The sequence below is a fragment of the Caulobacter zeae genome, assembly GCF_002858925.1.
Taxonomy (GTDB): Bacteria; Pseudomonadota; Alphaproteobacteria; order Caulobacterales; family Caulobacteraceae; genus Caulobacter; species Caulobacter zeae.
In genome coordinates this window covers 1-82437 of the sequence record NZ_PJRS01000031.1, presented here as the reverse complement: position 1 = coordinate 82437, position 82437 = coordinate 1, and the positions used below count along the sequence as shown (strand labels likewise).

The 82437-nt window shown below is 68.5% G+C and carries 79 protein-coding genes and 1 pseudogene; 42 read left to right on the top strand and 38 right to left on the bottom strand.

Going from position 1 to position 82437, the window contains the following annotated elements; all coding sequences use genetic code 11:
- Window positions 1–86: 86 nt before the first annotated feature.
- Complete coding sequence (locus SGCZBJ_RS15975) at window positions 87–1187, bottom strand: serine hydrolase domain-containing protein (protein WP_101718979.1); 1101 nt, start codon at window positions 1185–1187, stop codon at window positions 87–89.
- 174 nt (window positions 1188–1361) lie between these two features.
- Here SGCZBJ_RS15975 and SGCZBJ_RS15970 point away from each other — a divergent pair, with 174 nt between their 5' ends.
- The 4 genes from SGCZBJ_RS15970 (at window position 1362) to SGCZBJ_RS15955 (ending at window position 5134) form a co-directional block, all read left to right on the top strand.
- A complete protein-coding gene (locus SGCZBJ_RS15970) occupies window positions 1362–2876 on the top strand; it encodes an aldehyde dehydrogenase family protein (RefSeq protein WP_101718978.1) in 1515 nt (504 codons plus the stop codon).
- Window positions 2876–3664 carry an alpha/beta hydrolase gene (locus SGCZBJ_RS15965; protein WP_101718977.1) on the top strand — a complete coding sequence of 263 codons (789 nt, stop codon included), beginning with the start codon at window positions 2876–2878 and terminating at the stop codon, window positions 3662–3664. The genes SGCZBJ_RS15970 and SGCZBJ_RS15965 overlap by 1 nt, the downstream gene beginning before the upstream one ends.
- A gap of 90 nt (window positions 3665–3754) precedes the next feature.
- A complete protein-coding gene (locus SGCZBJ_RS15960; protein WP_101718976.1) occupies window positions 3755–4801 on the top strand; it encodes a class I SAM-dependent methyltransferase in 1047 nt (348 codons plus the stop codon).
- A gap of 24 nt (window positions 4802–4825) precedes the next feature.
- Window positions 4826–5134: a hypothetical protein gene (locus tag SGCZBJ_RS15955; RefSeq protein ID WP_101718975.1), complete on the top strand. Its 309-nt coding sequence runs from the start codon at window positions 4826–4828 to the stop codon at window positions 5132–5134.
- A 303-nt stretch (window positions 5135–5437) separates the two neighbouring features.
- Here SGCZBJ_RS15955 and SGCZBJ_RS15950 read toward each other — a convergent pair whose 3' ends face one another.
- The 4 genes and pseudogenes from SGCZBJ_RS15950 to SGCZBJ_RS15935 form a co-directional block, all read right to left on the bottom strand.
- The gene (locus SGCZBJ_RS15950; RefSeq protein ID WP_101718974.1) at window positions 5438–7021 is read right to left on the bottom strand and encodes an FAD-binding oxidoreductase; all 1584 of its coding nucleotides are present in this window, start codon (window positions 7019–7021) and stop codon (window positions 5438–5440) included.
- A 25-nt stretch (window positions 7022–7046) separates the two neighbouring features.
- Window positions 7047–7418: a hypothetical protein gene (locus SGCZBJ_RS15945; protein WP_101714787.1), complete on the bottom strand. Its 372-nt coding sequence runs from the start codon at window positions 7416–7418 to the stop codon at window positions 7047–7049.
- A gap of 24 nt (window positions 7419–7442) precedes the next feature.
- Window positions 7443–8666, bottom strand: a complete 1224-nt coding sequence (locus SGCZBJ_RS15940; protein WP_205685398.1) for a class I SAM-dependent methyltransferase — start codon at window positions 8664–8666, stop codon at window positions 7443–7445.
- A 241-nt stretch (window positions 8667–8907) separates the two neighbouring features.
- Window positions 8908–9251, bottom strand: a pseudogene (locus tag SGCZBJ_RS15935) (endonuclease domain-containing protein).
- Window positions 9252–9551: 300 nt separating this feature from the next.
- Here SGCZBJ_RS15935 and SGCZBJ_RS15930 point away from each other — a divergent pair.
- Window positions 9552–10478, top strand: coding sequence for a CPBP family intramembrane glutamic endopeptidase (locus tag SGCZBJ_RS15930; RefSeq protein ID WP_101718973.1), 927 nt, complete (start codon window positions 9552–9554; stop codon window positions 10476–10478).
- A 176-nt stretch (window positions 10479–10654) separates the two neighbouring features.
- On the opposite strand, the gene SGCZBJ_RS15925 is transcribed toward SGCZBJ_RS15930, so the two are convergent.
- From SGCZBJ_RS15925 to SGCZBJ_RS15910, 4 genes are read right to left on the bottom strand one after another with little or no spacing between them, the layout of a single operon-like run.
- Complete coding sequence (locus SGCZBJ_RS15925) at window positions 10655–11824, bottom strand: FAD-dependent monooxygenase (RefSeq protein ID WP_101718972.1); 1170 nt, start codon at window positions 11822–11824, stop codon at window positions 10655–10657.
- Window positions 11825–11839: 15 nt separating this feature from the next.
- Window positions 11840–12712 (bottom strand): isocitrate lyase/PEP mutase family protein, encoded by an 873-nt coding sequence (locus SGCZBJ_RS15920; RefSeq protein WP_240621535.1) that lies wholly within the window; start codon window positions 12710–12712, stop codon window positions 11840–11842.
- Window positions 12709–13638: a polysaccharide deacetylase family protein gene (locus tag SGCZBJ_RS15915; RefSeq protein WP_101718971.1), complete on the bottom strand. Its 930-nt coding sequence runs from the start codon at window positions 13636–13638 to the stop codon at window positions 12709–12711. Before SGCZBJ_RS15915 ends, SGCZBJ_RS15920 begins: the two co-directional genes overlap by 4 nt.
- An 18-nt stretch (window positions 13639–13656) precedes the next feature.
- A complete protein-coding gene (locus tag SGCZBJ_RS15910) occupies window positions 13657–14403 on the bottom strand; it encodes a maleate cis-trans isomerase family protein (protein ID WP_101718970.1) in 747 nt (248 codons plus the stop codon).
- A gap of 175 nt (window positions 14404–14578) precedes the next feature.
- On the opposite strand from SGCZBJ_RS15910, the gene SGCZBJ_RS15905 reads away from it, so the two are divergent.
- The 4 genes from SGCZBJ_RS15905 (at window position 14579) to SGCZBJ_RS15890 (ending at window position 17261) form a co-directional block, all read left to right on the top strand.
- Window positions 14579–14869 (top strand): DUF1330 domain-containing protein, encoded by a 291-nt coding sequence (locus SGCZBJ_RS15905; RefSeq protein ID WP_101718969.1) that lies wholly within the window; start codon window positions 14579–14581, stop codon window positions 14867–14869.
- 71 nt (window positions 14870–14940) lie between these two features.
- Window positions 14941–16140, top strand: coding sequence for an FAD-dependent oxidoreductase (locus tag SGCZBJ_RS15900; protein WP_101718968.1), 1200 nt, complete (start codon window positions 14941–14943; stop codon window positions 16138–16140).
- Between the two features lie 10 nt (window positions 16141–16150).
- Window positions 16151–16777 carry a glutathione S-transferase family protein gene (locus SGCZBJ_RS15895; RefSeq protein ID WP_165799341.1) on the top strand — a complete coding sequence of 209 codons (627 nt, stop codon included), beginning with the start codon at window positions 16151–16153 and terminating at the stop codon, window positions 16775–16777.
- Between the two features lie 97 nt (window positions 16778–16874).
- Entirely contained in the window at window positions 16875–17261 is a 387-nt protein-coding gene (locus SGCZBJ_RS15890; RefSeq protein WP_101718966.1) for a response regulator transcription factor, read from the top strand.
- Window positions 17262–17416: 155 nt separating this feature from the next.
- Here the strand turns inward: SGCZBJ_RS15890 and SGCZBJ_RS15885 are convergent, their stop codons facing one another.
- Window positions 17417–18133, bottom strand: coding sequence for an SDR family oxidoreductase (locus SGCZBJ_RS15885; RefSeq protein WP_101718965.1), 717 nt, complete (start codon window positions 18131–18133; stop codon window positions 17417–17419).
- 190 nt (window positions 18134–18323) lie between these two features.
- Here SGCZBJ_RS15885 and SGCZBJ_RS15880 point away from each other — a divergent pair, with 190 nt between their 5' ends.
- Window positions 18324–20153, top strand: a complete 1830-nt coding sequence (locus SGCZBJ_RS15880; RefSeq protein ID WP_101718964.1) for an alpha/beta fold hydrolase — start codon at window positions 18324–18326, stop codon at window positions 20151–20153.
- Window positions 20154–20394: 241 nt separating this feature from the next.
- On the opposite strand, the gene SGCZBJ_RS15875 is transcribed toward SGCZBJ_RS15880, so the two are convergent.
- The 4 genes from SGCZBJ_RS15875 to SGCZBJ_RS15860 form a co-directional block, all read right to left on the bottom strand.
- The gene (locus SGCZBJ_RS15875) at window positions 20395–21270 is read right to left on the bottom strand and encodes a VOC family protein (protein WP_101718963.1); all 876 of its coding nucleotides are present in this window, start codon (window positions 21268–21270) and stop codon (window positions 20395–20397) included.
- Between the two features lie 27 nt (window positions 21271–21297).
- The gene (locus SGCZBJ_RS15870; RefSeq protein ID WP_101718962.1) at window positions 21298–21654 is read right to left on the bottom strand and encodes a hypothetical protein; all 357 of its coding nucleotides are present in this window, start codon (window positions 21652–21654) and stop codon (window positions 21298–21300) included.
- The gene (locus SGCZBJ_RS15865; protein ID WP_101718961.1) at window positions 21651–22889 is read right to left on the bottom strand and encodes a class I SAM-dependent methyltransferase; all 1239 of its coding nucleotides are present in this window, start codon (window positions 22887–22889) and stop codon (window positions 21651–21653) included. Before SGCZBJ_RS15865 ends, SGCZBJ_RS15870 begins: the two co-directional genes overlap by 4 nt.
- A 111-nt stretch (window positions 22890–23000) precedes the next feature.
- The gene (locus SGCZBJ_RS15860; protein ID WP_101718960.1) at window positions 23001–24299 is read right to left on the bottom strand and encodes an MFS transporter; all 1299 of its coding nucleotides are present in this window, start codon (window positions 24297–24299) and stop codon (window positions 23001–23003) included.
- A 90-nt stretch (window positions 24300–24389) separates the two neighbouring features.
- Here SGCZBJ_RS15860 and SGCZBJ_RS15855 point away from each other — a divergent pair, with 90 nt between their 5' ends.
- Window positions 24390–25628, top strand: coding sequence for a CaiB/BaiF CoA transferase family protein (locus SGCZBJ_RS15855; RefSeq protein WP_101718959.1), 1239 nt, complete (start codon window positions 24390–24392; stop codon window positions 25626–25628).
- A 117-nt stretch (window positions 25629–25745) separates the two neighbouring features.
- On the opposite strand, the gene SGCZBJ_RS15850 is transcribed toward SGCZBJ_RS15855, so the two are convergent.
- On the bottom strand, window positions 25746–26339 hold the full coding sequence (locus SGCZBJ_RS15850) for a CAP domain-containing protein (protein WP_101718958.1): 594 nt from the start codon (window positions 26337–26339) through the stop codon (window positions 25746–25748).
- A 181-nt stretch (window positions 26340–26520) separates the two neighbouring features.
- On the opposite strand from SGCZBJ_RS15850, the gene SGCZBJ_RS15845 reads away from it, so the two are divergent.
- From SGCZBJ_RS15845 to SGCZBJ_RS15835, 3 genes are all read left to right on the top strand, one after another.
- A complete protein-coding gene (locus SGCZBJ_RS15845) occupies window positions 26521–27177 on the top strand; it encodes a hypothetical protein (RefSeq protein WP_101718957.1) in 657 nt (218 codons plus the stop codon).
- 12 nt (window positions 27178–27189) lie between these two features.
- Window positions 27190–27876 carry an isochorismatase family protein gene (locus SGCZBJ_RS15840; protein ID WP_205685397.1) on the top strand — a complete coding sequence of 229 codons (687 nt, stop codon included), beginning with the start codon at window positions 27190–27192 and terminating at the stop codon, window positions 27874–27876.
- Window positions 27877–28015: 139 nt separating this feature from the next.
- On the top strand, window positions 28016–29044 hold the full coding sequence (locus tag SGCZBJ_RS15835; RefSeq protein ID WP_133149272.1) for a hypothetical protein: 1029 nt from the start codon (window positions 28016–28018) through the stop codon (window positions 29042–29044).
- Between the two features lie 166 nt (window positions 29045–29210).
- Here the strand turns inward: SGCZBJ_RS15835 and SGCZBJ_RS15830 are convergent, their stop codons facing one another.
- Window positions 29211–29813, bottom strand: coding sequence for a hypothetical protein (locus tag SGCZBJ_RS15830; protein WP_101718955.1), 603 nt, complete (start codon window positions 29811–29813; stop codon window positions 29211–29213).
- A gap of 273 nt (window positions 29814–30086) precedes the next feature.
- On the opposite strand from SGCZBJ_RS15830, the gene SGCZBJ_RS15825 reads away from it, so the two are divergent.
- Both SGCZBJ_RS15825 and SGCZBJ_RS15820 read left to right on the top strand, forming a co-directional pair.
- The gene (locus tag SGCZBJ_RS15825) at window positions 30087–31316 is read left to right on the top strand and encodes a class I SAM-dependent RNA methyltransferase (RefSeq protein WP_101718954.1); all 1230 of its coding nucleotides are present in this window, start codon (window positions 30087–30089) and stop codon (window positions 31314–31316) included.
- A gap of 7 nt (window positions 31317–31323) precedes the next feature.
- The gene (locus SGCZBJ_RS15820) at window positions 31324–32400 is read left to right on the top strand and encodes a class I SAM-dependent methyltransferase (RefSeq protein ID WP_101718953.1); all 1077 of its coding nucleotides are present in this window, start codon (window positions 31324–31326) and stop codon (window positions 32398–32400) included.
- 132 nt (window positions 32401–32532) lie between these two features.
- Here SGCZBJ_RS15820 and SGCZBJ_RS15815 read toward each other — a convergent pair whose 3' ends face one another.
- From SGCZBJ_RS15815 to SGCZBJ_RS15805, 3 genes are all read right to left on the bottom strand, one after another.
- Window positions 32533–33315 carry a VOC family protein gene (locus SGCZBJ_RS15815; protein WP_101718952.1) on the bottom strand — a complete coding sequence of 261 codons (783 nt, stop codon included), beginning with the start codon at window positions 33313–33315 and terminating at the stop codon, window positions 32533–32535.
- 92 nt (window positions 33316–33407) lie between these two features.
- Complete coding sequence (locus tag SGCZBJ_RS15810) at window positions 33408–33824, bottom strand: GFA family protein (RefSeq protein WP_101718981.1); 417 nt, start codon at window positions 33822–33824, stop codon at window positions 33408–33410.
- A gap of 235 nt (window positions 33825–34059) precedes the next feature.
- Window positions 34060–35166 (bottom strand): PA0069 family radical SAM protein, encoded by a 1107-nt coding sequence (locus SGCZBJ_RS15805; protein WP_101718951.1) that lies wholly within the window; start codon window positions 35164–35166, stop codon window positions 34060–34062.
- A gap of 81 nt (window positions 35167–35247) precedes the next feature.
- On the opposite strand from SGCZBJ_RS15805, the gene SGCZBJ_RS15800 reads away from it, so the two are divergent.
- Window positions 35248–35727, top strand: coding sequence for a glycosyltransferase family protein (locus SGCZBJ_RS15800; RefSeq protein WP_101718950.1), 480 nt, complete (start codon window positions 35248–35250; stop codon window positions 35725–35727).
- A 158-nt stretch (window positions 35728–35885) separates the two neighbouring features.
- The gene (locus tag SGCZBJ_RS15795) at window positions 35886–37652 is read left to right on the top strand and encodes a chloride channel protein (RefSeq protein ID WP_101718949.1); all 1767 of its coding nucleotides are present in this window, start codon (window positions 35886–35888) and stop codon (window positions 37650–37652) included.
- 150 nt (window positions 37653–37802) lie between these two features.
- Here the strand turns inward: SGCZBJ_RS15795 and SGCZBJ_RS15790 are convergent, their stop codons facing one another.
- Together SGCZBJ_RS15790 and SGCZBJ_RS15785 are read right to left on the bottom strand one after the other, a co-directional pair.
- Entirely contained in the window at window positions 37803–39257 is a 1455-nt protein-coding gene (locus tag SGCZBJ_RS15790; protein ID WP_240621533.1) for a lytic transglycosylase domain-containing protein, read from the bottom strand.
- A gap of 176 nt (window positions 39258–39433) precedes the next feature.
- A complete protein-coding gene (locus SGCZBJ_RS15785) occupies window positions 39434–40255 on the bottom strand; it encodes a uracil-DNA glycosylase (RefSeq protein ID WP_101718947.1) in 822 nt (273 codons plus the stop codon).
- A gap of 166 nt (window positions 40256–40421) precedes the next feature.
- On the opposite strand from SGCZBJ_RS15785, the gene SGCZBJ_RS15780 reads away from it, so the two are divergent.
- The 4 genes from SGCZBJ_RS15780 (at window position 40422) to SGCZBJ_RS15765 (ending at window position 45713) form a co-directional block, all read left to right on the top strand.
- Window positions 40422–42095, top strand: coding sequence for an electron transfer flavoprotein-ubiquinone oxidoreductase (locus SGCZBJ_RS15780; protein WP_101718946.1), 1674 nt, complete (start codon window positions 40422–40424; stop codon window positions 42093–42095).
- 182 nt (window positions 42096–42277) lie between these two features.
- Window positions 42278–44017: a tetratricopeptide repeat protein gene (locus SGCZBJ_RS15775; protein ID WP_101718945.1), complete on the top strand. Its 1740-nt coding sequence runs from the start codon at window positions 42278–42280 to the stop codon at window positions 44015–44017.
- A 37-nt stretch (window positions 44018–44054) separates the two neighbouring features.
- Window positions 44055–44936: a 4-(cytidine 5'-diphospho)-2-C-methyl-D-erythritol kinase gene (locus SGCZBJ_RS15770; RefSeq protein ID WP_101718944.1), complete on the top strand. Its 882-nt coding sequence runs from the start codon at window positions 44055–44057 to the stop codon at window positions 44934–44936.
- Window positions 44937–45068: 132 nt separating this feature from the next.
- Window positions 45069–45713 carry a peptidylprolyl isomerase gene (locus SGCZBJ_RS15765; protein WP_101718943.1) on the top strand — a complete coding sequence of 215 codons (645 nt, stop codon included), beginning with the start codon at window positions 45069–45071 and terminating at the stop codon, window positions 45711–45713.
- 199 nt (window positions 45714–45912) lie between these two features.
- Here the strand turns inward: SGCZBJ_RS15765 and SGCZBJ_RS15760 are convergent, their stop codons facing one another.
- Complete coding sequence (locus SGCZBJ_RS15760; protein ID WP_101718942.1) at window positions 45913–47442, bottom strand: ammonium transporter; 1530 nt, start codon at window positions 47440–47442, stop codon at window positions 45913–45915.
- Window positions 47443–47470: 28 nt separating this feature from the next.
- Window positions 47471–47809 (bottom strand): P-II family nitrogen regulator, encoded by a 339-nt coding sequence (locus SGCZBJ_RS15755; protein WP_035046383.1) that lies wholly within the window; start codon window positions 47807–47809, stop codon window positions 47471–47473.
- Between the two features lie 316 nt (window positions 47810–48125).
- Here SGCZBJ_RS15755 and SGCZBJ_RS15750 point away from each other — a divergent pair, with 316 nt between their 5' ends.
- The 4 genes from SGCZBJ_RS15750 (at window position 48126) to glyS (ending at window position 52593) form a co-directional block, all read left to right on the top strand.
- Window positions 48126–48476, top strand: a complete 351-nt coding sequence (locus SGCZBJ_RS15750; protein ID WP_101718941.1) for a DMT family protein — start codon at window positions 48126–48128, stop codon at window positions 48474–48476.
- A 95-nt stretch (window positions 48477–48571) separates the two neighbouring features.
- Window positions 48572–49597: a fasciclin domain-containing protein gene (locus SGCZBJ_RS15745; RefSeq protein WP_101718940.1), complete on the top strand. Its 1026-nt coding sequence runs from the start codon at window positions 48572–48574 to the stop codon at window positions 49595–49597.
- A gap of 99 nt (window positions 49598–49696) precedes the next feature.
- Window positions 49697–50593 (top strand): glycine--tRNA ligase subunit alpha, encoded by an 897-nt coding sequence (locus tag SGCZBJ_RS15740; RefSeq protein WP_101718939.1) that lies wholly within the window; start codon window positions 49697–49699, stop codon window positions 50591–50593.
- A gap of 5 nt (window positions 50594–50598) precedes the next feature.
- Window positions 50599–52593: a glycine--tRNA ligase subunit beta gene (gene glyS, locus SGCZBJ_RS15735; protein ID WP_101718938.1), complete on the top strand. Its 1995-nt coding sequence runs from the start codon at window positions 50599–50601 to the stop codon at window positions 52591–52593.
- Window positions 52594–52806: 213 nt separating this feature from the next.
- Here glyS and SGCZBJ_RS15730 read toward each other — a convergent pair whose 3' ends face one another.
- The 4 genes from SGCZBJ_RS15730 to SGCZBJ_RS15720 form a co-directional block, all read right to left on the bottom strand.
- Complete coding sequence (locus tag SGCZBJ_RS15730) at window positions 52807–53028, bottom strand: hypothetical protein (protein ID WP_101718937.1); 222 nt, start codon at window positions 53026–53028, stop codon at window positions 52807–52809.
- Between the two features lie 45 nt (window positions 53029–53073).
- Complete coding sequence (locus SGCZBJ_RS25695) at window positions 53074–53223, bottom strand: hypothetical protein (protein ID WP_165799340.1); 150 nt, start codon at window positions 53221–53223, stop codon at window positions 53074–53076.
- Window positions 53224–53287: 64 nt separating this feature from the next.
- Window positions 53288–54286 (bottom strand): NUDIX hydrolase, encoded by a 999-nt coding sequence (locus tag SGCZBJ_RS15725; protein ID WP_101718936.1) that lies wholly within the window; start codon window positions 54284–54286, stop codon window positions 53288–53290.
- Window positions 54283–54924 carry a YfbR-like 5'-deoxynucleotidase gene (locus tag SGCZBJ_RS15720; RefSeq protein WP_101718935.1) on the bottom strand — a complete coding sequence of 214 codons (642 nt, stop codon included), beginning with the start codon at window positions 54922–54924 and terminating at the stop codon, window positions 54283–54285. The genes SGCZBJ_RS15725 and SGCZBJ_RS15720 overlap by 4 nt, the downstream gene beginning before the upstream one ends.
- 180 nt (window positions 54925–55104) lie before the next feature.
- On the opposite strand from SGCZBJ_RS15720, the gene SGCZBJ_RS15715 reads away from it, so the two are divergent.
- Both SGCZBJ_RS15715 and SGCZBJ_RS15710 read left to right on the top strand, forming a co-directional pair.
- Complete coding sequence (locus SGCZBJ_RS15715; RefSeq protein ID WP_101718934.1) at window positions 55105–55917, top strand: universal stress protein; 813 nt, start codon at window positions 55105–55107, stop codon at window positions 55915–55917.
- Between the two features lie 38 nt (window positions 55918–55955).
- Window positions 55956–56327, top strand: coding sequence for a hypothetical protein (locus SGCZBJ_RS15710; protein WP_101718933.1), 372 nt, complete (start codon window positions 55956–55958; stop codon window positions 56325–56327).
- 146 nt (window positions 56328–56473) lie between these two features.
- Here the strand turns inward: SGCZBJ_RS15710 and SGCZBJ_RS15705 are convergent, their stop codons facing one another.
- From SGCZBJ_RS15705 to SGCZBJ_RS15690, 5 genes are all read right to left on the bottom strand, one after another.
- On the bottom strand, window positions 56474–57307 hold the full coding sequence (locus SGCZBJ_RS15705) for a hypothetical protein (RefSeq protein WP_101718932.1): 834 nt from the start codon (window positions 57305–57307) through the stop codon (window positions 56474–56476).
- Window positions 57308–57383: 76 nt separating this feature from the next.
- Window positions 57384–58250 (bottom strand): AAA family ATPase, encoded by an 867-nt coding sequence (locus tag SGCZBJ_RS15700; protein WP_101718931.1) that lies wholly within the window; start codon window positions 58248–58250, stop codon window positions 57384–57386.
- Between the two features lie 90 nt (window positions 58251–58340).
- Window positions 58341–58508, bottom strand: a complete 168-nt coding sequence (locus tag SGCZBJ_RS25690) for a hypothetical protein (RefSeq protein WP_165799339.1) — start codon at window positions 58506–58508, stop codon at window positions 58341–58343.
- Between the two features lie 116 nt (window positions 58509–58624).
- Window positions 58625–59005 (bottom strand): primosomal protein, encoded by a 381-nt coding sequence (locus SGCZBJ_RS25685; RefSeq protein ID WP_165799338.1) that lies wholly within the window; start codon window positions 59003–59005, stop codon window positions 58625–58627.
- Window positions 59006–59085: 80 nt separating this feature from the next.
- Window positions 59086–60879 (bottom strand): tetratricopeptide repeat-containing glycosyltransferase family protein, encoded by a 1794-nt coding sequence (locus SGCZBJ_RS15690; RefSeq protein ID WP_101718929.1) that lies wholly within the window; start codon window positions 60877–60879, stop codon window positions 59086–59088.
- Between the two features lie 191 nt (window positions 60880–61070).
- On the opposite strand from SGCZBJ_RS15690, the gene flbT reads away from it, so the two are divergent.
- From flbT to ssb, 11 genes are all read left to right on the top strand, one after another.
- Entirely contained in the window at window positions 61071–61496 is a 426-nt protein-coding gene (gene flbT / locus SGCZBJ_RS15685) for a flagellar biosynthesis repressor FlbT (protein ID WP_101715744.1), read from the top strand.
- Window positions 61456–61818 (top strand): flagellar biosynthesis regulator FlaF, encoded by a 363-nt coding sequence (flaF, locus tag SGCZBJ_RS15680; protein ID WP_101715743.1) that lies wholly within the window; start codon window positions 61456–61458, stop codon window positions 61816–61818. The genes flbT and flaF overlap by 41 nt, the downstream gene beginning before the upstream one ends.
- A gap of 232 nt (window positions 61819–62050) precedes the next feature.
- The gene (locus SGCZBJ_RS15675; protein ID WP_101718928.1) at window positions 62051–62875 is read left to right on the top strand and encodes a flagellin; all 825 of its coding nucleotides are present in this window, start codon (window positions 62051–62053) and stop codon (window positions 62873–62875) included.
- 351 nt (window positions 62876–63226) lie between these two features.
- Window positions 63227–64048 carry a flagellin gene (locus tag SGCZBJ_RS15670; RefSeq protein ID WP_101718927.1) on the top strand — a complete coding sequence of 274 codons (822 nt, stop codon included), beginning with the start codon at window positions 63227–63229 and terminating at the stop codon, window positions 64046–64048.
- 108 nt (window positions 64049–64156) lie between these two features.
- Window positions 64157–64501 carry a hypothetical protein gene (locus tag SGCZBJ_RS15665; protein ID WP_101718926.1) on the top strand — a complete coding sequence of 115 codons (345 nt, stop codon included), beginning with the start codon at window positions 64157–64159 and terminating at the stop codon, window positions 64499–64501.
- A 182-nt stretch (window positions 64502–64683) separates the two neighbouring features.
- The gene (locus tag SGCZBJ_RS15660; protein ID WP_101718925.1) at window positions 64684–65520 is read left to right on the top strand and encodes a flagellin; all 837 of its coding nucleotides are present in this window, start codon (window positions 64684–64686) and stop codon (window positions 65518–65520) included.
- A gap of 109 nt (window positions 65521–65629) precedes the next feature.
- The gene (pseH, locus tag SGCZBJ_RS15655; protein WP_101718924.1) at window positions 65630–66184 is read left to right on the top strand and encodes a UDP-4-amino-4,6-dideoxy-N-acetyl-beta-L-altrosamine N-acetyltransferase; all 555 of its coding nucleotides are present in this window, start codon (window positions 65630–65632) and stop codon (window positions 66182–66184) included.
- A gap of 90 nt (window positions 66185–66274) precedes the next feature.
- A complete protein-coding gene (locus tag SGCZBJ_RS15650; RefSeq protein WP_101718980.1) occupies window positions 66275–69112 on the top strand; it encodes a hypothetical protein in 2838 nt (945 codons plus the stop codon).
- A 66-nt stretch (window positions 69113–69178) separates the two neighbouring features.
- On the top strand, window positions 69179–69856 hold the full coding sequence (locus SGCZBJ_RS15645; protein ID WP_101718923.1) for a hypothetical protein: 678 nt from the start codon (window positions 69179–69181) through the stop codon (window positions 69854–69856).
- Between the two features lie 17 nt (window positions 69857–69873).
- Complete coding sequence (locus SGCZBJ_RS15640; protein ID WP_101718922.1) at window positions 69874–70263, top strand: hypothetical protein; 390 nt, start codon at window positions 69874–69876, stop codon at window positions 70261–70263.
- Between the two features lie 156 nt (window positions 70264–70419).
- Window positions 70420–70953 carry a single-stranded DNA-binding protein gene (gene ssb, locus SGCZBJ_RS15635; protein WP_058350301.1) on the top strand — a complete coding sequence of 178 codons (534 nt, stop codon included), beginning with the start codon at window positions 70420–70422 and terminating at the stop codon, window positions 70951–70953.
- 778 nt (window positions 70954–71731) lie between these two features.
- On the opposite strand, the gene SGCZBJ_RS15630 is transcribed toward ssb, so the two are convergent.
- The 5 genes from SGCZBJ_RS15630 to SGCZBJ_RS15610 all read right to left on the bottom strand — a co-directional run bounded on the left by SGCZBJ_RS15630 (window position 71732) and on the right by SGCZBJ_RS15610 (window position 76911).
- Entirely contained in the window at window positions 71732–73318 is a 1587-nt protein-coding gene (locus SGCZBJ_RS15630) for an FAD-dependent monooxygenase (protein WP_101718921.1), read from the bottom strand.
- 336 nt (window positions 73319–73654) lie between these two features.
- Window positions 73655–74320: an ATP-dependent Clp protease proteolytic subunit gene (locus SGCZBJ_RS15625; RefSeq protein ID WP_101718920.1), complete on the bottom strand. Its 666-nt coding sequence runs from the start codon at window positions 74318–74320 to the stop codon at window positions 73655–73657.
- A 287-nt stretch (window positions 74321–74607) separates the two neighbouring features.
- A complete protein-coding gene (locus SGCZBJ_RS15620) occupies window positions 74608–75006 on the bottom strand; it encodes a cupin domain-containing protein (protein ID WP_101718919.1) in 399 nt (132 codons plus the stop codon).
- 54 nt (window positions 75007–75060) lie between these two features.
- Window positions 75061–75837 (bottom strand): alpha/beta fold hydrolase, encoded by a 777-nt coding sequence (locus SGCZBJ_RS15615; protein ID WP_101718918.1) that lies wholly within the window; start codon window positions 75835–75837, stop codon window positions 75061–75063.
- A 90-nt stretch (window positions 75838–75927) separates the two neighbouring features.
- The gene (locus SGCZBJ_RS15610; RefSeq protein WP_101718917.1) at window positions 75928–76911 is read right to left on the bottom strand and encodes an alpha/beta fold hydrolase; all 984 of its coding nucleotides are present in this window, start codon (window positions 76909–76911) and stop codon (window positions 75928–75930) included.
- 147 nt (window positions 76912–77058) lie between these two features.
- On the opposite strand from SGCZBJ_RS15610, the gene SGCZBJ_RS15605 reads away from it, so the two are divergent.
- Window positions 77059–77481, top strand: coding sequence for a MarR family winged helix-turn-helix transcriptional regulator (locus SGCZBJ_RS15605; RefSeq protein WP_101718916.1), 423 nt, complete (start codon window positions 77059–77061; stop codon window positions 77479–77481).
- A gap of 221 nt (window positions 77482–77702) precedes the next feature.
- Here the strand turns inward: SGCZBJ_RS15605 and SGCZBJ_RS15600 are convergent, their stop codons facing one another.
- Window positions 77703–78077: a hypothetical protein gene (locus SGCZBJ_RS15600; protein WP_101718915.1), complete on the bottom strand. Its 375-nt coding sequence runs from the start codon at window positions 78075–78077 to the stop codon at window positions 77703–77705.
- Between the two features lie 131 nt (window positions 78078–78208).
- Between SGCZBJ_RS15600 and SGCZBJ_RS15595 the strand changes: the two genes are divergently transcribed.
- The gene (locus tag SGCZBJ_RS15595; protein WP_165799337.1) at window positions 78209–81217 is read left to right on the top strand and encodes a sensor histidine kinase; all 3009 of its coding nucleotides are present in this window, start codon (window positions 78209–78211) and stop codon (window positions 81215–81217) included.
- Complete coding sequence (locus tag SGCZBJ_RS15590; RefSeq protein ID WP_240621532.1) at window positions 81214–81846, top strand: response regulator; 633 nt, start codon at window positions 81214–81216, stop codon at window positions 81844–81846. Before SGCZBJ_RS15595 ends, SGCZBJ_RS15590 begins: the two co-directional genes overlap by 4 nt.
- Window positions 81847–82437 lie beyond the last annotated feature (591 nt).

Here is an 82437-nt window from a genome sequence, read left to right as displayed (position 1 = left end):
CTTCCCCCTCGATGGGGGAAGGGCCGGGGTTGGGGGTGGTTGCGGCGGCATGACTTGAAGCGGCGGTGCGGGCTGAACGCGCGGCGTCACCCCCATCCCAACCCTTCCCCCACCCCCTCGACGATCAAATTCGGCAGCACGGCGTCGTCGAAATCGAGGCGCGGGCGGCCGATGCGGACGATGACCAGGTCGCGCGAGGGCGAGACGTAGACGCGCTGGCCGCCGAAGCCGTCGAAATAGACGAGGTCGTCGGCCTGGAAGGGCGCGCCGTGCGGGGCGGCGTAAGCGGTGGAGGGGCCGTAGGGGCGCCTGCCGTTCTCGATCGGCGCGGCGCGCCAGACCAGGAGGCCGTAGGCGGGGTTGAGCGGGTTCTCGGCCGTGATGGCGGCGATCCAATCGGCCGGCAGCACCTGGCGACCGTCGAGTGCGCCGGCGCCGGCGATCAGGCGGCCCAGTTGCAGCCAGTCGCGGGCGCGGGCCTGGAGGCCGGCGAAGAAGCGCGGCTCGCCGTCCTCGCGCTCGACCCACAGCCGCGCGTCGGCGCCGCCCATCGGCGCCCAGAGCGCCTTGGAGAGGTAGGTCGCCGCATCGCCCAGCCCCTTGGCCGCGACGGCGCGTGACAGGGCCAGCCCCGCCACCTGGGCGGCGACGTTGTAGTAGTCGAAGACCTCGCCGGACGGACGCTCGGCCTGGACGGTGAGGGCGGTTTCGCTGATGCGGTCGCCCAGCATGAGGGAAAGGGCGACGGGATCTCCCTTGTCTAGGCTGTGCACGGTCAGGCCCGAGCTCATGCCCAGCAGATGGCGCAGCGGGATCGCTCCGCGCGGGTCGTCGCGCCATTCGGCGACGTAGAGGCCGACCGGATCGTCGATCGAGGCGATGGCGCCGTCGCGGAGCGCCGCGCCATAGAGCAGGCCCAGGGCCGACTTGTGCATCGAGAAGGTCTCGAACAGGCTGTCGGCGGTGACGTGCGGGGCATAGGCCTCATGGCGCAGGGCGCCGCCGGACCAGACCAGCAGAGCCAGGCCGTCATGGGCGTCGGAGAAGGCCTGGGCGGCGTCGAGGGCGGCCTGCGAGACGCCGCCTGGAACGACCGGCGAGGCGTCGGGCGCGGCCGCGCCGGCCACCGGGCGCAGGGGGGCGTAGCCGTGGATCTCGTCCACGCCGCGTCCGTTCATCGTCGTCATCCCAAGCCCCTGAAAAGCATCCGTTACGAGCCTTGAACCTAGGCTCTAGCGCGGTTCGCAAACGCTTGCGCGCAAAGGCGCCCGCACAGCGGATAGGCCGTCCGCGACCCCTGTGAATCGAGGATGCGAGGACTAGCGTCGAGGCTGGAATTCCAGCGTCCCGGGGAGTGCGCCATGACCTTCGTCGTCCGTTCGGTCGAACCTCAGACGGAGGGGGCGAAAGCCTTCCTCGCCAAGCGTCGCAAGCAGCTGTTCATCGGCGGCGCCTGGGTCGACGCCCATGGCGGCGACACCTTCGCGACCAAGGACCCTGCCACCGGCGTGGTGCTGGCCGAGATCGCCAAGGGCGGCGCGGCTGACGTCGACGCCGCCGTGGCCGCCGCCCGCAAGGCCTTCGACGGCGGCGAGTGGCCGTCGCTGACGCCCATGCAGCGTTCGCGCCTGCTGTGGACCCTGGCCGACCTGATCGAGGCCAATATCGACGAGCTGGCCGAGCTGGAGACCCTAGACCAGGGCAAGCCGCTGTACGTCGGTCGCTGGGCCGAGATCCCCGGCGCGGTGAACCAGTTCCGCTACTATGCGGGCCTGGCGACCGCCATCGAGGGGCGCACGATCGACAGCTCGATCAACTACCAGCCGGCCGGCAAGCAGGTGGCCAGCTGGACCCTGCGCGAGCCGGTGGGCGTGGTCGCCGCCATCGTGCCTTGGAACTCGCCGCTCGTCTTGACGGCCATGAAGCTGGCGCCGGCCCTAGCCGCGGGCTGCACGGTGGTGCTGAAACCCGCGGAGGACACCTCGCTGACCGCCTTGCGCCTGGCCGAGCTGGTGCAGCAGGCGGGCTTCCCGGCAGGGGTGCTGAACCTGGTCACCGGCCTGGGCGGCGAGGCCGGTGCGGCCCTGGCCTCGCACCAGGGCGTCGACAAGGTGGCCTTCACCGGCTCGACCCCGACGGGCCGGGCGATCCTCGACGCGGCCAAGGGCAACCTCAAGAAGGTCAGCCTGGAGCTGGGCGGCAAGTCGCCGGTGGTGATCCTGCCCGACGCCGACCTGGACCTGGCCATCCCCGGCGCGGCCAACGCCATCTTCTTCAACGCCGGCCAGGTGTGCGTGGCCGGCTCGCGGCTCTACGCCCACCGTTCGGTCTACGATCGGGTGGTCGAGGGCGTGGCGGCGCAGGCCAAGGGGCTGCAACTGGGCCACGGCCTGGATCCGGCCACCCACATGGGTCCGCTGGTGTCGCGCAAGCAGGCAGATCGCGTGGCCGGCTTCGTGGCCGGGGCGGCGGCGGCCGGGGCCGAGGTGCTGACCGGCGGCGTGCAGGGCGGCGACGAGGGGACCTTCGTGACCCCGGCCGTCGTGGCTCGCGTGACCTCCGACATGGCCATCGTCCGCGAGGAGGTGTTCGGCCCGGTGGTGGTCGTCCAGGCCTATGACGAGATCGACGAGGTGGTCGCCGCCGCCAACGACAGCGAGTTCGGCCTGGCCGCCAGCATCTGGACCGAGAGCCTGTCGCACGCCCATCGCCTGTCGCGCCGGATCAAGGCCGGCACCGTCTGGATCAACTGCCACTCGATGTACGACAACGCCCTGCCGATCGGCGGGGTCAAGGCCTCGGGCTGGGGGCGCGACAGCGGCCAGGTCGCCCTCGACGGCTACCTGGAATGGAAGACGGTCTGCGCGGTCGTCTGATGAGCCTGGACATTGTCGAGATCGCCGTCGGCGATCGCTCCGTCGGGCTGGCCGTGGCGCGGCCCACTGGACCCGCCAAAGCCGCCGTCGCCTTTTCGCACGGAGCCTTTTCGGCGCCAGGCAAGTACGCGGCCCTGCTGGACGGCTGGGCGGCGGCGGGCCTGCTGGTCGCCGCGCCGCTGCATGTCGACAGCACCGACCATCCGCGGCGGGAGGCCTTCGACCAGGCCGCCGTCTGGCGCACGCGCCTTGAGGACCAGGCCGCGACCCTGGACTGGCTGGCAGGGCAGGGGACTCCGGGTCTCGCCGCCGCCGGCCACTCGTTCGGCGCCTTGCTTGCCCTGGCGGCCGGCGGGGCCGGCGTTCTGGCGCCGCCCGGCGCGCCGACGCTGGACCCGCGCGTCAAGGCCGTGGTCGCCCTGTCGCCGCCGCCAGCCACGCCGCCGCTGATCTCGGCCGAAGGGTTCGCGAGCACCGCCGCGCCGCTGCTGGTGCAGACCGGCGACGCCGACGTGCTGCCGGGCTTCGTCGACGACTGGCGCATGCGCCTGATCGCCTTCGAGGCGCCGTCGCCGGGGGATCGCCACGCGTTGGTGCTGCCGGGCGTCGACCACTATTTCGGCGGGCTGATCTGCCGGCCCGAACTGCCCGGTCCGGCTCAGGCCGAGCGCCTGGCGCAGGCTGTTGCGATCTCGGCGGACTTGGTGCTGGCCCACGCCGCCGGCGACGCTTCGGCGGCCGCCCGCATCGCCGCCCGGTCGAGCCAGCCGAGCTTCACCACCCGCTGACCGTTGTGCGGATAGCGGGTCCGACACGCCTTTCGGGACGTCGCTCCGGGGGTAAAGTCCCTCATCGAAACAAGGTTTTAGAGGTGCCTCATGGACGCTCCGGCCCTGGCCCAACGCGGGCGCGCGTCGCTCGATTTCCAGGCGGGCATATCGAAGGCGACCTTCGGCCTGCACTTCGCCTCCGAGGCGGAACTGGCCATGAAGGGCGTCACGGCCCAGACCATGCCCGACGACATGGATGAACGCCACGCCCTGGTCGTCGAGACCCTGGCCGACTCCAAGATCTTCAAGATCCGCGAGCTGTTCGGCGAATGGGCCTCGCGCACCCACGGCGCGCACTGCGACGAAGCCTTCGAGGAGCGTCGCGCGGTCATCGAGCCGTACCTCAAGAGCCTCGACGAGGGCACGGCCACCCTGGACTACGGCGACGGCGAGACCCCGCCCAGCTACTGGAGCAAGGTCTGGTTCCACCGCACCACCGGCGGCTGGGACCACATCGACCACACCGGCTATGTCCACGGCGAGCTGGTGCACAAGCAGCTGGTGGCGCGCGGCTATGGCGGCGACATCTTCGGCCAGCGCCGGGCGGCCGCCCAGCAGGCTCCGCGTCGCGACTACAAGGAAATCCTCGATATCGGCTGCGGCTCGGGCCACTTCACCCAGGCCCTGCAGGAGACCTTCCCAGAGGCTCAGATCACCGGCATCGACTGGTCGGCCCGCATGCTCGAGCAGGCCCGCCGCGTGGCCAACGAGAAGGGCTGGAACTGGAAGCTGATGGTCAAGGGCGGCGAGAACTCCGGTTTCGCCGACGAGAGCTTCGACCTGGTCACCACCTTCATCCTGTTCCACGAGGCGCCGCCGCGGATCATCAAGGCGGTGCTGGAAGAGGCCTTCCGGATGCTGAAGCCGGGCGGCGACATCATCATGGCCGACGTGCCGCGCTATGCCGAGATCGATAAGATGGCCTCGTGGCGCTACGACTACCTGGCCAAGTGGGGCGGCGAGCCCTACTGGCGCGCCTCGGCCAGCATGGACCTGATCCAGACCTGCAAGGACATCGGCTTCGTCGACGTCGAGGGCGCGACCCAGGCTCCGACCCATTCCTACTACGTGCTGCGCGCTCACAAGCCCGCCTGATCCTTCCGTCAACGAGCGAGCGACATGAACGCGATGAACCAGAAGACCTTCGAGCGCCCGATCTCCGAGCCGGTGAACCGCCGGATGCTGACCGTCGACCAGATCGACGACCTGGGCGAGGCGATCCTGTCGCTGACCCGCGAGATCTGGGTGCTGACCGACCGCGTCCACGTGCTGGAAGCGGTGCTGGAAAGCCACGGCGTGCTGGCCAATGCCGAGGTCGACGCCTTCCAGCCGGGCCCGGAGTTGCAGGCCCAGCTGAACGCCAAGCGCGACGCGATCGTGCAGAACCTGATGCGCGCCTTGCGCGCGGCTCCCGAAGCCCGGAGCTGACGAGGTCCCCGCTGCAACTGCGCAGCGTGTAGCCTGGCGCGGTCCGAAAGGACCGCGCCTTTTTTATTGTGTGAAGGCGGAAGGCGCGCTTTTGAAACCTCTCCCATGGGGAGAGGGAGGGGCCCGCGCCGCAAGGCGTGGGAGGGTGAGGGGGTACGCCGCTGGCGGTCCCGTCCCCGACCTGATTGGCCGACGCTTCTGATGTTCGATCGTGGATTTATCGGAGAGGGTGTAACCCCTCACCCTCCCAGGCTATCGCCTGGGCCCCTCCCTCTCCCTCTGGGAGAGGGTCGATAAAGGCGCCTAAAGCCCCAGCGCCCCGGGGTTCATCACGCCTTTCGGATCCACGGCCGCCTTCACCGCCTTGACCAGGTCCAGCGCCGGAGCCTCCAGTACGTCGCCGTACGGATATAGCTTGCCGAGCTGGAAGTGCACGGCGCCATGCCGTGCGTAGAGCGCGATGATCTGGGCCTTGAGCTTGTGCACGAAGGCCGTGGTCGCCGGATCGTCGGCGTACTGGGGCAGGCTGGCCAGGTGCTCGGCCGGCAGGACGCCGGCGTGGTAGGCGGTCTGGGCGCCGGGCCAGTAGAGGGCGACCTCGTAGAGGAAGCCGGACGGGCGCAGCACCTCGAACATGCCGCCGCGCCAGACGCCGCGGGCGGTCATCTCGTCGGCGTGGCCGGCGTAGAGGGCTTCGAGCGCGGTGTGGAAGGCGGCGACCTGGCTGTGCGGCAGGATGCCGTTCAGCGGGGCCCAGCGCTCGCCCTTGGGGCCGAGCACGTTGTAGAGCGGGGCGAACGGCATGCCGCGCACGATGGTCGGCATGGTGTTGGGGATCTCGACCCCCTCGGCCGTCATCAGGGTGCGCAGGCGGTCCAGCCGCGCCTTGGCCTCGCGGTCGTCGACGCCCTCGAGGATGTAGTGGACCATGTACTCGGCCTTGCGCAGGGCGCGATCGCCGGCCAGGGCCATCTTGCCGAGCTGCTTGAGGCCCGCGACCAGCGACGGCGAGCTCTTCAGCACGGTGAGCGCCATCTGCACGACCGCGGCGTTGTCCTGGCGGGCGATCTGGCCCTGGGCCAGGGGCGCGTCGATGGCGAAATGCTCGTCGTCGAGCGCCTCGATCGACGCCGCCCGCATGGCGCGGGCGAGGCTCGGCAGGTCTTCGAAGGCGAAGGAGGCGCACTGGAAGGCGGGCCTCTTGGCGATCAGCGGCAGGGTGATGCGCGCCTTTATCCCCAGCGCGCCGCAGTCGCCCAGGAACAGGCCGCACAGATCGGGTCCGTACCAGCGGGCGAAGGGCGAGGCGCCGCGGGCGGCCGAGCCGGTGCGCAGCAGGGAGCCGTCGGCGATGACGACCTCGACCGACACGGCCGACTCCGCCGAGCTGCCGTAGAGGCCCGAGCCGTGGCTGATGGCGTGCTGCGACATCGACCCGCCGATCGTGGCGGCCAGGCCCGAGAACGGGCCGAAGAAGGGCGTACGCAGGCCTAGGGGATCCAGCGCGTCCTTCAGCTGGGCCCAGGTGACCCCGGCCTCCACGGTGACATAGGCGTCGGTCTGGTTGATCTCGACGATGCGGGACAGGGCCCCGGTGTCGATCAGCACGGTGTCGGCGCGGGTCGCCAGGTAGCCGTCTGTATAGGACGCGCCGCCGCCGCGCGGGACGATGGCGACGCCTTCGGTGGCGGCTTCGCGCACGACCGCTTGCAGTTGCTCGACGTCGGCCGGGCGGACCACGGCCAGCGGTGTTTCCAGCCGGCGGTAGACGTCGGTGGCGAAGGGCAGGGCGGCCTCGCCCGTCAGGACGCCGCCGGCGCCGACGATCGCCTCCAGGCGGGACAGGAGGCCAGCGGCGGCTGGGGCGGTACGCGTCTTGACGGGCATCAGCTTACTCGATGAGGTCTTGGGATCAGGTCTTGGCGATGTCTTCGATGGTGGCGCGGAAGCGCTCGGCTGTGTCGGCCGCGGCGGCTTCCGAGGCGTCCTTGCGGGCCAGGTAGAACAGGCGCCCCAGGAAGTCCTGGCGCCAGGCCTCGCGGGCCTCCAGGGCGGCCTGGTCGAGCTGCAGGGCCTCGATCTCGGCGGCCAGGTCCAGGCCCTTGGCGGCGTGGACGCGTTCGGCGCTGTCGAGACGGTCGTGCAGCACGGCCAGTTCGTTGGCCAGGACCATGATCATCGACATGGCCTGGTCGAGGCCCGGGGCCTCGTAGAACTGGGGGCGCTTGCCCTTGGCGTCGCGGATGACGTGCGGGCGCTCGGCCTGCGGAGCGTGGGCGTTCATCGTGTTTTCCCCTTAAACTCTAACTCAGGCCTTGCGGGCGATCAGGACTTCCCAGCCGCCGCCGGGGGCGTATTCGCCGGCGGCGAACTCGCGGTCGGAGACCGCCGCGCTGGCGTCCTGGCTGTAGCCGGCGGCCTGCTGGGCGACGAACTCCATGATCGCCATCGGCGCGGTGTCGAACTTGACGCTTTCGGGCGGGAAGCCGGCGGCCTTGGCCAACGCGACCTGGTCGGTCTCGCGCATGGCGCCCCAGAACGGCTCGTTGTTGTACCAGGTCTCGTTGTCGAGGATGAACTGGGTGAACGGGTCCATGTTGTCGAACGGCGGCAGGTCGGCGTGGATCATGTAGCCGCCGGGCGCCAGCAGGCGGTGGCACTCGTTGAAGATGCGCGGCATGGCCTTGCCCGACGTCTCGTGCAGCAGGATGTGGCTGACGATCAGATCAAACGAGCCGGCCTCGAAGCGGGTCTCCTCGGCGTTCATCTGGGCGAAGTTGACTTCGAGGCCCAGACCGGCGGCGCGGGCGTGGGCGTAGCGCACCTGCGGGGCGGCGACGTCGACGCCCCAGACCTCCGCCTCGGGGAACAGTTCCTTGTAGGGCAGGGTCGAGTGGCCGACGGTGCAGCCCAGGTCCAGGATCCGCTTGGGCTTGAAGCCGTCCAGGCGGCGGTTGACGTAGTTGCAGACCGAGCGGCCCATGTCGTCGTTGAACGGGCCCATATAGCCCATGGCGTAGAGATAGACGCCGCGGTCGTAGAGGGCGCCCGTCGAGATGTCGTCCGGGGTCACCGCGCCGGCATAGCCGCCGGGCATGCAGTGGATGTCGATCGAGGTGACGTAGCGCGGGGTCTCGAATTCCTCGGGCAGGTCGAGCTTGCCCTTGGCCGAGGCCGAGAGGCCGCGGGCCTTCTCGATCAGCTCGGGCAGTTCACGGTCGATCGTGACGTTGGTCGATTCCCAGAGCAGTTCCTGGGCGATGCGGTTGGCCGCCGCGTAGTGCTGGAAATAGAGGTCCTTGACCATGGCCGAACGGATGTCGCGGCGGTCGGCGGGGGCGCGGCCATGCTCGCGCTCGAAGGCCTTGGCGGCGCGGACGCCGAACACGGGGCCCAGGCCCGGCAGCAGACCCTGCTGGATGAACTGCTTGAAGCTCTTGGTGAATTCCTGTCGCGACGCCTCGTCGTGGGTCGGCTTGGGCAGGATCGGGTGATCGACCTGCTGGAAGGTGTTGAGCATCTCGGCGGACATGGCGGCCTCCAAACAGCCGGCCCGGAAGGGCGGCGCGAACTGAGGCTAATCTGAAGGGGACCGATCAGTCAAAATATTGCGTTCAACGGATGCTCCGCTAGGCGGACAGCGCAGGTGCTAGGCAGTCAGGGGCGGTTGACGGGCAGGGGAGAGGCGGTCGTAGGGGAAGGCGCCGTTATGAATCCCTCTCTCTTAGAGAGAGGGAGGGGCCCGCCGCCATAGGCGGTGGGAGGGTGAGTGGTTACGGCCTGGCCGACCGGAGCGCAGCCAGGATGTCGTCGGCGGTCCCGCCGGGATCGGCCAGGATCTGCTCGTTGTGGAACCTCAACACCACGTATCCAAGCTGTTCCAGCGTGTCGGTGCGGCGCTTGTCATATAGTCTTCGCGGCCCTCGTGAGCAGCACCGTCGAGTTCGACGATCAGCTTGGCCGGCTCGCAGACGAAGTCCGCGAAATAGCGATCGATCGCAATCTGCCGCATGAACTTGAAGCCTGAGAGGCGACGGTTGCGGACAAGGGCCCAAAGCGTCTTTTCCGCCTGGGTTTGCTTCTGACGAAGGCGGCGGGCGTAGGCGGTCCTGTCCATCAGCAAAGCCTGGGCGCTGGGCACCTGCGTTTTCAATCAAAGGAATTGGGATTTCTCTGTGAGGGCGAAACCACTCACCCTCCCACCGCTTCGCGGCGGGCCCCTCCCTCTCTCTAAGAGAGAGGGATTCAGAAAGGCCGCTGAACACCCTGAATGTTCTGACAAAGAATTAATGTAGGTTTCTGCATCCGAGCGGCGGTTCTGGCGCCTCTACAGCACGTGTCCAAGAATGATCTGCGCATCTCTCAATACAGGTGCGCGGCGTGTGGACTTGTGTCTTGGGGCATTCGGAGGGGAACTATGGGTGGAGTTGAAGTTTTTGCGCCGCGCGCCGCTAGAAGTCGGCGCACTTGGACCTTCGCGGCGCTCGTCCTGATCGTCGTTTTCTTTGTTGTCGGGCAGCTGGCGATCATCTTCGGCGTCTTGAAGCCGATGGGGTTCCACAAGGCGGACCTGGATACGCAATGGCGGCCGCTCGCCATCTATCTGGCCGGCGGGGGCGTCACCATGGTTCTCATTTTCGCCTGGACGCTTCTGTTCGAGCGCAGGCCGCCCGCAGCCTTGGGCTTCAACGCCAAGATGGTCGGCCGCTATCTGCGCGGCCTGGTCGTCGGAGGGCTTCTCCTCGGCGCCGTGGTCGGCGTCATCTTCGCCGCGGGCGGCTACAAGGCCGCCGGAAGTCTGTCCCTGGGCTTGCTGACGCCGGCCGTTCTGACGCCGTTTCTCGCCCTGTTCGCCGGCTATGTGATCCAGGGAGCCGCCGAAGAGACCATGTTCCGCGGCTGGCTGATGTCTTTGGTGGCGTCCAGGCACGGATTGATCGTCGCCGTCCTGCTCAATTCCGGCTTCTTTACTCTGCTCCATGCGAGCAATGTCGACCCGTCGAAGGAACTCGTGCTGGGGCTCTTCAACCTGTTTCTTTTCGCCGTCGTGCTGAGTCTCTACGCCGCCAAGGAAGGGTCGTTGTGGGGGGCGTGCGCCTTCCACACCGCCTGGAATGCCCTGCTTGGTGCGGGTTTCGGACTGGAGGTCAGCGGCATGAAGGTCGCCATCACACCAGTCGTCGTGGGTCTAGCGCCGGCTTCGGGCGCCCCGTGGTGGCTTACCGGCGGGTCTTTCGGCCCGGAAGCCAGCGTCGCCGCGACGATCGTGCTCGCCGCGGGCTGCGTCTATCTGATCGCGAAGGGGGCGTTGACCGAGGCCGCCAACCGGTCCCCTCTCTCTTAGAGAGAGGGAGGGGCCCATCGCGCAGCGATGGGAGGGTGAGTGGTTACACCTTCAGCCGGCGTGCCGGCACATCGCTCGCAATGGCGCCAAGATCGTCTGGGGGCTTCGCCTACCCACTCACCCTCCCACGCCTGCGGCGCGGGCCCCTCCCTCTCTCCATGAGAGAGGGATCGTTCTTAGACCTCCACCGCCCCAGCGTCGTACGCGAAGAGGCCCAGCGTCTCTTCGTTCTTGATCTCGGTCATGCCGTAGAGGTGGGCTTCGTCGCCTTCGAGGCGGTCCGCGTTGAGGTTGGATTCGACCTGGATGAAGCCGCAGCGTTCCTTGCGGGCGGCCTCGTAGCGGGCCAGGGCTTCGGGAACGTCCGACGCGGCTTCGAAGGCGCGGGCCAGGACGAGGGCGTCCTCGATGGCGGCGGCGGCGCCTTGGCCCAGGAACGGGGTCATGGCGTGAGCGGCGTCGCCCAGCAGGGCCACGCGGCCGCCGCGCACCCAGGTCTTCAGCGGCTGGCGGGCGAAGACGGCCCACTTGTAGAGCGCAGACGAATCGACGGCGTCGAGCAGGGCCTGGACGTCGCTGCTCCAGCCTTCGAAGGTCTTGCGCAGGTCGGCGAGGTCGGCGCGGATCGTCCAGCCTTCCTCGGCCCAGCCCTCCTGTCGGGCGAAGAAGACCAGATTCAGCAGGGTCGAGTTGCGCAGCGGATAGCGCACGGCCATGCGGCCCGGGCCGATATGGATGCCGGGGAAGTGGGCCATATCGGTCAGCAGGTCGCCCTCGACCGGCACGATGGCGCGCCAGACGACGTGGCCGGTGAAGTGCGGCTCGCCGGGGTCGAAGCCCTTGCGGACGCCCGATTTCACGCCGTCGGCGCCGATCACCGCGTCGCCCTTGATCTCGGCGCCGCCGGCCAGCACGGCGATCGCGCCGTCATCGGTCGGCCGGGCCGCGACGCAAGGCGCGGACAGGCGCACGCTGGCGCGGCCGGTGGCTTCCAGCGCCTCGACCAGAATGGCGTGCAGGTCGGCGCGGTGGATGTAGACGTAAGGGGCGCCGTAGAGGTCGCGCACCTTCTGGCCGCGTTCGAAGGCCACGAGGTCGCGACCGTCGGCCCAGTGCTGCACCCGCTGGCGCTGGGGCTCGACCCCGGCGGCGGTGATCGCCTCGGCCAGGCCCAGGTGGTGGTAGACGCGCATGGCGTTGGGCGCGAGCGTGACGCCGGCGCCGATCTCGCCGAGCGCCGGGGCCTGCTCCAGCACCTCGACGGTGTGGCCGGCGCGAGCCAGGGCGATGGCCGCGGTCAGGCCGCCGATGCCGGCGCCGGCGACGATCAGGTGCTGGGGACGCATGGTTAGTCTCCGTACTCAGGCATAGGTCGCCGCGTCGGCCAGCAGGGCGTCGAGCCCGGCGACCGCGTTCAGGCGAGGAAGGTCGAGAATGTCGAGGCCGTCGGTCGTGCCCTGGCTGCGAAGCTGGGCCAGCCATTCGGGCGCGTAGCGGGCGAGGCCGTGCAGCAGCAGCATCGGGTGCAGGGCGATGGCGAAGCCCAGTTCCTGCAGTTCCGCGCCGGTGCGCACGGCGGTGATCCCGCCCTCGACCAGGTTGTGGATCAGGGGAACGCGGGCGGCGAAGCGCTCGGCGACGGCCTTGGTCTCGTCCAGGGTGCGGGGGCCCTCGACGAAGACGATGTCGGCGCCGGCCTCCAGATAGGCCTCGGCGCGGTCCATGGCGGCTTGCGGGCCTTCGACGCCGAGCGCATCCGTGCGGCCGATGATCAGGGTCTCGATGCGGGCGTCGACCGCGGCGCGGACCTTGCCGACCATCTCGGCGACCGGGATCACGCCCTTGCCGCGGATGTGGCCGCAGCGCTTGGGGAAGGTCTGGTCTTCCAGCTGCACCGCGGCGGCGCCGGCCCGTTCGAGCACCTTGACGGTGCGCTGGGTGTTCAGCGCGTTGCCGAAGCCGGTGTCGATGTCGACGATCAGCGGGATGTCGACGCGGTCGGCGATGGCCCGCACCGCGTCGGCCAGCTCGCCGACGCCGACGAGGCCGACGTCGGGACGGCCCAGGCGGGCCAGCGACAGGGCCGCGCCCGACAGGAACGCGGCCTCGAAGCCCGCCTGCTCGACCAGCAGGGCCGAGAAGCCGTCATAGCAGCCCGGCGCGGCCAGCAGCCGGCGGCGGCCGTCGGAGCCGGCCGCCAGCCGCTGGCGCAGGCGCGTGGCGGCGCTGGTCACTCGGCGGCCTTGATGGTCGCGTCGGTCGGGATGTGGCTCTCGTGGTTGGCCAGATACCAGTCGGCGATCTCCTCGCGGGTGGCGAACCACACGCCCGGCAGGCTCTTGGCGTGCTGGATGAACTCGCGCAGGGCGCGGATCCGGTAAGCCCGGCCCGAGACGTGCGGGTGGATGCCCACGTTCATGATCCGGCCCGAGGTCGCGCCTTCCTTGTAGAGGACGTTCAGCTCCTCGATCATCACGTCGCGGTACTCGTCGGTGGTGTGGCCGCGACGGGTGAGCAGGGTGAAGTCGTTGATCTCGTTCGAATAGGGCGTCGAGACGATCGGGCCGTTCGGCGTGCGCAGCAGGTAGGGCTGGTCGTCGTTGAGCAGGTCGCAATAGAAGGTGCAGCCGTGCTCGGCCAGGATGTCGGCGGTCTGCAGCGTGCCGCGCAGGGACGACGACAGCCAGCCCTTGGCGCGCTTGCCGACGAACTTCTCGTAATGCTCCAGCGAGCGCAGGACGATGTCGCGCTCCTTGGCCGGCTCATGGGCGAAGTCGGTCAGCAGCTCGCCCTGTTCCCAGTTGTGGGCCAGGAGCTCCCAGCCGCGCTCCAGGCAGGCGTCGGTCATCGCCTTGCGACGCTCGAAGGTCACCGCGTTGGTGGTGCAGCTGGCCTTGACGCCCAGCTCGTCGAAGAGGTCGAACAAGCGCCAGATGCCCACCCGCTGGCCGTATTCGCGCCAGGTGTAGTTGGGGAAGTCGGGCGTATCGCCGGCCAGCACGTCGGGCAGCACGGCCGGACCGCCGGCGTAGTACTTCTCCTTGGTCGGCTTGGTGAGGTCCCAGGTCTCCAGATTGAAGGTCATGACCAGGGCCACGCGCGCGCCGTTCGGCCAGATCAGCGGCTTGCGGTGCGGAAGCGGAATGTAATCGTATTCCATACTGATACCCCGTGATCCCTAGTGCTCGAGCAGGAGCGAGCCGAAGCCGTCGATCTTGTCGGTAATTCCCATGCTCCGGAGAGCGTGCCAGTAGGTGGCGGTGTTGATGGCCACGACCGGCTTTTCCAGCCAGAACTCGGCCATGGCGGCGACCTTGGCGAAGGCCAGGTTGGTGCCGCACTGGACGACGGCGTCGGCGCCTTCGGAGACCTCTTCGGCCGCGCGCTTGAGCGTCTGCGGCGTCTCGTGGGCGATCAGCATCGGCGAGGGGGATTTCAGGCCCTTCACCTGGGTGACCTCGTAGCCAAGGTCCTCGAAGAACTTGCGCACCTGGTTGTCGCCGACCGGCATGTAGGGGGTGATCACCCCGATCTTCTTGATGCCGCCGTAGGCCTTCAGCGCCGCGTCGACGGCGGTGGAGCCCATCACGACCGGAACGCCGTTGGTGCGCTCCAGCATGCGCTGGGTCAGGCGTTCGGCGCCGTCGGCGCCGTCCCAGAAGGTTTCGGCCGACATGCCCATGACCACGCAGGCCGGGTCCATGGTCATGGCGACGTCGACGCTGTCCATGGTCGCGTCGCGGATGTTCTGAAGCATCACCATGAACGACTCGTCGTCGGTCACCTTGGTGTCGGGAATGGCGATGCGCTGGAAGTGGTTGGTAACGCCGCGCGGGCGCATGTCGTCGTATTCCGGCTGCACGCTGGTGTTGGTCGACGGCGCGATGACCGCATACTTCAGGCGGTGTCCCAATGAATCCGGCATGACGCTTCCTCGACGTTTCGATGGTCGAGGAATGGCAAAGCCGAAGCGGCCGCGCCGCACCCCAGGAGCCGATATCCGCCCGGCGGATAGGAAAAGGCGCCGCCAGAGCGGGAAGAACGGGCGTCGCTAGGGTCGTCGTTGAACCACAACGGAAATTCCTCCGGGGGACGAGACCATGCCCGCCTTCATCATCGCCACCACCGTCATCACCGACCCGCCGCGCTTCATGGAATATGTGAAGGCCATTTCGGGCCTGGCCGAGCGTTTCGGCGGCGAGACCTATGTCCGCGGTCCGGTGACCGAAGTGCTGGAGGGCGAGGTCCCCGAAGGCGAGCGCGTGATCGTCACGCGCTATCCCGATGCGGCCGCCGCCAAGGCCTATCTGTATTCGGACGAATACCAGGCCGCCAAGCTCCTGCGGAAGGACGCGGGGAATGTCGTGGTCCGCATGATCGTCGTCGACTGATCAAAGCGCGTGAGCCGGGGCGCGAGGGGGAAACCGCGCCCGCAACGCCGATCCAAAACTAGCGAGGTTCCGTGGAACGATTCCAAGTCGTCGTCGCCGGCGCTGGGCCCGTGGGCTCGGTCGCGGCCTATCGGCTGGCCCAGATGGGTGTCGAAGTGCTGCTGCTGGAGGCCGCGCCGCGCTGCCCAGAGGACCTGCGCGCCTCGACCATGCATCCGCCGACGCTCGACATGATGAAAGAGCTGGGCGTGCTCGACGAGCTGGAGGCCCAAGGCCTTCGCGCGCCGATCTATCACTATCGCAACCGCCTGACGGGCGAGGTGATGGCCTTCGACATGGGCGAGCTGGGCGACATCTCAGAGCACCCGTACCGGCTGCAGTGCGAGCAGTTCAAGCTGGCGCGCCTGCTGACCGCCAAGCTGGCGGAGCATCCCAAGGGCCAGGTGCGGTTCTCGCACCGGCTGGCCCACTTTACCCAGGACGACCAGGGCGTCACCGCCTTCGTCGAGGCGCCGTTCGGGATCGAGCAGGTGCGCTGCGACTACCTGATCGGCGCCGACGGGGCCAATTCGATCGTCCGCAAGTGGCTGGACATCGAGTTCGAGGGCTTCACCTATCCGGAGAAGTTCCTGACCCTGTCGACCGACTGGCCGCTGGAGGAGCACTTCCCGGGGCTGGCCCACGTCAACTACGTGGCCGATCCCAAGGAGTGGTGCGTGCTGCTGCGGGTGCCGTCGCTGTGGCGGATCCTGGTGCCGGCCAATGGCGACGAGAGCGACGAGGCCCTGCTGTCGGACGCCAAGAAGGAGGCCGTGTTCGGCGGCCTGCTGGGCGAGGGCGCGGCGGTGAAGACCGCGCACCGCACGCTCTACAAGGTGCACCAGCGGGTGGCCAAGACCTACCATGCGGGCCGGGTGCTGCTGGCGGGCGACGCGGCCCACCTCAACAACCCGCTGGGCGGGTTCGGCATGAACTCGGGCATCCACGACGTGTGGAACCTGACGGAAAAACTGGTCGAGATCCTGCAGAACAAGGGCGACGCGCAGACGCTGCTGCCGCTCTATGACCGGCAGCGGCGGGCGGTGATGCACAAGTTCATCCAGACCCAGACCATCGCCAACAAGGCGGCGATGGAAGCGGGCACCGCCGAGGCCTATGCCGAGCGCGAGGCCAAGATGCGCAAGATCCTGGCCGACCCGGAACAGCGGCGCGAGTACCTGCTGTTGCAGTCGATGTACAAGAGCCTCGAGCTCGAAGCGGCGACAGCGTGAGGGCGGGACGATGATCCAGTTTCACACCGTCCCGACCGCCAACGGCCAGAAGGTTCGGATCGTGCTGGAGGAGACGGGGCTGGCCTATGCGCTGGCCCCGGTCGACCTCTATGCCGGCGAGCACAAGAAGCCCGGCTACAAGGCCGCGCTCAGCCCGTTCGGCAAGGCGCCGGCCATCGTCGATCCCGACGGGCCGGGCGGCGCCTCGATCACGCTGTCGGAAACCCTGGCCATCGCCTGGTACCTGGCCGAGAAGGCCGCCAGCGACATGCTGCCCAGGGGGCCTGGCGAGCGGGCCGAGTTCCTGATGTGGGCCTCCGCTGTGTCGTCGCAGCTGGCGGGCGCCTTCACCAACCAGTTCGTCGCCACCGTGATGGCGCCGGAGAAGACGCCGTGGGCGATCGAGCGGTCGCTGGCCGACTGCCACGAGCAGCTGGCGGCGTTCGAGGCCCGTCTGGCCAGCCGTGTCTACATGCTGGGCGAGCGGTTCACGATCCTGGACGCCCTGTTCTTCCCGATGGTGGCGAGCTCCGCCAAGCGCCTGGAGGGCGGGCTGGAGCGGTATCCGAACCTGGCCCGCTACGAGGCCTTCATCGCCCAGCGGCCGGGCGTGCAGCGCGGCATGGCCGCCGGCTAAAGGGGACGAGCGCCAGGGCCTTACAACCTTGGCGCCGTACCGGGCGCGAAAACCTTGTGAGACTGTCGCTCGCACGGTTAACGTGAGGCGAGGCCGCATGGAGCGCAGCTGGATCAAGGGGCGGGTGTTCGTCGTCGACGACGACCCGGTGCTGCTGGCCTTCCTGGAAGGCGCCCTGGCCAAGTCCGGCTACATCGTCCAGGCCTTCGAGTCCGCTCGCAGCGCGCTGCATGCGGCAGGGCTGGACAAGCCGGCGATCTGGCTGATCGACATCCGCATGCCCGACATGGACGGCATGGAGCTTCTGAAACTGCTGCGCGGCGGCGACGAGCATCGCGAGACGCCGGTGGTCATGCTGACCGGCGAGGGGCGTCTCGACCGCATCGCGTCGGCCATGGGCGCGGGGGCGACGACCTATCTGCTCAAGCCCTTCTCGCCCCAGCAGGTGGTCGAGAAGGTCTATGCGGCGTTGAGGTTAGGGTAGGAGGGCTTTGGAAGCCGCCACAAGAAATCCGAGTATCCCCGCGAAGGCGAGGATCCAAGCTGACGTTCAGGACATGGCGCGGCCGTGCATCACCCGCGACCTCGGCTTGGAACCCCGCCTTCGCGGGGAACTTTCGGGTTATTGACGTCCGCCCTTCACCAAGCCACCTCGGCGCCGGCCAGGTCCAGGAACTTGCCGGTGTCGTCCAGGCTCAGCCCGGCGATGACCTTCTGCTGGCCTTCGACGCTTTCCTCGACCGAATAGGGCGCGTCGGGGCCGCCCAGGGCGGTGCGGGTCCAGCCGGGGGCCATGGCGATGACGGTGACGCCGTCGCCCTTCAGCTCCACCGCCAGGCCCTTGGCCAGCATGTTCAGCGCGGCCTTGGACGAGCGGTAGGCGTGCGAGCCGCCGTAGATGTTGGTTCCGATCGAGGCCAGGCCGCTGGACATCATGACGATGGTCTTGCCCGCGCTGGCCTTCACATTCTCGATCAAGGCGGCGGTGATGCGGAACGGCGAGACGACGTTGGTCGCCAGGATGTCGGCCCAGATGTCGTAGTCCATGCCGGCCAGGGTCTGGTGGGCCATGCCCTCGGGCAGCGGGATGGGGCCGTAGGTGCCGGCGTTGTTGATCAGCACGTCGATCGCTACGCCTCGTAGCCGCTCGGCGAAGGCGGCGACGGAAGCCGCGTCGTTCACCGACAGGGCCTCGATGCGGACCTTGCCGGGGTGGGCGTCGGCGATGGCTTGCAGTTCGGCGGCCCCGGCCGGATCACGGCAGGTGGCGATGACGTCGGCGCCGCCGGCGGCGTACTGGCGGACGTGCTCCAGGCCGATGCCGCGATTGGCGCCGGTGATCAGGACCGTGGTCATGGCGTGCTCTCTTCTTCGTTGCTGGCGCCGACTTGAACCGGCCTGGAAGGCGAGGGCGGGGCGGCCGCGATCTTCGCCGCTGTGCGGATAACGGCCCCGCCACAGGCGAGGTGGCGAGGGGGCGGCGCTAGGACCGAGGCTCGAAGATTCCGCTGGAGCCCCCGTGACGCTCATTCGCCAAGCCCCGATTATGAAGGCTTACGCCGATACGTCCGCCGGCCAGGTGCACCTGCGCCGGGTGGACGGTCCTGGCGACCCGATCGTGCTGCTGCATCGCACGCCGGTCAGTTCCGCCTGCTTCGACGGCGTGCTGGCGCGCCTGGCCGGCCGCCGCGCGGCGATCGCGCTGGACACGCCCGGCTTTGGCCAGTCGTTCAAGCCGCAAGGCCTGCCCTCGACGGTGGACTACGGCGCCTGGCTGCTGGCGGCGCTGGACGTCCTGGGCGTCGAGCGCTTCCACCTGGCCGGCCACCACACCGGCACCCATATCGGCGCCGAGATCGCCGTGGCCGCGCCGGGCCGCGTGCGTTCGCTGCTGCTGAACGGCGTCTTGTTCGCCACCGCCGACGAACGCGAGATGTTCCGCGCCCAGGTCGGCCAGTCCGCGCCGATAGACGCGCACGGCGCCTATCTGATCCAGTCCTGGGGCGTGATGAAGGGGTTGCTGCCCCGCTTCGACGCCCAGCTGGTTCAGACCGAGTTCCTGGGCGCGATCGGCGCGCCGGACGGCCGCAACCAGGCCTTCGGGGCGATCTTCGACCAGGACTTCGCCAGCGTCTTTGCGGGCGTGACCTGCCCGGTGACCGTGTTGCAGGCGGCGGACGATCCGCTGGCCGGCTTCGTCGGTCGCATCCGCAAGGCCCGCCCGGGCGTCGTGGTCACCACCCAGGGCAAGACCGGCGTCGCCGCGCCCGAGCTGGAACCCGAGATCTTCGCCGAGACCCTGCTGGCCTTTGCGGCCGGCGTCGAAACCACGCCTCCGAACAGCCCCCTGCAGTGGACCCCGCCCATGACCAATCGCCGTTTCTCCCTCGTCCGCGCCGGCCAGGGCTTCGAGCTGGCCGAGTCCGTCGTGCCGGTCCCGCAGCCGGGTCCGGGCGAGGTGCTGGTGCGCGTGCGCGCCGTAGCGCTGAACCGCCGCGACGTGATGATCCGCAAGGGCTGGTACCCGGTGGGCGAGGCCGACGGCTTCACCCCGCTGTCGGACGCCGCGGGCGAGATCGTGGGCTTGGGTGAAGGCGTCGAGGGCCTGGCCGTGGGCGACCGCGTGGCCTCGACCTTCTTCCAGAACTGGCCCGGCGGCCGCATCACCTTCCCGGCGGTGATCTCGTCGCTGGGCGCGGGCGGTCCGGGCGTGCTGGCCGAGCACGTGGTGCTGTCGGCGGGCGGCGTCGTGAAGCTGCCGGACGGCCTCGACTACGTGCAGGGCGCGACCCTGACCTGCTCGGGCGTCACGGCGTGGTCGTCGCTCGTCACCCATGGCGGCCTTCAGGCCGGCGACTGGGTGGTGACCCTGGGCACCGGCGGCGTGTCGCTATGGGGGCTTCAGATCGCCAAGGCCTTCGGCGCCAAGGTGGCCGTGGTCGGCGGCGACGACGCCAAGCTGGCCCGCGCCAAGGACCTGGGCGCGGACCTGACCATCAACTACCACACCACGCCCGACTGGGAGGCCGCGGTGAAGGAGGCCACGGCCGGCGGCGTGCAGCACGCCCTCGAGCTCGGCGGCGCCGGCACCCTGGCCAAGTCGCAGGCGAGCCTGGGCGTCGGCGGCCACGTGGCCGTGATCGGCGCCCTGGATGGCTTTGGCGGCACGCTGGACGCCTCGGCCATGGTGATGATGGCCCAGCGGGCCACGGCGATCTCGGTCGGCTCGCGCGCCGACCATCAGGCGCTGTCGGACTTCGTGGCGGCCAAGGGCATCGTCCCGCAGGTCGACGCCGTGTTCGCCCTCGACGCCATCGAAGGCGCCTACACCCGCGCCGACCAGGGCGCATTCGGCAAGGTGGTGGTGACGCTGTAACTGTTGAGCCCCTCTCTCTATGAGAGAGGGAGGGGCCCACGCCGCAAGGCGTGGGAGGGTGAGAGGTTACACTCTCATAGGAAAAGGCGCGGTCGGTTCGGCCGCGCCTTTCTTGTTTTGGGTCCAGTTGTTCCGGCCGTCGCTGTCGCGGAAAGGTGAGGGATTGGCCGGCTGGCGGCGTACCCTATCACCCTCCCGCCGCTTCGCGGCGGGCCCCTCCCTCTCTCCATGAGAGAGGGTTTTAGAGTTCCACCACCTCGACCAGGGCTCCGCCCGGGGCGCGCAGAACGCCGGCGCGCTTGCCGGCGTAGACGGCGCCGTCGCGGACCTTGGGGGGCACGATCCAGTCGCCCTGGACGCTGTCGAAGTCGGGGTGCTTGAGCGTGCAGATGGCGACGCCCGGCGGCAGGGCGCCGGGGTGGCCGGGACGGACCGCGGCCTGCTCCGGATACTGGTCGAACTCGAGGAAGACGTCCTTCTGATACGTCGCCGTCGCCAGGGCGTGGCGGCTGTCTTTCGGCAGCTCGAAGGCGTCGTTGATCATGTTGTAGACGATGGTCATCGGCGCGCCGACGTCCAGGCCGAGGGTCTCGCCGAACCAGGCCCCGCTGGCCGCCATGTCGTCGCTGGCCAGGACCAGGATGAACAGCTTGTCGATCAGGCTGCCGGGATAGGGCAGGCCGTTGCCGGGCGAGACGATCTCGGTGAGGTAGACGATCTCGCCGTCGGGACCCTTCACCTGCATCGGGTGGATGGTGGGCAGGCCGTCGATGCGCTTGGGCGGGCCGATGATCTCGAACGGCGCGTCCTGCATGCGCTCGTTCACGGCCATGACGTCCTGGCAGCAGATCTCGATCGCCGCCCAGCCGTAGGTGCGCAAGGGGCGGTATTCGGGGACCGGGTCGCCCTCGACGAAGCGCAGGAAGACATCGGCGCCGCTGGCGGGTTGCAGGACGGCATAAGGCCGGCCGGCGCTGGCCGGGGCGCCCCAGCTGGCGGCGAGGTCGGGGGGGACCTCGCCCTGCTCGACCACAGTGTAGTCCAGCCACTGGGCGTAGCGCTGCGCGGTCGCAGCGACGTTCGGCGTCACCAGGGTGGCGGCCCTAAGAAGGTTCATCGATAGGTCCTTGAAATCGTGCGGGCTTTAGTCGCGCAGCTCGACGGCCACGTCTTCCGAAGCGACGTCGCCCGTGGCGGTGGCGGCCTCGGCCTCCTGCTGGACGATGCGCAGCACGCGGGAGAGATATTCCTGAAGCCACAGGCCGCGCTCGGCGGCGGCCTCGGGGCTGGGTTCGAAGCGCTCGATCTCGGCGCGTTCGAGACCGCCGCGGGCCTCGATGACGCGCTCCAGCGTGTCGAGCCGGGCGCGGGTGACGGCCAGTTCCTGGACCACGGCCATGGTGATGGCCAGCACGCGCTCGACCTCGCGGTCGGCGAAGAAATAGGGGCGCTTGCCGGCGGGCTTGGCGCCGGCGTCGGCCAGGGCGTCTGCGATGCTCATCGGGCTTCCTTGGGAGTTTTCCGCGCTCCGATCACGCGCCAGGCGGCTTTTCGCCCGTAGTCTTCGCTGTCGTCGTCGGCGGCGTCGGGAAAGACCTCGCGGTCGACCACGGCGGTGACGCCGTCATGGATCAGCTCATCGGCCGTGAAGCCGGCCTCGACCATGCGGGCATCGAGGTCGATCTCGTGCAGCGTGCTCCAGAAGGGCTCGTTGTTGTAGAAGGCGTCCCAGTCGCGCATGGCCTGCTCGAACAGCGGCATGGTCGGCGCGTACTGCGGCTGCTCGACGTGCAGCACCACGCCGCCGGGGGCCAGCACGCGGCGGCTCTCGGCGAAGATGGCCTTCATCGAGGCCAAGGACAGCTCGTGCAGAAACATGGTGGTCTGCACCCAGTCGAAGCTGCCGGCCGCAAAGCGCGACAGGTCGGCGCCGTCGGCCTGGACGAAGCGGATGTTCTCCACGCCCAGCGAGGCGGCGCGAGCGGCGGCGTAGCGCAGCATCGGCCCGCCGACGTCGATGGCCACGACCTCGGCGTCGGGGAAGGCCTGGGCGATCGGCAGGGCGCTGTGGCCGACGGTGGCGCCGATGTCGAGGATGCGTCGCGGCTTGAAGTCGGGCAGCTTGCGCTGCACCCAGCGCACCACGGCCTGGCCGCCGCCGTCGGAGAAGCGTCCCAAGAGGCCGCCGGTGGTGGCGAAGCCGCCATGGTCGTAGTTGGCGCCGCCGGAGACGTCGCCCTCGAAGCGCTCGACGTGATAGCTGCCGGGCATGCAGTGGTGGTCTACGGCGCTGACGTAGCGGGGGATCAGCAGGGACGGATCGAGTTCCAGCCGGTCGTGGCCGGCGTTCAGCGCGGCGGCCTTGGCGGCCAGCTCCTCGGCCTGGCGCAGGGTGGTCCAGCGGCCGGCCTGCTGGCGCTGCTCCATGGTCAGGCGGCGCAGGGCCGACCAGGTCTGGAAGGCGGGGTCTTTCAGCAGCGCCTTGCGGACTTCGTGGCGATCCTTGGGCGCGCGATCGTTGGCCTTCTCGAAGGCCGGCAGGGCGCGGGTCTCCCAGGCCTGTTTCACGCCGGGGATGACACGGGTGGAGAGGTGGCGGTTGAGCTGGGCCAGGACGTTCAGCCGCTCGACCTCGTCGTGCGACATGTCGGGGAACACCCCGTGGCGGCCGACCTTGCGATAGTCGGGCGGGCCCTCATAGGCCTGGATCGGCCCCTCGTTGACGCGACCGGTCATGGGCGCACTCCTACTCCAATTGGCGCGAGCTTGCGCCCGTCCGGCGGGTGGCGGACGGGCGACGACGCGAAAATCCGCCTGTCAGGAATCCCCTGTCAGAAATCCAAGAAGTCAGGCGCCGGGCACGGCTGCGCGCTCGCCGACCTGCTCGTTCCTGGCGGCTTCGATGCGCTGCTCCTCGACGGCGTGCTCGGAGGCGAAGCGGTAGCGGCCCAGCGGCAGCAGGACGAGGCCGCCGACCACCAGCAGGCCGGTGGCGACCAGCAGCGACAGCTGGTAGCCGCCGGTGGCGTCGAAATCGGCCCCGAAGGCCACGGGACCCAGCCCCGAGCCGGCGGCGTAGGACAGGTAGAGGCAGCCGTAGAGCGTCGAATAGGATCGAGCCCCGAAATAGCGGGCGATCAGGAAGGCCAGCAGGTCGAACTCCATGCCCGCCGCCATGCCGACGAGGGCGATGGCCAAGAGGGCGCTGGTGAAAGCGGGGTCCTGGCCGTGCAGGATCAGGCAGCCGACGGCGGGCAGGCACAGCAGCACCAGCGCCACGGCCGGGGCCCAGAAGCGGTCGACGAGCCAGCCGCCGGCCACGCGGCCGACGATCACCGAAAGCCCCACGACGGGGGCCAGGCTGACGATTTCGGCCTTCGTGAAGCCCTTCAGCTTCAGCAGGTTCTCGAGATTGGGCAGGGGGCCGGCGATGGCGAAGGAGAACAGCAGGAAGCCGCCGGCGATCAGCCAGAACTTCGCATCGCGCAGCGCCTGGGGCAGGGCGAGGCCCGGAAGGGGCGCGTCCTGCGTGTGGACACGGCGGGCGCCGGGGTCCTTGAAGGCCAGCAGCGCCACCGGCAGGGCGATGGCCAGGGGCAGGGCGCCGGTGACGAGGTAGGCCGCGCGCCAGCCGTGGGCCTCGATCATCCACATCAGGAACGGCTTGATCAGAAAGCCGAAGACGCCCGTGCCCATCAGGGCGACGCCCAGGGCCAGGCCTTTGTTCAGTTCGAAGCCGTTGTTGATCGCCCGGGTCCAGGTGGTGGGCAGGGTGCCCGCGCCGACCGCGCCCATGATCGCCCAGTTCAGGTAGAACAGCGGCAGCGAGCCGTTGGTCAGGGCAAAGCCCATGAAGGCGAAGGCGAACAGCACGAGCGAGGTTATGGCCACCGGCCGCACGCCGACCCTGTCGCCCAGCCAGCCGATGATCGGACCGACGATCATGACGGCCACGGTGGCGACCGGCAGGCCCAGCATGATCGAGGCGAAGCTCCAGCCGAATTCCTTGGCCAGTTGCGGGGCCAGCATGCCGATGCTGTAGAAGGGCAGGGGCGACAGCCCCAGGCCCACGCCCAGCACGACGCTGAGCAGCAGCGGCCAGCCGCGCCGGAATTCGCCTTGCTGGATTTCGGATAGTTTCGCCATCGCCGTTTGCCCCGCCGCGATCACATCGGTAGGCGAGGCAGCCTGGGGCGCTGAACGGCGCCCGCAACAGGAATATCCGGAGCAGTCGCCTTGCGATCAGACGTCAGGCCCGGCGCCGCCCTTTGTGGGGTCAAGGTGCTCGATCTTTCCCGCGTGCTGGCCGGTCCCTGGGCGACCCAGGCCCTGGCCGACATGGGCGCCGAGGTGGTCAAGGTCGAGCGGCCGGGCGTCGGCGACGACACCCGCGCCTGGGGCCCTCCGTTCTTCGAGACGACCGACGGCGGGCGGGGCGATGCGGCCTATTTCACCTGCGCCAACCGCAACAAGCGCTCGGTGACCATCGACATGGCCGATCCGCGCGGCGCCGAACTGATCCGCCAGATGGCGGCGGAGGCCGACGTGGTGGTCGAGAACTTCAAGGTCGGGGGCCTCTCCAAGTACGGCCTCGACTATGAGAGCCTGGCGGCGATCAATCCGCGGCTGGTCTATTGCTCGATCACCGGCTTTGGCCAGACCGGACCCTACGCGGCGCGGGCCGGCTACGACTACATGATCCAGGCCATGGGCGGGCTGATGTCGATCACCGGGCAGCCGGACGGAGCCGACGGCGCCGAGCCGATGAAGGTGGGCGTGGCGGTGGTCGACCTGTTCACCGGCCTCTATGCGGCCAACGCCATCCTCTGCGGCCTGCTGCATGCGCGGGCGACCGGGGAGGGGCAGCACATGGACATCGCCCTGTTCGACGTGCAGGCCGCCGTGCTGGCCAACCAGGCCAGCAACTACTTCGCCACCGGCAAGGCGCCCGAGCGCCTGGGCAACGCCCACCCCAATCTCGCGCCCTACCAGGTGTTCGCCACCGCCGATGGGGCGATGGTGCTGGCGGTGGGCAACGACGGCCAGTTCCGCGCCTTCGCCAAGGCGGCCGACGCGCCGGACCTGGCCGAGGATCCCCGCTTTACGACCAACGCCCAGCGGGTGGCGGCGCGGGCGCAGCTGGCTCAGGCCATGGCTCCGATCCTGGTCAACCGTACGACGCGGGATTGGATCGCGCTGCTGGAGGCCGCGGGCGTGCCGTGCGGGCCGATCAATGCGATCGACCAGGTGTTCCAGGAACCGCAGGCGGTGCATCGCGGCCTGGTGGTCGAGCAGGCGCGGGAAGACCTGGCGTCATCCATCCGCACCGTGGCCTCGCCGATCCGGGCCTCGCGCACGCCGGTCGTGGTGGAGCGCCCGCCGCCGGCCCTGGGGGCGGACACGGCGGCGGTGCTGGCCGGGTTGGGGAAGAGCGAGGCGGAGATCGCCGAGCTGGCGAGCGCAGGGGTGATCTAGGGGCCGCCGACGCCATGCGTGTCCTCGCCCTTCGACAAACTCAGGATGAGGACAATGTGCGCTGCGGCTCAGTTGAAACCTCACCCTGAGCTTGTCGAAGGGCGAGGTTTCAGCCCCCTAACGCGCCGCTCGCGCCGCGCCCTCGGGCATGGCCCCGGCGAAGTCGATGACGCACATGGCGCCGTAGGAGCGATGCCCGCCGCAGGCGGCGCCGGCGCTGCTGTAGCTGGCTGACAGGATGTTGCGGCGGTGGCCGCGGCCCGGCACGCGGCTGTCGACCACCAGCTGGCGGACCACGTCGCGCGGGTCTTCGTAGCCATAGGAGATGTTCTCGGCCGACATGCCGGCATAGACGCCGTACTTGCGCAGCCGCTGGCCCAGGCTGCCGGTCGCGCCGTGGCCGACCGTGCCGCGCGCGCCCTGGGCGCTGGCGTGGTCGCGGGCGGCGTCGTCGATGCGGCCGTCGGCGGTCAGCGGGGGCAGGGGCCGTTGGCGCTGTAGTTCGGCGACGGCTTCATGCAGGGCGTCGGGATCCTCGCCATGGTGGGGCTCGGAGCGGCGCAGCTCGTCGGCATAGGCTCTGGGATTGGCGCGGACGTAGTTGATCTCGTCGAGCACCGCCTGGGCCTGGCTCTGGGCGGCGGCGATCTGGGGAAAGGCGAGCAGCAGCAGTCCGGCAAGCGCCAGGCCTGGGCGACGGTAAGAACGCATACGAACCTACGATACGGAAAAAGCCCCTCGATGCGTGCTGTAGCACGCTTGTTCGGATTCGCCTGTGTCCGCAGCGTCGCACCCGGGACTTGCTATCCGCGAGGCGAGAAAACCGGCGAGGATCCGCCAAGGCGCCTTTCCAGGCGGCATCAAGACGGCCTGACAACCGCCGGATTCCACGATGCTTCTCGCCCTGATCACGCTGCTGCACGTGCTGGTCTTCGTCTACTGGCTGGGCGGGGACCTGGGGGCCTTCTACACCTCGCGCTACGCCGCCGATCCGGCCCGTACGGTCAAGGAGCGCGGCCTGGCGCTGAAGGTGCTGGCCGACATCGACATGGCCCCGCGCACCTGCCTGATCCTGGCCCTGCCGACGGGCCTGACCCTGGCCAAGCTGAAGGGCTGGTGGGATGTGCCGCCCGAGGCCGTGGCGGCCGTGTGGGCGCTGTGCCTGTTCTGGCTGACCATGGCCTGGGCCATCCATATCCATCACAGCCCGCCCAAGGCCGGAGTTCGCCGCATCGACATCGCCATCCGCTGGGGCGTTCTGGTCGCCCTGGCCGGCTTCGGCGGCGCCAGCCTCGCAGGCCTGGCGACGGCGCCGCTGTTCCTGGCGCTCAAGATGCTGATCCTGGCGATCGCCATCGGCTGCGGCCTCTTCATCCGCAAGCTGCTGGCCCCGCTGGGCCCGCCGGTCGTGGCCATGATGACCACCGGCCCGACGCCCGAGGGCGATGCGACCATCGCCGCGGTGCTGGAGAAGACCCGGCCCGTGGTCGTCAGCCTCTGGATCCTGCTGATCCTCGCCGCGCTGCTCGGCCTCTGGACCCCCGCCTGAAGGAGCCCCGCCATGACCCTGCGTTTCGAACCCACCATGGTGCGTGAAGACAAGACCGCCCGGCAACTCTACGAGGCGGTGAAGGCCAATCCGGCCCGCGCCCGTTTCGGCTTCGGGTCCAAGGCGGCGGTGGTCAATATCGACTTCCAGCAGGCCTATACCCGGCCCGACCTGTTCCCCAAGAGCGCCTACGTCACCGATCCCGACCAGATCGCCCATGTGAACCGCATCTCGGCCCTGGCCCGGGCGCGGGGCATGCCGGTGATCTGGACGCGGGTGATGTACAAGCCCGACGGCGGCGACGCCGGCGTCTGGGGCACGCGCACCGACACCCCCGACAGCCTGCAGAACATCAAGCAGAACAGCGAGCGCCACGCCTTCGACCCGCGCGTCGAGATCGACGAAGCCGTCGATCTGGTCTTCGATAAGCGCATGCCCAGCGCCTTCTTCGAGAGCCCGCTGCAGAGCTATCTGGTCTGGCACAAGGTCGACACGGTGATCCTGACCGGCGGTTCGACCAGCGGCTGCGTGCGCGCCAGCGCCGTCGAAAGCCTCTCGCGCGGCTACCGCACGATCGTTCCCGAGCAATGCGTGGCCGACAAGCACGAGAGCTACCACTACGCCAACCTGACCGATTTGCAGCTGAAGTACGCGGATGTGGTGGACGTGGAGGAAGCGGCGGGGTGGTTGCGGGGGTGATCGCTTCGGGAAGGCGATTGCGAAAGTGAAGTCTGCCGCGCGGTTCGGCCTGAGCGCGAAATGCGTATTTCACAATCATTGCGATCTTTGGTGTCTTCCCTTAGGTTGCTTTTGATAGTGATTCTTAAAAAGGTGTTCGATGTCGCGTCTAGTATTCCATTGTCGAACCATATTGTTCGCAATGACCTTGAGTGTGCTGGCCGGTAACGCCTGGGCCGCAGCCGGCGTATCCCTGACAAACACCTTCGCCTGCCCGCTATTCATCTCGGCGACGTCGGTGAGCAACACCAACTCCATCCCGTTCCAGTTCCAGTTCCAGTGGACGATCGTGACCGCGGGCACGGCTACGCCCGCTTCGGATGAGGCGACCTGTTGCGCCTTTACCAAGCAAAGGACCATCGCGGCGCCCATTGACGCGCCCTCGTCGATCTTCACCTGGCACTTCCTCAATCCGGCCCAGGGCGACAAGCCGGGAAAGGGTCCCGCTTCCCTCTTCGACGAGATCGAGGCTGTCTGCCCCGACTTCGTCTCGTCTGGTGAGATCAGCACGTCCAACTGCGACACCAAGCTGACCAGCGGCAACTGCTTCATCGCTACGGCGCTTCGAAACGCCCCGACGGACGAGCAGGCCGTGTCAAGGGAGCGCCTTAACGACCGACAGAACGTCGCTCTCGCGCTGAAGCCGGAAACGCCTCTACGGGTGGACAGCGACCTGATCCCCGATCGCGCGGCGATCCTGCGGTCGCTGCAAGGCTGGGAGAAGAGCAGTCTTGCCGGACCTTATAGTCCGCTGACCACGATTTCTGATGCGCTCGCCGCGCACGGCTGCACCCGCGTGGAGTACGCTACGCTGCTTTTGGAGGACGGTAGCCGCACGGCCTCGATGCTTTACGACTGCAAGGCCGGCTACGTAGTCGCGCGCGAGGCGCTGTACAGCGGTGGAAAGGCGGTCAAGGCCGCCGACGGGGCTACGCCGTTCAAGCTCGACAGCGGCTTCGAAGTGGTTCCGCAGTATATCGAGAACGGCGCCGGTCAGCGCAAATCGACGCTGTCGTGGGTCGGCTCGCCCATCGTCCTGAGCGTCAGCCTCTATCACGCTGGTCAGAACGAAGCGGACTGGCTGAGCGCGCTCGTGTCGAGCGTGAAGGTTTCGGATGCCAAGTCGTAGACGAGGCGGGGAAGCCAGGTCGATCCGGGGTCGCTAGACCGATCGGCGCGGCAATGACCACGCCGGGCGCATAGCCTCCACTGCGTCCAAAGAAAAGGCCGCCGGCTCAGGGAGCCGGCGGCCTTAAGTATGTGGAGTTCCAGAGAGGAAATCCGCCTAGAGAAACTTAGTCGACGACCTGGTAGCGGCCCGAGGCGTCGGGGCAGACGCGGACGAAGCGCTTCTGGGTGCGGCCGTCGGGCAGGTAGATCGGGCTTTCGGCCAGGGTGCAGCCGTTGGCGTCGGCGCGGCCCTCGGTCACGCGGTAGGAGCGTTCCGACTCGTAGGTGTAGCCGTTACCGCCGCGACGATCGTAGTAGGCGTCGTCATAGCCGCCGTTGTCGTAGCCGCGATCGTAGTCGTTGTAGGCGCGGGGCGGGGGAGGCGGCGGGGGAACCGCGCCAGGGGCGCAGGCGGCCGAGCTGCGGCCGATATTGCCGCCGACGACCGCGCCGAGCAGGCCGCCCAGCACCGCGCCTTCGGTCTTGGCACCGCGACCTGCGACGCTGCCGCCGATGGCCGCGCCGATGCCAGCGCCGGCCAGGCCGCCGCCCGTGGTGCGGTTGGTCGTGCTGCGGCGGCAGGGGTCGTAGTAGTAGCCGTTACGGTCGTAGGCCCCGCCCTGATAGGCGCCCGAGCCGTAGGCCTGGGCGGAGGCGACGGTCGGAGCCGCGGCGCCGACGAGGGCCGCGCCGGCGACGAGGGCGCTGATGGCGGTCCGGATCATCATCGAAAAACTCTCCCTGAAAGCGGGCGTGACGATCGGGGGACCGTCCGTTGTCCGCACCATGCCAAGCCGTTTCTGAACGGCCGTTGACCGGACCGTTCATCTTCGTTCACGCACCAGTTCGTTCACGCATATGGGCGCCGAATGAGGTACGGACGCGCTCGAACAGGCTTCTTCGGCGTCGAACTTGGCGCGGACGAGGCGAAAATGGGGCCACGCCTGCGGCGAGGCTTGAACGGATCGGAACCGGTCAAGGTTCCCGAAGGCGACTTTGGAATGCGTGAACTGAAAATCGACGCCGTCGGCGGCCAGGGCGACGGCGTCGCCGCGGGCCCGGCCTTCGTGCCCCTGACCCTGCCGGGCGAGCGGATCACCGCCCGCATGGAGGGCCAGCGCGGCGAACTGGCCGAGATCCTCGAGGCCAGCCCCGAGCGCGTCGATCCGGCCTGCAAGCATTTCGGCCATTGCGGCGGCTGCGCCTTGCAGCACTGGGACATCGCGCCCTATCTCGACTGGAAGCGCGAGCAGGTGCGGTTCGAGCTCAAGCGCGAGCGGATCGAGACCGAGATCCTGCCGACCATCGCCTCGCCGCCGGCCTCGCGCCGCCGGGTGGCGCTGCACGCGCGCGGCGGCAAGGGCGGGGTGCGCCTGGGCTTCAAGGAGCGCCGCTCGTGGAACCTGGTGAAGATCGAGGAATGCCCGGTCACGCACCCGAAGATCGTCGCCGCCCTGCCGGGCCTGGCGCGCCTGGCCCAGCCGTTCCTGGAGCACCCGAAGTCGGCCCCGACCCTGCACGTCACCCTGACCGGCACGGGCCTGGACATCGACGTCACGGGCGTCGAGCGCAAGAGCGGCGGGCTGTCGGCCGACGCCCGCGTGCAGGCGGCGATGGTGGCCGGCGAGTTCGACTTCGCCCGCGTCACCCTGGCCGGCGAGGTGCTGTACATGGCCCGCCAGCCGCTGGTGAAGCTGGGTCCGGCCATCGTGCCGCTGCCGGCCGGTTCGTTCCTGCAGGCCGTGCCGGCCGCCGAGAAGGCCATGGCCGACTTCGCCGTGCAGCACGTGGCCGGCGCGGCGAGGGTCGCCGACCTGTTCAGCGGCGTGGGCACCTTCACCTTCCGCCTGGCCCAGGAGTCGGGGGTCTATGCCGCCGACTTCGCCGAGCCGGCGATCGCGGCGCTGAAGGCGGCCGTGGGGTCGGCCCCGGGCCTGAAGGCGATCGTCGCCGAGGCGCGCGACCTGACCCGCCGGCCGGTGCTCTCGAGCGAGCTCAACAAGATGGACGCGGTGGTCTTCGACCCGCCGCGCGCCGGGGCGCTGGAGCAGACGCGAGAGATCGCCATCTCCAAGGTCTCGCGCGTGGTCGGGGTGTCGTGCAATCCGGCGACCTTCGCTCGCGACGCCGGCATCCTGATCGACGCCGGCTTCAAGCTGGAGAAGGTGCTGCCGGTGGACCAGTTCCTCTGGTCGCCGCATATTGAGCTGGTTGGGGTCTTTTCGCGATGAGGCGAGGATGGGCCAAGCCAAGGGCCGGGAAGAAAAGCTAGGGGCGGATCGGCGCGGGGCGTTCGCCCTCGACGCCGCCGCCCAACGCGGCAAGGCCGCCGCCAAGGCGGCCTGGTGGACGGCGGCCGGCGGGCTGGCCAAGTTCATTACTCGCCCGACCGAGGGCAAGGCCGCGCCGCGCTTTGCCTCCGATGCGCCGCCGGTGTCGCAGGGGCGCCTGCGCCGGGCCTATCTGTCGGCCTTCGAGAAGGACGCCGCCGACGTCGCCGCCGGCCTCTATCCGCCGATGGAGGACGCGCCGTCCCATCCGGCCGCCTCGATCCTGAAAGCCTGGGACTTCCTGGCCGACGCCCGCGAGGTCGACCTGCGCCGCCGCCGGGGCGACGGGGTCGAGGTGCGCGACGATCCCAAGAGCCAGGGCTATCCGGCCTATTACCGGCAGAACTTCCACTATCAGTCGGGCGGCTGGTTCACCGCCGACAGCGCCCGCCGCTATGACGCCCAGGTCGAGGCGCTGTTCTCGGGCGCGGCTGGGGCGATGCGCCGGCGGGCGCTTGGCCTGCTGGCCAGGCGCTGGCGGGGACGCGACCAGCGCGACCTGCGGCTGATGGACGTGGCCTGCGGCTCGGGCGCTTTCCTGCGCGACCTGGCGCAAACTTTTCCGCGCGCGGCCCTGGCGGGGCTCGACCTGTCGCCGGCCTATCTGGCCGAGGCTCGGACGCGGTCGGGGCGGGGCACGGTGCAGGCCAACGCCGAGCGCCTGCCGCTGGCCGACGACAGCCTGGACGCGGCGACCTGCGTCTACCTGTTCCACGAACTGCCGCCGCGCGTACGGCCGATCGTCGCCGCCGAGCTCGCCAGGGTGCTGAAGCCTGGCGGCGTGCTGGCCTTCGCCGACTCCGTGCAGCCGAGCGACGAGCCGCAGCTGGCGCGGATGCTCGAGGCGTTTCCGGCCTACTTCCACGAGCCGTTCTACGGCAGCTACGCCGAGACGGACCTTGAAGCGCTGTTTCAAGCAGCGGGGCTGCGGGTGATCGGGCGCGACAAGGCGTTCCTGACCAAGGCGCTGCTGCTGGAGAAGTGATACCCCCCTGAAGGGGGAGCTGTCGCGAAGCGACTGAGGGGGGGAAGGGATCGCGGCGTTCGTGCGCCCTGAACTCGGCAGAAGCTTCCCCCTCCGGCCCTCCGGGCCGCCTCCCCCTTCTGGGGGAGGGGCCTACTGCGCCTGACTGACCACCGCGAAGCCGGCCCCTTGCGGATCGGTCGCCATGTAGATCCAGCTGCCGCCGGGCACCTGGTGGACGTCCATCATGGTGGTCGCGCCGGCGGCCACGGCGCGGTCGCGGGCGGCCGAGGCGCTGTCGACCTGGGCGTAGTAGTTCCAGAACGACACCGGCATGTCCGGCAGCCGGGTCATCATGCCGCCGACGTCCGGGCCGTCAGCCTCATAGGCGAAGAGCTGGTAGGTTCCCATCGGGCCCATGTCGATGGCCTGCGTCTTCAACCAGCCGAACACCTTGGAATAGAAGGAAAACGCCCCTTCCAGGTCACCGGCCATCAGCTCGCGCCAGCCGAACGTGCCGGGCGCGCCGTCGGCCGGCTGCGGCGGGATCTCATCGCGCGGGAACGGCTTGAACAGGGTGAAGACCGCGCCGTACGGGTCGGCGACGACCGAGAAGCGGCCGACGCCGGGGATGTCGTCGGCGGGCATGAACACCGAGCCGCCGGCCTCGACCACCTTGCCGACATAGGCGTCGACGTCGTCGACGAAGATGTAGCCGATCCAGCCGGGACGGGCGCCTTCGGGGCAGCCGCCCTCGGGCGTGAAGACGCCGCCGACCCCGGTCTCGCCGACATTGAGGATCATGTATTTGGTCGGGCCGGGCATGCCGGAGTCCGTCGGGGTCCAGCCCACGACCTTAGCGTAGAAGGCGGACGCGGCGTCCACGTCGGTGGTCATCAGTTCGTACCAGCCGAACCGTCCGTTGGTTTCCGACATCGCTCTCTCCCTTTTTCTCCGGCCCGGCTCGAGCCGTGTTCTTCGCGAGGACGAACGGCGGACGCCCGTCCCGACAGTCGGCGTGCGATTTTCTAGTCAGGCATGGTCTCGAAGGCCGCCAGACCCTGCGGCAGCACGACCCAATCGGGCTTGTCGCGCAGGAACAGGGCCATGGTCGGCTCGAACAGCGAGGCGTCGTCGAGCGAGCCGGCATAGATCGTGTGGCTGTCGTCGACCCCGACCTCGCCGCCGAAGACGAGGCCGCCGCAGGTCGGGCAGGCGTTGCGCAGGGCCTCACCGCCACGGAAGGCCGGCGAGCGGACCTTCAACGTCTCGCCGCTGATCGTCACCGCCGAGGCCGCAAAGCCCATGAATGGCACGAAGCCCGAACCCGAGGCCTTGCGGCAGTCGGCGCAGCAGCAATAGCCCTGGTACAGCGGCTGGCCCGTGGCGCTCCAGCGCACGGCGCCGCACAGGCACCCTCCGGCGTAACGGCGTTCTTTCGTCATGGGCGGCATTGATGGGCCTTCCTGTGACAGGTGCAAGCGGGGAGGGCTGATGCTGCTGTTCACCCTTCGCCGTCATCCCGGGCGGAGGCGCGGAGCGCCGCAGGCCCGGGACCCAGGGGGCTGGGCGCAGCGCCTGGCCTTGCCGCCCGGAGGCTGCCGGCGCATTGCGACGGCCCCTGGGTCCCGGCTCTACGCTTCGCTTCGGCCGGGATGACGAGGCAGAGTGGCTTGAGGTTCAGAACAAACTCAACTGGTCGCCCGTCTTGGGCGGGACGCGGAACTGGCTGGTGTCGAGGCGGGGCAGGGGCCTGTCGAGTTCGAAGCGCCTGAGGGCGGCGTGGAAGCGTTGGTTCAGCACCTCGGCCACCGGGCCTTCGCCGGTCATGCGCTTGCCGAACTCGCTGTCATAGGCCGCCCCGCCGCGCATCTGGCGCACCAGGGACATCACCCGCTTGGCGCGGTCGGGATGGTCGGAGGCCAGCCACTGCTCGAACAGGCCGTGGATCTCCATCGGCAGGCGGATGGCCACATAGCCGGCGGCCACCGCCCCGGCCGCCTTGGCGCGTTCCAGCACCGCCTCCATCTCGTGGTCGTTCAGCGACGGGATGGCCGGGGCGAACATGACGATGGTCGGCACCCCGGCCTCGGACAATTGGCGCACGGCGTCGAGCCGGCGTTCGGGCGTGGCGGCGCGGGGCTCCATGCTGCGGGCCAGCTTGCGATCGAGCGTGGTGATCGACACGGCCGCGCGGGCCAGGCCGGCGCGTCCCATCTCGCCCAGGATGTCGAGGTCGCGGGTGATCAGGGCCGACTTGGTGATGATCGAGAACGGGTGGCGAAAGCGGCTCAGCGTCTCCAGCACGCCGCGCGTGACGCGCAGGGAGCGTTCCTGCGGCTGGTAGGGATCGGTGTCGCCGCCGATGTGGACGCTGCCGACCTTGTAGGTCGGTTTGGACAGCTCGCGGTCGAGCAGCTTGCCGGCCTCGGGCTTGAAGAACAGCTTGCTCTCGAAGTCGAGGCCGGGCGAGAGGCCCAGATAGGCATGGGCCGGACGAGCGTAGCAGTAGATGCAGCCGTGCTCGCAGCCGCGATAGGGATTGATCGAGCGGTCGAAGCCGACGTCGGGGCTCTTGTTGCGGGCGATGACCGTCTTGGACTTCATGGCCAGGACGCTGGTGGTCAGCACCCGGGCGGCGTTGTCGTCTTCGGTCCAGCCGTCGTCGAACGGCTGGGAGGTCAGGCTCTCGTAGCGGCCGGTCTCGTTGCTACGCGCGCCGCGACCGCGCAGGGCCGCAGTTCCCTGCTTGTAGGCGGTGTCGGTGAAGGAGCGGCGCGTCTGCATGTGGGCATCCTATGCCGACATGCAGAACATAACAAGAACGATGCTTGACGAGGCGGGCGACGAGCCGTCAAAGGCGAGGCCATGATCTCCGTGATCCTTCCCGCCGTCGCGCCCGTGCATGCGCTCGCCCAGATCCTGGCCCAGCTGGTGCCGGCGGCCGTCGACGGCCTGGTCAAGGAGGTGGTGATCGCCGGCGCGGCCGAGCCGGGGCTGGACGGGCTGGTCGAGGACAGCGGCGCACGGTTCGTCGCCGTCTCGGGCGACCGGGGCTCACTGCTGGCGGCCGGCGCGGCCGTGGCGCGGGGCGACTGGATCCTGGCGCTGGATCCGTCGCGCGGCCTGCCTGAGGCCTGGCGCGGGCCGGTGGAAGCGCACCTGGCCGGCGGGGCGGGGGCTGCGGCTCTGCTGGTTCCGGCGGGCGGCTTGCTGGCGAGGCTGACGGCGGCGCCGCTTGGGCTGCTCGTGCGGCGGCTGGACTATGCGGCGACGGACGGGTTTGCGGGATATGCGCCGGAGAAGGCGCTGGCGGGGCGGCTGAAGGCGCGGCGGGTTTCGATCTGAAGACCCTCTCCCAAAGGGGGAGATGGCCGCGAAGCGGTCGGAGGGGGAAGTTTTCCGCGGTGATGGAGGGCGACTTCCCCCTCCGTCGCCTTTGGCGACACCTCCCCCCTTCAGGGGGAGGGTTGTAAGTCTCGTCCCCTGCGCGTTATCGAGGGTCCATGTCGCTCGCCCACGCCTCCGCCGCCGCATCCGTGAAGTGGGTCGGCTGGCTGCGGCGCCGAATCCGCTCCAGCGAGCTGTGGCTGATCGCGGTGGCGACGCTGATCGGCGTGGCGGCCGGAACCTTCGCGGTCGTGCAGGCCCAGGTGGCGCACGGCCTGCAGATGCTGCTGTTCGAGATCGACATCAACGAGCGGCTCAGCGCCCAGTCTCACGTCGCGCCCTGGCGGCTGCTGGCCATTCCGATCGGCGGGCTGCTGCTGGGCGGGATCACCTGGGCCTGGATGAAGTATCGCCCGCGCCCCGCCGTCGACCCCGTGGAGGCCAACGCCCTGCACGGCGGGCGTCTGTCGATGAAGGACAGCGCCTTCATCTGCGGCCAGACCATGCTGTCGAACGGGGTCGGGGCCTCGGTCGGGCTGGAGGCCGCCTACGCCCAGGCGGGCGCGGCCGCCGCCTCGTTCGCGGGGCAGCGGCTGAACCTGCGCCGGGCCGATATGCGCACCCTGGTGGGCGCCGGGGCCGGCGCGGCCATCGCCGCGGCCTTCGGCGCGCCGCTGACCGGCGCCTTCTACGCCTTCGAGATCGTCATCGGGGCCTACACCGTCGCCAACCTGGCGCCCGTGGTGGCCGCCGCCCTGGCCGCCGTGCTGGTGGCCAGCAAGATGGGCGCGATCCCCTACCTGCTGAAGACCGACACCCAGGCGGTGCAGTCCTGGACCGACTATGGCCTCTACGCGCTGGTGGGCCTGGCCTGCGCCATCGTCGGCATCGGCCTGATGCGGCTGGTGGCCAACGCCGAGCGGCTGGTGACCCGCTCGCCGATCCCGCGTTGGCTGCGGCCGGCGATCGGGGGCATGGGGCTGGCGGCGCTGGCGGTGATCACGCCCCAGACCCTGTCGGCGGGACACGGGGCGCTGCACCTGAACCTCATGGCCGAGGCGCCGCTCAAGCTGCTGCTGATGTTGTTGGCCATGAAGGCCCTGGCCTCGGTGATCTCGCTGAGCTTCGGCTTTCGGGGCGGCCTCTTCTTCGCCTCGCTGTTCCTGGGCGCGCTGCTGGGCCAGGTGTTCTCGGCGATCTCGCTGCTGATCCCGTGGGCGCCGAGCCTGGACCCGACGGTGGCGGCCCTGGTCGGCATGGCGGCGCTGGGCGTGGCCGTCGTGGGCGGACCCTTCACCATGTCGTTCCTGGTGCTGGAGGCGACCGGCGACTTCACCGTGGCGGCCGCAGCCCTGGTGGCCTCGATGATCGCCAGCGCCATGGTGCGCGAGACCTTCGGCTACTCGTTCTCGACCTGGCGGCTGCACCTGCGCGGCGAGACCATCCGCAGCGCCCACGACGTTTCGTGGATGCGGCCGCTGAGCGCGGGGCGGATGATGCGCAAGGACGTCCAGACCGTGCCGGCCGAGACGACGCTGGCGGAGTTTCGCCGCCGCTTCCCGTTGGGCTCGACCAAGCGGGTGATCATGGTCGACGAGGCGGGGCTCTACGCCGGGGTGATCCCGACGGCCAAGGCCTATGCCGACGGCGGCGACGGTGAAAGGTCGGTGGCGGGGCTGGCGATCAACGCCGAGACGGCGCTGAAGCCTGAGCAGTCGATCAAGGACGTCATGCGCGCCTTCGACCGCAGCGAGACCGACGAGCTGGCGGTGATCGACGACAAGAAGAACGTGCTGGGCGTGCTGTCGGAGGCCTACGCCACGCGGCGTTACGCCGAGGAGCTTGAGAAGGCGCGGCGGGAGCTAACCGGCGAGGCGGGGTGATCCGCCTCGAACCTCCCTCTGTGGGGGAGGCCGCCGGAGGCCGGTGGGGGGAAGCTTTCAGCTTCTCTTGCGACGGCAGATCCAGGAGCCACGCCCCCCACCGATCGCTTCGCGATCACCTCCCCCACAGGGGGAGGTTCCTTTTGATCGTCACATATCCAGCCGGAAGTCGATGACCTTGGCCCCGCTGGCCACGGCGTCGAGGGTCTTGGTCTCCGCGCCCAGCAGGCGGCGGTAGGTCCAGTAGGAGGCCATGACCTTCTCGACGTAGTTGCGGGTCTCGAGCGCGGGCAGGCTTTCGATCAGCAGCAGGCTGTCGCAGTCGGCGCCCAGCTGCTGCTGCACCTTCAGGAGCGTGCCCGGACCGCCGTTGTAGGCGGCCACGGCGCGCAGCAGGTCGGGGCTCTGCAGGCCGCGGTCCATCAGCCAGGTGAAGTAGTCCTGGCCGACCCGCAGGTTGAAGGCCGGGTCGAACAGCGGGGTGTTGTCGGCCAGGAGCTTGTCGTCGCCGGCGGCGCGGGCGGCCGCGACCGGCATCAGCTGCATCAGGCCCACGGCGCCGGCGCCCGACACGGCCATCGGGTCGAAGCGGCTTTCCTGGCGCACCAGGGCGTAGACCAGGGCCTTGTTGAGCGTGAAGCCGCCCTTGGGCGCGAGCTCGGGCAGGGGATAGTCCTCGCCGCCGATCTTCTTGACCGGGCGGCCGGCATTGAACGGCGCGCGGGCGTTGAGGGCGAGGGTGAGGGCGCTCCAGTCGGCGCGCGCCTTTTCGTCGGCGGCCAGGGACAGGCCGGCCCGCAGTTCGGCCCCGGCCTCGTTCCAGCGGCCCAGCTGGGCCAGGGAGGCGGCGCGGCGGGCGCGGATGTCGCCGGCCAGCAGCTTGTTCAGCGAGGCCGGATCGGGACCGGCGTAGGACACGCGGGTGATCAGGGCGGCGATCGGATCTTCGGGGTCGTTGGCGACGGCCAGGCCCGCCATCGCCAGCTGGCGGCCGGCGATCATGCCGTAGAAGGTCTGCGGAGCCTGGGCGGCCTGGGTCAGCAGGGCGCGGACGCCGTCGGTGTCGCCGGCCATGCTCGCCGAGCGAGCGGCCCAGAAGGCGCCGGCGGCGCGCAGCCAGTCGTCCTGGCCCTGGTCGTGGGCGACCTGCTCGAAATAGCTGCGGGCCTCGGCGTAGGATTCCAGGCGGAACGAGGCCAGGCCCGCGATCCAGCGCTCGCCCGAGGCCTTGGCCAGTTTCTGCGCGCCCTTCACGTCGCCGGAATAATAGGCCTCGCGGGCGGCGCGGCCCTTGTCGGCGGGGCCGGCTGAGCGGCCGCCCTGGGCGACGTCGATGAACAGTTCCGGGGCCTTGGGCGCGGACACGCGGGCGGGCTTGCGCTTCATGGCCAGGGCGTAGACGCGGTCGGCGCCGGCTTCGTCGCCGTAGAGCTTCAGCCAGCCGGTCAGGTCGTCGTAGCTGGCGGTGTAGGCCGTGGGGTGCATCAGCCGCACCAGCGACAGCTTGCCGATCAGGCTGCGGTTGCGGGTGTTGGCGAAGGCGGCCTCGGCGGCGTCGAAGTCACCGCGCTCGGCCGCGCCGAACGCCGCCTGATAATAGCGCATGTCGTTGTCCGACAGCGGTTCCAGCCCCGCGGCCCTTGCTGCGGGCGCAGCGAGGTTCAGGCAAAGCGCGAGGGCCGAGACAACGGCCAGAGGGCGAGCGAAAAGCTGCAAATCGTATCCGCGCAAGCCTTTGAAAAGGCGGCGCGCGTCCCCGTTCCGACTGGTCAGCGGTTTGTTTAATGGGGCCGTTCGGGTCGATCAAGCCTTTCGGCCAGCATAAGGAGGTCCTGCCAGGCCTTCTTCTTGGCCGCCGGCTGGCGCAGCAGGAACGCCGGATGCAGGCTGGGCAAGGCCGGAACCTCGATCGCGCCGTCCTCGGAGCGCCATTCGAACCAGCGGCCGCGCAGGGACAAAATGCCTTCCTCGCGCTTCAACATGCTCTTTGCGGAGGCGCCGCCGACCAGCAGGATCAACTTGGGCTTGATCAGCGCGATCGCTCGCTCGACGAACGGCGCGCAGACGGCCTGCTCCTGCGGCGTGGGCGTTCGGTTGCCCGGCGGACGCCAGAAGACGGTGTTGGTGATGAAGGCCCGCTCCTGCAGGCCCGCCGCCTTGAGCATGCGGTCCAGAAGCTGGCCGGCGCGGCCGACGAAAGGCTCGCCGCGGGCGTCTTCCTCGGCCCCGGGACCTTCGCCGATGACCATGACCGGCGCGTCGCCGGGGCCGCGCGAGAACACCGCCTGCCGCGCTCCTTGCGTCTTCAGCGGGCAGCCGTCGAAGGCGGCGATGGCGGCGGCCAGGCTTTCGAGGTCGTTGCAGGCGGCGGCCAGTTCCCTGGCATGGGCGGCGGCCGCGCCGATGTCGATCCCGCCGAACGCGCCAGGGCGGGGCGGGGGGGCTGCGACCACCACCGGCTGAGGCTGACTGCGGGCCCGCAGCAGGGCCGCGCCCTCGGCCAGGCGGTCGATCGGCTCGTCGGCGTAGCAGGCCTCGACCCCTGCATCGGCCCAGAAGGCCAGCAGGCTTTCGACGGCGCGCGGATCGACGGCGAGGCTCATGGGGTTTCTCTAGCGAGTATAGTGGGCTGCGTCACCGATATGTCCGCGCTGCGGTGCAACAAAAACTATCCGGTTTTCCTTGACCGCCGTGGCGTCACGTTCGGATAAAGTCCGACTCAAACAGGAAGAAGGCAGGCTCCGCGCAGAGCCTGGGGCGGGAGAAGCCATGAGCGAAGTCCTCGAACGCGAGTCGATGGAATACGACGTCGTCATCGTCGGGGGCGGCCCGGCGGGTCTGTCGGCGGCCATCCGTCTCAAGCAGATGGCCGAGAAGGCCGGAACCGAAGTCAGTGTGGCCCTGGTCGAAAAGGGCTCGGAGGTCGGCGCCCACATCCTGTCGGGCGCGGTCATCGATCCCAAGGCGCTGAACGAACTGATCCCCGATTGGAAGGAAAAGGGCGCGCCGCTCGAGACCCCGGTCACCAAGGACAAGTTCCTGCTGCTGGGCCCGCAGGGCGAGCTTGGCCTGCCGATGTTCGCCATGCCGCCGTTCATGCACAACCACGGCTGCTACATCGCCTCGCTGGGCAATGTCACCCGCTGGCTGGCCGCCCAGGCCGAGGAGCTGGGCGTCGAGATCTATCCGGGCTTCGCCGCCTCGGACATGGTCTGGCGCGAGGACGGCTCGCTGAAGGGCGTCGTCGTCGGCGTCGTCGGCATCGCCAAGGACGGCCACGAGAAGCCGGACTACCAGCCGGGCATGGAGCTGCACGGCAAGTACGTGTTCATCGCCGAGGGCGTGCGCGGCTCGCTGGCCAAGCAACTGATCGCCAAGTTCGACCTGAGCGCCGGCAAGTCGCCGCAGAAGTACGGCATCGGCATCAAGGAGCTGTGGCAGATCCCGGCCGACAAGCATCAGCCTGGCCTGGCGCAGCACACCACCGGCTGGCCGCTGGACAACCAGACGGGCGGTGGCAGCTTCATGTACCACTTCGGGGACAACTACGTGTCCATCGGCTACGTGGTGCACCTGAACTACAAGAACCCCTGGCTGTCGCCGTTCGACGAGTTCCAGCGCTTCAAGCAGCACCCCTCCGTGCGCCCCCACTTGGAAGGTGGGAAACGCATCGCCTACGGCGCGCGGGCCATCACCGAGGGCGGCTACCAGTCGATCCCGAAGCTGTCGTTCCCGGGCGGCGTGCTGATCGGCTGCTCGGCCGGCTTCGTCAACGTGCCGCGCATCAAGGGCAGCCACAACGCCATGAAGACCGGCATGCTGGCCGCCGAAGAGGCGTTCAAGGCCATCGCCGCCGGCCGCGAGGGCGACGCCCTGGTCGAGTACGAGGCCGCCTTCGAGAAGTCGTGGGTCGCCAAGGAGCTGAAGGTCGTCCGCAACGCCAAGCCGCTGCTGGGCAAGCTGGGCACCGCCCTGGGCGGCGCGTTCGGCATGTTCGACATGTGGTGCACGCACCTCTTCGGCGGCTTCTCGTTCTTCGGCACGCTGAAGCACGACAAGACCGACGCCGCCTCGACGGGCCTGGCCAAGGACTACGAGCCGATCGTCTATCCCAAGCCCGACGGCGTGATCAGCTTCGACAAGCTGTCGAGCGTGTTCCTGTCGGCGACCAACCACGAGGAAGACCAGCCGGCGCACCTTAAGCTGAAGGACCCGTCGATCCCGATCGACGTCAACCTGCCCAAGTACGGCGAGCCGGCGCGCCTCTACTGCCCGGCCGGCGTCTACGAGGTGCTGTACGACGAGCAGGGCGCCAATCCGAAGTTCCAGATCAACGCCCAGAACTGCGTCCACTGCAAAACCTGCGACATCAAGGACCCGTCGCAGAACATCGTCTGGACCACGCCGGAAGGCGGCGGCGGCCCGAACTATCCGAACATGTGATTTGAAACCTCCCCCTCCTGGGGGAGGCGGCCGAAGGCCGGTGGGAGGACGTTTTCAGCTTGCTGCCGGTCTGCCGGTTTCGCAATCACTCGCCCCCACCGATCGCTTCGCGATCACCTCCCCCACAGGGGGAGGTTCCTTCCACGCTTGCCCGAAACCCTGAAACCTAAGAGGGTGGCGGGATGATGCGTCTTCGAGTCCTCCTGTCCCTGGCTTCCACCGCCGTGCTGGCCGCCTGCGCCACCACCGAGCCCGCGATGCGCGGGTCGCAGGAGGGCTGGAACACCGCGCCGTGGAACGGCCGCTCGGCCTATGGCCAGTTCCTGGCCGGCCAGGCCGCGCTGGAGGACGGCCGCAGCGACCAGGCCGCCGCCTATTTCCAGGCCGCCCGCAATCTGGGCGAAGACCCGGGCCTCTTGGGCGAGCGCGCCTTCACCGCCTCGCTGCTGGCCGGCGAGGTCACGCGCGCCGCCGAGCTGGCGCCGCGGGCCGAGGGCGGGACCGAGGGCGTGCGCCGCCTGGGCATGCTGACCGTGGCTGTCGACGCCCTGGCGCGCGGCAAGGGCAAGGACGCCCAGGCGCTGCTGGCCGACCCGGCCCTGGGCTTCCCGCACCGTCCGGCCGTGGCCCTGCTGACGCCGTGGGCCGCCCAGGCCGCCGGCGACGCGGCCGCCGCCCAGGTGCTGCCGGAGCTGCGCAACGATCGCCTGGTGCAGTATTTCGGCCAGCTCGGCCGCGCCGAGATCTTCGAGCGGGCCGGCAAGAACGCCGAGGCCGAAGCCGACTACAAGGCGTTGATGGAGGTCGCGACCGTCCGGCCTATGTTCGCCCTCGACTACGGGGCGTTCCTGGAGCGCCGCAAGCGTCGCGACGAGGCCGTCGCCCTCTACGATTCCATCCTGGCCGAGGCCCCCAACGACACGGCCCTGCTGGACGCCCGGGCCCGGGCAGTGGCCCGCAAGGCGCCGCCGGCCCTGGTCACCGGCCGCCAGGGCGCGGCCAACACGCTGGTCGCCTGCGCGGCGGTGTTCACCAGCGAGCGCCAGAGCCAGTTCGCCCTGGCCTATCTGCGCCTGGCCCTGCACCTGGACCCCAAGCGCGAGGACGCGCTGCTGATGGTCGGCGACCTGCTGGACCAGGGCGGCGACATCGACGGCGCCCGGGCAGCCTACGCCAAGATCCCCACCGGTTCGGCCCGCTATGCCGCCGCCCAGGGCAAGATCGCCTGGACGCTGCAGAACGCCGGCGACAAGGACGAGGCCCTGGCCGTGGCCGAGGCGGCCGCCAAGGCCCCCGAGGCGGGACGCTCGGCGCAGCTCGTCTATGCCGACCTGCTGCGGGCCAACGACCGCTGGGCCGACGCCGTGGCCGTCATCGACCCGCTGGTCGAGGCCGAGAAGGACAAGCCCGACTGGCGCCTGCTCTACATGCGCGGCGTGTCGCTGGAGCGCGCCGGCCGCTGGCCCGACGCCGAGCGCGACCTGGAAAAGGCCCTGGAGCTCAATCCGAACGAGCCGGAACTGCTGAACTATCTCGGCTACTCGTGGATCGACCGCAACGAGCGCCTGCCCGAAGCGCTGTCGATGGTGCAGAAGGCCGTGAAGGCCAATCCGCAGTCGGGGGCCATGCTCGACTCGCTGGGCTGGGCCTATCACCGCCTGGGCGACGACAAAGCCGCCGTCGAGCTCTTGGAGCAGGCGATCGAGATCGAGCCGGGCGACCCGGACATCAACGACCACCTGGGCGACGTCTACTGGCGCCTGGGCCGCAAGACCGAAGCCCAGTTCCAGTGGCGTCGGGTGCTGAGCCTGGAGCCGACCGACGAGCAGAAGGCCGCCGCCGAGGCCAAGCTGAAGGACGGCCTGGGCAGCAAGGGTCCCGCCAAGGCCCCGACCGTGGCCAACGGCGCCAACGCGCTGTAGGTCTAGCGCCAGCCCGCCCAAGCTTTCGGATCCCTCGATGCGCCGTTCCGCCTTCGCCCCGGCCAAGGTCAACCTGTTCCTGCACGTCGGCGGCCCCGACGCCGAGGGCTATCATCCTCTGTCGAGCCTGATGGTCTTCGCCGATGTCGGCGACACCGTCTCGATCCAGCCGGCCGACGCGCCGGTGTTCGAGACCACGGGCCGTTTCGGGCGCGACATTCCCGTCGACGACAGCAATCTGGTCGTCCGGGCCGCCTGGTGGCTGCACGCGGCCGTCGGCGGTCCCGCGCCGCCGTTGCGGCTGATCCTCGACAAGGCGCTGCCGATCGCGGCCGGCCTGGGCGGCGGCTCCAGCGACGCCGGCGCAGCCCTGAGGCTGCTGCGCGAGGCGCTGGGCTACGACCTGTCCGACGCCGAACTGGAGGCCGTGGCCGGCGCGCTGGGCGCCGATGGCGTGCCGTGCCTGTGGGGCGCCCCGGTGCTGGCTCGGGGCAGGGGGGAGCGGCTGTCGCCCGCGCCCGCGCTGCCGGAGCTGCATGCGGTGCTGGTCAATCCGCTGGTCCCGTCGCCGACCGGCGCGGTCTATCGCGCCTACGACGCGGCCGTCGATCCGCGCGGCGAGGCCCCGCCGCCCACGCCCGACGCCTTCGAGAGCGCCGAGGAGGTCTGCGCCTGGCTGGCGGCCATGACTCGCAACGACCTCGAGGCGCCCGCCGTGGCCCTGGAGCCGCGCATCGGCGAGGTGCTGGAACTGCTGGCCGGCGAGCCCGAGGCGCTGCTGGCGCGGATGTCGGGCTCGGGCGCGACCTGCTTTGCGCTCTGTGAGAGCGACATCGAGGCCGAGGGCCTGGCCGAGCGGGTCGAGACCATGCGGCCCGACTGGTGGGTGAAGCGGTGCCGGTTGGGCGGCCCGTTCTGAGTCCTTGCGTGCTCCTCGTCCTTCGACAAGCTCAGGATGAGGAGCAAGGACCGTTCAGTAGAAAACCTCACCCTGAGCTTGTCGAAGGGCGGGGTTTTCGGGCCAAGATCCTTCAAGCCTAGGGAGTTTCGCATGCACCGCCGCCTGTTCCTCGCCGCCGCAGCCGCGGCCGCCGCCACTTCGGCGCATGCCCAGGAAGCCGCTCCCGCGCCTCAGCCGGCCGCGCCGCCCCAGCCGGCTCCCAAGCCGCCGACGCGGGTCGCCGTCGAGACGCCGCTGGGCCGGATCGTCATCGAGCTGCACACCAAGGAAGCGCCGATCACCACGGCCAACTTCCTGCGCTATGTCGACCAGAAGCGCTATGACGGCGCGACCTTCTTCCGGGCCTCGCGGGCGCCGGGCGCGCCGGAGTACGGCCTGATCCAGGGCGGGGTGCAGGGCGACCCCAAGCGCGTGCTGCCGCCGATCGCCCATGAGCCGACCACCAAGACCGGCCTCAAGCACGTGTCGGGAACCGTCTCGATCGCCCGCAATGCGCCGGGCACGGCGACCTCTGACTTCTTCATCCTGATCGGCGACGCGCCGGGTCTGGACGCCAATCCAGCCGCGTCCGGCGACAATCAGGGCTTCGCGGCCTTCGGCACGGTGGTGGAGGGCATGGACGTCGCCCAGAAGATCCTGGCGCTGCCGACGCCGGGCAAGGCGATCAATCCGGTGATGACCGGCCAGATCATCGATCCGCCGCTGAAGATCATCTCGGCCAGGCGGGTTCCGTAGCGGAGAGTGAAAACCTCGTCCTTCGACAAGCTCAGGAAGAGGTTTTCAGATCAGGCGCGGCGTTGAATTGATCCTCATCCTGAGCTTGTCGAAGGGCGAGGATCACACGCCGATCTCAACGACCGGGCAAAGAAAAAGGGCGCGGAGGCCGAAGCTTCCGCGCCCTTCTTTTGGACCGCCTTCAGCGGAGCCCGAGGGCTCAGCTGTGGTAGGCGCGTTCCCCGTGTTCGGAGATGTCCAGGCCTTCTTCTTCGGCGTCCGGCGAGGCGCGCAGGCCGATCACCAGCTTGATCACGTAGAAGACGATGGCCGAGGCGATGGCCGACCAGACGATGGTCAGGCCGACGCCCTTCAGTTGGGCGACCACCTGGGTGACCAGGTCGTAGGTGGCGGTGTCGCAGGTCGAGATGTCGCCATCCTTGGCGCAGGACATGTAGTCGACGACGCCGGCGCCGCCCCAGGCGGGGTTGACGACCAGGCCGGTGCCGATGGCGCCGACGATGCCGCCGACGCCGTGGATGCCGAAGGCGTCCAGGCTGTCGTCGTACTTCAGGGCGTTCTTAACGGCCGAGCAGAAGATGATGCAGATCGGCGAGACCACCAGGCCCAGCAGGATCGCGCCCATCGGGCCCGAGAAGCCGGCGGCCGGGGTGATGGCCACGAGACCGGCCACGATGCCCGAAGCCAGGCCCAGGGCCGACGGCTTCTTGCGCGTGATCCACTCGACGATGATCCACGACAGACCAGCGGCGGCGGTGGCGGCGAAGGTGTTGACCATGGCCAGCGAGGCGTAGGCGTTCGATTCCAGGTTCGAACCGGCGTTGAAGCCGAACCAGCCCACCCACAGCAGGCCAGCGCCCACCAGGGTCAGGGTCAGCGAGTGCGGGGGCATCGGCTCCTTGCCGTAGCCCTGGCGCTTGCCGAGGATCAGGGCGCCGACGAGGGCGGCGATACCGGCGTTGATGTGCACCACGGTGCCGCCGGCGAAGTCGAGAGCGCCGAAGCTCCAGATCTTACCGGCCTTGACCACGCCTTCCGGATCGAGGGCGATGGCGTTCGGGCCCGGCCACCACCAGACCATGTGCGCCATCGGATAGTACGACAGCAGCGGCCACAGCACGGCGAAGGCGACGATGGCCGAGAACTTCATGCGCTCGACCAGCGAGCCGACCACCAGGGCCGCGGTGATGGCGGCGAAGGTCGACTGGAAGGCGATGAAGGTCAGTTCCGGGATCACGACGCCGGTCGAGAAGGTGGCCACGGTGGTGGAGGGCGTCACGTCCTTGAGGAACAGACGGCCCAGGCCCCCGACGTAGCTGTCCCAGGCGCCGCCGTCGGTGAAGGCGAAGCTGTAGCCCCACAGGAACCAGGCGACGAAGCCGATCAGGGCGACGGTCGAGACCTGCATCATGACCGACAGCATGTTCTTCGAGCGGACCAGGCCGCCGTAGAACAGGGCCAGGCCCGGCAGGATCATCAGCAGGACCAGCAGCGCCGAAGTCAGCATCCAGGCGTTGTCGCCCTTGTCCTGCTTGTCGACGATGGTGGGAGCGGCGGCCGGGGCCGGAGCAGCGGCCGGAGCAGCGGCGGCAGGCGCCGGCGCAGCCTCGGCGGGCGCGGCGGCGGCGGCCGGAGCGGCCTCCTGGGCGAAGGCGGTGGCCCCGAGCGGCGCCCCCGCGAGCGTCGCGGCGAGCATCAGCCCGGCCAGCGGCTTAAAGGTCAGTTTCATCGTTGGTATCCCCTTTCCCCGACGATCGTTACAGAGCGGCCGGGCCGGTTTCGCCGGTCCGGATGCGTACGGCTTCTTCGACATTGAGGACGAAGATCTTGCCGTCGCCGATCTTGCCCGTGGCCGCGGCGGCCTTGACCGCTTCGACCGCCTTGGCCGCGGACGCATCGTCCACCACGGCTTCCAGCTTCACTTTCGGCACGAAGTTCACTTGGTACTCCGCGCCGCGATAGATCTCGGTCTGGCCCTTCTGGCGGCCGTAACCCTTCACTTCCGACACCGTCAGGCCTTCGACGCCGGCGGCGACCAGCGCCTCGCGGACCTCGTCCAGCTTGAAGGGTTTGACGACCGCTATGATCAGTTTCATCCGGCTTGCTCCGGTCCGCTTTGAAGCGGACCCCCCTTGTTGATGGCTAGAGCGGATTTGCTCACTCGATCACCGCGACGCCGCCGGTAGCGGCCGCGTCGTTTCCCCGGCGCTCGCACGCTATCGGCCACGGTTCCTTGAGCGGGCCCGCGCGGTAGGCAATTGGAAAGGAAAGAGGCAAGGCGCCCGAAAAAGTATCATCGGTCGCTCAGTTTGCGCGCTTCTACAGCAAATGCGTCGTCCAGCGCCGCCGTGGCGCGGGGCGTCGCGCAACGTCTACAATGACCGCTCTTCCGCCGTTCCGAAGGATTCTCCGATGACGCCCCTGTGGGCCAAGATCGCCCCGTGGGGGCTGCTGATCTGCTCGAACGTGTTCATGACCTACGCCTGGTACGGCCACCTGAAGGGCAAGCCGCTGGCTCTGCCCGTGGCCATCCTCAGCAGTTGGCTGATCGCGCTTCCCGAGTACATGCTGGCGGTGCCCGCCAACCGCATCGGCCATGGCGTCTATTCCACGGCTCAGCTTAAGACGGGCCAAGAAGCGATAACCCTGATCGTCTTCACGTTGTTCTCGTATTTCTATCTGGGCGAGGCCATTCGCTGGACCACGATGCTGGGCTTCGTGCTGATTTTCGCCGGAGCTGCGCTGGTGTTCTTTTTCAAGTAAGGGCGAAGTCTGGATCACGAACCCGTGATCGGCTGCAACGGAGTCGCAATCTGGAGCGTAAAGCCGGCCTGAGTTTCAAGCGAAAGGACCAGGCCATGTATGTGACGCGCTTCCTCTCCGCCGCGGCGGCCATGGCGCTGCTGTCGGGCGTCGCCATCGCCCAGACCCCCGATCCCGCGGCGCCGGCCCAGCCGCCGGCCGCCGCGCCGCCGGCCGCGACCTCGGCTCCGGCGACCCCGGCCGCCAAGGTGACCCCGAACGGCGACCTTATCGCCACCGCACAGGCGTCGGGCCAGTTCACGACCTTCCTCAAGGCCCTGGACGCCACCAACCTGACCAGCGTGCTGAAGAGCAATCCGAACCTGACGGTGTTCGCGCCCACCGACGCGGCCTTCGCGGCCCTGCCGGCCGGTGAGCTGGATCGCCTGATGCAGCCGGCCAACGCCGCCCAACTGCAAAAGGTGCTGACCTACCACGTGATCAACACCAAGGTGGACTCGACCAAGATCACCGGCGCCAAGGGCGAGGTGAAGACGGTCGAGGGCTCGTCGGTGACCCTGGACGGCAGCGGCGCCAGCCCCATGGTCGACGGCGCCAATATCGTGCAGGCCGACGTGATGGCCACCAACGGCGTGCTGCACGTGGTCGACAAGGTGCTGATCCCCAAGGACGTGCCGATCCAGGCCGCCGCTGCCGCGACGGATGACGCCGCCACCAGCATGGCCTCGGCCACGACCAACAGCGACGCCATGGCGGCGACCGACGCCGGCGCCGACGTCGCCGCCCAGGCCGCGCCCGCCGCGGCTCCGGCCCCGGACCAGGCGACCACGCCCTCGGCCACCGACGCTCCGGCCGACCAGGCGATGAACCCGACGACCTCGCCGGCGCCGGCTGACCCGACCGCCGCCACGACGGCCCCGGCCGCCGACACCGGCACGGCCGCGCCGACCTCGGCGACGCTGGCGGCCTCGTCGATGGCCCCCGAGCAGCAGGCGACCCTGAAGGCGGGCGACGCCAACGTCGTCTCCAACCCGCCGGTCGCCGACACGCCCGAGAACCGCAAGGCCTACGGCGCGCCGATGTCGAGCGCGGGCAAGCGTTCGAGCGCCAAGGGGAACTAACAACCAGGACGAAGTGACAAACGACGTCCACTTCGCTTGAAGCGACAGTCGGCGGGCCCTATGGTCCGCCGACTTTTTTCAGGCCCCTGTTCGGACGTCATGCCCGCCGCCCCCAAATCGTTTCAAAGCCTCATCCTGACGCTCCACAACTACTGGAGCGAAAAGGGCTGCGTGATCCTGCAGCCGCACGACGTGGAAGTGGGGGCGGGGACGTTGCACCCGGCCACCGTGCTGCGCGCGCTCGGCCCCAAGCCGTGGAACGCGGCCTATGTGCAGCCCTCGCGCCGTCCGGGCGACGGCCGCTATGGCGAGAACCCCAACCGTCTTCAGCACTATTACCAGTACCAGGTGATCCTGAAGCCGAACCCGGCCAACATGCAGGACCTGTACCTGGGCTCGCTGGAGGCCATCGGCCTCGATCTGCGCACCCACGACATCCGCTTCGTCGAGGACGACTGGGAAAACCCCACCGTCGGCGCCTGGGGCCTGGGCTGGGAAGTCTGGTGCGACGGCATGGAAGTCAGCCAGTACACCTACTTCCAGCAGGTCGGCGGCCTGGACGTGAACCCGGTGGCGGGCGAGCTGACCTACGGCCTGGAACGCCTGGCGATGTACGTGTTCGGCGTCGACAACGTCTACGACCTGCCGTTCAACGATCCCGACTCGCCGCTGGGCGCGCTGACCTATGGCGACGTCTTCCTGGCCAACGAGCGCCAGCAGTCGGAAGCCAACTTCCACGGTTATGACGTGGCGGTGCTGAAGCAGCAGTTCGAGCAGATGGAGCAGCAGGTGCCGCTGATGCTGGCCCGCTCCTACAAGAACGAGACGCTCGTCCTGCCCGCCTACGACATGGTCCTCAAGGCCAGCCACCTCTTCAACCTGATGAACGCCCGCGGCGCGATCGCCGTCGCCGAGCGCGCCTCCTACATCGGCCGCATCCGCGACCTTTGTAGGATGTGCGCCCAGAAGTGGGTCGAGCTGCAGGAAGCCGCGTAACTCCGATGCCCCAACTGCTTCTCGAACTGTTCTCCGAAGAGATCCCCGCCCGCATGCAGGGCCAGGCCGCCAAGGACCTGGAGCGCATGGCGCGCGAACACCTGGCCGCCGCCGGCTTCCTGCCCGAGGCCCTGAAGACCTTCGCCGGTCCGCGCCGCCTGACCCTGGTGGCCGAAGGCCTGCCGCTGGCCCAGGCCGACCGCAAGGAAGAGCTCAAGGGGCCCCGCGTCGGCGCCCCGCAGCAGGCCATGGACGGTTTCCTGCGCAAAGCCGGCCTGACGCAGGACCAACTGGTCGAGCAGAACGGCGTCTGGATGGCCTTCGTCGAGAAGAAGGGCCGCCCGACCGCCGAAATCGTCGCCGAGATGGTGGAAGCCATCGTCCGCGGCTTCGCCTGGCCCAAGTCGATGACCTGGGGCACAGGCAAGCTGCGCTGGGTGCGTCCGCTCAAGCGTATCCTCTGCGTGCTGGACCGCGAAGTCGTGCCGTTCGAGATCGACGGGATCGTCAGCGGCGACGTCACCGAGGGTCACCGCTTCATGGGTGACGCAAAGCCCTTCACGGCCAAGGACTTCGACGAGTACGTGGCGGGCCTGGAGGCTCACTTCGTCGTGCTCGACGTCGAGGAGCGCAAGGAGCGCATCCTCGAGGGCTGCAAGACCCTGTGCTTCGCCCGTCACCTGGAACTGGTCGAGGACATCGGCCTGCTCGAGGAAGTTGCGGGCCTGGCCGAATGGCCGACGCCGGTGCTGGGCGACATGGACCCGTCGTTCCTCGACCTGCCGCCCGAGGTGATCCGCACCTCGATGCGCACCCACCAGAAGTACTTCGCCGTGCGCAAGCCGGGGCAGGCGGGCCTGGCGCCGCACTTCATCACCGTGGCCAATATCGAGGCCAAGGACGGCGGCAAGGTGATCGCCGCGGGCAACGCCAAGGTGCTGTCGTCGCGCCTGGCCGACGCCCGCTTCTTCTGGGACGAGGACGTCAAGACCGGCTTCGAGCCGTGGCTGGCCAAGCTGGAGGGCGTGACCTTCCACGCCAAGCTGGGCACCATGGCTCAGCGCGTCGAGCGCATCGTCGCCCTGGCCGGCGAGATCGCGCCCCTGGTCGGCGCCGATGTCGCCAAGGCCAAGGAAGCCGCGCGCCTGGCCAAGGCCGACCTGACCTCGCAGATGGTCGGCGAGTTCCCCGAGCTGCAAGGCGTCATGGGCGGCTACTACGCCCGCCACTTCGGCCTCGACGCCGAGGTCGCGGCGGCCGTGCAGGACCACTACAAGCCGCAGGGGCCGTCCGACGCCGTGCCGACCGCGCCGGTCAGCGTGGCCGTGGCCCTGGCGGATAAGCTGGACACCCTGGTCGGCTTCTTCGCCATCGACGAGAAGCCAACGGGGTCGAAGGATCCCTATGCGCTACGTCGCGCGGCGCTGGGCGTGATCAGGATCATCCTCGACAACGGCCTGCGCCTGCCGCTGGCCAAGTTCGGCAAGGACGATCTGCTGGCCTTCTTCGCCGACCGCCTGAAGGTGACCCTGAAGGACCAGGGCAAGCGCCACGACCTGGTGGACGCCGTGTTCGCCCTGGGCGACGACGACCTCGCGCGCATCGTCGCGCGGGTCGAGGCCCTGGACGGCTTCCTGAAGACCGACGACGGCAAGAACCTGCTGGCCGGCTACAAGCGCGCCTCCAACATCCTCAAGGCCGAGGAGAAGAAGGGCCCGCTGCCGGAAGGCCAGGCCGAAGAGCCGGCCGCCGACAGCGCCGCCGAGGTTGGGCTGTACCAGGCCCTGCGCCTGCTGGACCGCCCGCTGAAGGACGCTCTGGCCAAGGAAGACTTCACCGGCGCCATGGCCCAGCTGGCCGAGCTGCGCGGTCCAGTGGACGCCTATCTCGACGGCGTCTTCGTCAACGATCCCGAGCACCGCGACAACCGCCTCAAGACCCTGGCCGCCGTCCGCGCGGCGATGGGGCAGGTGGCGGATTTCGGGTTGGTTGCGGGGTAGGGCGCTTCGCGCGCCCCCTCAGTCGCTCCGCGATAGCTCCCCCAGACGGGGAGCATCTTAGCGCTTAAGATCTTCCCCCTCTTGGGGGGAGGTGGCCCAGAGGGCCGGAGGGGGGGGACGTTTTCAGCCGCCGCGGCATTTGCCGGGGTCGCAGGAACTTCCCCCTCAGTCGGCTTTGCCGACAGCTCTCCCTGAAGGGGGAAGGTTCTCCCTCTACTCGCAAACGTCCGCCCACTTGGCGCTGACGGCGTCCGTGCCGTCGGCCTCCTCGACCACCAGCGCGCCGTCGGACCAGACGAAGCGCTCGGGGCCGTCGAAGCTGTCCTGCGGCTGCTGCACGTCGACGTCGCCGCAGACCGAGACGACCTCGCCGTCCTGGTGGGTGAAGATCTTGCCGAAATTGACCGAGGTCGCCTCGGGGAAGCGGTTCTGCACGGCGATCTTGGCGCCGGCGATCGCCAGCTGGTCGTCGGCGCTGTCCTAGGTTTCTTCGGACGCGGTGTCGCGCACCACGTAGGCGACCAGACCGCCGCCGACGGCGAGCAGGAGGACGGCGGCGATCGCGCCGATGACGACGGACTTGTCCAGTTTCATGGCCCGCAGTCGGCCGCAGGTTGCGGCGAGCGTCAACCGTTGCTCCATTTCTTCCGTCATTCCCGCCACAAGGGCGGGAATGACGGGAAGTAGGGTGGGGCTATTCCCGCAGCAGCGGCAGCGACAGTCCGCCGGCCTGCCGCGCTCCGAGGATCTCCCGCCGGAAGCGGAACAGCTCGGCCGGGCGGCCGCCGGTCTCGCTGTCGAGGCGGCCCAGGCCCTCGACCAGGTCCTCGCGCTCGACCACGCGGCGGAAGTTCTGCTTGTGCAGCGGCACGCCGGCGATGGCCTCGACGGTGCGCTGCAAGGCCGACAGGGTGAACTCGGCGGTCATCAGTTCGAAGGCGACGGGGCGGTACTTGATCTTGCCGCGTAGGCGGGAGAGACCCGTGGCCAGGATCCGCCGGTGGTCGGAGATCATCGGCTCGCCCAAGGCGGCCGACAGGGCGACCGGCTCGGCCGGGTCGTGGCCGTCGGCGCGGGCGCGGTCGCGGGCGGCTTCGGGGGCCAGGCCGGCCTCGTAGAGCAGCTCGTAGCGCTCAAGCACCCGTTCCTCGTTCCAGGGGGCGCCGTCCAGCGCGAAGGCCAGGCGGGCGCGCGACAGGCGGTCGGCGTCGTCGCCGGCCCAGCGGCGCAGGGCCGGGGCGATGGCCTCGTCCAGCAGGGCCGGGCGGCCGGCGCGCCAGTCTTCCCAGGGGAAAAACCGGGTCCACGGCGCCCAGGCGGTGTCGGGGGCTTGCGTGTCGGTGGCCTTGGGCGTCAGGCCCAGATAGCCGATCGAGACGACACGCGCCGCGCCGGCGCCGACCTCGGCCCGGGGGGCGTCGCGACCCTTGTCGCCGAAGGTGTAGAGCTGCTCGACATAGCCCAGCTGGAACCGCGTCTGTTCGGTGACGAAGGCGCGCAGGGCCAGTTCGAAGGTGCGGTGGCCCTCGGGGTCGAAGGGGCCGAAGGGCAGGCCGGGCAGGGGCGAGGCGATGTCGGTGATCGCGTCGTGCGGCCGTACGGTCAGCACCACGACCTCGCCGTCGCGCACGGCCACAACCACGGCCGACAGGCCGATGACGATGCCGGAAGAGGCTGCTGGCGGAGCCGTCATTCGGTCTCGAAGGCTTCGCCCGGCGCCGACTCGTAGCCGGCCGCCTTGGACAGCACGTGGAAGCGCTGGACGTAGCGTCCTTGCGCTTCGAACGGGGGCAGGGGCGTGATCTTCAGGTCGTAGCCGGCCGGCGGCGCGCCGAAGATCGACAGGGATTCGCCGTGCTCGAAGCCGGCCAGCTGGGTGGCCTCGAAGAAGGCGCAGGCGCGGTCGGCCTGCTTGATCAGCTTCTTGATTGGCGCAGGAGTCTTCACCGGCAGGCCGAAGCGGATGTGGATCGCGTCTTCCAGCCGGGCCTCGAAGTCCTTGTAAGACACGCCCAGCGCCGCCTTGAACGGGCTGATCATGTCGCCGATCACGTATTCGGAGGCGTCGTGCAGCAGCGCGGCCAGGCGCCAGCGCGGCTCCAGGTCGGGCTTGATGTGGGCGGCGATCTCCTCGACGACGAGGCTGTGCTGGGCCACCGAGAAGCCGTGCTCGCCGATCGTCTGGCCGTTCCAGCGAGCCACGCGCGCCAGGCCGTGGGCGATGTCCTCGATCTCGATGTCCATGGGCGAGGGATCCAGCAGGTCCAGCCGGCGTCCCGACAGCATCCGCTGCCACGCCCTCGGAGGGCTCTTATGCAGCCCTTTGGCCACGAGATCGTTCCTTATGGTGAAGGTGGTTTGAGTGCCGCATCGCTTGATGAAGATCAATGATGGCCCGGCCCGACGCCTGTGGAAATGCGTTTGTTGGAAATGCGTACCGAGGAGCGTGACAGTCGAAAGTGGTTACCGGTTTCGACGACCGTCACGCGTCAGGGAAATGGAGGATGGATCATGAGCTGGGCAAGGATCATGGCGCCGCTGGCGGGAGCCAAGCCTGACGAGGGCGTGCTGCGGGCCGCCGCCGTGCTGGCGGGCGCCTTCGACGCCGAACTGGCCGCCGTCCACGCCCCGGCAGACGTGGCCGACCTGATGCCGTGGATGGGCGAAGGCTTCATGGGCGGCGTGCAGGTCACGGCCCTGGAGAGCCTGAAGGAGGCCGCCGTCGAGGGCGCGCACGCCGTCGAGACCATGGTCGCGGCGGTCGGTTATCCGAAGTCGCGCGTGACCACGCTGGAATCGCCCGTCTGGGCGGGTCTGGCCATGGAGTGCCGGCTGTCGGACGTCATCGTGTTCGACAGCGCCGCCGCGCGCGGCAAGGGCCCGCTGGCCGAGGCCTTCCAGCAGATGATCGCCGATGAGCAGCGGCCCGTGGTCGTGGCCCGCGAGGGGCTGAAGGTCGGCGGGACGGCGTTGGTGGCCTGGGACGGCGGCAAGGAGGCCAGCCGCGCCCTGCGCACGGCGCTGCCGCTGCTGCAGAAGGCTTCGCGGGTGGTGGTGGCCGGCGCGCCGGCGGCCTCGTCGCGCAGCTTCGAACTGGCCCGGATGGTCGACTTCCTGGCCGCGCGGGGCGTCGCCGCCCAGGTGCGGGTGCTGGAAGGCTCGCACGACGCGGCCAAGCTGCTGCTCGAGGCGGCGAGGGCGGAGGGCACCGACTTCCTGGTCGCCGGCGCCTTCGGGCACCCGAGGCTTCAGGAGTTCATTTTCGGCGGCACGACGCGCAGCCTGCTGAACGCCGACGGCCCGTCGCTCTTCCTGTCGCACTGACCATTCAATCAAGAAGACCAAGAAGAAGGAGGCAGCTCATGTCCCTATCGCGCATCGTCATGCGTCTGGCCCGCAATCCGGGCACCGAATTCGCCGGCGGCGACGATCATCGCGGCTACGCCCTGACCGCGCCGCTGACGGCCGACGGTCACCTGGACGAGGCCGAGTACGCCAAGGCGAGGAAGGACTGTGCGGTGCGCCGCTTCGCTCCCGACGAGGACGCGGCCGACGGCCGCCTGGCCCGGCGCGGCGAGCGCTGGTTCTTCGACTATGACGAGGACGATCAGATCGACGACGAGCCCGTCCACCGCCTGGGCCAGCACCGCTTCGCCGTCGGCGAGTACGTCACCGTGACCGACGAGGACGGCCGGCCGCTGACCTACAAGGTGATGGAAGTCACGCCGATCTGATAGAGAGCCTCCCCCTAATGGGGGAGGCGGCCGAAGGCCGGTGGGGGGACGTTTTCAGCTGCCGAGAAGTCGGCCGACCCCGCGATCACGCCCCCCACCGATCGCTTCGCGATCACCTCCCCCACAGGGGGAGGTTCCTTTAGGCCTCACCCGCCCACGTTGTGGCGGACCAGGGCCTTCATGTCCTTGAAGAGGTCGCCGTCCTCGGAGTTGCGGTCCTTGGCCTTTACGATGGCCACGGCCAGCGGGCCGCCCTTGGGGCCGCGGGCTTCATAGCCGGCCAGGTGATAGCCGCCAGGGGCCTTATCGCTGGCCAGGACGAGGGTGGCGCGCACGCCGTCGTTCTCCTTCTGGCGATGGCGAACCACCGCGCCGTGGTCGTCGGCGCGGATGTCGACCTCGCCGTCCTTGTCGTCGGAGCTGCTGACGCGGACGGTGCGGCTTTCGCGGCCGCCGTCCTTGCGCTCCTCGACCGAAGTGGTGCGCTCGCCGTCCTTGCTGGTGACGTTCTTGGTGATGCGGACCTGGGCCTCGCCGTCGTCGGCGTTGATGGTCATGCCGCCGATACGGATGTTCGCGCCTTCGTCGCGGGCGTCGATGCTGACGCCGGGCAGCCTGATCTGCGCGGTTTCCTTGCCTTTCGGCGCGCCCGGGGCGGCCGGAGCCTTCAGGTGCGGCATCAGGGCCTTGAGGTCGGTCTCGATCGGGTTCAGCGCCGCCTCGGCGTCGTCGCCTTGCAGGGCCACCAGGCGCAGGGTCACCTCGGCGTTGTCGCCGGCGTAGCCGCACGACTTGCCGTCCGGCGCGATGCTGACACGGGTCAGCCGGCCCTGGCGGTCGGGGCAGTCCAGGCGCTCGATGGCGCGTAGCGGCTCGCGCTTGTGGATCACGCGCTCGTGCCGCTCGGTCTTCACCGAGGCGGGCGGCGAGCAGGCGGCGAGGGCGGCGGCGCCGGCGGCCAGGACCAGGATGAGGCGCATCGGGGAATATCCTTCACGTTCGGCGCGAAGGTGTGCGGCTCGGCGACCGGCGTCCAATGAAATTGCGGTAACGGGACTATTGGCCCGGACGGGCGCTGCCCTCGCGGCGGGCCAGGAAGGCCAGGCGCTCGAACAGGTGGACGTCCTGCTCGTTCTTCAGCAGGGCGCCGTGCAGCGGCGGGATCAGCTTGGTCGGATCCTTCTCGCGCAGCACGGTCTCGTCGATGTCCTCGACGAGCAGCAGCTTCAGCCAGTCCAGCAGCTCCGAGGTCGACGGTTTCTTCTTCAGGCCCGGAACCTTGCGCATGTCGTAGAAGATGCGCAGCGCCTCGGCGACCAGCTTCTGCTTGATGCCCGGGAAGTGCACGTCGACGATGGCCTGCATCGTCTGCTCCTCGGGGAAGCGGATGTAGTGGAAGAAGCAGCGGCGCAGGAAGGCGTCCGGCAGTTCCTTCTCGTTGTTGGAGGTGATGATCATCACCGGCCGCACCTGGGCCTTGATGGTCTCGCCGGTCTCGTAGACGAAGAACTCCATGCGATCGAGCTCCTGCAGGAGGTCGTTCGGGAACTCGATGTCGGCCTTGTCGATCTCGTCGATCAGCAGCACGGGGCGGACGGGCGATTCGAACGCCTCCCAGAGCTTGCCCTTCTTGATGTAGTTCTTGACGTCCTTGACGCGCTCGTCGCCCAGCTGGCTGTCGCGCAGGCGGGTGACGGCGTCGTACTCGTAGAGGCCCTGCTGGGCCTTGGTCGTCGACTTGATGTGCCAGGTCAGCAGCGGGGCGTTCATCGCCTTGGCGACCTCGTAGGCCAACACCGTCTTGCCGGTGCCCGGCTCGCCCTTGATCAGCAGGGGGCGTTCCAGGGCCACGGCCGCGTTGACGGCGACCTTCAGGTCCTCGGTGGCGACATAGTCGGCGGTGCCTTCGAAGCGCGAGCTCATGCGGTGTCCCTGGACGGCGGCCCCGGATGGAGCGCGCCTCGAACAAGTGTTCAAATCTTCAGGGCTAACCTACAGAGCCGCGCCGCGCGATCAAGACGGGTTGTGCGGAGGCTGGCGATGGCGGCGCGCCACCGACGGCGGATCGCTGGCGGGGAAGCTGTCCTCCAGGCCTTCCTCCAGTTGGTCTTCCAGGTATTCCGGCTGTTCGGCTTCGTCTTGCGGCTTCTCGGGGGGCTTTTCGGGCTTCGGATCGGACATGCGGTGATCTCCTGTCGGGCCTTGCGACAGCCTGACGTGACGGTGCGGACAGCGCAACTATGGCCGTGCGAAGAGCGCGGCTAGAACGCTTCGAGCGGGGTTTTGACGATCGTGGCCTAGCGGCGCTCGTAGCCGAGGGCCTCGATGTCGTCTTCGGCCAGGCGAGTCGACTCGTAGTCGGACGGCTCCTCGTCGTCGGTCGAGATCACGTCCTCGTCCGACAGGCCGCCGCCGACGGGGTCCAGCGGTTCGCGCTCGACGTCGAGGCCTTCGTCGTCGCGGCCGGCCTCGAGCTCGTCGTCGATCTCGTCGAACTCGGACTCGTCGAGGAGGTCGTCGTCGTCTTCGTCCTCGGATGCGTCGTCTTCGGCCTGGGTGACGTCGTAGACGTCGTCGATCTCGTCGAAATTGGCGATCTCCTGGCCGTCATCGGTCAGGTTGGTCTCGTCCAGAACCTCGGCGACATCCTGCGGATCGTAGTCGTTTTCCGGCGGCATGGCGGGTCTCCCTGATGGGGCGACGATCGTCGCCCGTTCAGGGAATCAAACCCGCCCCGGCGCCCGATGTTCCTGGCCGTCTACTTCGCGAAATCGGCCAGGGCGCCGGCGACGTCGGCCATGATCGGCCGCCAGTCGTCGTAGTCCGGCGCGATGAAGCAGCGGCACTGCGGATACCAGGGCGAATGGTCCGAGCCCAGGCGCGTCCACGAGGCCGCGCCGGTCAGCATCCAGATCGGGGCGCCGCACGCGCCGGCCAGGTTGATGGTGGCGTTGGAGAAGCCGATCACCAGATCCAGCGCGCAGGAGAGGGCGGCCACGTCGTCCAGATCCTGCTTCAGGTCGATGCCCGGCGGGGTCCAGATCTCGACGCCCAGTTGCTCGCGGGCGTAGGCGATCTCTTCGTCGCAGTCGCCGTATTGCAGGTTGATGAACGACACGCCGGGCGTCTTCAGGACGGGTTCCCACAGCTCGAAGGGCGAGAACAGGCGGGCGCGCTCGGCGTTCAGCTTCAGGCTCTTCCAGAGCAGGCCGACCTTGGGTCCGGGCGGGGCGTCCTCCAGCACCTTCTTCCAATGCGCGACGCGTTCGGGATCGGGGGTGAGGAAGCGCTCGCGCTGGGGGAAGGCCTCCACCGACGGGCGCAGGGTCTCCAGCAGCGAGCCCATGGGGACCCAGCAGTCGATGCCCGACCAGTCCTCGATGAACGGGGCGTCGCGGTAGATGTGGCCCTGGTAGGAGACGGTGCGGTGAACGGCGACGTTCGCTTCCGGATAGCTGCGCTCGAACAGCGGCACGAGGCGGCGCTCGACCAGGATCGACAGCCCGCCGTCCGGGCCCACGGCCTCCGCGACGTCGGGCAGGGTGTTGGCGAACATCACCTCGTCGCCCAGACCCTGCTCGGCCACGACCAGGATGTGCTTGCCGGCGAAGCCCTGGTCGGGCGTCCAGCGCTTGACCGGGAACTGGTAGTTGGGAACGCCGGCCAACTCGGTGGACAGGCGCGCGCTGTAGGCGGCCCAGCCCTCGGTCACGCGGCCCAGCGCCAGCAGGATGGTCGAGCGCGCGAAGCTCATGGCCGCCAGGTCTTCCGCGGAATCGGCGACCAGGATGCCGGCGTCGCAGTCGGCCAGGGCGCCTTCCACGTCGCCCAGGTCGAGGCGGGCGAAGGCGCGGTTGTGCAGGCCCTTGCCGAACAGGGGGGCCAGGCGCAGCGCCTCGTCGAAGAAGGTCACGGCGGTGCGGCCTTCGCCCAGGCTGCACATCACCGTGCCCAGGGTATTCCACAGCACCGGCTGGGTGGGATTGGTCTGGATGGCGGGCTTGAGGATGTCGATCGCCGCCGATTCCTGGTTCAGGTCGCGCAGGGCGCAGGCCAGGTTGTTGGTCGCTTCCAGGCTGGCGGGATTGGCGTTCAGGCAGTGCATGAACAGCTTGGCGGCGATTTCCGGCATCTCCATGCGGAAGGCCAGGCGGCCAAGGTCGCCGGCCACGGCGGACTCGTCGGGCAGGAGCTTCAGCGCGGCTTCGTAGCAATGCATCGACGAGGCGAAGTCGCCCGTCTTCTCACGGGCCACGGCCAGGACGTGCCAGGCTGGGCCCGCGCGCTCGTTCTTCTTGAGCGCCTTGAGGGCGGTCTTTTCGGCCAGGACGTACTCACCGCGCTGCACGGCGATGATCGCCTTGTTCAGCAGCTTGATGGTGGCCGGATCCTGGATCGCGGTGGCCTCGCGATTGAGGCGGGCGATCGAATCGGCGGAGGCGGAATCGCCCAGCTGGGACGCGCGCAGGCCCGGAAGGACCCCTTGACCGGCCGCCTCCTGGGCGGTTGCGAGGGCGGCGGCCGAGATTCCGGAGCCGAGATTGCGGGACATGCGTACACCTTGGCGATTGGGTGGCTTCATCCTCTGGGCGAGTATGCTTAATTGTGTCCTAAGCTGCGACTTACGGTCGCGCGGCCGGCAATAGGGCGTTAACCCGCTGCCCTCTAGGTTCCGGTCGAACGCCATACCGGCGAACCGCCATCGAGGCGGACGGGCGCAGCGATAGAAAGGAACGGCTAGAAGTGCCTTTGAAGCTGTCGCTGAAGCCCGGCGAGAAATTCGTGCTCAACGGGGCGGTCGTCCAGAACGGCGATCGTCGCGGGGTGCTGGTCCTGCAGAACAAGGCCTCGGTGCTGCGTGAAAAGGACATCATGCAGCCCGACCAGGTGACCACGCCATCGCGTCACATCTACTTCCCGGTCATGATGATGTACCTGGAAGAGAGCGGCGCGGAGAAATACTACGACGAGTTCGCCACGCGCCTGACCGAGTTCATGGGCGTGGTTCGTAATCCTGGCGTGCTGGCCGATTGCATCGCGATCTCCAAGCACGTCATGGCCCGCGAGTACTACAAGGCGCTCATGCTGAGCCGTAAGTTGATCGATTACGAAGACGAGAGGTTGGGGAATGTCTCTTCGGGCCTACCAGCAGGCGGCGACCAGGACTGAGAATCCGCGCGAGGTCGAGTATCGTCTGTTCGGACAGGTGACGCGCGCCCTCATGGAGGCTTCCCAGGCCGACGTGAACGACATCCAGACGCGCATCCACGCGCTGGACTGGAACCGTCGCGTCTGGTCGGCGCTGGCAACCGATTGCGCGCTGCCTGAGAACACCATGACCAAGGAGCTTCGCGCGAGCATCATCTCGCTGAGCATCTGGGTGGGGCGTCACTCGAGCCTGGTCATGCGCAAGGAGGAAGACTTCGAGCCGCTGATCGAGATCAACCGCATGATCATGCAGGGGCTGGCCGGCCGCGCGGAAGCGGCCTGATCGCTTAAGGCCTAGCTCGGCGCCGATTGCCGCCTCTCTTCGGAAAAACCTGCCGCCCGGCGAATGTTGCATTCGCCGGGCGGTTTCGTTTCCGGCCCATGCTTCGAAATTTCCGTTTTATTTCAGTGGATTGCGATTTGGCCTGAACTGGCCCGCCGTTTGCGATGGTTCCCGCGGGCAAAACGCCCGACCGGCAAAACGCCGGGGCTCTCCACCAAAACGGTAGGTTCCTATGATCGCCAACTCCATCAACACCAATGCCGGCGCGATGATCGCGCTGCAAAACCTGAACGCCACCAACTCGGAGCTGACCACCACCCAGCAACGCATCAACACCGGCAAGAAGATCGCGAACGCCAAGGATAACGGCGCGATCTGGTCGATGGCGGAGATGCAGCGCGCGACCTCGAGCTCGTTGAATGCCGTGAAGGACTCGCTCCAGCGCGGTCAGTCGACCATCGACGTTGCGTTGGCGGCCGGCGACACGGTCACCGACCTGCTCGGCAAGATGAAGGAAAAAGCCCTGGCCGCTTCCGACACCTCGCTCAACACCGCCTCGTTCAAAGCGCTGCAGGCCGACTTCACGTCGCTGCGCGACCAGATCACCAAGGCCGTGACCAACGCCAAGTTCAACGGCGCCAGCGTGGTGGACGGTTCGACCACCAAGCTCGCGTTCCTGGCGAACGAAACGGGCGCGGCGTTCACCGTCACCTCGCGGACCCTGTCCCTCACGGGCATCGGTCTGTCGACGACGACGACCTTCACGACGGCCGCCGCTGCAAAGACGATGATCGCCACGATCGATACGGCTCTGCAGACTGCGACCAACAAGCTGGCCTCGCTCGGCACCAACTCGGTGGGCCTGGACATGCACTTGACCTTCATGGGCAAGCTGCAGGACAGCCTCGACGCCGGTGTCGGCAACCTGGTCGATGCGGACATGGCCAAGGAAAGCGCCAAGCTGCAGTCGCTGCAAACCAAGCAGCAACTGGGCGTGCAGGCACTGTCCATCGCCAACCAGGCGCCCCAATCGATCATGTCGCTCTTCCGCGGCTGATCGAAGAAGCGCCGAACCTGGCGACCAAGCGCCGGGCGATCGAAAGATCGCCCGGCGTTTTCTTTTGTTCCGGGGTCTGATTTTCGGCGATCGCTGGTCGGTTTGCGGGTGGGCAATTCGGTCGCATCTGCCGAAACCTGCCCGGCAATATTTGCCGGATGGTTGCTGCGCTCGGCAAAAAATGCCGGCTCAGGGTATCCTAAACGAACCTATAACGTTGTAATTTCAATGACTTAGAATTTTTCATCGGGTGGGCAGGATTGGCCCGGTAGTTGCTTCCTAGTTCAGCGAGCAAAACGCTCCCGGCAGTCAAAATGACGTCGGACAACCTGAAATAGGAACATATTCGTTATGGCGCTGAACAGCATCAACACGAACTCGGGCGCGATGATCGCCCTGCAGAACCTGAACTCGACCAACAGCGAGCTCGGCGTTACCCAGCAGCGGATCAACACCGGCAAGAAGATCGGCTCCGCCAAAGACAACGGCGCCATCTGGGCCACCGCCAAGAACCAATCGGCCACCGCTTCCTCGCTCAACGCCGTGAAGGACTCGCTGCAACGCGGTCAGTCCACGATCGACGTCGCTCTGGCGGCTGGCGACACCGTCACCGACCTGCTCGGCAAGATGAAGGAAAAGGCCCTGGCCGCTTCCGACACCTCGCTGAACACCGCGTCGTTCAACGCGCTGAAGGCTGACTTCACCTCGCTGCGCGACCAGATCACCAAGGCTGTGACCAACGCCAAGTTCAACGGCGCCAGCATCATCGACGGTTCGACCACGAAGCTCAGCTTCCTGGCCAACTCGGACGGCACGGCGATCACCGTGAACTCCAAGACCCTGTCGCTGGCCGGCATCGGTCTGAGCACCACGACCACCTTCACGACCGCCGCTGCGGCCAAGACGATGATCACCACCATCGACACGGCCCTGCAGACGACGACCAACAAGCTGGCCTCGCTGGGCACCAGCTCGACGGGCCTGGACACCCACCTGAACTTCGTCGGCAAGCTGCAAGACAGCCTCGACGCCGGTGTGGGCAACCTGGTCGACGCCGACCTGGCCAAGGAAAGCGCCAAGCTCCAAGCCCTGCAAACCAAGCAGCAGCTGGGCATCCAGGCGCTCTCGATCGCCAACCAGTCGACCGGTACGGTCCTGAGCCTGTTCCGATAAGGGACGAGCAGGGGGCGATCTTCACGGGTCGCCCCCGCCTTTCTCGCGGCCCCAGGCCGGGGAGGGGAGCAAGAAGGCGCCGCCGCGAAACGGCGGTGATTAGGAGAGATGGAAAACAAGGCCGCGCTGCCGGCTCAGGTTCAAGAGCTGCCCGCGCAAAACCAGATCGTTCCCATGACCGTCCCGGGCAAGGCCTCGGACGGTGAAGTCGTTTCCGGAGCCGGTAAGGCCGAGGCGCGCAAGCCCGCAGAGCAGAAGGTCGTCGACGACGGCCCGCAGCCCGGCGACCTGCGTCTCGTGATCGAGCAGGACACCGACAGCGGCGTCTACGTCTACAAGACGGTGGATCGGCGGACGGGCGAGACCCTGAAGCAGTATCCCCGCGAGGACGTGCTGCGGTTCAAGGAAGCGGCCTCCTACGGCCCCGGCGCAATCTACGACGGCCTGACCTAGGGGCCTTCACGCGCCACGGTTTGCACGCACGCTTGCGGCGCGACGTCGCAGGCGCAACATGGTTTATAAGCGTTAACCATATTCTTACTCCCCGGGCGGCAAGTTCACGGCCGATCCGCTCGGGCGTCGAATCGCGCACCGAGCTCCTCGTAAGTCGGCGAGAACGCCGTTCGGAGATCGTGATGACGCTGAGCGTGAACACCAATCAGCCTGCGCTGATCGCCCTGCAGAACCTGAACAAGACCAATGACGAGATGCAGGGCGTCCAGACCCGCATCAACACCGGCCTTGCGATCTCCAGCGCCAAGGACAACGCCGCCGTCTGGTCGATCGCCCAGGACCAGCAGGCCGATCGCTCGGCCCTGGCCTCGGTCAAGATGAGCCTCGACCGCGCCACCTCGATCGCCGACGTCGCCCTGACGGCCGGCGAGTCGGTCTCGGACCTGCTCAACCTGATGCGCGAGAAGGTGGTCGCCGCCAAGGACAGCTCGCTGTCGACCCAGGCCCGCACCGCCCTCAACGCCGACTTCCAGGGTCTGCTCAGCAACCTGACCCAGGTGGTCGACAGCGCCACCTTCGACGGCGCCAACATCCTCGACGGCAGCCAGACCAACGCCATCACCTTCCTGGCCGACGCCGACGCCCAGACGGTGATCTCGCTGAACCTGCAGACCCTGTCGCTGGGCAGCCCGAAGAACAGCCTGGCCGCCGGCGACAGCATCTCCACCCTGACCCAGGCCACCGCCGTGCTGACGCGCCTGGACGCGACCATCGCCACGGTCAACCAGGCCGTCGGCTCGATCGGCTCGCAAGCCAAGCAGATCGACGCCCACAACACCTTCGTCTCGAAGCTGTCGGACGTGCTGGAAACGGGCGTGGGCAACCTCGTCGACGCCGACATGGCCAAGGAAAGCGCCCGCCTGCAGGCCCTTCAGGTCAAGCAGCAGCTGGGCGCCCAGGCGCTGTCGATCGCCAATGGCGCGCCGCAGATCATCCTGTCGCTGTTCGGCAATGGCTGACGCGGCGCCTGCCGCAACGTAATTGTCATACGAAACGCCGGTCTTTCCCTAGGCCGGCGTTTCTTGCGTGGTTACTCTGTCTCTCGCAGCGCAAGAGGATTCGCTTCGCATGATCGAACTGCGGGATTTGAGAGACGAGGACGAGGCGGTGCTGTTCCAGTGGCGCGCCGAGCCCGAGGTCGACCGCTGGATGTCGGACGCGGCGTTTCCCAGCCGGGAGGCGCACGCCGCCTGGTTCGACGGCCTGCGCAAGGATCCCGACATGCAGGGCTGGATGATCGCGCGCGCCGGCGCGCCGGCCGGCCTGCTGACCCTGACGGGGCTTCAGTCGCATCATCGCCGTGCGGGCTGGAACTGGTTCGTCGGCGCGACCGACGCGCGTCGTCGCGGGGTAGGGCGGGCGGCCCAGGTGCTGGGCCTGGACCGGGCCTTCGGCGAGCTTGGCCTGCACAAGGTGTTCGCCGAGGTGATGGCCGACAACGACGCCGCGCTCAAGGCGCAGTCGGCCTCGGGCTTCCGCCGCGAGGGCTATCTGCGCGGCCACGTGCTCAAGAACGGCGAGCCGCGCGACGTAGTGCTGCTGGGCATCCTGGCCGAGGAGTGGGCCGAGCTGCGCGAGGAGGCTCGCCGGGCCCTGAGCGACGCCCACCTGATCGCGGCCTGATCCGAACAATTCACACGTCTTAACGAAACGTCAGCGTTCGTAACCGAAGATTGCGATGAGTGGCGCATTGCGCCTTCTGTGGAAGCGGTCGTGATCACTTTCGACACCAGTTCGCTGCTGAGCTACTACCAGGCCAAGCTTGGTGTGGGCACGGCCGCGTCCGCGCTGTCGTCGGGCACGACGAGCTCGACCTCCACCGCCAAGCAGGGCATTCCGGCCGCGCCGTGGACCACGGTGACCACCGAGCCCAGCGACCTGGTGAAGGCCGCGCTGAACGGCCGCAAGTTCGTCGACGAAGGCGCCGCCGAGGCCGCAGCCCCGGGCATCAAGGGCGACTACAAGAAGCTGTTCTCGGCCTATCAGGCCCTGAACACCCTGACTGCCATCGCCAATCGCGCCAGCGAGAAGAACGTCTCTGACAGCGAGATCAAGCGCCTGCAGACGGCGCTGACCAAGGGGCTGACGGAGCTCACCAACTACGTCCAGAGCACCAACACCGAAGGCATGCGCCTGACCACCGGCGCGGCCATGACCCAGGACAAGTCCAAGGTCGGCGTGCCCAAGAACGTCTACGGCTACGTCACCAACACGCTCTACAGCGGCCAGATGGACGACGAGGTCCCCGCCTTCAAGGGCGACCAGAAGTTCACGATGTCGGTCACCAAGTTCGGCGAGACCCAGAACCTGACCATGGACCTGGCCGAGATGGGCTCGACGCCGCGGACCATGTCCAACGTGGTCAGCTTCTTCAACGGCAAGCTCCAGGCCGCCGGCTACAACACCACCTTCGCCGTCGAGCGCACAGCCGGCGTGGAGCGCACCGCCACGGTCAACGGCCAGACGGTGAAGCTGCCAGCCACCGGCGACGACTTCGCCCTGCGCATCCGCGGCGACTCCATCGAGAAGCTGAGTTTCACGGCCCCCGCGCCCAAACCGGCCGTCTACATCACCACCGAGGCCGGCAACCCCGACCCCGACAAGGACACCAAGACCGACGACGCGGTCATCGAGAACACCCTGACCAAGTACGGCACCGGCTCCAGCGCGGGCACGGCCGGCGCCAAGGTGTTCTCCGACACGCTGGAAGGCACGGTCGCCAAGGTCCACAAGACCGTCACAGGTCCCGACGGCTCGATCTACGTGCTGGCCGACGTCGAAAAGAGCGTCGAAAGCCAGACGATCAAGGGCGACCAGGACGTCGCCCTGCTGAAGTACGACTCGGCCGGCAAGCTGCTCTATGCGCGCAGCCTGGGCGCGGCCGACACCGCCACGGGCTACTCGATCGCGGTCTCGGACGACGGCAAGGTGGCCATCGCCGGTTCGGTGGCCGGCACGCTGAACGGCGCCACCACCGGTCCGATCAATTCCGACAGCAACGGCACGGTCACCGACAGTTTCGTGTCGCTGTACGACGCCAATGGCGACGAGGCCTGGACCGTCCGCCGCGGCGGCCTGCTGGAAGACGAGGCCACGGCTGTGGCCTTCGGCGAGGATGGCGTGGTCTATGTGGCGGGCCGCACCAAGTCGGACCTGCCCGGCGCCACGGGCTGGGCCTCGAAGGGCGGCTACGACAACTACCTGACCGGGTTCGCCACCGATATCGCCGGCACGCCCAAGGCGCTGTTCACCACCCATTTCGGCAGCGCCGAGAACGACACGGTGTCGGGCATCGTCGTCGACGGCGGCAAGGTTATCGTCGCCAGCAAGGAAGGCAGCCAGGCCAAGCTGCGCAGCTTCGACGTCGCCACCACCGTGGTCACCGAAAACCGCACGTCGCTGAACTCGGCCGGCATCTATGAGACCAAGGCGGTGACCTACACCAAGGCCGCCACCATGAACGTCGGCGCGGTGCGTGATCTGGGCACGCTGAAGGGCGGCGACATCGCCGGCATCAGCATCGACAACGGCCAGCTCTATATCGGCGGCTACACCACCAACGGCGAACTGTCGGTGGGCAATGTCACCTCGGCCGCTTCGGGCGGTTCGGACGGCTTCGTGGCCCGCATCTCGCTCGACCTGACCGACACCGCCGACGACACGATGGCCTACTACGGCGGGACCGGCGACGACACGGTGACGGGCATGGCCGTCTCGAGCGGCCAGGTCTGGCTGGTCGGCGCGGCCGGCAAGGATCTGGCGGGCCTGCCCACGGTCGGCACCAAGGACGGCTATGTCGCGCAGATCGACATGGACACCGGCGCGGCCACCTGGGAGCAGCGCCTGACCGGCAAGGACGGCTACGCCACCCCGACCTCGATCGCCGTCGACGCCTCCGGCTCCAGCGCGCTGGACGTCTTCGGCCTGCCGCGCGGGGCGATGAACTTCACCCAGTCGGACAAGATCGTCTCGGCGACCTCGGCCCGGCCGGGCGACACCTTCCAGATCCGCACGCGCGAGCGCGGTCCGCTGACGACCATCACCATCAGCGCCAACGACACGCTCGAGACCCTGGCCGACAAGATCCGTCGCGCCTCGGGCAGCGCGGCCAAGGTGTCGATCAGCAGCGACGGCAACATGCGCAAGCTGAGCATCACGCCGGCCTTCAAGACCTCGACGGTCGAGATCCTGCCGGGCAAGGGCGACAGCGACGTCCTGGACGCGCTGGGCCTGGCCGCGGGCGTGGTGCGCAACACCAAGACCGAGAGCGGTCGCACCGTCTCGGCCGACGGCAAGGGGCCGGTCTACGGCCTCAAGCTCAATCTCGACATGAGCCTGGCCGACGCCGAGTCGCGGGCCACCACCGCCGACCTCCTGAAGTCGGCCACGGCGGCGATCCGCAACGCCTATCGCGAGATGGCCGACATCGCCAACGGGGTGAAGGTCGACACGTCCTCGACTAAGAGCAACACCACCGGCACGGCGCCCGCCTATCTGACCAACCAGATCGCCAACTACCAGGCCGCGCTCGACCGCCTGACCGGCGGTTGACAATTGTAAGCGCCCTACGGCGCGGCGACGCTTGAAACCGTCACCAACGCGTCGTAGCCAGGGGGCATGGAACTTCTCAAAGACCGACGCGTGCTGCTGGGCGGCGGAGCGGCCCTGGCCGTGATCGCCGGCCTCGGCGTGGCCTTCGCGCTGATGGGCGGCAAGGACCGCAAGCCGGCCGAGGAACCGCCGGCCTCGCGCGCCGGCCTGATCGTCGAGACGGGACGCCCCGACGACACCAAGCTCAATGATCCGGCCCGCCCGCTGCGCTGCTTCGTCGGCGGCCAGTTCGTCGGCGAGACCACCCTGGCCGAATGCGCCAAGAAGAACGGCGTGGCCACCGGCGCCCTCGACGTCGGCGTCGACGAGACCGGGGCCCTGGCCGCGGCCGACCAGGCCGGCACGGTGCTGACGCCGCTGCCGCCGCCGACCGTCACCGCGCCGGTCGCCACCGCGCCGACCTCCACGCCGACTGGACCCGCCGTAGCCACCGCGCCGCTGGGCGTCTGCCAGCGCTATTCGGGCGGCCAGTGGAACAAGCTGCCGGGCGAGATCACCCAGAACGCCTGCATCCAGCAGCTGTTCGCCGGCAAGTGCGAGCGCCCGGGCGGCGCCACCTACGGCCGCTGGGGCGACGAGACGCTGCGCCTGCTGCCGGGCCGCGTCGAAGCCTCGTCCGACAACCGCTCGTTCCACCTGGTGGTCGAGCAGGCCGCCAACTGCGCCATTCCCAGCGTCGGCTGAGCCGAAGGAGTCACTTGATGCGCGTTTCCTCCATCGCCGCCGTCCTGGCCCTCGGCGCCGCCGCCATCGGCCTGTCGGGCTGCGTCAAGCAGACGAAGGCGCCCTTCGACCAGGGCGTCTGCAACCACGTCATCGAGAAGAAGGACGGCACGCTGCAGTTCAACCCGGTCGAGCGCAACGTGCCGAACATGGAGACCTGCGCGGCCACGCTGGAGGGCATGCGCATCCGCTTCATGCGCATGGGCCTGCGCCGGGAACGACTGACCGGCTCCTACCAGGGCAAGTTCATCTTCGTGGAGAAGGAAGGCATCTATCTGGGCGACAGCTATGAAGGCGCCCGGTTCATGTCGCTGGTCCGCACGGGCGACGGCCGCCTCGCCGTCCCAGGGGCGCTGCCGGCGCGCTGAAACCTTCGGACGAGCAGGAGAGGGCGGTGGATAACCGCCCTCCGTTCACAGGAACGTTCGGGGAACAAAGCTTGATTTTGAGCTTGCTGAGTCGTTAACGTCCTGGCTTCGAGATTCCGGCGCGTTGGGTCGCCGGGCGAGAGCAGGGCATAGCCAATGGCTGGCAGCGTCAACAAGGTCATCCTCGTCGGCAACCTCGGGGCCGACCCCGAAATCCGCACCCTCAACTCGGGCGACCGCGTCGCCAACCTGCGCATCGCCACTTCCGAGACCTGGCGCGACCGCTCCAGCGGCGAGCGCAAGGAAAAGACCGAGTGGCACCGGGTCGTGATCTTCAACGACAACCTGGTGAAGGTGGCCGAGAGCTACCTGCGCAAGGGCTCGACCGTCTACATCGAGGGCGCCATCCAGACCCGCAAGTGGACCGACCAGCAGGGCCAGGAAAAGTACTCGACCGAGATCGTGCTGCAGAAGTTCCGCGGCGAGTTGACCATGCTGGGCGGCCGCGGCGACGGCGCCGGCGCCTCGTCGGGCGGCGGCTATGACGACGGCTACGGCCAGGGCGGCGGCGGTGGCGGCTACGGCGGCGGCCAAGGCGGCGGCAACTTCGGCGGCGGCGCTCCGCGCAGCCAGCCCAGCGGTCCGCGCGAAAGCTTTTCGGCCGACCTGGACGACGAAATCCCCTTCTAATTGCTCTCTGGCGTTAAGTCGTAAACAAGTGGCCGGTTCCTTTTGGAATCGGTCACTTTTTTATTGCATCTGCCCAATTCAATTCGGTCGAGCTAGCGTGGATAAAGCTCACCAGGATTGACCGTAAATGGACGGCTCAACGACCATTCGAGTGCTTGTGCTAAAGGGCGGAGAGCGGCTTCCCGTCCTTCTCGATCGCTCTAGACAGCAGCCGCTATTTGATCCGCTGGTATACGCCGTAAGCCGCCTGCGCGGCCGCGCTGCCAACACGGTGCAGCAGCACCCTGTCGGTCTTCAGGTCTTGCTAGATTTCTTCGAGCCGTCGCGTCGACCTTGCCGACCGCGTCCGAACCGGCGAGCTTCTTTCCTTTGCGGAGCTCGACGGACTTGTTTCTTCGACTTTGCGGCATCGCCACTACGGCAAACGACGGTCCATTCCCCAGCGGTTGTCTCGGCAGACAAGCGCGAACCGTCTGCGGGCGATACGAGCCTACTTGGCGTGGCTTATCAGTAACGCTTTGGGGGGACGTGCAGAACATGGCGTGTCGTCGATGTTCAGCCGGCTTGGCATAACGAATGCCGACGGTTCTCCGATCAAAATCAAGACCCACGCCTTCCGCCATTGGCTGGCCACACGCACGCTTGGCCCTGCAAGCAGTGGCCGACGGGGCGATGCGCTGGCTGGCCCGGTAGGAGGGCGTGCGACGCCGCTCATTGAACGCCGTCGCACTAGCCGCGCTCGCCGGCGCGAAGCCTCATCGGCAGATCGGGTTACGCCTTACTTGCGGCCCAGAATCTGCGACATCGACCGGCAAAGGATAAGCGCCGGATCAGCATCCAAGCCGAACGCGCGCCACGCAACGACACCGTCAGGGCGGACCAGGCAGGCGCCCTGCGGGGAGACCGTGAAGGTCGCCTCGAAGCTGCGGTCCTCTGGGAAGCACACTTGCTGGCCAACGGCGATGCTACGCAATGGGACACCCTGCTCGCGCGCCACGGCGAGGCCCGCATTGATCCATCGGATGTCCGGGCTCATCAGGACGAAGTCTTGAGCAAAGAGATCGAGCGTGGAGAGGCGCCGGCCGTCGGCATTGACCCAGACGTGAGGCGCCCGAACGCCGGGCTGCCCGGCCCAAGCATCAGGATGCGCGGCGGGCGGAAGGCCCTCGTCGGTGGAGATGACGGCCTTTGAGCTGACTCGCTGGCCAAGTTCCATCGCCTCCGCGCCGTAGAGGGGCTCACCCGCCAGCCGGTCGCCGGCCCAGCGACGATAGTCTGGCCTTGCGAAGGTTTGCTGATGTCGCAGCCAGCCGATGGGCTGGCGCTCGGCGCTGTAGGTGTCGAGCAAGGCGGGCGACGCCACGCCACGAAGCACAAGGTCAAGTTTCCAGGCTAGATTGTAGGCGTCGTCGATCCCGGTGTTTGCGCCGAAGCCGCCCCGGGTCGGGGGGAGCTGGTGGGCGGCGTCGCCGGCCAGGAAGACCCGCCCCCGGCTGTAACTGCGCGCGATCCGGCCAGCCATCTCCCAGCGCCCTGTCGTGATCAGCTCGACGGGTAGGTCCTGGCCCAGGGCGCGCCGGATCGCGGACCTCAGCTGGTCCTCGGACCGCTCCTCATCGTCGCTGAACATCAGCACCCAACGGCCATCGGGATAATGCGTCAGGAACGCCTGGAAGCCGGGCTGTTCAATCTCGAACTGCTGGATGCCCCGCTCGAGGTAGGGCTCGGCGGCCTCGCAACGGAAAAGAACGCTACGGATCGTTCGCAAGAATCCGACGCCCTCACGCCCTATCCCCAGCTGCTCGCGGATCGGGCTGTCGGCGCCATCCGCCGCGATGAGGTAGTCTGCGCGGATCTCATAGATCTCGGACGTATCGCGGGAGCGCAGCTGTGCGGCGACGCCATTCTTGGTCTCGGCGAACGACAGCAGCTCAACGCCAAGCCTGAGGTCGGCCCCGCGATGCAAGGCCTGCTCTCTCAGAATGGGCTCAAGCCTATCTTGGGCGATCGCGGCCCCGGTGCAGGGAGAGACTTGTCCCTTGTCGGGTTCGGCCTGTCCGGGCGTCCAGGGCGTCTCCTCGCCCCAGCGGCCGGTCAGGCTTTCGACCTTGGCGCGCCGCAGGCGAATGTCGGGGCGGGCCTGGGGGATGAGATCGGCGATCCCGACGGCGCGGTAATGCTCGAGCGTCAGTTCCGTGAAACCGATGGCGCGAGGATGTGGCGAACTGCCCCTGTGCTTTTCGACCAGGATTGTACTGACGCCCCGGGAAGAGAGGAATAGCGCCGCGGAGAGGCCAACGAGGCTCCCTCCGACGATCAGGACTTGGGTATTGTTCGGGGTATTGTTCGGGGTATTGTTCTGCACGGCGTGCGATCCTTTCGCTCGACGTCGCCGAAGGCGACGAAAAGGACTGGCCGCTTTTTCGCGACGCACAGGACCGATCGGCCGGGATAGTGTCGATCATTCCAGGGCCTTCGACGAGAAAACGGCGCAAGTCCGCTTCTGTCGTGGTCCGCGGCCCTCAGGGCTGGAATATCGCTACCGCTTGGATAGCTGACCGGGGCTCACCACGTCCGGTCCACCTTTTTCGACAGGACTCCCTTACCGTCGGGCGCCCCGCAGTGCAACAGCACGGTGACCCGGCGAGAGGGCTCCGTCCGGCGCCGGCCTCTTGGCCTCTCCGATGCAATCTGCCTTACGCTACCGCATGAAGCAGACCGCATCGCTGCGGCCCAGGGTCCTTACGGCGGCGTCCAGGGCGGCCTGCGACCTTGGCCCGCGACTGGCGTCGACAGTGACGCCGTGCGTGGCCAGGAGGCGGTCCGAATAGAGGATCATGACCGGATCGGGCGTCGGGCACAGCGCCAGGCGTCCGTCCTCCGAGAGATCATTGAAGCCCGCCATCCAACGAAAGAAGTTCACGTCGACACCGGCCCGTCTCAGGAACGCGTCCTGCCGATCGATCTGTTTTTGGACGCCGGCGCGAACGCCGGCGACCTGCGCCTCGACCTGCTCGGCCGCGACCTGCGCCGCGATTGCCTCGCGCAGCTGGGCCTCGTCGAGCCGATGCGCCCCGCCGTGGAACAGCAGCAGGGCGTCATCGTCGATCACGCGACGGTCGCCGGCCGTGAACAGGTAGTTGGCGCACGAGGACGCACAGACCTTTTGGGCCACCACCGTGGTCTGGCGGGGTATCAGCACCTCGCCCATGGCCATGCCGGCGTTGATCTCGCCGCCGCCCGAATTGACCACGACCACGACAGGGGCCGAAGGCTCGAACTTCGACAGCGCGCTGACGAACGCCGCCGATGTCTCATCGTTGATTGGGCCCGAGAAGCACAGGCCGTCGGACGCGATCTGGCGCACGGGCTGTGATTGGTTATCGGAAGAACGGCTCCACGTCCGGCAAGCCTCGATGATCGCGGTCTCTCGATCCAGGCTGGCGGGACCGGTCATTCCGAGGAAGGCGATTAGAACTGAAAGCCACATGGTCATTTCCGGGTCAGAAGGTCCTCGCCAGCGGGATGCTAGGGACCGGATCGCAGTTCGTTGGCGGGCTCAATCGCGAGAGCCGCCTCGCCCGCCAACGACCCAGGGCGATCAAGCGCCTTGAGGTTGGTGGCGGGCCGCCCAGCCCGACGAGGCTCGGGCCTTTACTTGGCGTGGTCGACGTGGACGGGCTCGACAAGCGTCTTGCCCTTCTCGACGATGTAGGTGGCGAGTTCGGCGCCGTTGGCGGCCCCAGGATTGCGCGCCTTGTGCGCGACGCCGGCCGGGACGAACAGCACGTCGCCGGCCTTCAAGGTGACAGGGCTCTTGCCCTCCAGCTGGTACTCGAGCACGCCTTCGAGGACGTAGATGACTTCCTCGCCGGGGTGGCGATGCCAGGGGGCCTCGGCGCCCGGCGCGATGTCGATGCGGGCCTGGATCGTCTCGCGGCCCGGGATGGACAGGTCGTGGCGCTGCAGGTCGGTGCGGGTGACAGGCTGGGCGGCCAGGGCCGGCGAGGCGAGCAGCGTCGCGGCGACGATGGCGCCGAAGAAGTTGGACATGGTGGCCTCCTTCCAGATCCCGGCCCCGTCGGGGCCGGGTTTTCGTTGATGCACTTAAGGGCGCGTGGCGCCCTGGCTGACGCCTTGGGCGGCGGCTTCGATGACGCTGGCCACGGCCTTGGGCTGGGAGGCGAAGACGACGTGGCTTCCCTTCACCTCGGTCGCCTGGGCGCCGATGCGCTGGGCGGTCTTGCGCAGCAGCGCCGGGGCGATGGCGCCGTCCTCGGTGGCGACGACGGCCCAACTGGGCTTGGTCTTCCAGGCCGCGACGGTGAGCTTGGCCTTAAGCGCGGCCATCGCGACCGGGTTCTGCGAGGCCTGCAGGAAGGCCGCGTCCTTTTCCGACAGATCGGCCGCGAAACCCGCGCGGAACGTCTCGGCCTTCAGGAACGCAAAGCCATCGGCGGTTTCCTGCGGCTGGAAGTTGGGCGGCGGAGGGATGTCGGCGTACTGGTCGAGCACCGACTGGCCGATGTCGGGGGCGAAGGCGGCGACATAGACGAGGCCCGCGACCTTGGGATTGTCGCCGGCCTGGCTGATCACCGCGCCGCCATAGGAGTGGCCGACCAGGATCACCGGTCCATCCTGGCGGGCGATGACGCGATTGGTGGCGTCGACGTCGGCCTCAAGCGAGGTCAGCGGGTTTTGCACGATGCTGACCTTGTAGCCGCGGGCGGTCAGCTGGTCGTAGACGCCGCGCCAGCCCGACCCGTCGGCGAAGGCGCCGTGGACCAGGACAACGTTCTTGACGGCCGGGGCGGCCGGCTGGGCCGAGGCGGAGGTGGCGATGCCGAGCGTCAGGGCGCCGGAAAGCAGGACGGACTTGAACATGAGGATCTCCTCGAAAGGGTGTCGGCGGGCGTGGCCGCCATGGGTTGGTGGCTTGGGCGTCGAGCGAGGCGACGAGAGGCGTTGACCGGGCTAGGCGCGGAAGAAGGCCAGCAGGTCCTTGTTGATGACGTCGGGATGGGTCGACGCCATGCCGTGCGGCAGGCCCAGATAGGTCTTCAGCGTACCCTTCCGGACCAGCTTGATGGCGAGGTGGGCGCTGTCGGCGATCGGGACGATCTGGTCGTCCTCGCCGTGCATGATCAGCACCGGCACGTCGACCGTTTGCAGGTCCGGCGTGAAGTCGGTCTCGGAAAAGGCAGCGATGCAGTCGTAGTGGGCCTTGGCCCCGCCCATCATCCCCTGGCGCCACCAGTTGTCGATCAGGCCCTGGCTGACCTTCGCACCCGGACGGTTGAAGCCGTAGAAGGGCCCGGCCGGAACGTCCTGGAAGAACTGGGCGCGGTTGGCGGCCAGCGCGGTGCGGAAGCCGTCGAAGACCTCGCGAGGGAGGCCGCCGGGGTTGGCCGGAGTCTTCAGCATGATCGGCGGCACCGCGCCGACCAGCACGACCTTGGCCACCCGGCCAGGCTTGGCGCGGGCCGCATAGTGTATCGCCTCGCCGCCGCCGGTCGAGTGGCCGACGTGGATGGCGTTCTTCAGGTCCAGGTGGTCGGTGAGCGCGATGACGTCGGCGGCGTATGTGTCCATCTCGTTGCCGGTGTCGGTCTGGCTCGAGCGGCCATGGCCGCGGCGGTCGTGGGCGATCACTCGATAGCCTTGCGCCAGGAAGAACAGCATCTGGGCGTCCCAGTCGTCGCTGCTCAGCGGCCAGCCGTGGTGGAAGACGATCGGCTGGGCGGTCTTGGGACCCCAGTCCTTGTAGAAGATCTGCGCGCCGTCCTGGACGGTGACGTAGCCGCTGCCCGTGGTCGACTTGGCGGCCTTCGCTGGCGTTGCGGCGGCGGGCGACTGGGCTGCGGCGGCGATCGGCAGCGCCGCCGCCATGAGGCCGGCCCCGGCGGTCATCAGGCCACGGCGTGAAGCTTGGACGGAGGTACGGTTGGACTGGCTCATCTGGATCCCCTTGAGAAAGTTTTTGCGATATCGATTATCGCGATATCGATATGCCTAGAGGTGCTGCGGCGCGCTGTCCAGCATTTTCTTTATCGCGATCTCATTTTTCGTGGTAATGAGCGGTGGGTAGCCCAGAGAGGAACAACCGTGCCTATCCCGCTCGACGACCAGGTTTGCTTTTCGCTCTACGCAACGAGCATGGCGATCAACCGCACCTACAAGCCCATGCTCGATGCGATGGGCATCACCTATCCGCAGTATCTGGTCCTGAATGTCCTGGGCGAGGCTGACGGCGCCACCGTCGGCGCGATCGCCCAGCGCCTCTTCCTGGAATCCAGCACTGTCACGCCGCCGATCAAGCGGCTCGAGCAAGCAGGTCTCGTCGTGCGCCAGCGAAGCGCCGCCGACGAGCGTCAGGTTCAAGTCCGCCTGACCGACGCGGGGCGAGCCCTGCTCAAGGAATGCGACTGCCTGGGACAGACCCTGGCCTCTCGGTCGGGAATGACCGCCGAGGACCTCGATGGCTTGAACAAGCGTGTGAAGGATCTTCGCGCGAAGCTGGTGGACTAGCTGGGACGCCCCCGGGGCGCGTAAGAAATGGTGCGCCAATCCCCCACGGGCGCACGTCATGGCGGCCCTGTCTGCGGCAGGGAATATCTCTGTGAGCCTGGGTCTGGTCCGATCGTCAGTCGCGGCCGGGGCGGAAGGCATGGGAAGCTCTTGTGTCGATAGCGCTGCCAGGGTCTGATCTTCCCCAGCGGCTGGTAAGCCCCAGGATGGCTATGGCGCGGCTACACGAAAGTGCGGCCGCAAGGGCGGACGCGAATAACCCGCTGGCCAAAGAGATGGGCGTCGAGGGAGTAGCCGCCTGGACCAGCCAGCATGATCGCTATGGCGTGCAGGGCGTTGACCGCCAGAAACGCCTGCGCGGCTCCTTCGGCGCTGGGTAAAAGCATGGCGAAGGCGATGGCCAGGACGAAGGCTGCGATCCTGCCCAAAAGGCCAATGATCAACGCGGCTGCGCCCAGCAGGGCCAGAACGCGCCAGGACGCCGAGGTGGGCAACAGCAGGCAGCAGGCCGGTGCGACCGCTGACGCCGCAAGCCGGCTGGCGAACAGGCCAAGGCCGCCGAGGCCCCTGGGGAAGCGGGGGAATGTATGGAACACGATGCTGATGCTGGCAGGCCAAGTTCGCGGCCAAAAGCCCCGAAGGGGTGGTCGAGCGACAACCCGCTCGATATTGAGCGTCCGGGCTTTGCGGGTGTACCTCGTCTAACAGGGGCGGCCTTGAGGATGTGATGCGGTTGGGCGGGGCGAAGGTATTGGGAGCGGCGTTTCTCGTCGCCAGCCTGCTCGCCACGACGCCGGCGAGGGCCTTGGATCCGGAACGCGGCCTTGCGCAATACAAACATACGCGCTGGACCCTCGAGGACGGCGCTCCCGCCGGCATCGAAGCCATCGCCCAGACGCCGGACGGCTTCCTGTGGCTTGGCACGCCTCAAGGCCTCATTCGCTTCGACGGCGTGACTTTCCAGCCCATCAGCCCGCCACCGACGACGCACGCCATGACTGACCGCGTAGTCAGCCTGCTGGTCACGCGCTCAGGAGCGCTCTGGGCCGGCTACGAGCAAGGCGGGATCGCCGTCTTCGAGAATGGCCGCTCCCGCGTGCTCTACGACCCCAGGATTTTCGACGAAGTCGTCTTTCGGTTGGCCGAGGGCCAGGATGGCTCCATCTGGGCGGCGACGACGCGCGCCAAGGCCCGGCTGGTGCGGTTCTCCGGCGGCGCCTGGACGCCGATGGCGGTTGAAGGGGGGCTCCCAGACAGGGAGCTCACGGACCTGCTGGTGGCTCGGGATGGGGCCCTGTGGGTCGGGTTGAACGGAGCGGTCGCGAGACTGGCGCCCGGCGCTAGCCGCTTCTCGATGGTGCGAACCGATCTCGCCCAGGGCGTGGGCCTGGCCCAGGACCGCGCGGGCCGCATCTGGGCGTCCGACGCCCGAGGCACGCGTCTGTTGGCGGGGCCGCCAGCGGCGCGCTCGGCATATCGGCACGCCAGCGCCAGCCGCATCACCAGGATCATGATCGATGGGGACCAAAATCTCTGGGGCGCCCAGCACCCCGATGGCGTGTTCAGAATTCGTCCGGGCGCGCAACGACCCGAGACCTTTTCCGCAGGCCAGGGTCTGACCTCGGCCATGGCCTACGAGGTGTTCGAGGACCGCGAGGGCAGCATCTGGGTCGCCACAGTGAGGGGACTGGACCGCTGGCGGGCCACCAGCATCACGCCCGAGCCGATCGTGCCGGCCAGCTCGCCCTACGGCTACGTCGTCTTCGCCGACGCGCGCGGCGTGGTCTGGATCACGGACTCTGACACCCTCTATCGGGCTAGGCCTGGCGAGCCGCTGACTCCCGTTGTTCGCGGCCTCAAGCATCCGAGCGCCCTGTGCGACGCGCCGGGCGGCGGCCTCTGGGTCGGGCTTGGCGAGACGATGGTCCGCGTCGATGGTGACAAGGTCTCGCCGGTCTCCATTCCCAGCGGCTCCGATACTTGGGTGAGCGCCTGCGCGCAGGACGGGGCCGGACAGAGCTGGGTTGCGGCCTTCATGGCCGGGCTCCTCCGCTACGATGGTCACCGCTGGACCCACCTCCAGCCCAAGCCGCTCGGCCGGTCGGTCACCGCCCTGACGGCCGACTCAGACGGACGAATCGTTATCGATGCCGGCCGCGGGGCGGTGCTTTGGGATGGCGGAGCGTTCCATCACATCAAGACATTGCCTCGCGCCGTCCGCGGCGGGACGATGCCCATGGCCACGGGGCCGCTGGGCGTCCTGGCCGGCAGCGACCGGGGGCTGACCCGCTTCAAGGGGCAGACCACCCAGTTCATCTCACGGGACCGGTTTTCTTTCCTGGGCTTGAGCCATGGCCTCGCGCAGACGGCGAAGGAAACCTGGCTTTTCGGCGCGGCGGGCCTGGTGCGGATGCAAAATCGCGACCTGGCGCGGGCGTTCGACGATCCGAACGCGGCTTTGCCGGCGCGGATCTACGATCTCAAGGACGGGCTGCCGGGTCCCGCCTCGTTCCGCTATCGCGCCGACCTGGCGGTTGGCGGCGATGGCCGCGTCTGGATCGCGACAACGAACGGGGTCGCCTCGCTGGATCCCGCGCGCCAGCCCTTCAATCGGATCGTGCCGCCAGTGGCGATACAGGGCGTCGTGATCGACGGCGTCCGAAGCGGAAATCTCCAGAGCGTCGTCCTGCCCAGGGGCGCCAGAAGCCTCCAGATCGATTACACCGCGCTGAGCCTAGCGGTTCCCGAGCGGGTGCGCTTCCGCTATCGGCTGGAAGGCGTCGACAAGGACTGGGTCGAGGCCGGCGCTCGGCGATCGGCCTTCTACACCAACCTCAGACCCGGAAAGTACGTCTTCCGCGTCAAGGCCGCCAATAACGACGGGGTTTGGAACGAGCAGGGGGCGAGCTTGGCCCTCGACCTGCCGCCGACCCTGTTCCAGAGCCGACTTTTCCTGGCCGCGTGCCTGATGGCGGCGGCGGCCCTGGCGGTGCTGGCCTACCGCTTTCGCCTGCGCCGTGTCAGCGAACGCCTGCAGGCTGCCCTGCGCGAGCGGATGGCCGAGCGCGAGCGGATCGCCCGCGAACTGCACGACACCCTGCTGCAGGGCGTGCAGGGGCTGATCCTGAAGTTTCAGTCGGCCAGCCGGCAAGTGCCGCCAGGCTCACCGGCTCGCGACCAGCTGGAAAAGGCTCTCGACCGCGCAGAAGACGTCGTCATCGAGGCCCGCGACCGGGTCCGCAGCCTGCGCGCCGACGCCGCCAGCGACCTGGGCGCCACCCTGGCCGACGTCGCCGAGCAGATGAGCTTGCCCCATGCGGCGCGAACGCAGGTGACAGTGGAAGGGGCTGTGCTGGACCTCCATCCGGTGGTCGCCGACGAGATCGAGCGCATCGTGGTCGAGGCGCTGTTCAACGCCCATCGCCATGCCGAGGCCTCACGCATAGCCATCGACGTCACCTTTGATCCCAAGCGGTTGTGCGTCCGGGTGCGCGACGACGGCGTCGGCATTGACCAGGCGGTGCTGGACGCAGGCGGCCGCGAGGGGCATTTCGGCCTATCAGGCATGCAGGAGCGCGCCAGGAAGATCGGCGGGCTATTGACCATCCGTAGCCGGACCGACCAGGGCGCAGAGATCGAGCTGATCATCCCGGGAGGCTTGGCCTATGCGAAGCGGCGATCGGCGCCGTGGCGCAAGATCTGGCGGCGCGCGCCGCGTTGGGAGGCGGCGGCGTGAGCACGCTCGGCGGCAGGATCTCGGTGCTGATCGTGGACGACCACCCGCTGCTGCGCGAAGGCGTTGCGGCGGTGCTCGAGGCCGAGGGCGACATGGTTGTCGTCGGCGACGCCAAGGACGGCGCCGAGGCCGTGGCCCTGTTCGCCCAGACCCGTCCCGACATAGTGCTGATGGACCTGCAGATGCCGGACCTAGATGGAGTCGAAGCCATCGCCGCTATCCGCGCCCAGGCTCCCCGCGCGCGGATCATCGTCCTGACCACCTATGCGGGCGACGTGCGGGCTCTGAGCGCCCTCAAGGCCGGGGCCAGCGGCTATCTGCTCAAGAGCAGCCTGCGCCGCGAGCTCATCGACACGATCCGGGCCGTTCATGCCGGTAAGCGCCACCTGCACCCGCAGGTGGCGCACGACATCGCCATCAACGCCACGGCCGAACCCTTGAGCGAGCGCGAGATCGACGTGTTGCGCCGTGTCTCCACCGGTCAGGCCAACAAGGAGATCGCCCGCGACCTGGACTTGTCCGAGGACACCGTGAAGGGCCACATGCGCAGCATCTTCAACAAGCTGGAGGTCACCGACCGCACCCAGGCGGTCGCCGTCGGCCACCGCCGTGGGATCATCCAGCTTTAAAGCAGTCTATCGATTTCCCGGCGCTATAAGGAAGCACTGGCATTCCACTAGGCGCGATACCGAGATGTCCGCAACGGGTCGGGAGCGGGAATTAGCGCCGGCGCTGAACGCGGACATGGCGCCTGTCGCCAACGAGCGGACTATTCTGGCGTCAGCTGGGGGTGGTGAGCGGAAATCAGATCCCTCTCTCATGGAGAGGGAGGGGCCCGCGCCGCAAGGCGTGGGAGGGTGAGTGGGTAGGCGAAGCCCCTGGATGGTCTTGGTGCTGTTGCGGGCGACGCGCCGGCACGCCGGCTGAGGGTGTAACCACTCACCCTCCCATCGCTACGCGATGGGCCCCTCCCTCTCTCTAAGAGAGAGGGCTTTCGGACGGCGCCAACTTCCGCAACGGGTCGTGACCGGTCGAAGACCCCAACAGTGCTATGTCCGGAGTTGGACGCGAAGCAATGTCGGCTATGCGCCGCCAGCCCGTGAGCGCTGAGGGATGATAGAATGAGCCGAGGGGAGTAGCCAATTCGCAGGAGGCGAACATGGCTCAATTTGACCTCTTCCTTCCCCCAAAGCGGCCCTGGAACACCGGCCGCGTCATTG

What these genes read in the sequence shown, in the direction of transcription:
- SGCZBJ_RS15975 (WP_101718979.1), bottom strand. Translation starts at nt 1,187, where the DNA reads ATGACGACGATGAACGGACGCGGCGTGGACGAGATCCACGGCTACGCC.
- SGCZBJ_RS15970 (WP_101718978.1), top strand. Translation starts at nt 1,362, where the DNA reads ATGACCTTCGTCGTCCGTTCGGTCGAACCTCAGACGGAGGGGGCGAAA.
- SGCZBJ_RS15965 (WP_101718977.1), top strand. Translation starts at nt 2,876, where the DNA reads ATGAGCCTGGACATTGTCGAGATCGCCGTCGGCGATCGCTCCGTCGGG.
- SGCZBJ_RS15960 (WP_101718976.1), top strand. Translation starts at nt 3,755, where the DNA reads ATGGACGCTCCGGCCCTGGCCCAACGCGGGCGCGCGTCGCTCGATTTC.
- SGCZBJ_RS15955 (WP_101718975.1), top strand. Translation starts at nt 4,826, where the DNA reads ATGAACGCGATGAACCAGAAGACCTTCGAGCGCCCGATCTCCGAGCCG.
- SGCZBJ_RS15950 (WP_101718974.1), bottom strand. Translation starts at nt 7,021, where the DNA reads ATGCCCGTCAAGACGCGTACCGCCCCAGCCGCCGCTGGCCTCCTGTCC.
- SGCZBJ_RS15945 (WP_101714787.1), bottom strand. Translation starts at nt 7,418, where the DNA reads ATGAACGCCCACGCTCCGCAGGCCGAGCGCCCGCACGTCATCCGCGAC.
- SGCZBJ_RS15940 (WP_205685398.1), bottom strand. Translation starts at nt 8,666, where the DNA reads ATGTCCGCCGAGATGCTCAACACCTTCCAGCAGGTCGATCACCCGATC.
- SGCZBJ_RS15930 (WP_101718973.1), top strand. Translation starts at nt 9,552, where the DNA reads ATGGGTGGAGTTGAAGTTTTTGCGCCGCGCGCCGCTAGAAGTCGGCGC.
- SGCZBJ_RS15925 (WP_101718972.1), bottom strand. Translation starts at nt 11,824, where the DNA reads ATGCGTCCCCAGCACCTGATCGTCGCCGGCGCCGGCATCGGCGGCCTG.
- SGCZBJ_RS15915 (WP_101718971.1), bottom strand. Translation starts at nt 13,638, where the DNA reads ATGGAATACGATTACATTCCGCTTCCGCACCGCAAGCCGCTGATCTGG.
- SGCZBJ_RS15910 (WP_101718970.1), bottom strand. Translation starts at nt 14,403, where the DNA reads ATGCCGGATTCATTGGGACACCGCCTGAAGTATGCGGTCATCGCGCCG.
- SGCZBJ_RS15905 (WP_101718969.1), top strand. Translation starts at nt 14,579, where the DNA reads ATGCCCGCCTTCATCATCGCCACCACCGTCATCACCGACCCGCCGCGC.
- SGCZBJ_RS15895 (WP_165799341.1), top strand. Translation starts at nt 16,151, where the DNA reads ATGATCCAGTTTCACACCGTCCCGACCGCCAACGGCCAGAAGGTTCGG.
- SGCZBJ_RS15890 (WP_101718966.1), top strand. Translation starts at nt 16,875, where the DNA reads ATGGAGCGCAGCTGGATCAAGGGGCGGGTGTTCGTCGTCGACGACGAC.
- SGCZBJ_RS15885 (WP_101718965.1), bottom strand. Translation starts at nt 18,133, where the DNA reads ATGACCACGGTCCTGATCACCGGCGCCAATCGCGGCATCGGCCTGGAG.
- SGCZBJ_RS15880 (WP_101718964.1), top strand. Translation starts at nt 18,324, where the DNA reads ATGAAGGCTTACGCCGATACGTCCGCCGGCCAGGTGCACCTGCGCCGG.
- SGCZBJ_RS15875 (WP_101718963.1), bottom strand. Translation starts at nt 21,270, where the DNA reads ATGAACCTTCTTAGGGCCGCCACCCTGGTGACGCCGAACGTCGCTGCG.
- SGCZBJ_RS15870 (WP_101718962.1), bottom strand. Translation starts at nt 21,654, where the DNA reads ATGAGCATCGCAGACGCCCTGGCCGACGCCGGCGCCAAGCCCGCCGGC.
- SGCZBJ_RS15865 (WP_101718961.1), bottom strand. Translation starts at nt 22,889, where the DNA reads ATGACCGGTCGCGTCAACGAGGGGCCGATCCAGGCCTATGAGGGCCCG.
- SGCZBJ_RS15860 (WP_101718960.1), bottom strand. Translation starts at nt 24,299, where the DNA reads ATGGCGAAACTATCCGAAATCCAGCAAGGCGAATTCCGGCGCGGCTGG.
- SGCZBJ_RS15850 (WP_101718958.1), bottom strand. Translation starts at nt 26,339, where the DNA reads ATGCGTTCTTACCGTCGCCCAGGCCTGGCGCTTGCCGGACTGCTGCTG.
- SGCZBJ_RS15845 (WP_101718957.1), top strand. Translation starts at nt 26,521, where the DNA reads ATGCTTCTCGCCCTGATCACGCTGCTGCACGTGCTGGTCTTCGTCTAC.
- SGCZBJ_RS15840 (WP_205685397.1), top strand. Translation starts at nt 27,190, where the DNA reads ATGACCCTGCGTTTCGAACCCACCATGGTGCGTGAAGACAAGACCGCC.
- SGCZBJ_RS15835 (WP_133149272.1), top strand. Translation starts at nt 28,016, where the DNA reads ATGTCGCGTCTAGTATTCCATTGTCGAACCATATTGTTCGCAATGACC.
- SGCZBJ_RS15830 (WP_101718955.1), bottom strand. Translation starts at nt 29,813, where the DNA reads ATGATGATCCGGACCGCCATCAGCGCCCTCGTCGCCGGCGCGGCCCTC.
- SGCZBJ_RS15825 (WP_101718954.1), top strand. Translation starts at nt 30,087, where the DNA reads ATGCGTGAACTGAAAATCGACGCCGTCGGCGGCCAGGGCGACGGCGTC.
- SGCZBJ_RS15820 (WP_101718953.1), top strand. Translation starts at nt 31,324, where the DNA reads ATGGGCCAAGCCAAGGGCCGGGAAGAAAAGCTAGGGGCGGATCGGCGC.
- SGCZBJ_RS15815 (WP_101718952.1), bottom strand. Translation starts at nt 33,315, where the DNA reads ATGTCGGAAACCAACGGACGGTTCGGCTGGTACGAACTGATGACCACC.
- SGCZBJ_RS15810 (WP_101718981.1), bottom strand. Translation starts at nt 33,824, where the DNA reads ATGACGAAAGAACGCCGTTACGCCGGAGGGTGCCTGTGCGGCGCCGTG.
- SGCZBJ_RS15805 (WP_101718951.1), bottom strand. Translation starts at nt 35,166, where the DNA reads ATGCAGACGCGCCGCTCCTTCACCGACACCGCCTACAAGCAGGGAACT.
- SGCZBJ_RS15800 (WP_101718950.1), top strand. Translation starts at nt 35,248, where the DNA reads ATGATCTCCGTGATCCTTCCCGCCGTCGCGCCCGTGCATGCGCTCGCC.
- SGCZBJ_RS15795 (WP_101718949.1), top strand. Translation starts at nt 35,886, where the DNA reads ATGTCGCTCGCCCACGCCTCCGCCGCCGCATCCGTGAAGTGGGTCGGC.
- SGCZBJ_RS15790 (WP_240621533.1), bottom strand. Translation starts at nt 39,257, where the DNA reads ATGCGCTATTATCAGGCGGCGTTCGGCGCGGCCGAGCGCGGTGACTTC.
- SGCZBJ_RS15785 (WP_101718947.1), bottom strand. Translation starts at nt 40,255, where the DNA reads ATGAGCCTCGCCGTCGATCCGCGCGCCGTCGAAAGCCTGCTGGCCTTC.
- SGCZBJ_RS15780 (WP_101718946.1), top strand. Translation starts at nt 40,422, where the DNA reads ATGAGCGAAGTCCTCGAACGCGAGTCGATGGAATACGACGTCGTCATC.
- SGCZBJ_RS15775 (WP_101718945.1), top strand. Translation starts at nt 42,278, where the DNA reads ATGATGCGTCTTCGAGTCCTCCTGTCCCTGGCTTCCACCGCCGTGCTG.
- SGCZBJ_RS15770 (WP_101718944.1), top strand. Translation starts at nt 44,055, where the DNA reads ATGCGCCGTTCCGCCTTCGCCCCGGCCAAGGTCAACCTGTTCCTGCAC.
- SGCZBJ_RS15765 (WP_101718943.1), top strand. Translation starts at nt 45,069, where the DNA reads ATGCACCGCCGCCTGTTCCTCGCCGCCGCAGCCGCGGCCGCCGCCACT.
- SGCZBJ_RS15760 (WP_101718942.1), bottom strand. Translation starts at nt 47,442, where the DNA reads ATGAAACTGACCTTTAAGCCGCTGGCCGGGCTGATGCTCGCCGCGACG.
- SGCZBJ_RS15755 (WP_035046383.1), bottom strand. Translation starts at nt 47,809, where the DNA reads ATGAAACTGATCATAGCGGTCGTCAAACCCTTCAAGCTGGACGAGGTC.
- SGCZBJ_RS15750 (WP_101718941.1), top strand. Translation starts at nt 48,126, where the DNA reads ATGACGCCCCTGTGGGCCAAGATCGCCCCGTGGGGGCTGCTGATCTGC.
- SGCZBJ_RS15745 (WP_101718940.1), top strand. Translation starts at nt 48,572, where the DNA reads ATGTATGTGACGCGCTTCCTCTCCGCCGCGGCGGCCATGGCGCTGCTG.
- SGCZBJ_RS15740 (WP_101718939.1), top strand. Translation starts at nt 49,697, where the DNA reads ATGCCCGCCGCCCCCAAATCGTTTCAAAGCCTCATCCTGACGCTCCAC.
- glyS (WP_101718938.1), top strand. Translation starts at nt 50,599, where the DNA reads ATGCCCCAACTGCTTCTCGAACTGTTCTCCGAAGAGATCCCCGCCCGC.
- SGCZBJ_RS15725 (WP_101718936.1), bottom strand. Translation starts at nt 54,286, where the DNA reads ATGACGGCTCCGCCAGCAGCCTCTTCCGGCATCGTCATCGGCCTGTCG.
- SGCZBJ_RS15715 (WP_101718934.1), top strand. Translation starts at nt 55,105, where the DNA reads ATGAGCTGGGCAAGGATCATGGCGCCGCTGGCGGGAGCCAAGCCTGAC.
- SGCZBJ_RS15710 (WP_101718933.1), top strand. Translation starts at nt 55,956, where the DNA reads ATGTCCCTATCGCGCATCGTCATGCGTCTGGCCCGCAATCCGGGCACC.
- SGCZBJ_RS15705 (WP_101718932.1), bottom strand. Translation starts at nt 57,307, where the DNA reads ATGCGCCTCATCCTGGTCCTGGCCGCCGGCGCCGCCGCCCTCGCCGCC.
- SGCZBJ_RS15700 (WP_101718931.1), bottom strand. Translation starts at nt 58,250, where the DNA reads ATGAGCTCGCGCTTCGAAGGCACCGCCGACTATGTCGCCACCGAGGAC.
- SGCZBJ_RS25690 (WP_165799339.1), bottom strand. Translation starts at nt 58,508, where the DNA reads ATGTCCGATCCGAAGCCCGAAAAGCCCCCCGAGAAGCCGCAAGACGAA.
- SGCZBJ_RS25685 (WP_165799338.1), bottom strand. Translation starts at nt 59,005, where the DNA reads ATGCCGCCGGAAAACGACTACGATCCGCAGGATGTCGCCGAGGTTCTG.
- SGCZBJ_RS15690 (WP_101718929.1), bottom strand. Translation starts at nt 60,879, where the DNA reads ATGTCCCGCAATCTCGGCTCCGGAATCTCGGCCGCCGCCCTCGCAACC.
- flaF (WP_101715743.1), top strand. Translation starts at nt 61,456, where the DNA reads ATGTCTCTTCGGGCCTACCAGCAGGCGGCGACCAGGACTGAGAATCCG.
- SGCZBJ_RS15675 (WP_101718928.1), top strand. Translation starts at nt 62,051, where the DNA reads ATGATCGCCAACTCCATCAACACCAATGCCGGCGCGATGATCGCGCTG.
- SGCZBJ_RS15670 (WP_101718927.1), top strand. Translation starts at nt 63,227, where the DNA reads ATGGCGCTGAACAGCATCAACACGAACTCGGGCGCGATGATCGCCCTG.
- SGCZBJ_RS15665 (WP_101718926.1), top strand. Translation starts at nt 64,157, where the DNA reads ATGGAAAACAAGGCCGCGCTGCCGGCTCAGGTTCAAGAGCTGCCCGCG.
- SGCZBJ_RS15660 (WP_101718925.1), top strand. Translation starts at nt 64,684, where the DNA reads ATGACGCTGAGCGTGAACACCAATCAGCCTGCGCTGATCGCCCTGCAG.
- pseH (WP_101718924.1), top strand. Translation starts at nt 65,630, where the DNA reads ATGATCGAACTGCGGGATTTGAGAGACGAGGACGAGGCGGTGCTGTTC.
- SGCZBJ_RS15645 (WP_101718923.1), top strand. Translation starts at nt 69,179, where the DNA reads ATGGAACTTCTCAAAGACCGACGCGTGCTGCTGGGCGGCGGAGCGGCC.
- SGCZBJ_RS15640 (WP_101718922.1), top strand. Translation starts at nt 69,874, where the DNA reads ATGCGCGTTTCCTCCATCGCCGCCGTCCTGGCCCTCGGCGCCGCCGCC.
- ssb (WP_058350301.1), top strand. Translation starts at nt 70,420, where the DNA reads ATGGCTGGCAGCGTCAACAAGGTCATCCTCGTCGGCAACCTCGGGGCC.
- SGCZBJ_RS15620 (WP_101718919.1), bottom strand. Translation starts at nt 75,006, where the DNA reads ATGTCCAACTTCTTCGGCGCCATCGTCGCCGCGACGCTGCTCGCCTCG.
- SGCZBJ_RS15615 (WP_101718918.1), bottom strand. Translation starts at nt 75,837, where the DNA reads ATGTTCAAGTCCGTCCTGCTTTCCGGCGCCCTGACGCTCGGCATCGCC.
- SGCZBJ_RS15610 (WP_101718917.1), bottom strand. Translation starts at nt 76,911, where the DNA reads ATGAGCCAGTCCAACCGTACCTCCGTCCAAGCTTCACGCCGTGGCCTG.
- SGCZBJ_RS15595 (WP_165799337.1), top strand. Translation starts at nt 78,209, where the DNA reads ATGCGGTTGGGCGGGGCGAAGGTATTGGGAGCGGCGTTTCTCGTCGCC.